General features: G+C 60.1%; 95 protein-coding genes, 1 tRNA gene and 4 pseudogenes. 49 read left to right on the top strand and 51 right to left on the bottom strand.

The features are described from left to right. The first annotated feature begins 69 nt into the window (after window positions 1-69). The 5 genes and pseudogenes from AC1DU9_RS03495 (at window position 70) to AC1DU9_RS03475 (ending at window position 4,645) form a co-directional block, all read left to right on the top strand. Window positions 70-534: a methylglyoxal synthase gene (locus AC1DU9_RS03495; RefSeq protein ID WP_477809736.1), complete on the top strand. Its 465-nt coding sequence runs from the start codon at window positions 70-72 to the stop codon at window positions 532-534. Between the two features lie 122 nt (window positions 535-656). Further along, window positions 657-780: pseudogene (locus AC1DU9_RS03490) on the top strand (DUF454 domain-containing protein); the annotation flags it as partial. Window positions 781-915: 135 nt separating this feature from the next. Further along, window positions 916-2,262, top strand: a pseudogene (locus AC1DU9_RS03485) (methyl-accepting chemotaxis protein); the annotation flags it as partial. Window positions 2,263-2,364: 102 nt separating this feature from the next. Then, on the top strand, window positions 2,365-3,120 hold the full coding sequence (locus AC1DU9_RS03480; protein ID WP_457266094.1) for a methyl-accepting chemotaxis protein: 756 nt from the start codon (window positions 2,365-2,367) through the stop codon (window positions 3,118-3,120). A 175-nt stretch (window positions 3,121-3,295) separates the two neighbouring features. Next, entirely contained in the window at window positions 3,296-4,645 is a 1,350-nt protein-coding gene (locus tag AC1DU9_RS03475) for a CoA transferase (protein WP_223459455.1), read from the top strand. 130 nt (window positions 4,646-4,775) lie between these two features. Here the strand turns inward: AC1DU9_RS03475 and AC1DU9_RS03470 are convergent, their stop codons facing one another. Beyond that, window positions 4,776-5,639 carry a DNA-3-methyladenine glycosylase family protein gene (locus tag AC1DU9_RS03470; RefSeq protein ID WP_223459457.1) on the bottom strand — a complete coding sequence of 288 codons (864 nt, stop codon included), beginning with the start codon at window positions 5,637-5,639 and terminating at the stop codon, window positions 4,776-4,778. A gap of 498 nt (window positions 5,640-6,137) precedes the next feature. Here AC1DU9_RS03470 and arcD point away from each other — a divergent pair, with 498 nt between their 5' ends. The 12 genes from arcD to AC1DU9_RS03410 all read left to right on the top strand — a co-directional run bounded on the left by arcD (window position 6,138) and on the right by AC1DU9_RS03410 (window position 20,735). After that, window positions 6,138-7,565 carry an arginine-ornithine antiporter gene (gene arcD, locus AC1DU9_RS03465; RefSeq protein WP_223459459.1) on the top strand — a complete coding sequence of 476 codons (1,428 nt, stop codon included), beginning with the start codon at window positions 6,138-6,140 and terminating at the stop codon, window positions 7,563-7,565. Window positions 7,566-7,611: 46 nt separating this feature from the next. Next, window positions 7,612-8,868 (top strand): arginine deiminase, encoded by a 1,257-nt coding sequence (arcA, locus tag AC1DU9_RS03460; protein ID WP_223459461.1) that lies wholly within the window; start codon window positions 7,612-7,614, stop codon window positions 8,866-8,868. A 24-nt stretch (window positions 8,869-8,892) separates the two neighbouring features. After that, window positions 8,893-9,903 carry an ornithine carbamoyltransferase gene (locus tag AC1DU9_RS03455; protein WP_223459463.1) on the top strand — a complete coding sequence of 337 codons (1,011 nt, stop codon included), beginning with the start codon at window positions 8,893-8,895 and terminating at the stop codon, window positions 9,901-9,903. A gap of 185 nt (window positions 9,904-10,088) precedes the next feature. Beyond that, entirely contained in the window at window positions 10,089-11,018 is a 930-nt protein-coding gene (arcC, locus tag AC1DU9_RS03450) for a carbamate kinase (protein ID WP_223459465.1), read from the top strand. A gap of 12 nt (window positions 11,019-11,030) precedes the next feature. Continuing rightward, a complete protein-coding gene (locus AC1DU9_RS03445; protein ID WP_108215109.1) occupies window positions 11,031-11,393 on the top strand; it encodes a DUF5064 family protein in 363 nt (120 codons plus the stop codon). A 199-nt stretch (window positions 11,394-11,592) separates the two neighbouring features. Then, window positions 11,593-13,101, top strand: coding sequence for a sigma-54-dependent transcriptional regulator (locus AC1DU9_RS03440; protein ID WP_477809733.1), 1,509 nt, complete (start codon window positions 11,593-11,595; stop codon window positions 13,099-13,101). A gap of 443 nt (window positions 13,102-13,544) precedes the next feature. After that, window positions 13,545-13,928, top strand: a complete 384-nt coding sequence (gene gcvH / locus AC1DU9_RS03435; protein ID WP_008047373.1) for a glycine cleavage system protein GcvH — start codon at window positions 13,545-13,547, stop codon at window positions 13,926-13,928. A gap of 11 nt (window positions 13,929-13,939) precedes the next feature. Further along, entirely contained in the window at window positions 13,940-16,792 is a 2,853-nt protein-coding gene (gene gcvP, locus AC1DU9_RS03430; protein WP_223459472.1) for an aminomethyl-transferring glycine dehydrogenase, read from the top strand. A gap of 205 nt (window positions 16,793-16,997) precedes the next feature. Continuing rightward, on the top strand, window positions 16,998-18,374 hold the full coding sequence (locus AC1DU9_RS03425) for an L-serine ammonia-lyase (protein ID WP_223459474.1): 1,377 nt from the start codon (window positions 16,998-17,000) through the stop codon (window positions 18,372-18,374). A 36-nt stretch (window positions 18,375-18,410) separates the two neighbouring features. Further along, the gene (gcvT, locus tag AC1DU9_RS03420; protein ID WP_223459476.1) at window positions 18,411-19,535 is read left to right on the top strand and encodes a glycine cleavage system aminomethyltransferase GcvT; all 1,125 of its coding nucleotides are present in this window, start codon (window positions 18,411-18,413) and stop codon (window positions 19,533-19,535) included. A gap of 404 nt (window positions 19,536-19,939) precedes the next feature. Next, entirely contained in the window at window positions 19,940-20,152 is a 213-nt protein-coding gene (locus AC1DU9_RS03415) for a cold-shock protein (RefSeq protein ID WP_007931076.1), read from the top strand. A gap of 94 nt (window positions 20,153-20,246) precedes the next feature. Further along, a complete protein-coding gene (locus AC1DU9_RS03410) occupies window positions 20,247-20,735 on the top strand; it encodes an RDD family protein (RefSeq protein WP_223459478.1) in 489 nt (162 codons plus the stop codon). Window positions 20,736-20,871: 136 nt separating this feature from the next. On the opposite strand, the gene nadA is transcribed toward AC1DU9_RS03410, so the two are convergent. The 18 genes from nadA to AC1DU9_RS03320 form a co-directional block, all read right to left on the bottom strand. Beyond that, window positions 20,872-21,930, bottom strand: coding sequence for a quinolinate synthase NadA (gene nadA, locus AC1DU9_RS03405; RefSeq protein ID WP_477809732.1), 1,059 nt, complete (start codon window positions 21,928-21,930; stop codon window positions 20,872-20,874). A gap of 270 nt (window positions 21,931-22,200) precedes the next feature. Beyond that, a tRNA-Lys gene (locus AC1DU9_RS03400) sits at window positions 22,201-22,276 on the bottom strand. Window positions 22,277-22,339: 63 nt separating this feature from the next. Then, window positions 22,340-23,032, bottom strand: coding sequence for a 7-cyano-7-deazaguanine synthase QueC (queC, locus tag AC1DU9_RS03395; protein ID WP_223459480.1), 693 nt, complete (start codon window positions 23,030-23,032; stop codon window positions 22,340-22,342). Window position 23,033: 1 nt separating this feature from the next. Next, window positions 23,034-23,681, bottom strand: a complete 648-nt coding sequence (gene queE / locus AC1DU9_RS03390; protein ID WP_008047363.1) for a 7-carboxy-7-deazaguanine synthase QueE — start codon at window positions 23,679-23,681, stop codon at window positions 23,034-23,036. Between the two features lie 166 nt (window positions 23,682-23,847). Continuing rightward, entirely contained in the window at window positions 23,848-24,675 is an 828-nt protein-coding gene (gene ybgF / locus AC1DU9_RS03385) for a tol-pal system protein YbgF (protein WP_477809731.1), read from the bottom strand. A gap of 6 nt (window positions 24,676-24,681) precedes the next feature. After that, window positions 24,682-25,179, bottom strand: coding sequence for a peptidoglycan-associated lipoprotein Pal (gene pal / locus AC1DU9_RS03380; RefSeq protein WP_003178634.1), 498 nt, complete (start codon window positions 25,177-25,179; stop codon window positions 24,682-24,684). 52 nt (window positions 25,180-25,231) lie between these two features. Then, a complete protein-coding gene (tolB, locus tag AC1DU9_RS03375) occupies window positions 25,232-26,512 on the bottom strand; it encodes a Tol-Pal system beta propeller repeat protein TolB (RefSeq protein WP_223459528.1) in 1,281 nt (426 codons plus the stop codon). A 17-nt stretch (window positions 26,513-26,529) separates the two neighbouring features. Next, window positions 26,530-27,609, bottom strand: a complete 1,080-nt coding sequence (gene tolA, locus AC1DU9_RS03370) for a cell envelope integrity protein TolA (RefSeq protein ID WP_223459484.1) — start codon at window positions 27,607-27,609, stop codon at window positions 26,530-26,532. Next, window positions 27,609-28,061, bottom strand: a complete 453-nt coding sequence (gene tolR, locus AC1DU9_RS03365; RefSeq protein WP_162135951.1) for a protein TolR — start codon at window positions 28,059-28,061, stop codon at window positions 27,609-27,611. The genes tolA and tolR overlap by 1 nt, the downstream gene beginning before the upstream one ends. 23 nt (window positions 28,062-28,084) lie before the next feature. Then, window positions 28,085-28,780: a protein TolQ gene (gene tolQ / locus AC1DU9_RS03360; protein WP_007897030.1), complete on the bottom strand. Its 696-nt coding sequence runs from the start codon at window positions 28,778-28,780 to the stop codon at window positions 28,085-28,087. Beyond that, a complete protein-coding gene (ybgC, locus tag AC1DU9_RS03355) occupies window positions 28,770-29,237 on the bottom strand; it encodes a tol-pal system-associated acyl-CoA thioesterase (protein WP_057713518.1) in 468 nt (155 codons plus the stop codon). Before ybgC ends, tolQ begins: the two co-directional genes overlap by 11 nt. Window positions 29,238-29,364: 127 nt before the next feature. Further along, window positions 29,365-30,426, bottom strand: a complete 1,062-nt coding sequence (ruvB, locus tag AC1DU9_RS03350; RefSeq protein WP_223459487.1) for a Holliday junction branch migration DNA helicase RuvB — start codon at window positions 30,424-30,426, stop codon at window positions 29,365-29,367. Then, window positions 30,427-31,035, bottom strand: coding sequence for a Holliday junction branch migration protein RuvA (ruvA, locus tag AC1DU9_RS03345; RefSeq protein WP_056852661.1), 609 nt, complete (start codon window positions 31,033-31,035; stop codon window positions 30,427-30,429). 114 nt (window positions 31,036-31,149) lie between these two features. Beyond that, a complete protein-coding gene (ruvC, locus tag AC1DU9_RS03340) occupies window positions 31,150-31,674 on the bottom strand; it encodes a crossover junction endodeoxyribonuclease RuvC (protein ID WP_008015799.1) in 525 nt (174 codons plus the stop codon). Between the two features lie 158 nt (window positions 31,675-31,832). Beyond that, window positions 31,833-32,579, bottom strand: coding sequence for a YebC/PmpR family DNA-binding transcriptional regulator (locus AC1DU9_RS03335; RefSeq protein ID WP_223459489.1), 747 nt, complete (start codon window positions 32,577-32,579; stop codon window positions 31,833-31,835). A gap of 128 nt (window positions 32,580-32,707) precedes the next feature. Next, window positions 32,708-34,483: an aspartate--tRNA ligase gene (gene aspS, locus AC1DU9_RS03330; protein WP_108215097.1), complete on the bottom strand. Its 1,776-nt coding sequence runs from the start codon at window positions 34,481-34,483 to the stop codon at window positions 32,708-32,710. Between the two features lie 119 nt (window positions 34,484-34,602). Then, window positions 34,603-34,824 (bottom strand): FmdB family zinc ribbon protein, encoded by a 222-nt coding sequence (locus tag AC1DU9_RS03325; RefSeq protein ID WP_032829812.1) that lies wholly within the window; start codon window positions 34,822-34,824, stop codon window positions 34,603-34,605. A gap of 137 nt (window positions 34,825-34,961) precedes the next feature. Next, a complete protein-coding gene (locus tag AC1DU9_RS03320) occupies window positions 34,962-35,297 on the bottom strand; it encodes a ribbon-helix-helix domain-containing protein (protein WP_477809730.1) in 336 nt (111 codons plus the stop codon). Between the two features lie 594 nt (window positions 35,298-35,891). Between AC1DU9_RS03320 and AC1DU9_RS03315 the strand changes: the two genes are divergently transcribed. Continuing rightward, on the top strand, window positions 35,892-36,494 hold the full coding sequence (locus AC1DU9_RS03315; protein WP_317851116.1) for a cold-shock protein: 603 nt from the start codon (window positions 35,892-35,894) through the stop codon (window positions 36,492-36,494). Window positions 36,495-36,558: 64 nt separating this feature from the next. Here AC1DU9_RS03315 and AC1DU9_RS03310 read toward each other — a convergent pair whose 3' ends face one another. From AC1DU9_RS03310 to AC1DU9_RS03300, 3 genes are all read right to left on the bottom strand, one after another. Next, the gene (locus AC1DU9_RS03310; RefSeq protein ID WP_008052459.1) at window positions 36,559-36,765 is read right to left on the bottom strand and encodes a SlyX family protein; all 207 of its coding nucleotides are present in this window, start codon (window positions 36,763-36,765) and stop codon (window positions 36,559-36,561) included. Window positions 36,766-36,768: 3 nt separating this feature from the next. Continuing rightward, window positions 36,769-37,194, bottom strand: a complete 426-nt coding sequence (locus AC1DU9_RS03305) for an HIT domain-containing protein (protein ID WP_223459530.1) — start codon at window positions 37,192-37,194, stop codon at window positions 36,769-36,771. A 492-nt stretch (window positions 37,195-37,686) separates the two neighbouring features. Continuing rightward, the gene (locus AC1DU9_RS03300; RefSeq protein ID WP_223459493.1) at window positions 37,687-38,028 is read right to left on the bottom strand and encodes a hypothetical protein; all 342 of its coding nucleotides are present in this window, start codon (window positions 38,026-38,028) and stop codon (window positions 37,687-37,689) included. Between the two features lie 75 nt (window positions 38,029-38,103). On the opposite strand from AC1DU9_RS03300, the gene AC1DU9_RS03295 reads away from it, so the two are divergent. Beyond that, window positions 38,104-39,432 carry an OprD family porin gene (locus AC1DU9_RS03295; RefSeq protein ID WP_223459495.1) on the top strand — a complete coding sequence of 443 codons (1,329 nt, stop codon included), beginning with the start codon at window positions 38,104-38,106 and terminating at the stop codon, window positions 39,430-39,432. Between the two features lie 140 nt (window positions 39,433-39,572). On the opposite strand, the gene AC1DU9_RS03290 is transcribed toward AC1DU9_RS03295, so the two are convergent. Further along, entirely contained in the window at window positions 39,573-40,415 is an 843-nt protein-coding gene (locus AC1DU9_RS03290; RefSeq protein WP_223459497.1) for a mechanosensitive ion channel family protein, read from the bottom strand. Window positions 40,416-40,551: 136 nt separating this feature from the next. Beyond that, window positions 40,552-41,037 (bottom strand): YajQ family cyclic di-GMP-binding protein, encoded by a 486-nt coding sequence (locus tag AC1DU9_RS03285; protein ID WP_007977344.1) that lies wholly within the window; start codon window positions 41,035-41,037, stop codon window positions 40,552-40,554. Window positions 41,038-41,172: 135 nt separating this feature from the next. Between AC1DU9_RS03285 and AC1DU9_RS03280 the strand changes: the two genes are divergently transcribed. Genes AC1DU9_RS03280 through AC1DU9_RS03270 form a run of 3 tightly spaced genes read left to right on the top strand, consistent with a single transcriptional unit; the run spans window position 41,173 to window position 44,756 of the window. After that, a complete protein-coding gene (locus tag AC1DU9_RS03280; protein ID WP_223459499.1) occupies window positions 41,173-42,090 on the top strand; it encodes a putative 2-dehydropantoate 2-reductase in 918 nt (305 codons plus the stop codon). A gap of 45 nt (window positions 42,091-42,135) precedes the next feature. Next, entirely contained in the window at window positions 42,136-44,172 is a 2,037-nt protein-coding gene (locus AC1DU9_RS03275) for an ATP-binding protein (RefSeq protein ID WP_223459501.1), read from the top strand. 2 nt (window positions 44,173-44,174) lie between these two features. Next, window positions 44,175-44,756, top strand: coding sequence for a cob(I)yrinic acid a,c-diamide adenosyltransferase (locus AC1DU9_RS03270; RefSeq protein ID WP_223459503.1), 582 nt, complete (start codon window positions 44,175-44,177; stop codon window positions 44,754-44,756). 117 nt (window positions 44,757-44,873) lie between these two features. Here the strand turns inward: AC1DU9_RS03270 and AC1DU9_RS03265 are convergent, their stop codons facing one another. From AC1DU9_RS03265 to secA, 4 genes are all read right to left on the bottom strand, one after another. Further along, entirely contained in the window at window positions 44,874-45,818 is a 945-nt protein-coding gene (locus AC1DU9_RS03265) for a Nudix family hydrolase (RefSeq protein WP_223459505.1), read from the bottom strand. Continuing rightward, on the bottom strand, window positions 45,815-46,447 hold the full coding sequence (locus AC1DU9_RS03260; RefSeq protein ID WP_477809729.1) for a glutathione S-transferase family protein: 633 nt from the start codon (window positions 46,445-46,447) through the stop codon (window positions 45,815-45,817). The genes AC1DU9_RS03265 and AC1DU9_RS03260 overlap by 4 nt, the downstream gene beginning before the upstream one ends. Before the next feature lie 173 nt (window positions 46,448-46,620). Further along, complete coding sequence (argJ, locus tag AC1DU9_RS03255) at window positions 46,621-47,838, bottom strand: bifunctional glutamate N-acetyltransferase/amino-acid acetyltransferase ArgJ (protein ID WP_223459509.1); 1,218 nt, start codon at window positions 47,836-47,838, stop codon at window positions 46,621-46,623. A 120-nt stretch (window positions 47,839-47,958) separates the two neighbouring features. Next, window positions 47,959-50,694, bottom strand: a complete 2,736-nt coding sequence (gene secA, locus AC1DU9_RS03250) for a preprotein translocase subunit SecA (RefSeq protein ID WP_223459511.1) — start codon at window positions 50,692-50,694, stop codon at window positions 47,959-47,961. A gap of 307 nt (window positions 50,695-51,001) precedes the next feature. Between secA and AC1DU9_RS03245 the strand changes: the two genes are divergently transcribed. Then, window positions 51,002-51,457: a DUF721 domain-containing protein gene (locus AC1DU9_RS03245; RefSeq protein ID WP_223459513.1), complete on the top strand. Its 456-nt coding sequence runs from the start codon at window positions 51,002-51,004 to the stop codon at window positions 51,455-51,457. Window positions 51,458-51,578: 121 nt separating this feature from the next. Here AC1DU9_RS03245 and AC1DU9_RS03240 read toward each other — a convergent pair whose 3' ends face one another. Next, complete coding sequence (locus AC1DU9_RS03240; protein ID WP_223459515.1) at window positions 51,579-53,066, bottom strand: helicase HerA-like domain-containing protein; 1,488 nt, start codon at window positions 53,064-53,066, stop codon at window positions 51,579-51,581. Between the two features lie 188 nt (window positions 53,067-53,254). Between AC1DU9_RS03240 and AC1DU9_RS03235 the strand changes: the two are divergent. The 4 genes and pseudogenes from AC1DU9_RS03235 to AC1DU9_RS03220 all read left to right on the top strand — a co-directional run. Beyond that, window positions 53,255-54,286 (top strand): annotated as a pseudogene (locus AC1DU9_RS03235) (HAMP domain-containing protein); the annotation flags it as partial. Window positions 54,287-54,379: 93 nt separating this feature from the next. Further along, window positions 54,380-55,144, top strand: a complete 765-nt coding sequence (locus AC1DU9_RS03230; RefSeq protein ID WP_477809735.1) for a methyl-accepting chemotaxis protein — start codon at window positions 54,380-54,382, stop codon at window positions 55,142-55,144. 224 nt (window positions 55,145-55,368) lie between these two features. Then, window positions 55,369-56,481 (top strand): glycosyltransferase family 4 protein, encoded by a 1,113-nt coding sequence (locus tag AC1DU9_RS03225; protein WP_411740724.1) that lies wholly within the window; start codon window positions 55,369-55,371, stop codon window positions 56,479-56,481. A 4-nt stretch (window positions 56,482-56,485) separates the two neighbouring features. Next, a pseudogene (locus tag AC1DU9_RS03220) lies at window positions 56,486-57,247 on the top strand (DUF2334 domain-containing protein); the annotation flags it as partial. 283 nt (window positions 57,248-57,530) lie between these two features. Here AC1DU9_RS03220 and purU read toward each other — a convergent pair. Next, the gene (gene purU / locus AC1DU9_RS03215; protein WP_223463876.1) at window positions 57,531-58,379 is read right to left on the bottom strand and encodes a formyltetrahydrofolate deformylase; all 849 of its coding nucleotides are present in this window, start codon (window positions 58,377-58,379) and stop codon (window positions 57,531-57,533) included. Window positions 58,380-58,715: 336 nt separating this feature from the next. Between purU and mvaT the strand changes: the two genes are divergently transcribed. Beyond that, window positions 58,716-59,093 carry a histone-like nucleoid-structuring protein MvaT gene (mvaT, locus tag AC1DU9_RS03210; protein ID WP_007933316.1) on the top strand — a complete coding sequence of 126 codons (378 nt, stop codon included), beginning with the start codon at window positions 58,716-58,718 and terminating at the stop codon, window positions 59,091-59,093. Window positions 59,094-59,192: 99 nt separating this feature from the next. Here mvaT and sbcB read toward each other — a convergent pair whose 3' ends face one another. Continuing rightward, complete coding sequence (gene sbcB, locus AC1DU9_RS03205; protein ID WP_223463877.1) at window positions 59,193-60,623, bottom strand: exodeoxyribonuclease I; 1,431 nt, start codon at window positions 60,621-60,623, stop codon at window positions 59,193-59,195. A 187-nt stretch (window positions 60,624-60,810) separates the two neighbouring features. Here sbcB and AC1DU9_RS03200 point away from each other — a divergent pair, with 187 nt between their 5' ends. From AC1DU9_RS03200 to AC1DU9_RS03175, 6 genes are read left to right on the top strand one after another with little or no spacing between them, the layout of a single operon-like run. After that, a complete protein-coding gene (locus tag AC1DU9_RS03200) occupies window positions 60,811-61,536 on the top strand; it encodes an RDD family protein (RefSeq protein ID WP_477809728.1) in 726 nt (241 codons plus the stop codon). Then, entirely contained in the window at window positions 61,533-62,510 is a 978-nt protein-coding gene (locus AC1DU9_RS03195; protein ID WP_477809727.1) for a stage II sporulation protein M, read from the top strand. The genes AC1DU9_RS03200 and AC1DU9_RS03195 overlap by 4 nt, the downstream gene beginning before the upstream one ends. Beyond that, a complete protein-coding gene (locus AC1DU9_RS03190) occupies window positions 62,497-64,041 on the top strand; it encodes a DUF4129 domain-containing protein (protein WP_477809726.1) in 1,545 nt (514 codons plus the stop codon). Before AC1DU9_RS03195 ends, AC1DU9_RS03190 begins: the two co-directional genes overlap by 14 nt. Next, window positions 64,038-65,201 (top strand): DUF4350 domain-containing protein, encoded by a 1,164-nt coding sequence (locus AC1DU9_RS03185; RefSeq protein ID WP_223463881.1) that lies wholly within the window; start codon window positions 64,038-64,040, stop codon window positions 65,199-65,201. The genes AC1DU9_RS03190 and AC1DU9_RS03185 overlap by 4 nt, the downstream gene beginning before the upstream one ends. Then, on the top strand, window positions 65,198-66,199 hold the full coding sequence (locus tag AC1DU9_RS03180) for an AAA family ATPase (RefSeq protein ID WP_477809725.1): 1,002 nt from the start codon (window positions 65,198-65,200) through the stop codon (window positions 66,197-66,199). The genes AC1DU9_RS03185 and AC1DU9_RS03180 overlap by 4 nt, the downstream gene beginning before the upstream one ends. Then, the gene (locus AC1DU9_RS03175; protein ID WP_223463883.1) at window positions 66,196-67,524 is read left to right on the top strand and encodes a DUF58 domain-containing protein; all 1,329 of its coding nucleotides are present in this window, start codon (window positions 66,196-66,198) and stop codon (window positions 67,522-67,524) included. Before AC1DU9_RS03180 ends, AC1DU9_RS03175 begins: the two co-directional genes overlap by 4 nt. Window positions 67,525-67,561: 37 nt before the next feature. Here AC1DU9_RS03175 and AC1DU9_RS03170 read toward each other — a convergent pair whose 3' ends face one another. Together AC1DU9_RS03170 and AC1DU9_RS03165 are read right to left on the bottom strand one after the other, a co-directional pair. Then, on the bottom strand, window positions 67,562-67,921 hold the full coding sequence (locus tag AC1DU9_RS03170) for a PilZ domain-containing protein (RefSeq protein WP_223463884.1): 360 nt from the start codon (window positions 67,919-67,921) through the stop codon (window positions 67,562-67,564). Window positions 67,922-68,157: 236 nt separating this feature from the next. Continuing rightward, a complete protein-coding gene (locus AC1DU9_RS03165; RefSeq protein WP_477809724.1) occupies window positions 68,158-68,532 on the bottom strand; it encodes a tetratricopeptide repeat protein in 375 nt (124 codons plus the stop codon). A gap of 171 nt (window positions 68,533-68,703) precedes the next feature. Between AC1DU9_RS03165 and pyk the strand changes: the two genes are divergently transcribed. Continuing rightward, window positions 68,704-70,155, top strand: a complete 1,452-nt coding sequence (pyk, locus tag AC1DU9_RS03160; RefSeq protein WP_223463886.1) for a pyruvate kinase — start codon at window positions 68,704-68,706, stop codon at window positions 70,153-70,155. 207 nt (window positions 70,156-70,362) lie between these two features. Here the strand turns inward: pyk and AC1DU9_RS03155 are convergent, their stop codons facing one another. Genes AC1DU9_RS03155 through AC1DU9_RS03145 form a run of 3 tightly spaced genes read right to left on the bottom strand, consistent with a single transcriptional unit; the run spans window position 70,363 to window position 73,176 of the window. Next, window positions 70,363-71,112 carry an enoyl-CoA hydratase-related protein gene (locus AC1DU9_RS03155; RefSeq protein WP_223460061.1) on the bottom strand — a complete coding sequence of 250 codons (750 nt, stop codon included), beginning with the start codon at window positions 71,110-71,112 and terminating at the stop codon, window positions 70,363-70,365. 29 nt (window positions 71,113-71,141) lie between these two features. Then, window positions 71,142-72,077: an iron-sulfur-binding ferredoxin reductase gene (locus tag AC1DU9_RS03150; RefSeq protein WP_477809723.1), complete on the bottom strand. Its 936-nt coding sequence runs from the start codon at window positions 72,075-72,077 to the stop codon at window positions 71,142-71,144. After that, window positions 72,070-73,176 (bottom strand): GGDEF domain-containing protein, encoded by a 1,107-nt coding sequence (locus AC1DU9_RS03145; RefSeq protein WP_223460056.1) that lies wholly within the window; start codon window positions 73,174-73,176, stop codon window positions 72,070-72,072. The genes AC1DU9_RS03150 and AC1DU9_RS03145 overlap by 8 nt, the downstream gene beginning before the upstream one ends. Window positions 73,177-73,466: 290 nt before the next feature. Here AC1DU9_RS03145 and AC1DU9_RS03140 point away from each other — a divergent pair, with 290 nt between their 5' ends. The 5 genes from AC1DU9_RS03140 to AC1DU9_RS03120 all read left to right on the top strand — a co-directional run bounded on the left by AC1DU9_RS03140 (window position 73,467) and on the right by AC1DU9_RS03120 (window position 80,765). Continuing rightward, a complete protein-coding gene (locus AC1DU9_RS03140; RefSeq protein ID WP_223460054.1) occupies window positions 73,467-74,990 on the top strand; it encodes a fumarate hydratase in 1,524 nt (507 codons plus the stop codon). 190 nt (window positions 74,991-75,180) lie between these two features. After that, window positions 75,181-76,947 (top strand): sensor histidine kinase, encoded by a 1,767-nt coding sequence (locus AC1DU9_RS03135; RefSeq protein ID WP_477809722.1) that lies wholly within the window; start codon window positions 75,181-75,183, stop codon window positions 76,945-76,947. Next, window positions 76,941-78,275 (top strand): sigma-54-dependent transcriptional regulator, encoded by a 1,335-nt coding sequence (locus AC1DU9_RS03130; protein WP_223460049.1) that lies wholly within the window; start codon window positions 76,941-76,943, stop codon window positions 78,273-78,275. Before AC1DU9_RS03135 ends, AC1DU9_RS03130 begins: the two co-directional genes overlap by 7 nt. A 314-nt stretch (window positions 78,276-78,589) precedes the next feature. Next, a complete protein-coding gene (locus AC1DU9_RS03125; RefSeq protein WP_223460047.1) occupies window positions 78,590-79,909 on the top strand; it encodes an MFS transporter in 1,320 nt (439 codons plus the stop codon). A gap of 232 nt (window positions 79,910-80,141) precedes the next feature. After that, window positions 80,142-80,765 (top strand): flavin reductase family protein, encoded by a 624-nt coding sequence (locus AC1DU9_RS03120; RefSeq protein WP_223460045.1) that lies wholly within the window; start codon window positions 80,142-80,144, stop codon window positions 80,763-80,765. 3 nt (window positions 80,766-80,768) lie between these two features. Here the strand turns inward: AC1DU9_RS03120 and AC1DU9_RS03115 are convergent, their stop codons facing one another. Further along, entirely contained in the window at window positions 80,769-80,999 is a 231-nt protein-coding gene (locus AC1DU9_RS03115) for a hypothetical protein (RefSeq protein WP_223460043.1), read from the bottom strand. A 41-nt stretch (window positions 81,000-81,040) separates the two neighbouring features. Continuing rightward, complete coding sequence (locus AC1DU9_RS03110; protein ID WP_223460041.1) at window positions 81,041-81,394, bottom strand: putative quinol monooxygenase; 354 nt, start codon at window positions 81,392-81,394, stop codon at window positions 81,041-81,043. A 339-nt stretch (window positions 81,395-81,733) separates the two neighbouring features. On the opposite strand from AC1DU9_RS03110, the gene AC1DU9_RS03105 reads away from it, so the two are divergent. Further along, entirely contained in the window at window positions 81,734-82,663 is a 930-nt protein-coding gene (locus AC1DU9_RS03105; RefSeq protein WP_223460039.1) for an AraC family transcriptional regulator, read from the top strand. 130 nt (window positions 82,664-82,793) lie between these two features. Here AC1DU9_RS03105 and AC1DU9_RS03100 read toward each other — a convergent pair whose 3' ends face one another. The 6 genes from AC1DU9_RS03100 to AC1DU9_RS03075 all read right to left on the bottom strand — a co-directional run bounded on the left by AC1DU9_RS03100 (window position 82,794) and on the right by AC1DU9_RS03075 (window position 90,297). After that, window positions 82,794-83,849, bottom strand: a complete 1,056-nt coding sequence (locus AC1DU9_RS03100; RefSeq protein WP_150757246.1) for an ABC transporter ATP-binding protein — start codon at window positions 83,847-83,849, stop codon at window positions 82,794-82,796. Between the two features lie 18 nt (window positions 83,850-83,867). Further along, window positions 83,868-84,716, bottom strand: coding sequence for an ABC transporter permease (locus tag AC1DU9_RS03095; RefSeq protein ID WP_223460037.1), 849 nt, complete (start codon window positions 84,714-84,716; stop codon window positions 83,868-83,870). Next, complete coding sequence (locus tag AC1DU9_RS03090; protein WP_223460035.1) at window positions 84,713-85,621, bottom strand: ABC transporter permease; 909 nt, start codon at window positions 85,619-85,621, stop codon at window positions 84,713-84,715. The genes AC1DU9_RS03095 and AC1DU9_RS03090 overlap by 4 nt, the downstream gene beginning before the upstream one ends. A gap of 193 nt (window positions 85,622-85,814) precedes the next feature. After that, complete coding sequence (locus tag AC1DU9_RS03085) at window positions 85,815-86,918, bottom strand: ABC transporter substrate-binding protein (protein WP_007986100.1); 1,104 nt, start codon at window positions 86,916-86,918, stop codon at window positions 85,815-85,817. 296 nt (window positions 86,919-87,214) lie between these two features. Next, complete coding sequence (locus AC1DU9_RS03080) at window positions 87,215-88,663, bottom strand: aldehyde dehydrogenase family protein (RefSeq protein WP_477809721.1); 1,449 nt, start codon at window positions 88,661-88,663, stop codon at window positions 87,215-87,217. Further along, entirely contained in the window at window positions 88,660-90,297 is a 1,638-nt protein-coding gene (locus tag AC1DU9_RS03075; RefSeq protein WP_223460031.1) for a 5-guanidino-2-oxopentanoate decarboxylase, read from the bottom strand. The genes AC1DU9_RS03080 and AC1DU9_RS03075 overlap by 4 nt, the downstream gene beginning before the upstream one ends. Before the next feature lie 161 nt (window positions 90,298-90,458). Here AC1DU9_RS03075 and AC1DU9_RS03070 point away from each other — a divergent pair, with 161 nt between their 5' ends. Continuing rightward, entirely contained in the window at window positions 90,459-91,340 is an 882-nt protein-coding gene (locus tag AC1DU9_RS03070) for a LysR substrate-binding domain-containing protein (protein WP_150728056.1), read from the top strand. 129 nt (window positions 91,341-91,469) lie between these two features. On the opposite strand, the gene AC1DU9_RS03065 is transcribed toward AC1DU9_RS03070, so the two are convergent. Both AC1DU9_RS03065 and AC1DU9_RS03060 read right to left on the bottom strand, forming a co-directional pair. Next, on the bottom strand, window positions 91,470-92,084 hold the full coding sequence (locus tag AC1DU9_RS03065) for an NAD(P)-dependent oxidoreductase (RefSeq protein ID WP_477809720.1): 615 nt from the start codon (window positions 92,082-92,084) through the stop codon (window positions 91,470-91,472). 56 nt (window positions 92,085-92,140) lie between these two features. Continuing rightward, window positions 92,141-93,025: an MBL fold metallo-hydrolase gene (locus AC1DU9_RS03060; protein WP_223460025.1), complete on the bottom strand. Its 885-nt coding sequence runs from the start codon at window positions 93,023-93,025 to the stop codon at window positions 92,141-92,143. Between the two features lie 230 nt (window positions 93,026-93,255). Between AC1DU9_RS03060 and AC1DU9_RS03055 the strand changes: the two genes are divergently transcribed. Both AC1DU9_RS03055 and AC1DU9_RS03050 read left to right on the top strand, forming a co-directional pair. Next, window positions 93,256-94,161 (top strand): LysR family transcriptional regulator, encoded by a 906-nt coding sequence (locus AC1DU9_RS03055; RefSeq protein WP_223460023.1) that lies wholly within the window; start codon window positions 93,256-93,258, stop codon window positions 94,159-94,161. A 231-nt stretch (window positions 94,162-94,392) separates the two neighbouring features. Then, a complete protein-coding gene (locus tag AC1DU9_RS03050) occupies window positions 94,393-94,569 on the top strand; it encodes a hypothetical protein (RefSeq protein ID WP_007986083.1) in 177 nt (58 codons plus the stop codon). Between the two features lie 9 nt (window positions 94,570-94,578). Here AC1DU9_RS03050 and AC1DU9_RS03045 read toward each other — a convergent pair whose 3' ends face one another. Continuing rightward, window positions 94,579-95,475 carry a helix-turn-helix domain-containing protein gene (locus AC1DU9_RS03045; protein ID WP_223460021.1) on the bottom strand — a complete coding sequence of 299 codons (897 nt, stop codon included), beginning with the start codon at window positions 95,473-95,475 and terminating at the stop codon, window positions 94,579-94,581. 181 nt (window positions 95,476-95,656) lie between these two features. On the opposite strand from AC1DU9_RS03045, the gene pobA reads away from it, so the two are divergent. Continuing rightward, window positions 95,657-96,850 (top strand): 4-hydroxybenzoate 3-monooxygenase, encoded by a 1,194-nt coding sequence (pobA, locus tag AC1DU9_RS03040; RefSeq protein WP_223460019.1) that lies wholly within the window; start codon window positions 95,657-95,659, stop codon window positions 96,848-96,850. Between the two features lie 78 nt (window positions 96,851-96,928). Then, on the top strand, window positions 96,929-98,446 hold the full coding sequence (locus tag AC1DU9_RS03035; RefSeq protein WP_223460017.1) for an MDR family MFS transporter: 1,518 nt from the start codon (window positions 96,929-96,931) through the stop codon (window positions 98,444-98,446). 99 nt (window positions 98,447-98,545) lie between these two features. Here the strand turns inward: AC1DU9_RS03035 and AC1DU9_RS03030 are convergent, their stop codons facing one another. From AC1DU9_RS03030 to AC1DU9_RS03020, 3 genes are all read right to left on the bottom strand, one after another. Next, complete coding sequence (locus AC1DU9_RS03030; RefSeq protein ID WP_477809719.1) at window positions 98,546-99,418, bottom strand: ATPase; 873 nt, start codon at window positions 99,416-99,418, stop codon at window positions 98,546-98,548. 117 nt (window positions 99,419-99,535) lie between these two features. Then, on the bottom strand, window positions 99,536-100,528 hold the full coding sequence (locus tag AC1DU9_RS03025; protein WP_223460012.1) for an NAD-dependent epimerase/dehydratase family protein: 993 nt from the start codon (window positions 100,526-100,528) through the stop codon (window positions 99,536-99,538). Between the two features lie 54 nt (window positions 100,529-100,582). Further along, on the bottom strand, window positions 100,583-101,476 hold the full coding sequence (locus AC1DU9_RS03020) for a LysR family transcriptional regulator ArgP (protein WP_223460009.1): 894 nt from the start codon (window positions 101,474-101,476) through the stop codon (window positions 100,583-100,585). Window positions 101,477-101,572: 96 nt separating this feature from the next. On the opposite strand from AC1DU9_RS03020, the gene AC1DU9_RS03015 reads away from it, so the two are divergent. The 3 genes from AC1DU9_RS03015 to AC1DU9_RS03005 all read left to right on the top strand — a co-directional run bounded on the left by AC1DU9_RS03015 (window position 101,573) and on the right by AC1DU9_RS03005 (window position 103,343). Further along, window positions 101,573-101,974 (top strand): ACT domain-containing protein, encoded by a 402-nt coding sequence (locus tag AC1DU9_RS03015; RefSeq protein ID WP_223460006.1) that lies wholly within the window; start codon window positions 101,573-101,575, stop codon window positions 101,972-101,974. A gap of 5 nt (window positions 101,975-101,979) precedes the next feature. Beyond that, the gene (locus AC1DU9_RS03010; RefSeq protein WP_223460004.1) at window positions 101,980-102,582 is read left to right on the top strand and encodes a LysE/ArgO family amino acid transporter; all 603 of its coding nucleotides are present in this window, start codon (window positions 101,980-101,982) and stop codon (window positions 102,580-102,582) included. 164 nt (window positions 102,583-102,746) lie between these two features. After that, window positions 102,747-103,343 carry a superoxide dismutase gene (locus tag AC1DU9_RS03005; protein WP_008022038.1) on the top strand — a complete coding sequence of 199 codons (597 nt, stop codon included), beginning with the start codon at window positions 102,747-102,749 and terminating at the stop codon, window positions 103,341-103,343. A 130-nt stretch (window positions 103,344-103,473) separates the two neighbouring features. Here AC1DU9_RS03005 and AC1DU9_RS03000 read toward each other — a convergent pair whose 3' ends face one another. Beyond that, window positions 103,474-103,740, bottom strand: coding sequence for a DUF6124 family protein (locus AC1DU9_RS03000; protein WP_477809718.1), 267 nt, complete (start codon window positions 103,738-103,740; stop codon window positions 103,474-103,476). Between the last annotated feature and the right edge of the window lie 92 nt (window positions 103,741-103,832).

The following is a 103,832-nucleotide window of genomic DNA, read 5'->3' as shown; positions in this document are numbered from 1 at the left end:
CCATCGCGAGCAATCGAGCGTCGACCGGCTGCTCCTACAGGGTGCGTGTCATTTCTGGAGCAACAACCCATGATCGGCATCAGCTTTACACAAAAGACCCTGGCGGCGCGCAAGCGTATCGCCCTGGTTGCCCATGACCACTGCAAGGTGTTCTTGCTGGACTGGGCCGAACGGCAAAAAGACAGACTGGCCCAACATGATCTGGTCGCCACTGGCACCACGGGTTTGTTGTTGCAACAACGCCTCGACCTGCCGGTGCAAAGCATGATCAGCGGGCCACTGGGTGGCGACCAGCAGCTCGGCGCGCAAATCGCTGAGCAGCGGGTCGATATGCTGGTATTTTTCTGGGACCCGTTCGAACCCCAGCCCCACGACCCGGATATCAAGGCATTGCTGCGCGTCGCAGCAGTGTGGAACATCCCGGTGGCGTGCAACGAATGCAGCGCCGACTACCTGATCAGCAGCCCGTTGATGGATCAGGCGCACCTCCATCGGATTCCCGATTACGCGACCTATTTGCAGGGTCGCGCGTAAAGCTTCACAAATCAGTACTTGAGCACCTTGCTTAATGATAAGCACTATCATCACCTTGGCCTGATTGAAACCGTCGGCAACCCGTAAGTCGCCTGACACAACACCGACCCTGTGTGCGAGCCTGTGCCGGTCTCATGTTTGGTGATGCTCGATCATGGCTGGCCGATCTACCTGGCGATTGCCAGCATGGGGCTGGGCAATCTGTGGATCTGGTCGCGACCGGAATCACTGCCGCAGCCCCCGTAAATTCCAACGCGATTTTCCCCGTTTTTAATCCCCTTTTCGGCACATTTTCCCGCGCAAACGTTCAACCTTGACCGTTCGTCGGCATGCCCCTCATGCAATCTCGCCCCCACGCCGATGTGGATTGAATGGCGCTAAATGGATTTGGCGAGTCGAGCCGCAATGGCTCACAGCCGACCATTCATTCCTTCGCGAGCTCGCCCTATGTTCGACTCACTGTCCATTCGCCTGAAAATCGTCCTGCTGTCCGGTCTGTGCCTGCTGGGCGTAGTCGCCTTGATAGTGGGCATGAACATTTACCAGACCAATCAGAACGATGACCTGGTCAACGACTCCAGCAGCAGAATGCTCACCGCCAGTGTGCAGGACCTGATCCAGGCCAAGGCCGCCGAGCAAGCGGTGCGGGTGCAGAAGACCTTCGGTGAAACCCTGACGGTGGTGACCGCCCTCGCGGACCAGATCAAGGACATGCGCTCCATGGCCGCCAAGCGTTCGCTTGAGCCCGGTGCCCTGCGTGAAGAGTTGAACCAGAGCCTGAAAACCGCGTTCGAGCGCAACGGCAAAGTGCTGGGCATCTGGCTGGCGTTCGAACCCAACGGCCTGGACGGCAAGGACAGCGAGTTCGCCAACGACGCCGCCCGCCAGTCTAACGAGATCGGCCGTTTCGCCACCTACTGGAGCCGTGCCGGTGGTCAGTCGCTGAACACGATCATGGTCGAAGAGGACATGACCAAAACCACCCTGAACCTCAGCGGCACGCCGTACAACGTCTGGTACACCTGCCCTCGGGACAGCAAGCGCATCTGCCTGCTCGACCCCTACGCCGATACTGTCGGCGGCAAGGAAGTGTTGATGACCACCATTTCCGTACCGCTGCTGGTGGATGGCAAGTCCATCGGTGTGGTCGGTATCGACATCGCCCTCGATGCCCTGCAAGCGGCGGCGGTCAACTCCCAGCGCGACCTGTTCAACAGCGCCGGACACATGCTGATCGTCTCCGGCACTGGTGTGCTGGCTGCCTACAGTGTCGATGCCGGTAAAGTCGGCAAGAACATCGGCGACACCCTGGGCGTCGATGGCAAGGACATCCTGCAATTGCTCGGTAGTGGTGCGCCGAAGATTCTCCAGCAAGGCGACCTGATCCGCGCGGTGTACCCGGTCAGTCCGATTGCCGATGCCAATGCCTGGGCCGTGGTCATCGACCTGCCCAAACAAGTGCTGCTGGCCGACTCGGTGAAGCTCCAAGCGGTGCTCGACGATGCCCAGCAAAGCGGTACGCTCAAGGCACTGTCTGTGGCGGTGATTGCCGGCCTGCTCGGGCTGTTGCTGATGTGGCTCACCGCGTCCGGCGTGACCCGCCCGATCAACAGCGTAGCCGACATGCTCAAGGCGATTGCCAGTGGCGACGGCGACCTGACCCAGCGCCTGCACTACAGCAAGCAGGACGAACTGGGCGAACTGGTGAGCTGGTTCAACCGCTTCCTCGACAAGCTGCAACCGACCATCGCGCAGATCAAGCAAAGCATCACCGATGCCCGCGGCACCGCCGACCAGTCTTCGGAAATCGCCCGCCAGACCAGCGAAGGCATGCAGTTGCAATTCCGCGAAATCGATCAGGTTGCCACGGCGTCCAACGAAATGAGCGCCACCGCCCACGATGTCGCCAACAGCGCTTCGAACGCGGCCAATGCGGCCAAGGGTGCCGACCAATCGGCCCGCGACGGCCTGTCGATCATCGAGCGCAGCACCCGCGATATCAATCAACTGGCCGAAGAGGTCAGCAAGGCCGTGACCGAAGTCGAAGCCCTCGCGGTCAACAGCGAGCAGATCGGTTCGGTGCTGGAGGTGATTCGCAGCATCGCCGAACAAACCAACCTGCTGGCGCTCAACGCGGCGATTGAAGCCGCCCGTGCCGGCGAGAGCGGTCGCGGCTTTGCGGTGGTGGCCGATGAAGTGCGCAACCTGGCCAAGCGTACCCAGGACTCGGTGGAAGAAATTCGCCTGGTGATCGAACGCATCCAGTCCGGCACCCGCGGCGTGGTCGCCACCATGCACTCAAGCCAGACCCAGGCCCACAGCAACGCCGAGCAGATCCAGCAGGCGGTCCAGGCCTTGGGCAAGATCAGTGACGCAGTCACCGTGATCAGCGATATGAACCTGCAAATCGCCAGCGCCGCCGAGCAGCAAAGCGCCGTCGCCGAAGAGGTCAACCGCAACGTCTCGGCGATCCGCACCGTCACCGAAACCCTGACCGGCCAGGCCACGGAGTCGGCGCAGATCAGCAGCCAGCTCAACGCCCTGACCACCCAGCAGATGAAGTTGATGGATCAGTTCCGCGTTTAAAAACCTACCGAAGATCCCCTGTGGGAGCGAGCTTGCTCGCGATAGCGGTCTTTCAATCAACATTGATGTTGAATGTAATTCCGTCATCGCGAGCAAGCTCGCTCCCACAGAGGGATTTCATCTGACCTGGAATTTTTTGAACTATGATCGGGCTCTCGCTCCGGAGGGCCCTTCGATGACTGATCTGCTCACGTCCATTCAAGCTGCACTCGGTTTGCCTCACACCCCGATTCCATTCACGTCCAGCGGCGCCCTGCCCTCGGCATTTGCCGTCACGGATCTGGCCTGCGCCAGCATGGCCGCCGCCGGCCAGGCCGCCAGCGAACTGCTGCACCAACAAACCGGACGCCTGCCCGACCTTGAAGTTGACCGACGCCTGGCGTCCTTCTGGTTCGCAACCTCGATTCGCCCGATCGGCTGGAGCGTTCCGCCGCTGTGGGATGCGGTGGCCGGTGACTACGCCACCCGCGATGGCTGGATTCGCCTGCACACCAACGCCCCCCATCACCGCGCCGCTGCCGAAAGYGTGCTCGGTGCCTGTACCGACCGTGCAGCGATGGCTTGCCAAGTGGCGCAATGGGCGAAAAGCGAGCTGGAGCAGGCGGTGGTCGATGCCGGTGGCTGTGCCGCCGAAATGCGCACCTGGGATCAATGGCAGACCCATCCTCAAGGCCAGGCGGTAAATGCCGAAACCTTGATTCATTTCACCAACCACCCTGGCCAGAGCGACAAACCGTGGGCGGGCTCAGTGTCCCGGCCACTGTCGGGCATCAAGGTGCTGGATTTAACCCGGGTGCTGGCAGGCCCCATCGCCAGCCGCTTTCTGGCAGGCCTGGGCGCCGATGTCTTGCGTATCGATCCGCCGACCTGGAACGAGCCGGGGGTGGTGCCGGAAGTCACGTTGGGAAAACGCTGCGCGCGTCTTGATCTGAACGACAGGTCCGACCGCGACGTATTCGAATGCCTGCTCAAGGACGCCGACATTCTGCTCCACGGCTATCGCGCCGATGCACTGGAGCGGCTTGGCCTGGGCATGAATGAGCGCCGGCAACTGAACCCGGGCCTGATCGATGTTTGCCTCAACGCCTATGGCTGGAGCGGCCCCTGGCAAAACCGCCGGGGCTTCGACAGCCTGGTGCAGATGAGCAGTGGCATTGCCGAAGCGGGCATGCGCTGGAAGCAGGCGGACAAGCCGACGCCGTTGCCGGTACAGGCCCTCGATCACGCCACCGGGTATTTGATGGCGGCCAGTGCGATCCGGTTGTTGGCGCAGCGGTTGAACGACAGTACGGGGGGCTCGGCCCGGTTGTCGTTGGCGTGTACCGCGAAGTTGTTGATCGGGCAAGGAGCCGGCCCGGATGAGCAGTTGCGCGCCGAAGATCAACACGATCAGGGGATACAGGTTGAGCAAACACCCTGGGGGCCGGCGCATCGGTTGCAGGCGCCCCTGAAGATCATCGGGACGCCGTTGCGGTGGGCATTGCCCGCTACTGAACTGGGTTCACATCCCGCGCAGTGGTGGTGACAGTCATATCGCCATCGCGGGCAAGCCCGCTCCCACAGGTGACCGAGAACTTCCGAGCGACCGCGATCAACTGTGGGAGCGGGCTTGCCCGCGATGGCGCCAGAAGCGGCAACAAAAAACCGGGATCAGCTCAGTCCGCCCGACTCAAAGAAGTCCACAGCACCTGCGCCGCATACCCTCGATAAGGCCGCCACCCCTCAGCCCGCAACAACAGCTGCCTGGCTGTCACCGGCCCACCCTCCAGCGCCGCCAACGCATTGATCAACCCCACGTCGCCATTGGGAAATCCATCCATCTCCCGCAACTGTCGCAACGCAATGTATTGCGCCGTCCAGTCACCAATCCCGTGCAAGGCCAATAACCGCGCTACGCCTCCCTCCCGACCGGGCTCGAACAACCGCGGATCATCGAGTAATGCCTGGGCCACCCCCGACAGCGTCCGGCCTCGGCTTTTCGGCATGCCCAACGCAGCCAGATCCGCGCCAGCCAAAACGCTGACCTCGGGAAACACATGGGTCAACCCCGGCAACCGTGAATGGAATGGCGTGCCGTACTGTGCTACCAGTTTGCCCGCCAGCTTGATCGCCGCCGCCACCGTAATCTGCTGCCCCAGCACCGCGCGGATCGCCAACTCCAGGCCATCCCACGCCCCCGGCACACGCAGCCCGGGGTGCTCGGCAATCAGCCGCGCCAACAGGGGATCAACTGCCAGGTGCCGGTGAATCGTGGACAGGTCGGCGTCCAGATCAAACATCCGCCGCACGCTTGCGACGATTGCAGGGACGGCACCCGAATCAGGAAAATCCAGGGTCAACTCAAGGGCATCCGAGGTGCCAGGCTGGATCGAGAACATACCGCAAGCACCGTTCAAACCGATGCTGCGCGAATACACACCGTCGACCACCGTTTCCAACCCGACAATCGCCCGCGCCGACAAAAACCCGAGCAACGCCGGCCAGTCATAGGGTGGCTGGTAGGCCAGCAACAGCTTCACAGACCCACCACCAACGCGATCAATGCGCTCAAGCGAAGCTTGTTCGGTGATTGCGACATCGTTGCAGCTCCATTTTTTGAGGCGGCAACTGCCGCGAGGTCGTCACATAGCGGACGTTAATAAAATTGATGAAGAGTAATAAGGTTTATTGAATATCGCCAACAACCGTCTTTTAACTTGCACAAAACGGCTATTGTGGCATCGATATAATCATTAGTTTTATACGTTTTTTTAATACATCAATTCAGTACAAAAAATGCATGAATAAAATTTGCAGATTTTGAAAAACCAACTAGCGTCATAATTCGAAACAAATGCTAAAAAGTTCTTGAATAATCTGCAAAAGCCTCTAGATCAGGCATTACAGGCAACAGCCCTGCGAATGATGGCACTCCGCCAACAACTTGGGAACGCTCTCATTTAGTGATCTAAGTCAGCTGATTGGATGGCCAACAGAATTAGTCTGTTGCCTCTCTTCTCCTGCATTGGAGTCATGCAATGTCTGAAGCTCCCGGAAAACTCAAACTCGGCGCGCTGGTTGCGTTAGTCGTGGGTTCGATGATTGGTGGCGGGATCTTTTCCTTGCCACAAAACATGGCCGCCAGTGCCGATGTCGGCGCCATTCTGATCGGTTGGGCGATCACCGCCGTCGGCATGCTCACCCTGGCGTTTGTGTTCCAGACCCTGGCCAACCGCAAACCCGACCTTGATGGCGGGGTTTACGCCTACGCCAAGGCCGGTTTCGGCGACTACATGGGCTTCTCGTCCGCCTGGGGGTACTGGATCAGTGCCTGGCTGGGCAACGTTGGCTACTTCGTCTTGCTGTTCAGCACGCTCGGCTACTTCTTTCCGCTATTTGGGGAGGGCAATACCCCTGCCGCCGTGATCGGCGCCTCGGTGCTGCTCTGGGCCGTACATTTCCTCGTACTGCGAGGAATAAAGGAAGCAGCGTTCATCAACCTGGTGACCACCGTCGCCAAGATCGTGCCGCTGCTGTTGTTCATGTTGATTGCATTATTCGCCTTCAAGCTGGACATCTTCACCGCCGACATCTGGGGCCTGAAGAACCCGGACCTGGGCAGCGTGATGGACCAGGTGCGCAAAATGATGCTGGTCACCGTGTGGGTGTTCATCGGCATCGAAGGCGCGAGCATCTTTTCGGCCCGGGCGGAAAAACGCAGCGATGTGGGTAAGGCCACCGTGATCGGCTTCGTCACCGTGCTGCTGTTTTTGGTCCTGGTGAATGTGCTGTCGCTAGGGATCATGACCCAGCCAGAGCTGGCCAAACTGCAGAACCCGTCGATGGCCGCCGTGCTGGAACACGTGGTCGGTCACTGGGGCGCGGTGCTGATCAGTGTCGGTTTGATCATCTCGTTGCTGGGGGCGTTGCTGTCGTGGGTGCTGCTGTGCGCGGAGATCATGTTCGCCGCCGCCAGGGACCACACCATGCCGGCGTTTTTGCGCCGCGAAAACGCCAACCATGTACCGGTCAACGCCCTGTGGCTGACCAACGCCATGGTCCAGGTTTTCCTGATCATCACGCTGTTCTCCGCCAGCACTTACCTGTCGCTGATCTACCTCGCCACCTCGATGATCCTGGTGCCGTACCTGTGGTCGGCGGCCTACGCGTTGCTGTTGGCGGTGCGTGGCGAAAGCTACGAAGGCGCGGCGGGCGAACGGCAGAAGGATCTCATCATCGGCGCGGTGGCCCTGGTCTACGCGATCTGGCTGCTGTACGCCGGCGGCATCAAGTACCTGCTGCTGTCCGCCCTGCTTTACGCCCCCGGTGTGATCCTGTTCGCCAAGGCCAAGCTGGAAATCAACAAACCGGTTTTCACCAACGTCGAGAAGCTGATTTTCGCTGCGGTGGTCGTGGGCGCCGCGGTGGCGGCCTACGGTCTCTATGACGGCTTCCTGACTCTTTAGCTTCTGTTTCTGGAAGCACTGTTTTGACATCTGGAGGATCACTGTAATGACCACGGAAAAAGTTAAGTACGGCGTCCATTCCGAAGCCGGCAAACTGCGCAAAGTCATGGTTTGCTCCCCAGGCCTGGCCCATCAGCGGCTGACCCCGAACAACTGTGATGAACTGCTGTTCGACGATGTGCTGTGGGTGGCCCAGGCCAAACGCGACCACTTCGACTTCGTCACCAAGATGCGCGAACGCAACATCGATGTGCTGGAAATGCACAACCTGCTGACGGACATCGTCGCCATCCCCGAAGCCCTGGACTGGATCCTGGAACGCAAGATCACCGCCAACTCGGTGGGCCTGGGCCTGATCAACGAAACCGCCTCGTGGCTGCGCAGCCTGCAGCCGCGCAAGATCGCCGAGTTCCTGATCGGCGGCGTATCGGGCGATGATCTGCCGACCAGTTTCGGTGGCAAGGCCATCGAGATGTTCCGCGACTTCCTCGGCAACTCCAGCTTCATCCTGCCGCCGCTGCCCAACACCCAGTTCACCCGCGATACCACCTGCTGGATCTACGGTGGCGTCACCCTCAACCCGATGTACTGGCCGGCGCGCCGTCAGGAAACCCTGCTGACCACCGCCATCTACAAGTTCCACCCCGCGTTCACCAGCGCCGACTTCCAGATCTGGTACGGCGACCCGGACAAGGACCATGGCAACTCCACCCTTGAGGGCGGTGATGTGATGCCGATCGGCAACGGCGTGGTGTTGATCGGCATGGGCGAACGCTCGTCGCGCCAGGCCATTGCGCAACTGGCGGTGAACCTGTTCAAAAACAAAGCCGTCGAGAAAGTCATCGTCGCCGGCCTGCCGAAATCCCGCGCGGCGATGCACCTGGACACCGTGTTCAGCTTCTGCGATCGCGACCTCGTCACGATCTTCCCGGAAGTGGTGAACCAGATTGTCGCCTTCACCCTGCGTCCCGATGAAAGCAAAGCGGGCGGCATCGACATCCGCCGCGAAGAAACCAACTTCCTCGACACCGTGGCCCAGGCCCTCAATCTCAAGGCCCTGCGCGTGGTGGAAACCGGCGGCAACAGCTTCGCCGCCGAACGCGAGCAATGGGACGACGGCAACAACGTGGTGGCCGTGGAGCCAGGCGTGGTCATCGGCTACGACCGCAATACCTACACCAATACCCTGCTGCGCAAGGCCGGCGTGGAAGTGATCACCATCAGCGCCGGCGAACTCGGCCGGGGACGGGGCGGCGGCCATTGCATGACCTGCCCGATCATCCGCGACCCGATTGACTACTAACCTGTTCACCTTAGGAGATCCAAAATGGCGTTCAATATCCATAACCGCAATCTGCTGAGCCTGGAACACCACACCCCTCGCGAATTGCGCTACCTGCTCGACCTGTCCCGCGACCTCAAGCGTGCCAAGTACACCGGCACCGAACAGCAGCATCTCAAGGGCAACAACATCGCGCTGATCTTCGAAAAGACCTCGACCCGCACTCGCTGTGCGTTTGAAGTCGCAGCCTATGACCAGGGCGCCAACGTCACCTACATCGACCCGAACTCTTCGCAGATCGGCCACAAGGAAAGCATGAAGGACACCGCCCGCGTGCTCGGGCGCATGTATGACGCCATCGAGTACCGTGGCTTCAAGCAGGAAATCGTCGAGGAACTGGCCAAGTTCGCCGGTGTGCCGGTGTTCAATGGCCTGACCGATGAATACCACCCAACGCAAATGATCGCTGACGTGCTGACCATGCGCGAACATGCCGACAAACCGATCCACGAAATCAGCTACACCTACCTCGGCGATGCGCGCAACAACATGGGTAACTCGCTGCTGCTGATCGGCGCCAAGCTCGGCATGGACGTGCGCATCTGCGCCCCGAAAGCCCTGTGGCCGGCGGACGACCTGGTGGCTCGTTGCAAGCAATACGCAGAAGAAAGCGGCGCGCGCATCACCCTCACCGAAGACCCGAAAGCGGCGGTCAAGGGCGTGGACTTCATCCACACCGACGTCTGGGTGTCGATGGGCGAACCGGTCGAAGCCTGGGCCGAGCGCATCCAGCAATTGCTGCCGTATCAGGTCAACGCCGAACTGATGAAAGCCACCGGCAACCCGCGCACCAAGTTCATGCACTGCCTGCCGGCGTTCCACAACAGTGATACCAAAATCGGCAAGCAGATTGCCGAGCAGTACCCGCACCTGAAGAACGGCATCGAAGTGACCGATGACGTGTTCGAGTCGCCGGCCTGCATCGCCTTCGAGCAAGCGGAAAACCGCATGCACACCATCAAGGCGATTCTGGTGTCGACGCTGGCGGATCTCTAAAGGCTGATTCGGCTCTTCCTGGCCCAACACGGTCAGTGTGGGAGCTGGCTTGCCTGCGATGGCAGCGCCGCGGTGCATCTGACAGACCGCGGCGCCCCCATCGCGAGCAAGCTCGCTCCCACAGGGTCCGGGTTCCACCAAGAGCCGAGTCTCTCGCTTACTTCTCAGTTTAGAAGGACTGCACCATGCGTATCGTCGTTGCTCTGGGCGGTAATGCCCTGCTCCGCCGGGGTGAACCCATGACCGCTGACAACCAGCGCGCCAACATCCGGATCGCCACCGAACAGATCGCCAAGATCCATTCCGGCAACCAACTGGTCATCGCCCACGGCAATGGCCCGCAAGTCGGCCTGCTGTCATTGCAAGCGGCGGCCTACACCTCTGTCACCCCTTACCCGCTGGATGTGCTCGGCGCCGAAACTGAAGGCATGATCGGCTACATCATCGAACAGGAACTGGGCAACCTGCTGGACTTCGAAGTGCCCTTCGCGACCTTGCTTACCCAGGTCGAAGTCGATGCCAATGACCCGGCCTTCAAGAACCCCACCAAGCCCATCGGCCCGGTCTACAGCAAGGCCGATGCGGAAAAACTCGCCGCCGAAAAAGGCTGGGCAATCGCCCCTGACGGCGACAAATACCGCCGCGTGGTTGCCAGCCCGAAACCCAAGCGCATCTTCGAAATCCGTCCGATCAAATGGCTGCTGGAAAAAAGCAGCATCGTGATCTGCGCCGGTGGCGGCGGCATTCCGACCATGTATACCTCGCCCGGCAAACTCGAGGGCGTCGAAGCGGTCATCGACAAAGACCTGTGCTCGGCGCTGCTGGCCGAACAGCTTGAAGCCGATCTGCTGGTGATCGCCACTGACGTCAACGCCGCTTTCATCGACTTCGGCAAGCCCACGCAGAAAGCCATCGCCCAGGCCCACCCCGACGAAATGGAAAAACTCGGCTTCGCCGCCGGCTCCATGGGACCGAAGGTGCAGGCAGCCTGCGAATTCGCGCGCCATACTGGAAAAGTCGCAGTGATCGGTTCGCTCGCGGACATCGAAGCAATTGTCCAGGGCACCGCCGGTACACGCATCAGTACGGCAACACCAGGCATTACCTACTTGTAAGGAGAGACGTCTATGGCACAGTTTGAGCCAGGTCACTTGCACATCGAACGACATGCGCTGACCCCGGATGATGTCAGCTACAACGTGCACCTCGACTATGAAGTCAGCAAGAATGCCAAAGGGGAAAAAGGCATCCAGTTCACTATGCATGGCAGCATTCAGGGCAAGGAGATGTCAGAGCCCTTCTTCCTGCCCAAGGAGGAGGCCTACAACTTCGCCAGCAACGTGACGAAAATCGCCGAGAAGTACGGGATTCCGAAGACGCACAGCCAGATCGGATCGGTCCACAAACATTACGATTTGATGTTTGAAGACATCCGGCAGCAGTTGAATATGAAATCAGGCGACCCGGTAAACCCCGAACACTTCGAATAACCTAGTCTCCCTGTAGGAGCGAGCCTGCTCGCGAAGGCGGAGTGTCAGCCAATATCTTTGTGACTGATACCTCGCTTTCGCGAGCAGGCTCACTCCTACAAAGATCAATGTCGCCCTGAATATCGGCGGCACATTTCACCATTCGCCCGCCCCAAGGCATACTTGCCACCCTCCGCACTGCAGAACCCAAGACCGCCCCATGCGTATCCACGTCAGCTTCATCGACCGCGTCGGTATCACCCAGGAAGTCCTGGCCCTTCTCGGTGGGCGCAATCTGAACCTGGATGCGGTGGAAATGGTCCCGCCCAATGTTTATATCGACGCCCCGACCCTGAGCCCGCAAGTGCTCGAGGAGCTGCGCGATGCCCTGTTCAGCGTGCGTGGCGTGCAAGCGGTGACGGTGGTCGACATCCTGCCCGGCCAGCGCCGGCACTTGCAGCTCGACGCCTTGCTGGCCGCCATGACCGACCCGGTACTGGCGCTGGACAGCAACGGCAAGGTGCTGCTGGCCAACCCGGCCTTGATCGCCCTGTACGGCCGCGAACCGAACGGTGAAAGCGTGGGCGAGCTGTTTTCCGACCCGGCCTTGCTCGACGCCCTGCTTGAACAGGGCTTTCGCCTGCCGCTGCGGGAAATCACCGTCAACGGCCAGACCCTGTTGCTCGACGCCACTCCGATTACCGATGCTGGCGCCCTGCTGACCCTGTATCAACCGAACCGCATCGGCGAACGCCTTTCCGCGCTGCACCATGACCACGCCGAAGGTTTCGACGCACTGCTCGGCGAGTCCCCGGTGATCCGCACCCTCAAGGCGCGCGCCCAGCGGGTGGCGGCCCTCGATGCACCGCTGTTGATCCAGGGCGAAACCGGCACCGGCAAAGAACTGGTGGCCCGGGCCTGCCACGCCATCAGCGCCCGGCACAGCTCACCGTTTCTGGCGTTGAATTGCGCGGCATTGCCGGAGAACCTCGCCGAAAGCGAACTGTTCGGCTACGCCCCCGGCGCTTTCACTGGCGCGCAGCGGGGCGGTAAGCCAGGACTGATGGAACTGGCCAACCAGGGCACGGTGTTTCTCGATGAAATCGGCGAAATGTCGCCGTACTTGCAGGCCAAATTGTTGCGTTTCCTCAACGACGGCAGTTTTCGCCGGGTCGGCGGAGACCGTGAGGTCAAGGTCAACGTACGGATCCTCAGCGCGACCCACCGCGACCTGGAAAAAATGGTCGGCGAAGGCCTGTTCCGCGAAGACCTGTTCTATCGCCTCAACGTCCTCAACGTCGAAGTGCCACCCCTGCGCGAACGCGGCCAGGACATCCTGCTACTGGCCCGTTACTTCATGCAGCAGGCCTGCGCGCAGATCCAGCGCCCGATCTGTCGCCTGGCGCCGGGCACTTACCCGGCGCTGCTGGGCAACCGCTGGCCGGGCAACGTGCGGCAATTGCAAAACGTGATCTTCCGTGCCGCGGCGATCTGCGAAAGCAGCCTGGTGGACATCGGCGACCTCGACATCGCTGGCACCTCGGTAGCGCGCCAGAGCGACCACGACGTCGACAGCCTGGAACAGGCCATGGACGAATTCGAAAAAACCCTGCTGGAAAAGCTTTACGCCAGCTATCCCTCGACCCGGCAACTGGCGACCCGCCTGCAAACCTCCCACACCGCAATAGCCCATCGGTTGCGCAAGTACGGGATTCCGGGCAAGGCCTGAGGCCTCAATGTCCAATCCACCACAGATCCCTGTGGGAGCGAGCTTGCTCGCGATAGCGGAGTGACATTCACAAAGTTGTCGACTGACACGCCCTCATCGCGAGCAAGCTCGCTCCCACAGGTTTCGTGCCTGGCTTGAAATAACTCACCCAAAAACGACCTCCACCTGTACTGAAAGCGCTACAGCGGAACGATATCGCTACACCCCTCTCCGATCGCGCCTGCGCAAGGCTTTGATCCACCTCGGCTTTTATCCACGACCCATGCCGTATCGATTTCGCTACAGTGAGCGCATTTCAGCGGTTATCGAAACCACCTAAATCATTGATCAATAACGATAAAACAACGTTGGCCGCGTTCTTGCTATGTAGACCTCCACAACCAGGGCATCGCCCAAGCATTCAATCGCGTCCACCAGACGAGTCTGGCCCCTTAGGAGTTTCCATGAGCGAGTTGCGTTTTACTGAAGATCACGAATGGCTGCGCACCGAAGCTGACGGCAGCGTCACGGTCGGCATCACCGCTTTCGCACAGAACGCCCTGGGCGACGTGGTTTTCGTTCAACTGCCTGAGCTGCAGTCCTACGACAAAGGCGCCGAAGCCGCCACCGTGGAATCGGTAAAGGCTGCCAGCGGCGTGTACATGCCGCTGGACGGCGAAGTGCTGGAAGTGAACCCGGCGCTGGACAGCAGCCCTGAGCTGGTCAACGAAGATCCGCTGGGCGAAGGCTGGTTCTTCCGCTTCCAGCCAAGCGACGCCTCGGCAGTCGCCCAACTGCTGGATCAAGACGCCTACGACCGCCTGATCAAAGCCCAAGCCGAAGCCTGAGGAGCGCTGACATGACTCAAATCAATTTGACCACCGCCAACGAATTCATCGCCCGTCATATCGGCCCGCGCGCCGGTGACGAGCAAGCCATGCTCAACAGCCTCGGCTTCGACTCCCTGGAAGCCCTGAGCGCCAGCGTGATTCCCGACAGCATCAAGGGCACCAGCGTCCTCGGCCTGGAAGACGGCCTGAGCGAAGCCGATGCCCTGGCCCTGATCAAGTCCATCGCGACTAAAAACCAGCTGTTCAAGACCTTCATCGGCCAGGGTTACTACGGCACCCACACGCCGTCGCCGATCCTGCGCAACCTGCTGGAAAACCCGGCCTGGTACACCGCCTACACCCCGTACCAGCCAGAAATTTCCCAGGGTCGTCTCGAAGCGCTGCTGAACTTCCAGACCCTGATCAGCGACCTTACCGGCCTGCCGATCGCCAACGCCTCCCTGCTGGACGAAGCCACCGCCGCTGCCGAAGCCATGACCTTCTGCAAACGCCTGAGCAAGAACAAGGGCAGCCACGCCTTCTTCGCTTCCGTGCATTGCCACCCGCAAACCCTCGACGTGCTGCGCACCCGTGCCGAGCCTTTGGGCATCGACGTGGTGGTTGGCGACGAGCGCGAGCTGACTGACGTGACGCCGTTCTTCGGCGCGCTGCTGCAATACCCGGCGAGCAACGGTGACGTGTTCGATTACCGCGAACTGACCGAACGCTTCCACGCCGCCAACGCCCTGGTAGCCGTGGCTGCCGACCTGTTGGCTCTGACCGTGCTGACCGCACCGGGCGAATTCGGTGCCGACGTGGCCATCGGCAGTGCACAACGCTTCGGCGTGCCGCTGGGCTTCGGTGGCCCGCACGCTGCGTACTTCTCCACCAAGGATGCGTTCAAGCGCGACATGCCGGGCCGTCTGGTCGGTGTCTCCGTAGACCGTTTCGGCAACCCGGCCCTGCGCCTGGCCATGCAGACCCGCGAACAACACATCCGTCGCGAGAAAGCCACCAGCAACATCTGCACCGCGCAAGTACTGCTGGCCAACATCGCCAGCATGTATGCCGTGTACCACGGTCCGAAAGGCCTGACGCAGATCGCCAATCGTGTGCATCACCTGACTGCAATCCTGGCCAAAGGCTTGAGCACATTGGGCCTGAACGTCGAGCAAGCGAGCTTCTTCGACACCCTGACCGTGAAGACCGGTGCTCAAACCGCCGCCCTGCACGACAAGGCGTACGCCCAGCGCATCAACCTGCGCGTGGTCGATGGCGAGCGCCTGGGCCTGTCCCTGGACGAAACCACCACTCAGGCCGACGTTGAAATCCTGTGGAGCCTGCTGTCCGACGGCAAGGCCCTGCCGGACTTCGCCGCTCTCGCCGCTTCGGTCACCAGCACCATCCCGGCCGCGCTGGTACGTCAGTCGCCGATCCTCAGCCACCCGGTATTCAACCGCTATCACTCGGAAACCGAGCTGATGCGTTACCTGCGCAAACTGGCGGACAAGGACCTGGCGCTGGACCGCACCATGATCCCGCTGGGTTCGTGCACCATGAAACTCAACGCCGCCAGCGAAATGATCCCGGTGACCTGGGCCGAGTTCGGCGCCCTGCACCCGTTCGCCCCGGCCGAGCAAAGCGCCGGTTATCAGCAATTGACCGACGAGCTGGAAGCCATGCTTTGCGCTGCGACTGGCTACGACTCGGTTTCGCTGCAACCGAACGCCGGCTCCCAGGGTGAATACGCAGGTCTGCTGGCGATCCGTGCCTACCACCAGAGCCGTGGCGAAGACCGTCGCGACATCTGCCTGATCCCGTCGTCGGCCCACGGCACMAATCCCGCCACCGCACAGATGGCCGGCATGCGTGTCGTCGTCACCGCCTGCGATGCCCGCGGCAACGTCGACATCGAAGACCTGCGCGCCAAGGCCATCGAGCACCGCGAACACCTCGCCGCGCTTATGATCACCTACCCGTCGACCCACGGCGTGTTCGAAGAAGGCATCCGCGAAATCTGTGGCATCGTTCATGACAACGGCGGCCAGGTGTACATCGACGGCGCCAACATGAACGCCATGGTCGGCCTCTGCGCCCCGGGCAAGTTCGGCGGCGACGTTTCGCACCTGAACCTGCACAAGACCTTCTGCATCCCCCACGGCGGTGGCGGCCCGGGCGTCGGCCCGATCGGTGTGAAATCGCACCTGGCGCCATTCCTGCCGGGCCACGCACAGATGGAGCGCAAGGAAGGCGCCGTTTGCGCGGCACCGTTCGGCAGCGCGAGCATTCTGCCGATCACCTGGATGTACATTCGCATGATGGGTGGCGCGGGTCTCAAGCGTGCATCGCAGCTGGCGATCCTCAACGCCAACTACATTTCCCGTCGCCTCGAAGAGCACTATCCAGTGTTGTACACCGGCAGCAATGGCCTGGTGGCGCACGAGTGCATCCTCGACCTGCGTCCGCTGAAAGACAGCAGCGGCATCAGTGTCGACGACGTGGCCAAGCGCCTGATCGACTTCGGTTTCCACGCGCCGACCATGTCGTTCCCGGTAGCCGGCACGTTGATGATCGAGCCGACCGAAAGCGAATCCAAGGAAGAGCTGGACCGCTTCTGCGACGCCATGATCCGCATCCGCGAAGAAATCCGCGCAGTGGAAAACGGCACCCTGGACAAGGACGACAACCCGCTGAAAAACGCGCCGCACACCGCCAAGGAACTGGTGGGCGAGTGGGCTCACCCGTACAGCCGCGAGCAAGCGGTTTACCCGGTTGCGTCGCTGATCGAAGGCAAGTACTGGCCACCGGTCGGTCGCGTCGACAACGTGTTTGGCGACCGCAACCTGGTCTGCGCCTGCCCGTCGATCGAAAGCTACGCTTAAACCAATGAGGGGGCGGTTGATCCCGCCCCCTTTTTGCAAAAACACCACAGTCCTCTGTGGGAGCGAGCTTGCTCGCGATAGCGGTCTTTCAGTCGACATCTATGGTGAATGTCAGACCATCATCGCGAGCAAGCTCGCTCCCACAGTGAATTGCGCCAACCTCCCGATTCCGTGAATTCCCATAACAAGAAACCGGAGAACCACCATGTCGTTAAGCGTGTTCGACCTGTTCAAGATTGGCATCGGCCCCTCCAGCTCTCACACCGTCGGCCCGATGCGCGCCGCTGCGCGTTTCGTCGAAGGCCTGCGCCGTGAAGGGCTGCTGCCGGCCACCACCTGCGTCAAAGTCGAGCTGTACGGCTCGCTCGGCGCCACCGGCAAAGGCCACGGCAGTGACAAGGCCGTGCTGCTGGGCCTGGAAGGCGAGCACCCGGACACCGTGGATACGGAAACCGTCGCCGCGCGCCTGCAAGAAATCCGCGGCAACGGACGCTTGAACCTGCTCGGTGAACACAGCATTGCGTTCAACGAGAAAGAACACCTGGCGATGATTCGCAAACCGTTGGCGTATCACCCCAACGGCATGATTTTTCGCGCCTTCGACACGGCGGGCCTGCAGATCCGCAGTCGCGAATACTACTCGGTCGGCGGCGGTTTTGTGGTCGATGAGGACGCCGCCGGCGCCGACCGCATCGTCGAAGACGCCACACCCCTGACCTTCCCGTTCAAAAGCGCCAAGGATCTTCTCGGTCATTGCGTCAAATATGGGCTGTCGATCAGCCAGGTGATGCTGACCAACGAAAGCGCCTGGCGTCCGGAAGCGGAAACCCGCGCCGGCCTGTTGAAAATCTGGCAAGTGATGCAGGACTGCGTCGCCGCCGGATGCCGCAATGAAGGCATCCTGCCTGGCGGGCTGAAGGTCAAACGCCGGGCCGCCGCGCTGCATCGGCAATTGTGCAAGAACCCGGAATCGTCTTTGCGCGACCCGTTGTCGGTGCTCGACTGGGTCAATCTCTACGCGCTGGCGGTCAACGAGGAGAACGCCAACGGCGGGCGCGTCGTAACCGCGCCCACCAACGGTGCAGCGGGGATCATTCCAGCGGTGTTGCACTACTACATGCGCTTTATCCAAGGCTCCAATGACGACGGCGTGGTGCGTTTTCTGCTCACTGCCGCAGCCATCGGCATTCTGTACAAGGAAAACGCCTCGATCTCCGGCGCCGAAGTCGGCTGCCAGGGCGAAGTCGGCGTCGCCTGCTCGATGGCCGCCGGTGCCTTGTGCGAAGTGCTTGGCGGCACCGTGCAACAAGTGGAGAACGCCGCGGAAATCGGCATGGAACACAACCTCGGGCTGACCTGCGACCCGATTGGCGGGCTGGTGCAAGTGCCTTGCATCGAGCGCAACGCCATGGGCTCGGTCAAGGCCATCAATGCCGTGCGCATGGCCATGCGCGGCGACGGGCAACACTTCGTCTCCCTCGACAAGGTCATCCGTACCATGCGCCAGACCGGCGCCGACATGAAAAGCAAATACAAGGAAACCGCCCGTGGCGGTTTGGCGGTCAACATTATCGAGTGCTGAAGCGCGCTCATCTGCACCCTTCTTCAGGAGCTGAATATGTCCACCGAACAACTGTTGAAAACCCCGCTGCACGCACTGCACATCGAACTCGGCGCGCGCATGGTGCCGTTCGCCGGCTACGACATGCCCGTGCAATACCCGCTGGGCGTGATGAAAGAACACCAGCACACCCGCGACCAGGCCGGGCTGTTCGATGTCTCGCACATGGGCCAGATCCGCCTGACCGGCGCCAATGCCGCCAAGGCCCTGGAAACCCTGGTGCCGGTGGACATCATCGACCTGCCGGTGGGTATGCAGCGCTACGCCATGTTCACCAATGCGACCGGCGGCATCCTTGACGACCTGATGGTCGCCAACCTGGGTAACGAAGAACTGTTCCTGGTGGTCAACGCCGCGTGCAAGGATCAGGACCTGGCCCACCTGCGCCAGCACATTGGCGACCAGTGCACGATCGAGCCGCTGTTCGAAGAGCGCGCCCTGCTCGCCCTGCAAGGCCCGGCGGCAGTTACTGTACTGGCACGTCTGGCCCCTTCGGTTGCGAAGATGACCTTCATGCAGTTCGCCCGCGTGAAACTGCTGGGCGTGGACTGCTTTGTCAGCCGCTCGGGTTACACCGGTGAAGACGGTTTCGAAATTTCCGTGCCGGCCGTCAACGCCGAAGCCCTGGCCCGTGCGCTGCTGGCTGAAGCGGAAGTGGCTGCCATCGGCCTTGGCGCTCGCGACTCCCTGCGCCTGGAAGCGGGTTTGTGCCTGTACGGCCACGACATGAACACCGACACCACCCCAATCGAAGCGAGCCTGCTGTGGGCGATCTCCAAGCCACGTCGTGCCGATGGTGCGCGGGCTGGTGGCTTCCCGGGCGCCGAAACCGTATTCACTCAGCAACAGGCCGGTGTGAACCGCAAACGCGTCGGCCTGTTACCGCAGGAACGCACGCCAGTGCGCGAAGGCGCCGAGATCGTCAACGAAGCCGGCGACATCATCGGTAGTGTCTGCAGCGGTGGTTTCGGACCGACCCTGGGCGCGCCGCTGGCCATGGGTTATGTCGACAGCGCTTATATCGCACTGGACACACCCGTTTGGGCGATCGTTCGTGGGAAAAAGGTGCCTTTGCTTGTAAGCAAAATGCCATTTGTTCCACAACGCTACTATCGCGGCTGATTGAATGTTCCTATAAGTAACGCGGTTGCGTTAACGGTGCACTAATGTGTAACGCAACCGCCATAAAATAGTGCATTGTTTGGCTCTAAGCTTCGATTATGAACTTTGCTTATAACGATCGAAAGCAATTGAACAACGCTAGCGTATAAGGCCCCACTAGTGGACTGACTAAATGCCATCAACCTGAGGAAATACGGGGCCTTCACGGGGCTTGTTTTTTCTCCCGTAGTTGGCGTAGAGTTTGTTCACTGTGTTTGCATGGGTCGCTTGGAATCGTGACCTGGGCAGTAGCCTACAAGTTAGCTACATCCCGTTCGACGTCTTCTTACTCTCCTGCAACCAGCCCCAGTACTCTTTCATGAGAAAGAGACTGTCATTAATTTTTGCGTCAAAGGAAATAAGAAATGTCCCAACGTCAGAGCGGTACCGTCAAGTGGTTTAACGACGAGAAAGGTTTTGGTTTTATCACTCCTGAAAGCGGTCCGGATCTGTTCGTGCATTTCCGCGCCATCCAGGGCAACGGCTTCAAGAGCCTGAAAGAAGGCCAGAAAGTGACTTTCATCGCTGTGCAGGGCCAGAAAGGCATGCAGGCTGACGAAGTACAAGCGGAAGGTTAATCTTCTGTAACGAAAAAGCCCCTGATGCTGACATCAGGGGCTTTTTTGTGCGCGCAAATCCGTAAAATGGCTTCTTTTTCGCCGAGAGCCTGTCATGTCGAAACACCTGCTTACCCCCCAGGGCGATTTTCCTGCCGCTGGTCTGGGTCGCCGTCTGGCAGCCATGTTCTATGATTTCCTGCTGTGTACCGCCCTGCTGATCGTCACAAGCGGCATCTACAAGATGATCCAGATGGCGATCATCGGCGAAGAAAGGATGCGCACCCTGACCGAAGCGGGTGCGCTGGACGGTGATCCTCTGCTCTCCACAGTGCTGCTGTTCGTATTGTTCGGCTTCTTCGCCAAATTCTGGACCTGGTCTGGTCAGACCCTCGGCATGCAAGTCTGGTGCATCCGCGTGCAGAACGCCGATGGCTCATCCATCAGCCTGTGGCAAGCGCTACTGCGCTTTGTGGTGTCGCTTGCTTCGTTGCTGTGTGTTGGTCTGGGATTCTTCTGGTCGTTGTTCGACAAACAGAAACGCAGCTGGCATGACATGTATTCCAATACCGAACTGGTGCGGGTTCCGAAGAAGACCAAATAATTTCCTGACGCAGAAACCACTGTAGGAGCGAGCCTGCTCGCGATGGCGTAGTGTCAGTCAACTTCAATGGTGACTGATACACCGCTATCGCGAGCAAGCTCGCTCCCACAGTTATTTTGGGCCTGATTGAAAGATCTCAGGCGTTACCGGCCAGCTTCATCCGCGCCGCCTGGGTGAAATCAAGCATGCGCTTGAGCGGCCGGATCGCCTGAGGGATCAGCGCCGGGTCGACAAAGATCTCGTTCGACCCTTCCTTCAACGCCTTGAGCGTGCGTTCAAGGGTGTTCATGGCCATCCACGGGCAATGCGCACAACTGCGGCACGCCGCGCCGTTACCTGCCGTCGGGGCTTCGATAAAGACCTTGTCCGGGCACAGCTGCTGCATCTTGTAGAAGATGCCGCGGTCGGTCGCCACGATCAGCGTCTTGTTCGGCAGGCTCTGTGCCGCCGCGATCAACTGACTGGTGGAACCCACGGCATCGGCCAGTTCAATCACCGATGTCGGCGACTCCGGGTGCACCAGAATCGCTGCATCCGGGTACAGCGCCTTCATGTCTTCAAGCTGCTTGGACTTGAACTCTTCGTGAACGATGCAGGCACCGTCCCATAGCAACATGTCGGCACCGGTCTGGCGCTGGATGTAGGTACCCAGGTGCTTGTCCGGGCCCCAGATGATGGTCTCGCCGTTGTCTATCAGGCTCTCGACGATTTCCAGCGCACAGCTTGAAGTCACGACCCAATCCGCTCGAGCCTTTACCGCAGCGGAGGTGTTGGCGTACACCACCACCGTACGCTCCGGGTGTTGATCGCAGAACGCGGAAAACTCGTCCACCGGGCAACCCAGGTCGAGCGAACAGGTCGCTTCGAGTGTCGGCATCAGCACGCGCTTTTCCGGGTTGAGGATCTTGGCGGTCTCGCCCATGAACTTCACGCCGGCGACGACCACGGTCTTGGCTGGATGGGCATTGCCGAAGCGGGCCATCTCCAGCGAATYGGAGACACAACCGCCCGTTTCTTCGGCCAGCGCCTGAATGACAGGGTCACAATAGAAGTGGGCCACCAGCACCGCGTCCTGAGCCTTGAGCTCGGCAGCGATGGCAGCACGGTAATAAGCCTCTTCATCGGCGGTCAGCGGTTTGGGCTGTTTGGCGTCGAGGTGGGCTTGAACCAGAAGGCGTTCGGAAATCTGCGTCATGTTCGCAAGACCTGCAGGCGCATTCGCGCGAAAGTCGAGTATACACCCGGCTCCGGACCCATCGGGGTACCGCCGGGAAAGTGGGTATTCATCAGGCACGGACAGCGTTGAAGCTGGGCAAGGCTACAGAATAACCGGCGGATGCAAAAGATGATTCTGACTTGTGTCACAGGACGTAGCCCGCAGCGAGGCAAGACTGAATCGCAGGCAAAAAAAAACCCGGAAATCCTCACTTGCGTGGGCCTTCCGGATTTTCTAAACCGCCAAAAATGGTGGGTCGTGTGGGATTCGAACCTACGACCAATTGGTTAAAAGCCAACTGCTCTACCAACTGAGCTAACGACCCGCTGTGTGGTGGCGCGTATAATACTGATTTTTAAGGACTATTCAACACCTATTTTGAAATAAATCAAAAATAAGGGGTTGGATCGCTGATTCCGGCTGCCGCAAAGCCCTCTGCACGCAGTCGGCAGCTGTCGCACTTGCCGCACGCACGGCCTTCATCGTCGGCCTGATAGCAGGAAACGGTCAGCCCGTAGTTCACGCCAAGCTTCACGCCGGCCTGAACGATCTGCGCCTTGCTGAGGTTTTGCAGGGGTGCCTGAATGCGGAAGCCATTGCCTTCCACGCCAGCTTTGGTTGCCAGGTTGGCCATGCGTTCGAACGACTCAATGAACTCGGGACGGCAGTCCGGGTAACCGGAGTAGTCCACCGCATTGACGCCGATGAAGATGTCGCGTGCACCGAGCACTTCAGCCCAGCCCAGGGCCAGGGACAGGAACACCGTGTTACGCGCAGGCACGTAAGTCACCGGAATGCCCTCACCCGCCTCTTCCGGAATGTCGATGCTGCTGTCGGTCAGCGCCGAGCCGCCCATGCCGTTCAGGTTCAGACCGATCACCTTGTGCTCGACCACACCCTGGTCCTGCGCCACACGCTCGGCGGCGTACAGTTCAGCGTGAGACCGCTGACCGTAGTCGAAGCTCATGGTGTAGCAGCTGTAGCCTTCGGCACGCGCCATGGCCACGACGGTCGCCGAGTCCAGGCCACCGGACAGCAGGATGACCGCACGTTTTTCAGCAGTATTGAGTTGTTCAGTCATTTCAGCGCCCCGGCTCGTCATTCCATAGATATTTATGCAGCTGCAATTGCAAACGCACTGGCAGATTGTCCGCCACCACCCAGTCCGCCAGGTCCCGGGCATTGAGATCATGGTGACTTGGCGAGAACAGGACTTCGCCGGCACGCAGGTCAAGACCGTACTGGATCAGCTTGGAAACGGACCAGTCATAGTCCTCCCGCGAGCAGATGACAAACTTCACCTGATCGTTGGGCGTGAGCAGCTCGATGTTTTCGTAGCGGTTACGGTGCGCTTCCTTCGAACCCGGGGTTTTCAGGTCGACAACACGACTGACCCGGGAATCTACTGCCGAGATATCAATAGAACCACTGGTTTCCAGTGACACTTCGTAACCGGCGTCACACAGACGCTTGAGCAAGGGAATGGCGTTGGGTTGCGCCAGGGGCTCGCCGCCCGTGACACAGACGTATCGCGGACGAAAACCGGCGACCTGCTCGAGGATATCGTCGAGGGTGCGGATGGTCCCGCCGGTGAACGCGTAGGCGCTGTCGCAGTATTGGCAACGCAACGGACAACCGGTCAGGCGCACAAAAACAGTGGGCAGCCCGGCAGTCCGAGTTTCACCCTGCAACGAGTAGAAAACTTCGGTGATTCTCAATGTGTCTTGCATAGTCGCCACGGGCGTAACAGCTAAACAGGCTGTCCGCCTCCGTCAGGCACTTCAAGGAACCCCGGCAATGCGCAGATCCCAAAAAGCGTGTTTCAGAAAAAGGGTGTGAATTCTAACGAAAAAACCCGCGACAAGCGCGGGTTTCTTCAAAACGGGTCAAGCAGGCTTACATTTTCTGCAGATCGCGTTGGGCCAGTTGAGCGGCGGAAGTGCCCGGATATTGCGACACAACCTGCTGCAGAATACCTTTGACCCGGTCGGTATGACCCAGGCGGCGTTCCACATCAGCGAGCTTGTACAGCGAATCAGGCACTTTGGCGTGCTTCGGATACAGCTGCGAAACCTTGGCAAATGCCTGACCTGCACCTTGCAGATCGCCTTTGGCCAGGTTTACTTCGCCCAACCAGTACTGGGCATTGCCCGCGTATTGGCTATTCGGGTATTTGCGCAGGAATGCGGCGAAAGCCTGGCTGGCCTTGTCGAAATCCTTGGCCTTGATCAGGTCGAAAGCAGCATCGTAATAGAGCTTTTCCTTCGCCGGATCTGCCGGTTCGCTACTTGCGGCGGGTGCTTGAGCAGCGGCTGCGCCAGCTGCCGCACCTGCGGCGTTCAATTCGCCACCGGTGGAAGAATTTTGAGGACTCGCGGCTGGTGCAACGCCGGTTCCTATGCGCCGATCAAGATCCTGGTATCGCTCCAGGTTTTCCTGCTTCATGCGCGCTACATCATTTTGCAGTTCTTCGATCACACCCTGTTGGCGCGAGATCTGTTCCTGCATTTGTTGCAGTTGGTTGAACAGCTGGCCCTGTGCCGAGACAGGAGTCGAAACCCCTCCCCCGGCATAGGCGCCGTTCGTACCGTAACCCGCAGGCGGATAACTGCTCCCGCTATTGTTATAGCCGGAGTTGTCCTCGACCACAGGAACCGCAGCCCACACCGCAAGCGGTGCGAGGCTGAGAGCCAAAACAGTTACAGCACGACGGCACGTTCGCATGACGAATTACTTACGCAGTTCGACGCGACGGTTTTGAGCCCAGGACTGCTCGTCGTTGCCGGTAGCAACTGGACGCTCTTCGCCGTAGGAAACCAGTTCCAGCTGAGCTGGGGAAACGCCTTGCAGTACCAGGTAGCGCTGAACGGCTTTCGCACGACGCTCGCCCAGTGCCATGTTGTACTCACGAGTACCACGTTCGTCGGTGTTGCCTTCCAGAACAACGCGAGCGCCGTTTGCTTTCAGGTCTTTGGCGTGAACGTCCAGAGCGCGCATGGCTTCTGGCTTCAGGTCCGAACTGTCGTATTCGAAGTAGAAAGTGGTGATAGCGCGCAGTGCAGCTTCTTCGCTCAGGGAGCCGTCAACTGCACCAGTGTTTGCGCCGTAACCAGCGTTTGGATCTACCGCGCCTTCACCGGCATTGTCGCCGCCTTTGGACGAGCAACCTACAGCTACAGCCATGGCCAGTGCCAGCGCAGCAAATTTACCAAACTTCAGCATTTCCATCGTGAAACTCCTAATGAACCCCAGTGTGTTAAGTACAACGTATAGCGCCGCGTCAGTTCAGGAAAGGGGACCAGGAAGGTTCTCTGACTTCGCCTTGTGCGGTAGGAAGCGGGAGCCTTACGCGTCCATTGATGGACACGAGCATCAAGACTCCCCGGCCCTGCTGGCGGGTGGCGTAGATTACCATGGTGCCGTTGGGCGCGACAGTGGGCGACTCGTCCAGAGTGCTATCAGTGAGGATCTTTACACTACCGCGCTGCAAATCCTGGGCCGCCACCTTGAAATTGGTGAAGCCATCCTGACGGTGAATCATGACAAGCGTCTTTTCATCAGCCGACAGTTTAGGGTTGGCGTTGTAATTACCGACGAACGTCACACGCTCTGCACCGCCACCACCCGCGCTGGTCTTGTAGATCTGCGGCTTGCCGCCACGGTCGGAAGTGAAGTAGATGGTCGAGCCATCCTTGCCCCAGAACGGTTCGGTGTTGATACCTTGACCGTTGGTGACGCGACTGATCTGACGCGAACCCAGGTTCATCACATAGATGTCCGGGTTGCCGTCTTTCGACAGTACGAACGCCAGGCGCTGACCATCCGGCGACCAGGCCGGTGCACCGTTCAGGCCTTCGAAGTTGGTGATCTGCTCACGGCGACCGGTGTCGATGTTCTGCATGAAGATGCGTGGACGCTTCTGCTCGAAGGAGACATAAGCGATGCGCTTGCCATCCGGTGCGAAACGCGGCGACAGGATCGGCTCACGCGACTGCAGCAGGGTCACGGCGCGGGCACCGTCGTAGTCCGAACGTTGCAAGGTGTAGCGAGTGTTGTTCTCGGAGAAACGCTCGGCCGTTACATACAGCAGGCGAGTCGAGAAGGCACCCTTGATACCCGTGAGTTTCTCGAACGACTGGTCAGAGATGTAGTGCGCCATATCGCGCAACTGATCGACGCCGCCCGACACGCTGCCGGTCAGCACTTGCTGCTCGGTGGCCACGTTGAACAGTGCGTATTGCACCTGCAGGCGACCGCCCGCCGGCACAATGCTGCCGACCATGACGTACTGGGCACCCAGCGCCTTGAAGTCACGGAAGATGATTTCGCTGGCCTGGCTCGGCTGGCTGATCATGTTCTGTTTTGGAAGCGGCGAGTAGTAACCCGAGTTACGCAGGTCGTTACCGATGATTTCCGCCATGTCGTCCGGCAGCACGCTACCACCCTGGAAACCGAACGGCACAACGGCGATCGGGGTCGCCCGATCGCTGCCGCTGGTAACCAGAATGTTTTTCTCATCTGCCATCGCCATCCCTGCCATGCAGCAGATAACGACCAGCATTCCTCGTAGAAGGTTTCTCACAAGGCTAGATCCTCAGGTGTGAATGTCATCTTGAATGAACGATACGGAGCGAAATCACTCGGCTTCATTCCCTGCATTTCTGTCAAACGTCCAATATTCTTCACCGCTGCAACAGCCGAGGCGTCAAACGGACCGTCGCCACTGGACCTGGACACGCTGACCGAAGTCACCGTACCGTCCGGCAACATGCCGATTTGCAATACGACCGTCATGCCTTTGCGTGCCGAAGGTGGACGAGCCCAGCCTTCCGCTGCACGCGCACGAATCAGGTCATCGAAGCTGCCGGCGACTTCGTCGCCCTGCTCATCGGCCAAGGCCTGCTGACGCTGCGGCGTGTCGGAAAGCAAATCTGCCAAGGCCTGGGCCTTTTTGTCTTCGGCGGATTTACGCGCCGCGTCCTGCGATTTCTTCTTCGCAGCATCGGCAGCAGCTTTCTTCTTCGCTTCCTCGGCGACTTTCTTCTTCGCCTCTTCAGCTTCAGCTTTCTTCTTGGCGTCTTCCGCGGCTTTCTTCTTCGCGTCTTCGACAATCTTTTTCTTGGCTTCTTCAGCGGCCGCTTTCTTGGCCTCTTCTTCAGCAGCCTTCTTGGCTTCTTCTTCGGCTTTCTTCTTGGCTATATCAGCCAATTGTTTCTCTTCTGCCTTCTTGGCTTCCGCGGTTTTCTTCGCATCGTCGGCTTTCTTGGCTTCATCAGCCTTTTTCGCCTCGTCTGCTTTCTTCGCCTCGTCGGCCTTCTTGGCTTCTTCGGCCTTTTGAGCCGCCTCTTCTTTCTTTTGTTCCGCAGCCTTCACCGCTTCCTGCTCGACCTTTTTCTGCTCCATCTGCTCGACTTCGGTCTGACGCGCAGCAGATTTCTGCGCCTCACCGGCAATCTTCTGATTGGTCTGGGTGGTCGCCCGACTTTTCGATTTCAGCTGGTACAAGGTCGCCTGGACAATCGGCTTGGCCGGCGGCAGTTCCGGGGTAAAGGCAAAGCTGACGAACAGCATGCCGAACACCAGCACATGCAAGCCAATCGCCCAGACACTAGGCCAGAAGTAGCTTTCCGAGGCGGACGGCTCTCGCTGTTGCTGCATCAGGGCGCCTCGGTAATCAAGCCAACATTACCGACCCCGGCTTTCTGCAACCCGCCCATGGCGCCCATGACGGAGCCGTAATCGACACTCTTGTCGCCGCGAATGAAGACCTGGGTACGCTTGCCGCCTTCGTTGCCGACGCGAATGATCTTGGTCACCGCGTCAGTCATCTGCGGCAGGGTCATGGCCCGATCCTGCTGCTTTTCGGTGTCGACTTCGCTGCCAAGGTTCCAGTAGTAGGTCTTGTCGGATTTGATGGAAATGGTCAGGACCTGGGTGTTGTTGTCCTGCGGCAAGGCTTCGCTGGAAACCTTGGGCAGATCAACTTTCACGCCCTGATTGAGCATCGGCGCGGTCACCATGAAGATGACCAGCAGCACCAACATCACGTCGATGTAAGGCACCACGTTCATCTCGGCGACCGGCTTGCGCTTTTTGCGAGCTCGAGCGATTAAAGCCATTGGAAATTACCTGCTTATTCTTCGCTGGTGTGCACTTTGCGGTGCAGGATCGCCTGGAACTCGTCGGCGAAGGTGTAGTAGCGGCCCAGCAAGGTTTCGCTGCGAGCAGCAAAACGGTTGTAAGCGATAACGGCTGGAATGGCAGCGAACAGACCGATCGCCGTGGCGATCAGTGCTTCGGCGATACCCGGGGCCACAGTGGCCAGGGTCGCTTGCTGGGCAGTCGCCAGACCACGGAAGGAGTTCATGATCCCCCAGACGGTACCGAACAGACCGATGTACGGGCTGACGGAACCGACAGTGGCCAGGAAGGGCAGGCTCTGCTCGAGCTTTTCTTCTTCGCGGGAAATGGCGACGCGCATGGCACGGGCCACACCTTCCATGACTGCTTCCGGATCAACGCCCGACTGCTGGCGCAGACGGGAGAATTCCTTGAAACCGGCACGGAAGATTTGCTCGACGCCCGAGTCAGGGTCCGGGTTGCTGCCAGCCTGACGGTACAGCTTGGACAGGTCGATACCCGACCAGAAGCGCTCTTCAAAGCTCTCCAGGGCACGTCGACCGGCGCGCAGCAGGTTGCTGCGCTGAAAGATCATGATCCACGAGGTCACCGATGCGGCTACCAGGATCAGCATTACCAGTTGCACCACGATACTGGCATTGCTGACCAGGCTCCACATGGAGGAATGGTCGACGACGTTAGCTTCCACGCTTTATCTCCTGCTTTGAGTGTGTACCCGCGCCGCTCACGTCGGCAAAGGCCGCTCGTAGAGCTTCGGGAATGGCCCGGGGTTTCAAACTTTCAGTGCGCACACAGGCCACCAGAAACTGCCCTTCGCAGAGCAGTGCATTATCCGTTGCCCGCCTGACCTGCTGCTTGAAGCGCAGGCTGGCACGGTTCAATTCGATTACTTCAGCGCTTACCAGCAGTTCGTCATCCAGTCGCGCCGGCGCGTGGTAGCGCGCTTCGCTGGAATGCACGACGAACAACAGGTCCTCCCCTGCCAGCTGCGATTGGGCAAAGCCCAGATCTCGTAGCCGCTCGGTTCGAGCCCGTTCCATAAACTTGAGGTAATTAACGTAATACACGATGCCCCCTGCATCGGTGTCCTCGTAATAAACGCGACAGCGATGTGCGAAAGGCTCAAGCCCGTTTTGCGCGCGCATACTCTAGTGCTTACTCCTCAGGTTGCCAATCCGGCATGGCAACTGTTTTTCATTGTTCTGTGGCTTTCACGTGAAAGTACGGTCCTGGGACCCTACATTGCCCGAAAAAATCAGCACGCAATGTTAATTAATCGTCAGCAGCGTCGAGAAACTCGTCTGCCACGGGCATTTCGCCCAATCGTGACGGAATGTTTAAACCGAAATGCAGGTAGGCATGCCGCGTCACCACCCGCCCCCGAGGCGTGCGCATGATGTAACCCTGCTGGATCAGGTAAGGCTCCAGCACGTCTTCAATGGTGTGACGCTCTTCGCTGATGGCGGCGGCCAGGCTGTCGACCCCGACTGGCCCACCGTCGAACTTCTCGATCATGGTCAACAACAGACGCCGGTCCTGGTGATCGAAACCACGTTCGTCGACGTCCAGCAGATTCAGCGCCAGGTCGGCAATCGGCTTGGTGATATGCCCCTTGGCGCGAACTTCGGCGAAATCGCGCACCCGGCGCAGCAGCCTGTTGGCGATCCGCGGGGTGCCACGGGCACGGCGGGCGATTTCGAAGGCGCCTTCCGGGTCCAGCGGCAAACCGAGGATGCTCGCCGAACGACTGACAATCGTCGACAGGTCGGCGGTATTGTAGAACTCAAGACGCTGGACGATACCGAAACGGTCACGCAACGGATTGGTGAGCATCCCCGCCCGCGTTGTTGCGCCCACCAGGGTGAACGGCGGCAGATCCAGCTTGATCGAACGCGCGGCCGGGCCCTCACCAATCATGATGTCGAGCTGGAAATCCTCCATGGCCGGGTACAGCACTTCTTCAACGATGGGCGACAGGCGATGGATTTCGTCGATAAACAGCACATCGTGAGGCTCAAGGTTGGTCAACAGCGCCGCCAGGTCACCGGGGCGCTCCAGCACCGGCCCCGAGGTGCTCTTGATCGATACGCCCATTTCCTGGGCGATGATGTTGGCAAGGGTGGTCTTGCCCAAGCCCGGCGGCCCGAAGATCAGCGTGTGATCCAGGGATTCGTTACGACCGCGAGCGGCTTGAATGAACAACTCCATCTGCTCGCGAACGGTCGGCTGGCCAATGTATTCGGCCAGGCTGACTGGGCGAATCGCCCGGTCCTGGACTTCTTCGCGCTCACGCGGACTGTGCGCGGCAGCGATCAGACGATCAGCTTCAATCACTTAGATCATTCCCTTCAAGGCGCGGCGGATCATGTCTTCGCTGCTCAAACCTTTCTCTTTGATTGCAGAAATCGCCTTGCTGGCTTCCTGCGGCTTGTAGCCCAGGGAAATCAGCGCGCTGACCGCGTCGTTTTCAGCAGTGTTCACCGGGGCCGGCCCATCCGGCTGGTTCGGCACCAGGGCGAACATGGCCGGTACGGTTTCCCAGGCCTTGAAGCGATCCTTGAGCTCCACCAGCAAGCGTTCGGCGGTTTTCTTGCCGACACCCGGGACCTTGGTCAGCGCCGACGTGTCCTGGGACTGTACGCAACGAACCAGTTCGTCGACTTCCAGGCTCGACATCAAGGCCAGCGCCAGTTTCGGCCCGACACCATTGAGGCGGATCAACTCGCGAAAAAAGTCGCGCTCACGCTTGCCGACAAAACCATAGAGCAACTGTGCGTCTTCGCGCACGACCAAATGGGTGTGCAAGGTCAGCGGCTCACCGACCGACGGTAAGCGGTAAAGGGTCGTCATGGGCACTTCGAGTTCATAGCCCAGGCCATTTACATCCAGAATCAGATGCGGAGGCTGCTTCTCAGCCAGGGTGCCGCGCAAACGTCCAATCACGTTACAAATCCTTGAGCGTTGGCCAGCTCTGGGCCAGCGACTGATAGAGCGAGGGAATGCCGCCGACAACCCAGGCGAAACGCCCCCACTCCATAAAAATGATTGCTGATGCTATCAGAGACGCAGGCGCCCGCCACGACTGCGTGCAGCTCCCAGGCCATGGGGCAGCAGGCTGGAACGGGTATGAGCATGGCAGATGGCAATGGCCAGGGCGTCCGAGGCATCGATCTGCGGCTTGCTGGTGAGCTTGAGCATGTGCATGACCATCATTTGCACCTGCTCCTTGTTGGCCGCACCGGTGCCCACGACCGCCTGCTTGACCTGGGTTGCGGTGTATTCGGCAATTTCCAGGCTTTCCTCGGCACCTGCCACGATCGCGGCGCCACGGGCCTGCCCCAGTTTCAGGGCGGAATCGGCGTTACGGGCCATGAACACCTTTTCGATCCCCATGGTCACCGGATGGTAAGTCTGAATGATCTCCCGCACCCCGCGATAGACAATCTGCAGTCGCTCATGCAGCTCGCCGGCGCCGGTGCGGATACAACCGGAGGCGACGTACTCACAGCCACGGCCGGTATCACGAACCACACCGTAACCGGTGATGCGCGAACCGGGGTCGATACCAAGAATTAAAGTCATAACGCCTGCGGAGTCAGTAAAGGCACGAATTTCAATACAGCAAATAACCACTGTGGGAGCTGGCTTGCCAGCGATGACGGAGTGTCAGGCACCATCATTGTTCAATGTGCCGACGCCATCGCTGGCAAGCCAGCTCCCACAGTGGATCTTAGTTGCCCTTAACCGAGCTGTGCGGCCACCGACTCCGGAATCTCCGCGTTGGAATAGACGTTTTGCACGTCGTCCAGATCTTCGAGCATATCGATCAGCTTGAGGACTTTCTCGGCGCCTTCCAGATCGAGTTCGGCGCTGGTGGTCGGCAACATGACGATTTCCGCGTCATCACCTTTGAAACCCGCCGCTTCCAGTGCGTTACGCACGGAATAGAACCCGGCAAACGAGGTGAAAACGTCGATAGAACCGTCTTCGTTGGTCACCACGTCATCAGCGTCGGCTTCCATGGCCGCTTCCATCAGTGCATCTTCGTCAACGCCGGCCGTGAAGGAGATCTGCCCCTTGCGTTCGAACAGATAGGCTACCGAACCATCAGTCCCGAGGTTGCCACCGCACTTGCTGAACGCGTGACGAACGGCGGCTGCGGTGCGATTACGGTTGTCGGTCATGCATTCGACCATCACCGCCACGCCGCCCGGACCGTAACCTTCGTAGGTCAACTCGACCACGTCGTCCGTGTCGGCAGCGCCGGTACCGCGGGCGACAGCACGATCGATGATGTCGCGACTCATGTTGGCACCCAGGGCCTTGTCCAGAGCCAGGCGCAGACGCGGGTTGGAGCCAGGATCACCACCACCCTGACGGGCAGCGACGGTCAGCTCACGAATCCACTTGGTGAAGATCTTGCCCCTCTTGGCATCCTGACGTTCTTTGCGGTGCTTGATATTCGCCCACTTGGAATGACCTGCCATAACTTGCTCCGAATTCTCTTTGAAACATTGCCCGCTGCGCTGCATCGCGCCGGCCGACAAACAATAGTCTTGAACAGCTCTAACTATAAAGAAAGGGCGCATCCGCAGATGCGCCCTTCAGGTCAACCTTACTCGGCCTTAGGCGTTTCACGCAGACGAATGTGCAGCTCGCGCAATGCCTTGGCATCCACCTGGCCCGGCGCCTGGGTCATGACATCCGCCGCGCTCTGGGTTTTCGGGAAGGCGATCACTTCACGGATCGACTGGGCGCCGGTCATCAGCATCACCAGACGGTCCAGACCGAAGGCCAGGCCACCGTGCGGCGGCGCGCCGTATTTCAGGGCGTCGAGCAGGAAGCCGAATTTCTCTTCCTGTTCCGCTTCGTTGATGCCCAGCAGACGGAACACCGACTGTTGCATTTCTTTACGGTGGATACGGATCGAACCGCCACCCAGTTCGGTACCGTTCAACACCATGTCGTAGGCACGGGACAGAGCGCCAGCCGGGTTGGCTTCCAGCTCTTGCGGGGTGCACTTCGGTGCGGTGAACGGGTGGTGCAAGGCGGTGAAGCTGCCGTCATCGTTTTCTTCGAACATCGGGAAGTCGACGACCCACATTGGCGCCCACTTGCAGGTCAGCAGGTCCAGGTCGTGGCCGAGCTTGATTCGCAGCGCACCCAGGGCTTCGCTGACGATCTTCGCCTTGTCGGCGCCGAAGAACACGATATCGCCGTCGACCGCACCGACGCGATCGAGGATCACGTTGAGGTTGGCCTCAGGGATGTTTTTCACGATCGGCGATTGCAGGCCTTCAACACCGGCAGCGCGCTCGTTGACCTTGATGTACGCCAGGCCCTTGGCACCGTAGATGCCGACGAATTTGGTGTAATCGTCGATCTGCTTACGCGGCATGCTCGCCCCGCCAGGTACGCGCAAGGCGGCGATGCGGCATTTCGGGTCGTTGGCCGGGCCGCTGAACACCTTGAAGTCGACTTCCTTGAGCTGATCGGCCACGTCCACCAGTTCCAGAGGGTTACGCAGGTCTGGCTTGTCGGAACCGTAGCGGCGCATGGCTTCTTCGAAGGTCATGTGCGGGAAATCGCCGAATTCCAGATCCAGCACTTCCTTGAACAGGTTGCGGATCATTTGCTCGGTCAGACCCATGATCTCTTTTTCATCGAGGAAGCTGGTCTCGATGTCGATCTGGGTGAATTCCGGCTGACGGTCGGCCCGCAGGTCTTCGTCACGGAAGCACTTGGCGATCTGGTAGTAGCGGTCGAAGCCGGCCACCATCAGCAGTTGCTTGAACAGCTGCGGCGATTGCGGCAGGGCGAAGAACGAACCGGCATGAGTACGGCTCGGCACTAGGTAGTCGCGCGCGCCTTCCGGGGTGGCACGGGTCAGGATCGGCGTCTCGACGTCGAGGAAGCCGTTCTCGTCCAGGAAGCGGCGGATGCTGGTGGTCATGCGCGAACGCAGACGCAGCTTCTCGGCCATTTCCGGGCGACGCAGGTCGAGGAAGCGATAGCGCAGGCGGGTTTCTTCGCCGACGTCGGAGAACTCGTTCAACGGGAACGGCGGGGTTTCCGATTCGTTCAGCACTTCCAGCTCGTAACCCAAGACTTCGATCATGCCCGACGCCATGTTGGCGTTGGTCGCACCGGCCGGACGCAGGCGAACCTTGCCGGTGATCTTGACGACGTACTCGCTGCGCACGCGATCGGCTGCGGCGAAGGTTTCAGCGCGGTCCGGATCGAACACGACCTGGGCCAGACCATCACGATCACGGATATCGAGGAAAATCACCCCACCGTGGTCACGGCGACGATGGACCCATCCGCAAAGGGTAATTTCCTGGCCGTCCAGGCTTTCGTTCAGTTGGCCGCAATAATGGCTGCGCATCATGGTCGTGGTTTCACTTCTCGTAATTCGAAATTCGGTGGAGATCCTACAGCAGCCCCGCCTTTAAAAAAGTCGCCGGGTGATGCAAGAGCACGCGTGTCGTTCAACTCAGGTTCCAGACCTTAGTCAGCTTTGTCGCCGCCGGCCAGGTTCTTCTTGGAACCGGTCTTGAAATCGGTTTCGTACCAACCCGTGCCGCTGAGGCGGAAGCCAGGCATGGACAGTAACTTTTTAAGCTCCGGCGCCTGACAGGCAGGGCAGTCGACCAGCGGTGCATCGCTGATCTTTTGAATGGCTTCCAACTGATGACCACAGGAAGCACATTGATAATCGTACATCGGCATGGAGGTTGTCTCGGCGATCAGATTGCTACCGCATACGCAGGGTTTTGCGGCAAAGAGCGGGATTATATCCATTAAATGCGGCCTGTGCAGCCGTAAGACTGCACAGACCGACACTCTGCTGCTTTCGCCGCCCTGGGCTAGGCCGTGACGGTGAAACCCCCTTCCTTGAGACTGTGCACAACACAGACAACCCGCACCAATCCACTGAAGTTCTTTACCCCACCGTGACGCAAGTGAACTTCGCGATCCACGTGAGATAACAGACTACTGACCGTGCAACCATTGGCCCGGGCCATCTCTCCCAAAATATCCCAATAAACCTGTTCAAGCCGCAAACAGGTGGCGAAGCCATTCAATCGCACCGAGCGGGACAAGGGCTGGGCCAGCCCCATATCGAACTCACGAACAAACGGATCGACCCTTACATCCCTGTGCGAACCGTATCGCCCCTCTTCTTGCCGTTCATAAACCATAACGCTGACACTCCTTTGCCATCCTGGTTTCGTTAAAAGCAACTGTCTGTCGACATATAAAAACGCAGGCGCAGAGGCATAGCCAGACGAATTCCTGACCTTCGACGTAGGACAAGCCAACAACTCTTGGCAGATACTGGAGAACGTCCTACTCCGGACAATTTCCCACGCAGCGAAGTGACGCCCCCTTCAGAAGCACAGGATTGAATGGCGTAGGAAAGAAGAGCGCGAACACTAAGAAACACCCACTGAAAGATTTAGCCAATCGGTCGATGCGGCCGATTGAATCCCCCCCCAAAGGTGATGAGCTTCATCCAGCAGGCGCCCAACCGCTCTAGCAAGCCTGCCGCCGTATCGCAGCCTCTAACTTCGACCAATCTGCGGCAAATCGCCTCAAACGAGCCGCCGGACGCCCTGATTTGAGTAGCCTGCGGCTTTGCTGTTAAATAGACGGCGTGTCGCCAGTGTCTATTTTTTCCGGGCACGGCGCATAGGCTGATACCGGGTACGTGTCCAACGCCTCTTTATTATCTTGAAGCGAACCGTGCGCCATCAGCTCTTCCTTGTGAACTGTCTTAACGTGAGTTAATCAAAATGTTGAAAATCGTCCATCTGTTGATAGGCGCAGCGGCCTTGCTGCTGTCCTTCATCCCTAGCCTGCAATCCGAAGCCTTACCTTACCTGCAACAATCCGACGCACTGTACCTGGCCTTTTTCGGCCTGCTCAACCTTACACTTGCGCCTGTCATCCCTTACTGGAACAAAGGCCCGCGCCACCAACTGCAAAACCTGGTCAGCGCCTTGCTGGTTCTGAGCGTGGTCCTGCAAACCCTGACGCTGATCGCACCGATGCCCGTTATCGCCGGTCAACCCGCCGTACTGTTCAGCCTGGTCGCAGCCCTGATCGCTGTTGCCCTGCACTTGGGCATCTGCTTCTACAAATCGTCACCGGCCGCCGCCTCGCCAAGCTACGACATGAGCAACCGCGATACCGGCACCGTCAAGTGGTTCAACACATCCAAAGGCTTCGGCTTCATCTCCCGCGACTCCGGTGACGATATCTTCGTCCACTTCCGGGCCATTCGCGGTGAAGGCCACCGTGTCCTGGTCGAAGGCCAGCGCGTGGAGTTCTCCGTCATGAATCGTGACAAGGGCCTGCAAGCCGAAGATGTGATCGCCGCACTGCCGCGCCGCTGACTCAAGGCTAAAAAAAACCGCGCACAGCCGAGCTGTCCGCGGTTTTTTTATGCCTGCGCGTTGATTAATAGTGCGGCGGCGGCGCTTCCTCTTCGAACGACTCGAACTGGCCGACCATTTCCTCCTGCCGCTTGAGCAGCGCAGCCATTTGCAGCTGTAGACGCTCGACCACCCGCTGCTGCGCCACCAGCACATCATTCAATGCCTGGATGGTGTCATCCTGAAAGGCCAGGCGGCTTTCAAGCTCGGTAACGCGTTCTTCCAGGCTCATGGTTCAGCCCTCCAGAAACGTAAAATCATCGGTCAAAATCAGGCGCAAACGTTCGCGAATAGCGGCGATCTGCTCCGGGTTGTAGGGTTTTGCCGGATGCTTACCCCAAACCGGCGCTGGCCAGGCGGCATCTTCGCGCTTGCGCACAATCACATGCATATGCAACTGACTTACAACGTTGCCCAGCGCCGCAACATTCAATTTGTCCGCGTCGAACGAGTCCTTGAGCACTTGCGAAAGCACAGTTGTTTCCTGCCAAAGCTGTTGCTGATCTGCGACATCCAACTGAAATATCTCGCTGATAGCCTCGCGACGAGGTACCAGGATGAACCAGGGATAGTTCGAATCGTTGGACAGCAGCAACCGGCAGAGCGGAAAGTCCCCGATCGGTAACGTATCTTGTTGAAGTCGTGGATCTAAAGCGAACACTGTGCGCACTCCCGCCGGATCATCATTTTTCAGCTTAGCGCTCATCCTGACGGGACGGCGCGCCAAACGACCGGACGGCAGCATACCTGCGAACGGCGCATGCTTCACGACGAACCTTGCACAGAGGTCACGAGCGCCTGCGAAAAGCTGACACCCGCCCCCGAATGAGACATTTTTCGCCGCCGCGCACCACTACAGAACCGATCAGCCGGCAAAAAACGCCGAAATGACTGATTCGCAACGAAGAGTTCACGCCAGACAAGCGGTCAACAGGAATGAATTCAGCACAAGGCTAAAAATTTTTTGCACCAAAACCGCACAGTAGGTCTACGCTGAGTGCTTCGACATCCGCCATTTACTCACTGGTGGGGTGAACCGGTAACATTTTTGTTTGTAAGGCAGTCGACCAGAAGGGTGCAACATGATGCCAGGCAAGGCGTCAAGCCCAAACCAAACGCGCTTGCCCCCCGGTTTTATGAGGTTTTTACAGCGTCAGACAGTCAAATTTAAAAAAACTGCAAAAAAATCAATTTTGTGCACGCTTGTTGCATTCATACCCAACATCACCTGATGTGACACCCGCTGGAAGTGGGGGTTTTCAGGCAAAAAATACAGTGGCAAGGTAGCCCGATGGAGATTCAAACGTTTCACCAGGACTCTTTTTACCGGCGCCAAGGCTCGGAAAACAGCATTAAAGTTGTCAGCCCGGTTGCGCTGGAGCTGGAAATTTGCGACATCTAGCACGCTATTTGCGACAGGGTCGTAAAGAAGGCGAAAGGTTAGATACGCAAGTATCGCCAACATTGTCGGCGTGATATAAGTTTGCGCCGACACAAAAAGAAAGAGCCGCCCAGATAATAAATCAGGTGGGACGGCAGTACTCTTCTAAAACCAAAGGAGCAAATCACGATGCGCGTGATGAAGTGGAGCATGATCGCACTGGCAGTTGCAGCAGCAGCCAGTACTCAGTTGGCAGTAGCCGCACCTTTCGTAAGCGACCAGGCCGAAGCCAAAGGTTTCGTTGAAGACAGCAAACTCGACTTGCTGGTTCGCAACTACTACTACAACCGTAACAAGAAAAACGGCCAAGTCGATGACAAAGACTGGACCCAGGGCATCCAGGGCATGTACAGCTCGGGCTACACCCAAGGTCTGATCGGTGTTGGCGTTGAAGCCTGGGGCCAACTGGCCATTAAGCTGGACGGTTCCGACAAATATGCAGGTTCCGGCAACATGTCCGTGGACTCTGACGGCGAAGTCAACAACAGCCAGGGCAAAGCCGGCGCTGCCGCCAAGTTCCGCATCTCCAAGACCGAGCTGAAAATCGGCGACATGCAGCCAAGCACTTCTCCGGTGTTCGCTGTAGGCGGTTCCCGTATCCTTCACCAAACTGCCAGCGGTATCCAACTGCAGAGCAGCGAAGTTACTGACCTCGACCTCGAAGCCGGTCACTTCTACTCGGCAACCAGCCAGGACCGCAACGCTCGTGACGGCGAACTGTTCGCTACTTACGCTGGCGTGACAGCCAACTCCATCGACTACTTCGGTGGCAAGTACGGCATTACCCCGGACCTGAGCGTATCGCTTTACGGTGCCAAGCTCGAAGACGTCTGGAACCAGTACTACGCCAACGCGAACTACACCCTCGCACTGGGCGGCGACAACTCGATCAACTTCGACGGTAACATCTACAACACCAAGGATACCGGTAACGCTAAAGCAGGCGACATCAGCAACACCGCCTACTCCCTGGCTGCTGCTTACTCGTTCCTGAAAGCGCACACACTGACCCTGGCCTTCCAGAAGGTCAACGGCGACACCCCGTTCGACTACATCGGTGTGGGTGACAACAACCGTGGTGGCGACTCGATTTTCCTCGCCAACTCCATTCAGTACTCTGACTTCAACGCCCCTGGCGAGAAGTCGGTACAAGCCCGTTACGACCTGAAAATGGCCGAGTACGGCGTACCTGGCCTGAGCTTCATGGTCCGTTACGTGAATGGTTGGAACATCGACGGTACCAACACTCCATCGAACAGCACCTACACCGGTCTGTACGGTGCAGACGGCAAACACCACGAAACCAACGTGGAAGCCAAGTACGTCATTCAATCCGGCCCAGCCAAGGATCTGTCGTTCCGCATCCGTCAAGCATGGCACACCGCCAATGCTGACGAAGGCGAAGGCGATATCTCTGAGTTCCGCCTGATCACCGACTACCCACTCAACATTCTGTAATCGCAGAAAGTTAGTTTGCGGTAATCAAAAAAAGGCCCATCTTCGGATGGGCCTTTTTCGTTGTCTGCTGTACAACATTTAACCAAACAGACTCTGCAGTACATGCCTGACCAAGAAGTCAGGCACTAACCGCACACCCCTTACTGCGCAGCAGATTCCTGAACCACGCGAATAACCCGCTGCGGAAATGGAATATCGATGCCGGCCTCTCTCAGACGATCACGGGACAGTTCGTTGAACATGAACATCACATCCCAATAATCCGCCGTCTTCACCCAGACACGCAGGGAAACAGTGATAGAACTGTCACCCAATGTCGATATGACTGCCTGAGGTGCCGGGTCAATCAATACACGCGGATCCTTGGCCAGTTCCAGCAACACTTCTCGGGCTTTCTGCAAGTCCGCTTCGTAATCAACGCCTACATCAAACACGACCTTACGGGTCGGCTGACGATTGGTGTTGGTGATAATGCCGTTCGACAGATTGCCGTTAGGCACGATGATGGTTTTGTTGTCGCCAGTACGCAGCACAGTGTGGAAAATCTGAATGCTGTCGACGGTACCAGCAACACCCTGTGCTTCAATCCAGTCACCGATGCGAAATGGACGGAACAACAGAATCAGCACGCCACCTGCGAAGTTCGCCAGGCTGCCCTGCAACGCCAGACCAATGGCCAGACCCGCCGCACCAATTGCCGCAACGAACGACGTGGTTTCCACCCCGATCATCGAGGCCACGCTGACGATCAGCAAGATCTTGAGGATGATGTTCGCCAGGCTGCTGATAAAGCCTTGCAGCGCCAGGTCGGCATTACGCAATGCAATCAGGCCGCCGAGCTTTTTCGTGACCTTGTTGATCAGCCACCAGCCAATGGCCAGGGTAATGACCGCCAGCAGTACACGGCTGCCGTATTCCATGATCATCGGGATCCAGGTTTGGGATACCTTGACCAGATTGTCTACCTCGGCATTTAAGTCCATCTACTCTCTCCTGTTTTCCGGCTACCCGGCATGCGTAAAAAAGCGGCAGAAAGATCGAACCGCGACGGGCTCAACCGTTTCTGCCGTTGCTTGGGCCTCCGACGTTGCAAACGCCAGGAGGTTCCCGCGTTCAAGATCAGTCGCGGAAGTTGTTGAACTGCAGCGGCATACCGAATTCCTTGGCCCGCAGCACTGCAATGGCTTCCTGCAGGTCATCACGCTTTTTGCCGGTAATACGAACCTGCTCGCCCTGAATGGCCGCCTGGACCTTGAGCTTGGCGTCTTTGACATGGGCGACGATTTTCTTCGCCAGTTCCTTGTCGATACCTTCCTTGAGGACGGCTTCCTGCTTCATCAGCTTGCCCGACGCGAACGCGTCCTTGACTTCAAGGCACTGCACGTCGATTTTGCGCTTGACCAGCGCCAGCTTGAGGATCTCAATCATCGCTTCGAGCTGAAAATCCGCTTCCGCGGTCAGGTTGACGGTCAGGTCTTTTTCCTTGAACTCGAAGCTGCCTTTGCCTTTCAGGTCATAACGACGATCGAGTTCCTTGACGGCGTTCTCGACCGCGTTGGTGACTTCGTGTTTGTCCAGTTCGGATACCACGTCGAACGACGGCATGTAATCTCTCCAAATTTAAAGGCGCACTGATGGAGCACGCCTGGCTTGCGGTTAAAATCCGCGCTGATTATAACGGGTCTTTCCCATCATTCACTGTGAGCTGCCGATGCACGCCTTAAACAGAGCAAAAAGCTGATGTCTACCACCTGGCATGTTCTGGGCGCCGGCAGCCTCGGCACTTTATGGGCGACACGTCTGGCGCGGGCTGGAGTGCCGGTCAGGCTGGTCCTGCGGGACGCCGCGAGGCTGCAGGCCTATGAGGCGGCCGGTGGATTGACACTGGTGGAACACGGCGAGGCGCGACACTATGCCGTGCCCGCCGAGACAGCCGGCAGCACCCAACCGATCAACCGCCTGCTGGTGGCGTGCAAGGCCTACGATACCGAAAGCGCGGTGGCCCGACTGGCGCCACGCCTGGCCCCGGGTGCCGAACTGATCCTGCTGCAAAATGGCCTGGGCAGTCAGGATGCAGTGGCGGCACAGGTACCTCAGGCACGCTGCATCTATGCGTCGAGCACCGAAGGCGCCTTCCGCGATGGCGATTGGCGCGTGGTGTTTGCCGGGCATGGTTTCACCTGGCTGGGGGATGCAAGCCATCCGGTTGCGCCGATCTGGCTCGATGACCTGAGCACTGCCGGCATCCCCCACGAGTGGAGCACCGAAATCCTGACCAGGTTGTGGCGCAAACTCGCCCTTAACTGTGCGATCAATCCGCTGACGGTGCTGCACGATTGCCGCAACGGCGGTTTGCAGCAACATCACTGCGAAGTCGCTACTCTGTGCGGCGAACTGGTGGAGTTGCTAGAGCGTTGTGGTCAGCCGGCAGCGGCCGAAAACCTGCAGCAGGAAGTCGAACGGGTGATTCACGCCACCGCAGCCAACTACTCCTCGATGCATCAGGACGTCACAAGCCAGCGCCGCACAGAAATCAGCTACCTGCTGGGCTACGCCTGCAAAGTGGCCGGGCGTCATCAATTGAACCTGCCTCATCTCAATCAGCTTGAGTCAAGGTTGATCGCTCGCCTGCAAAGCCTTGGATTGCCCAGCGACTGAGCAGCGGCTACGCTGGCCACTTGTTCCTTTTCAGCGATGAACCCGATGCCATTGCGCCAGCGTCTTGAAAACCTGCCTGTCGGCCAGAAACTGCTGGCCGCCCTGCTAGTCCTGTTGACCACCGTCCTGCTGGTCGCCAACCTGACCTTTATCAGCGCCGCGTACTACATTTCCCAGGAAAGCATGGCGCCTCAGGCCCTGCAGACCATCGGCCGGCTGGTATCCAACCCGAGCCTGACCTCCGAAGCCCTCGATTCGCCGCAAAGCGCTGAGCGCCTGCTAAACGAACTCAATAGCTATTCGCCGTTGCGCGCGGCAGTCCTGTATGACGGAAAAGGCGAGCAATTGGCGCAATTGCAGCATGGCGACAAACTGGAGTTGCCGAAACGGTTCCGGCATATCGAAGACTGGCAGGTTACCGAGTTCCGTAGCAACCAGGTCATTACCCTGCCCCGCCCCGGAGCTGCACCGGGGCATTTGCTGTTGGTCGCCAGCAGTGAACTGCCAGTGGCGTTCTATACCGGGACCCTGACGGCCAGTCTGGGGATTCTGATTTTCAGTGTGCTGCTCTGGCTGGTCATCGCCCGTCAAATCAAGCGCCTGATTACCCGGCCGATCCACCAACTCGAAGAGCTGTCCCGGCAGGTAACCCGTGAAGAAAACTACTCACTGCGTGCTTCACGAGGAAACCACGATGAAATCGGCAGCCTCGCCGAGGCGTTCAACACCATGCTTTCGCGAATCGAGGCCCGGGAGCAGCAACTCAAGCGGGCCCGGGACGACTCCCAGGCAGCCTACGACCAGGCCCAGGGGCTGGCGGAAGAAACCCGGCACACCAACCGCAAACTGGAGCTTGAAGTCCAGGTGCGCAGCAAGATCGAGAAAAAGCTTACCGGCTTCCAGAACTACCTCAACAGCATCATCGACTCCATGCCGTCGGCGCTGATCGCCCTCGACGAACAGCTCTACGTGACGCAGTGGAACCAGGAAGCCAGCGCACTTTCCGGCACGCGCCTCGACGAAGCCCTGAACCAGCCCATCTTCCTCGCCTTCGAACCGCTCAAGCCGTTCTTGCCACAACTCAAGCAAACGGTCGAGCAGCATACGGTGGCCAAAATCGAACGTGTCACCTGGCTCAAGGATGACGAGCCCCGCCACTATGCCCTGACCTTTTATCCATTGATGGGCGGCGCCGGGCGTGGCGTGGTGATCCGGATCGACGACATCACTCAGCGCCTGTCCCTGGAAGAGATGATGGTGCAGTCGGAGAAAATGCTTTCTGTGGGTGGTCTTGCCGCCGGCATGGCCCACGAAATCAACAACCCGCTGGGTGCGATCCTGCACAACGTGCAAAACATTCGCCGACGCCTGTCCCCCGATCTGCCGAAGAACCTTGAAGTGGCCGAACAGGCCGGCATCGAACTGACGGCGGTCAATCAGTATCTGCAACTTCGCGATGTGCCGAAGTTGCTCGACGGCATCCAGCAGGCCGGTGCCCGGGCCGCCAAAATCGTCACCCACATGCTCAGCTTCAGCCGTCGCAGCACCCGCCAGATGGCTCCGTGCGATTTGCCCGCCCTGATCGACCAGGCGGTGGAGATCGCCAGTAACGACTTCGATCTGGCGATCGGCTTCGATTTCAAGGGCCAGGCCATCATTCGCCAGTTCGATCCGGCGCTGGGCCCGGTCCCCGGCACCGCCAACGAACTGGAGCAGGTACTGCTCAACCTGTTGAAAAACGCCGCGCAAGCCATTCACCAGCGTGAAGACGGCAGCGAGCCGGGACGGATCATTTTGCGCACCAGGCTGAATCCGCCGTGGGCGGAAATTCAGGTCGAAGACAATGGCATCGGCATGAGCGAGAGCGTACGCAAACGGACCTTCGAACCGTTCTTCACCACCAAGGAGATCGGCCAGGGCACCGGACTTGGGCTGTCGGTGTCGTACTTCATCATCACCAACAACCACAAGGGGCAGATGGAAGTGCAATCGACCCCGGGCCAAGGCACGTGCTTCACCTTGCGCCTGCCCCTGGCGAGCACGCCACCTGTCTCGCAACAACTCAATCTGCTATCGAGGTAACCATGGGCTTTCGTTTGTCGAAGATTTACACCCGCACTGGCGACAAAGGCGAGACCGGGCTGGGCGATGGCCGTCGCGTACCCAAGGATCACCCGCGGATCGAGGCCATTGGCGAAGTCGATACGCTGAACAGTCAGGTGGGCGTGTTGCTGGCCGGATTGGCGGCGCAAACGCACGCCATTGCAGGCTTTCAGGAAGTGATCGATGTTTTGGCGCCTTGCCAGCACCGCTTGTTCGACCTCGGTGGCGAACTGGCGATGCCGGTGTATCAGGCGTTGAATGCAGCGGAAATCGAACGCCTGGAAGCCGCGATCGATGTGTGGAATGAAGAGTTGGGACCACTGGAAAACTTCATTTTGCCCGGCGGTTCGGCGCTGATTGCCCAGGCCCATGTCTGCCGCAGCCTGGCGCGCAGCGCAGAGCGGCGGTGTCAGCAACTCAATGCGATTGAGCCGTTGGCCGGGGTTGGCCTGGCGTATATCAATCGGTTGTCGGATCTGTTGTTTGTTGCGGCGCGGCTGATTGCCAAGCGTCAGGGAATTGCCGAGATTCTTTGGCAGCCTGCGGCGAAACCTGAGGTTTAGCCGGTGCCTGTCAGGCCCTCATCGCGAGCAAGCTCGCTCCCACAAGTTTTGTGAGCGCCACAAATCCACTGTGGGAGCGAGCTTGCTCGCGATGAGGCCAGTAGGCTCGCTAAAGAATTAACTCTCAGGCCAAAACGCCCGAATCCCCGCGACACCTTGCGCACCAGCTTCCCAGGCTTGCTGAAGCTGCGCCGGGCCAACACCTCCGAGCAGGAACACCGGCTTGCTGAAGCCATCGATCAAGCTCGACGCCTGCTCCCAACCCAACGGCCCGGCGCCTGGGTGAGTCAGGGTAGGTTGAACCGGCGACAGGGTCACAAAGTCCACCCCCATCTGTTCGGCCAGCGCCAGCTCTTCAGCGTTATGGCACGAGGCCGCCAGCCAGCGCGACGCTGGGAGCGGTCGGCCAGCCGCTGCGTATTTGCGCAGCTGCGCCGAGGTAATGTGCCAACCCGCGGACGGGAAGTCGCCCAGCCATTCGAACGGCCCTTTGATCATCAACTGCGCCTTGCCGGCACACAGGCCCACCGCATCGACAGCCAGGTCGCGATATTTCGGATCGTAACCGTTCGGTGCACGCAACTGGATCAGCTTGATGCCGCCGGCAATGGCCTTCTGAATACCACGCAGCAACGCGGGGGTTTCCAGGTCTTGCGGCGTGATCAGGTACTGAGCGGGTAATTTCGCGGCCGCGACGATCGGCTGATTGGCCTCCGGGAACTCGTAATTCGACAAATCACGAGGTGTAACCCAGGCCAGCGGTTGTCCCTCGGCACCGTGGGGCTCGCCGGTAAACGCCGAAACCTCCCAGACATCCAGCAACACCTGTTTGTCCGGGTAATCGTGCCGAATCTTGATCAGCGGGCGCGCCGCGCCGACCACGATGCCCAGCTCTTCATGGAGTTCGCGGGCCAGTGCGGTTTCGACCGACTCGCCGGCCTCGACCTTGCCCCCGGGAAACTCCCACAGGCCGCCCTGGTGCTGTGCGTCGGCACGACGGGCGATGAGGATTTGGCCACTGCCATCGCGGATGACGGCGGCGGCGACATGGACTCGTTTCACTTTAGCAACTCCTCCAGTCCGGCCTTCTGCCAGGCCTTGAACGCCGGCCATTGGTAGAGGGTTTCGACGTAGGCCTCGTCTATGGCAGACAGTTTCACCTGATAGGTGCGCAGGCGCACGGCAATCGGTGCAAAGAACACGTCAGCCAGACTGATATGACCAAACAGGTACGGCCCGGTTTCTGTCGCGGCGGCACGGCACTCGGCCCACAGCGCCGACATGCGTTCGATGTCGACCTGAACCTCAGCCGGAACCGGCGACAAAGGGGCGTCATGGCTCAGGTCAAATGGCATATTGCCGCGCATGGCGAAGAACCCGCTGTGCATCTGCGCACACGCCGAACGCGCCTGAGCGCGGGCGGCGATGTCTTTCGGCCAGAGGCTTGCGGACGGGAACTGTTCTGCCAGGTATTCGGCAATCGCCAGGGAATCGGCGATGGTACCGTGTTCGGTTTTCAGCAGCGGGACCTTGCCAGTCGGCGAGTGCTTGAGCAGACGCTCGCGGGTGTCCGGCTGGTTCAGCTTGATCAGTTCTTCGGTGTAGGCCGCGCCGGTCAGGTCGAGAGCCAGGGCGCCGCGCAGGGACCAGGAAGAAAGCAGTTTGTCGCCGATGATCAGGTGCAGGCTCATGTTCGGGACCTTTTGATGGGGGGACAGGCCAGTCTAGCTAGCGACTGACAGACCGCCATCGCGAGCAAGCTCGCTCCCACAGTGGTGAAGGTGAAACACAAAGAGTGTGAGCACCAAAAATCCCTGTGGGAGCGAGCTTGCTCGCGATAGCAGCGACTCGATCTAACGAGAGATCAAGTACGGTACTCGGCGTTGATCTTCACATATTCGTGGGACAGGTCGGTGGTCCAGATGGTTTCGCTGCAATCACCACGACCCAACTCGATGCGGATGGTGATTTCTTCCTGCTGCATCACCGCCGCGCCCTGGGCTTCGGTGTAGGTCGCCGCGCGCGCGCCGCGGCTGGCAATGCACACTTCGCCAAGGAATACGTCGATCTTGCTCACATCCAGGTTCGGAACGCCGGCACGGCCGACAGCGGCCAGGATACGTCCCCAGTTCGGGTCGGACGCAAACAATGCAGTCTTGATCAGCGGCGAGTGAGCCACGGTGTAACCGACGTCCAGGCACTCCTGGTGATTGCCGCCGCCATTGACTTCAACAGTCACGAACTTGGTCGCGCCTTCGCCGTCACGCACGATGGCCTGGGCCACGTCCATGCACACTTCGAACACCGCCTGCTTCAACTTGGCGAACAACTCGCCTTCGGCGCGGGTGATTTCCGGCAACGCCGCCTGACCCGTGGCGATCAGCATGCAGCAGTCATTGGTCGACGTATCACCATCGATGGTGATGCGGTTGAACGATTTGTTGGCGCCATCCAGCATCAGGTTTTGCAACACGTCGCGGGAAACCTTGGCGTCAGTGGCGATGTAGCCGAGCATGGTCGCCATGTTCGGGCGAATCATGCCGGCGCCTTTGCTGATACCGGTAACGGTGACGGTCACACCGTCGTGCTGGAACTGACGGCTGGCACCTTTTGGCAGGGTGTCAGTCGTCATGATGCCGGTGGCGGCAGCTTCCCAGTTGTGGATCGACAGATCATCGAGGGCAGCTTGCAGCGCACCTTCGATTTTCTCCACTGGCAACGGCTCGCCGATCACACCGGTGGAGTACGGCAGCACCTGGCTGGCATCGACGCCGGTCAATTCGGCCAGTTTCGCGCAAGTGCGCTCGGCCGCGGCCAGGCCTGGTTCGCCGGTGCCGGCGTTGGCATTGCCTGTGTTGGTCAGCAGGTAGCGCACAGGACCTTGTACGCGTTGCTTGGCCAGGATCACCGGCGCGGCGCAAAAGGCGTTCAAGGTGAACACGCCGGCAACCGTGGAGCCTTCAACACAGCGCATGACCACAACATCCTTGCGCCCCGGGCGCTTGATGCCGGCCGAGGCGATACCGAGTTCAAAACCGGCAACCGGGTGCAACGTTGGCAAAGGACCAAGACCAACAGCCATGAATGCGCTCCTTTATAAATGATGTCAGCACCGTTTCAGCAGAACGGTGGTTCGAATGGTAAAACGCCGCGACGGCAGAAGCCGGTCGCGGCGCGGGTATTTCAGCGTTTGAAACGGGTTTTACTGAATCTGCCCGTGACAATGCTTGAACTTCTTGCCCGAACCGCAATAGCACAGCTCGTTACGACCCAGCTTCTGCTCGTTGCGAACCGGTGCAGCAGCGAGAGCAACATCGATCTCTTCGCCCAACACTTCCGGCTGCTCAAGGCCTGGAGCTTCTTCATGCAGGAACTGCATGCGAGCGGCCAATGCCTCGGCTTCCTGACGCAGGCGCTGCTCTTCTTCGATCGGGTCTTCGCGGCGAACCTGAACATGGGACAGCACACGGATCGAGTCGCGCTTGATCGAATCCAGCAATTCGGAGAACAGGGTGAACGACTCGCGCTTGTATTCCTGCTTCGGATTCTTCTGGGCATAACCACGCAAGTGGATACCGTGACGCAGGTGGTCCATGGTCGACAGGTGGTCTTTCCACAGGTCGTCCAGTACGCGCAGAACGATTTGTTTCTCGAAGGAGCGCAGCGCTTCGGCGCCCGCCTGGTCTTCTTTCTCGTTGTACGCCGCGACGAGCTCGTTCATGAGCTTCTCGCGCAGGGTTTCTTCGTACAGGTGATCGTCTTCGTCGAGCCATTGCTGGATCGGCAGCGTCACACCGAAATCGCTCTGCAACGCAGCTTCCAGACCGGCCACGTCCCACTGTTCAGGCAGCGATTGCGGAGGAATGTGTGCGCTGACGGTGGCGTTGAGCACGTCCTGACGGAAGTCAGCGATGGTCTCACCGATGTTGTCGGCGGCCAGCAACGTGTTACGCATGTGATAGATCACTTTACGCTGTTCGTTGTTGACGTCGTCGAACTCGAGCAGTTGTTTACGAATGTCGAAGTTACGACCTTCGACCTTGCGCTGGGCCTTTTCGATGGCGTTGGTCACCATACGGTGTTCGATCGCTTCGCCAGGCTGCATGCCCAGGGCCTTCATGAAGTTCTTCACCCGGTCAGAGGCGAAGATGCGCATCAGGCTGTCTTCCAGCGACAGGTAGAAACGGCTGGAACCGGCGTCGCCCTGACGACCGGCACGACCACGTAGCTGGTTGTCGATACGGCGCGATTCGTGACGCTCGGACGCAATCACCTGCAAACCGCCCGATTCGAGCACTTGCTGGTGACGCTTCTGCCAGTCGGCCTTGATCTGGGCAATCTGCTCAGGGGTCGGGTTTTCCAGGGAAGCCACTTCCACTTCCCAGTTACCGCCCAAGAGGATGTCGGTACCACGACCGGCCATGTTGGTGGCGATGGTCAGTGCGCCCGGGCGACCGGCCTGGGCAATGATCTCGGCTTCCTTTTCGTGGAACTTGGCGTTCAGAACCTTGTGTTCGATGCCTTCCTTCACGAGCAGGCTGGACATGTGCTCGGAGGTTTCGATGGTGGCAGTACCCACCAGCACCGGACGACCAGCGGCCATGCTTTCCTTGATATCGGCCACGATTGCCGCGTATTTCTCGTCGGCGGTCAGGAACACCAGGTCGTTGTAGTCTTTACGGGCCAGCGGCTTGTTCGGTGGAATCACCATGACCTGCAGGCCATAGATCTGGTGGAACTCGAACGCTTCGGTGTCGGCCGTACCGGTCATGCCGGACAGCTTGTTGTACAGACGGAAGTAGTTCTGGAAGGTGGTCGACGCCAATGTCTGGCTTTCGGCCTGGATGTTCAGGTTTTCCTTGGCTTCGATGGCCTGGTGCAGGCCTTCGGACAAGCGGCGACCCGGCATGGTGCGGCCGGTGTGCTCGTCGACCAGTACGACCTGACCGTCCTGCACGATGTATTCGACGTTGCGATGGAACAGCTTGTGCGCGCGCAGGCCGGCGTAAACGTGAGTCAGCAGGCTCAGGTTATGCGCCGAGTACAGGCTCTCGCCTTCAGCCAGCAGGCCGATGCGGGTCAGCGTTTCTTCGACGAACTGGTGACCGGCTTCGTTGAGTTCGACCTGGCGGGTCTTCTCGTCAACGGTGTAGTGGCCGGCCTTGGTGACTTCGCCTTCGACTTCTTCGATGTGCAACTCAAGCGTCGGGATCAGTTTGTTGACCTCGATGTATAGCTTGGAGCTGTCCTCGGCCTGACCGGAGATGATCAGCGGCGTACGGGCTTCGTCGATGAGGATGGAGTCGACTTCGTCGATCACGGCAAAATTGAGTTCGCGCTGGAATTTTTCTTCCATGCTGAACGCCATGTTGTCGCGCAGGTAATCGAAACCGAATTCGTTGTTGGTGCCGTAGGTGATGTCGGCGGCGTAGGCAGCGCGCTTCTCTTCCGGCGGCTGGAACGGCGTGACCACGCCGACTGTCATGCCGAGGAATTCATACAGCGGGCGCATCCAGTTGGCGTCACGGCGGGCCAGGTAGTCGTTCACCGTCACAACGTGCACGCCGTTGCCGGACAGCGCGTTGAGGTAAACGCCCAGTGTTGCCACCAGGGTCTTGCCTTCACCGGTACGCATTTCCGCGATCATGCCTTCATGCAAGGTCATGCCGCCGATCAGCTGGACATCGAAGTGGCGCATGCCCATGACACGCTTGCCGGCTTCGCGGGCGACCGCAAAGGCTTCTGGCAGCAGTTTGTCGAGGGACTCCCCTTTGGCGATACGGGCCTTGAACTCGCTGGTCTTGGCACGCAATTGATCGTCCGAAAGGGCCACCATTTGCTCTTCGAAGGCATTGACGAGTTGCACCGTCTTGAGCATGCGTTTGACTTCACGCTCGTTCTTGCTTCCAAAAAGTTTCTTTAACAAAGGCGCAAACATATCGGCAGGATCTTCCACACTAAAGGGATGGAGGGCGGCCCCGTGAGTCGCCCGTGCAGCCCTCATGGCCGCATGCGAACGAGCATTCTACCCGGAAACGATGGAGAGGAAAGTGGCGATATTCCACGATGCTGGCACAGCGCTTTGACGGGGCTCACTTAAAATAAGGGCATTTTGCTCAACTTCAAGCCGTTCAAGGCAGAAGTTAGTTGTTGATTTAATGGGCAAAGCACCCACAAAAGCAATGGGCGGGTGCATCCGGTGCTTTCTGCTACCATGGAGCCTCTGTTACTTCAGGTGTCTGATCATGGCATTTCGCCCACTTACGGCCAAAGTACCTGCCGTTCTACTACGCGAAGCCAAGCCGCTGAAAGCCATTCTCGGCCACGCTCAACGCCTGGGTCATCTGCAGCGTTTACTCGAAAGCCAATTGCAACCCGCCGCTCGCGAGCATTGCCACGTGGCCTCCTGGCGCGAAGGCAGTTTGTTGCTGATTGTCACCGACGGTCATTGGGCAACCCGCCTGCGCTACCAGCAGAAGCGCCTGCAACGGCAACTGCAACTGTTCGACGAGTTTGCCAATCTGACCCGGATCCTGTTCAAAGTTCAACCGCCGACCGTTCAGCAAGGTGCGGCCGGGCATACCATGGATTTGTCCAACGACGCGGCAGCGACCATCCAGGCCACGGCCGATGGCATCAGCGACCCGAATTTGCGGGCCGCGCTGGAGCGACTGGCGGCGCACGCCAAATCCAAATCCTGACTTGAGACCCGTGTGGGAGCGAGCCTGCTCGCGATGGCGGTGTAACAGTCGGCATATACGTTGAATGTCACAGCGCTTTCGCGAGCAGGCTCGCTCCTACATTTAACTGTGTTCGCTCAATCTAGCGGCGTTTGCTGCCGCCTAGCAACGAGCCCATCAACCCGCGCACCAACTGTCGCCCAAGCTGATTGGCCGCCTGGCGCATCGCCGACTTCAAGGCCTGGCCGGCGGCCGTACCGAGGAACTCCCCGGCCTGCTCGGTGAAACTTGGCTCCTCAGGTGCCGGCTTATCCGGAGCTGCTTCGTCTTGCGGCGCCAGGCCTTTGCGTCCCATCAGCACCTCATAGGCCGATTCACGGTCAATCGGCTTGTCATAACGCCCCTGCAATGGCGAACCGGCTATCAGCGCCGTGCGTTCGGCATCGGTCAACGGCCCGATCCGCGATTGCGGCGGCGCTACCAGCACCCGCTGGACCATTTCCGGCGTGCCTTTTTCCTGCAAGGTGCCGACCAGCGCCTCGCCGATCCCGAGCTCGGTCAACACCGACAACGTATCGAACGCCGGATTCGGCCGGAAACCTTCGGCCACCGCGCGCAGGGACTTCTGCTCCTTGGCGGTGAACGCACGCAGACCGTGCTGGATGCGCAAGCCCAACTGCGCCAGCACATCATCCGGCAGGTCACCCGGCGATTGGGTGACGAAATACACGCCCACGCCTTTCGAACGAATCAGCCTCACGACTTGCTCCAGACGATCACGCAACGCCTGGGGCGTACCATTGAACAACAAGTGGGCCTCGTCGAAGAACAGCGCCAGCAACGGTTTGTCGGCATCGCCACGCTCCGGCAGTTGCTCGAACAGCTCGGCCAGCAGCCACAGCAGGAACGTCGCATAGACCTTCGGCGCTTCATGCACCAGACGGCTGGCATCCAGCAAATGAATGCGCCCACGCCCGTCCGCAGTGGGCTGGAGGATGTCTTCGAGTTGCAGCGCCGGCTCACCAAACAAAGCTTCGGCGCCCTGTTGCTCCAGGGTCGCCAGACGCCGCAGCAATGCCTGACTGGAGCCGGTGGTCATCAATGCCGCATCGTCGCCCAGCAACTGAGGGTTGTCGCGCAGGTGATTGAGTAACGCCTTCAGGTCCTTGAGGTCGAGCAACAACAGCCCCTCGCGGTCCGCTACCTTGAACGCGGCGTACAGCGCCGACTGCTGACTGTCGGTCAGTTCCAGCAGGCTGCCCAGCAACAACGGCCCCATTTCACTCAAGGTTGTGCGCAAAGGATGACCGGACTGACCGTGTACGTCCCACAACGTCACCGGATAAGCCTGAGGCTTATGGTTGAGCCAGGGCATCCCGGCAATTCGCTCGGCGATCTTGCCCTGGGGGTTGCCGGCGGCACCGAGGCCACACAGGTCACCCTTGATGTCAGCGGCGAACACCGCCACGCCAGCATCGCTGAAGGCTTCGGCCAATCGTTGCAAAGTGACGGTCTTGCCGGTGCCGGTCGCGCCTGCGATCAAACCGTGGCGGTTCGCCAGACGCATGGCCTGGGCAATCGGCTGCCCGTTGAGATCGGCGCCGATAACGAGTTGCAATGAGTCAGGCATTTGGTCACCCATGATTAATCTTTGGTCCTACACGGCCGATAGAGATAACGACAAAGCAGTCAGACACGATCTGGTCGGAAATTTCCCTAAGGAGAGTCGGAAAATTCACTTGCTTTCAACCTTGCCCGTCGTGCGTCCCTTTATAAAAGCACGCACTGGACATTAAGACCTTAGCGGAACCCCAAGCCATGAACAAAAATCTGCGTTTCAGCCATAAAATCCTGCTTGCCGCCGCCCTCATTGTTATTGCCGCCTTCGCCTCATTCACGCTGTACAACGACTATCTGCAGCGCAACGCCATCCGCGAAAACCTCAATAACTATCTGCAGGAAATGGGCGCAGTGACCGCCAACAATATCCAGACCTGGTTGAACGGGCGCAGCCTACTGATTGAAAACCTGTCACAAACTGTCGCGCTCAACCCCGATGCCGACAACGTTTCCAGGCTGCTTGTACAAAAAGCCGTGACCTCGACCTTCATGGGCGCCTACCTCGGCAGCAAGGATGGCTCTTTCATCATTCGCCCGGACAGCAAGATGCCCGATGGCTATGACCCGCGAGCACGCCCTTGGTACAAGAGCGCGCAAGGCAGCAGCGGTTCGGCATTAACCGAGCCTTATATGGATCTGGCCTCCGGCCAACTGGTGATTTCGATTGTCGACAGCGTTATCAAGGACGGCCAGAACATCGGCGTGGTCGGTGGCGACCTGAGTTTGCAGGTGATCGCCGACAGCCTTGGCACGCTGGATTTCAATGGCATCGGTTATGCCTTCCTGGTCAGCTCCGACGGCAAAATCCTGGTACATCCCGACAAAGCGCTGGCGATGAAGATGCTCAAGGATGTCTACCCGCAAGACACACCGGCCATCAGCAGCACAATGAGCGAAATCCAGGTCGACGGCAAAACCCGCATCGTGACCTTCACCCCGATCAAAGGCTTGTCATCGGTCAACTGGTACATCGGCGTTTCGGTCGACAAGGAAAAAGCCTACTCGATGCTCAGCGAATTCCGCACCTCGGCTGTCGTTGCGACCATCATTGCCGTGGCCATCATCATCGCCCTGCTGGGCATGCTGATTCGCATCCTGATCCAGCCGTTGCACGTCATGACCCGTGCCATGGCCGACATCGCCGACGGTGAAGGCGACCTGACCAAACGCCTGACCATCCAGAACAACGACGAATTCGGCACCCTCGGCACCGCGTTCAACCGTTTCGTCGAGCGCATTCACGGCTCGATCCGCGAAGTGTCCTCAGCCACCGGGCAAGTCAATGAAGTGGCGTTGCGCGTGGTTGCGGCTTCCAACTCGTCGATGTTCAACTCCGACCAGCAAGCCTCGCGCACCAGCAGCGTCGCAGCCGCCATCAACCAGCTCGGCGCCGCCGCCCAGGAAATTGCCCGCAATGCGGCGCAGGCTTCGAGCCAGGCCAGCGATGCCCGCAGCCTGGCCGAAGATGGTCAACAAGTGGTGGACCGCAGTATCGTGGCGATGAATCAACTGTCGAGCATGCTCAGCGCATCGAGCTCCAACATCGAATCGCTGAACAGCAAAACGGTGAACATCGGGCAGATTCTCGAAGTGATCACCAGCATTTCCCAGCAAACCAACTTGCTGGCGCTCAACGCCGCGATTGAAGCCGCCCGTGCCGGTGAAGCCGGTCGTGGTTTTGCTGTGGTGGCGGACGAAGTGCGCAACCTGGCACATCGCACCCAGGAATCGGCACAACAGGTGCAAACCATGATCGAGGAGCTGCAGGTCGGCGCCCGGGAATCGGTCAGCACCATGAGCGACAGTCAACGCCACAGCCAGGACAGCGTGGAAATCGCCAACCTCGCGGGCGAACGCCTGAACAGCGTGACGCTGCGTATTGGTGAAATCGACGGCATGAACCAGTCGGTGGCTACCGCGACCGAGGAACAGACCGCCGTGGTGGAGTCGATCAACGTCGACATCATCGAGATCAACACGCTGAATCAGGAAGGCGTGGAAAACCTGCAATCGACATTGCGCGCGTGCTCGGACCTTGAGAAGCAGGCGGCTCGGTTGAAGCAGCTGGTAGGCAGTTTCCGCATCTAGCGTCGGAATTGGCCCCATCGCGAGCAAGCTCGCTCCCACAGGGATCTTTGTCGCACTGGAGATTTACTGTGGGAGCAAGCCTGCTCCGGGCGGCGTTCCGACGATAGCGGCCTGCCAAACACTACAAAACCCCGCCGCCCCCCCCACCCGCACAAACCCCAACCGAACATCTATCCTTCATATAGGTCAACCAAGGGAGTACCGGGACTGGAGGATTGTTCATCGTGCATATCGCTGACATCACCATGTTCTACGCCCCTGCCAGCGGTGGCGTACGCACTTATCTGGATGCGAAGCACCGTCGTTTGGGCATCAAACCGGGCATTCGCCACAGTCTGTTGATTCCCGGATCTTCTTTTAGCGAACAGGATGGTATTTACACCGTTCCGGCCCCTGCCCTGCCCTTCGGCAAGGGCTATCGTTTCCCTCTGCGCCTCGCGCCCTGGCGCAATGTCTTGCAGGATTTGCAGCCCGACCTGATTGAAGTCGGCGATCCTTATCTCACGGCCTGGGCGGCGCTGGATGCGCGGCGCCAACTCGATGTGCCGGTCATCGGCTTTTATCACTCGGACCTGCCCCTGCTGGTCAGCAACCGCATGGGCCATTGGGTGACCAACAACGTCGAAGCCTATGTCAGCAAGCTCTACGGCAACTTTGACCGCGTACTGGCGCCCAGCCGGGTCATGGCCGACAAGCTCACCGGGCTTGGAGTCAAGAATGTGTTTGTGCAACCGCTCGGCGTCGACCTGCAAACCTTCAATCCCGATGCCAGAGACCCCGGGCTGCGAGCCGAGCTGGGCCTGGACGAAAACACCCGTCTGCTGATCTTCGCCGGGCGTGGTTCCAAGGAAAAAAACCTGCCGGTGCTGCTCGACTGCATGAAACGCCTGGGCCGACGCTATCACCTGCTGCTGGTTGGCTCGTCGATGCCCACGGCCGTGCCGTCCAACGTGACGGTGATCGACGAGTTCTGCCCGGCGCCGCAGGTGGCCCGCCTGATGGCCAGCGCCGATGCACTGTTACACGCAGGCGATCAGGAAACCTTCGGTCTGGTGTTACTCGAAGCCATGGCCAGCGGTATTCCGGTGGTGGCCGTGGCGGCCGGGGCTTTCGAGGAAATCGTCACCGAGGACTGCGGCCGGCTCTGCGCGCCGAACAATCCCGCCGCGATGGCCACCGCCGTTCGAGAATTGTTCGGGTCGGGCAACACAACGCTGGGCAAACAGGCGCGGTTGCATGTCGAACGGCATTACGCCTGGGACACCGTGGTCAACAGCTTGTTGCGCCACTACCACGCAGTGCTCGGCAGCCAATGGCCGCTGACAGCCAACGGTTGAGTCCATGAACAGTCCCGCTTTACTGCTGGTACTGCACGACGTGGCACCGCCAACCTGGGCCGATTACCAGCCGTTCGTCAAAGCCGTCGACACTTTGGATGGCGTGCCGATCACCTGGCTGGTGGTGCCGGACTTCCACAAACACAACAACCTGGACGCCCATCCGCAATTTTGCCGCCAGCTCAGTACCAGGCTCGCCCGGGGCGACGAACTGGCGCTGCATGGCTACTTCCACTGCGACGACGGGCCGATGGCCAGCAATCCCCGAGACTGGTTCATGCGTCGGGTCTACACCCACGAAGGCGAGTTTTACCGTTTGTCGCAGGACGCCGCCCTCGCCCGCCTGCGTTCGGGCATCGAAATGTTCCACCGCCATGACTGGCCGCTGGAGGGGTTCGTCGCCCCTGCCTGGTTGATGAGCCAAGGCACTCGCCAGGCATTGCGCCAATTGCCGTTGAGTTACACCAGCGACTCGCAGCACTTGTACCGGCTGCCGGATTTCACCGCGTTCGAGGCGCCGGGGCTGGTCTGGAGTGCGCGCGGTGCCTGGCGCCGGATCGTATCGAAGCTCGTCAGCGACCGCCGTGAACAACGCTGGCAGCAGGCCCCGGTGATTCGCCTGGGCCTGCACCCGGTGGACATGCGTCATGAGTTTTCGCGCCGATACTGGCTACAAACCCTCGAGCGCCTGCTCGACAACGGACGTGTTCCGATGACCAAGGCCCAGTGGCTGGCGCTGCAAACCGACCGTGTGGGTCGTGTCGCTGCCGATGAAGTTGATGAAACTCAGGCAGGCTTGGGTTTGTCCTCGGGCTCTTGTTGCAACTGCTCCCACAACTGCGCGGCATCAGGAAACTCCGTACCCGTTTCAGGCCCCATGTCATCCGGGTAGTAGCGGCTCAGGYAACCCTCGCCCAACGTGGCGGGAGCCTTGGATGTGGCTTTGTCCAGTGGATCGGCCATGGTCATGTCCTCGGTACAGAAACGGCGAAGGGCCTGAAGCGATTGAACGCCCAGACCCTTCGAATTTCAACTGTACCGCAGGTCTATCAGAAGACGACGGTTTTGTTGCCGTGCACCAGCACCCGGTCTTCCAGGTGATAACGCAGGCCACGGGCCAGCACCATCTTCTCGACATCGCGGCCGAAACGCACCATGTCTTCGATGCTGTCGCTGTGGCTGACGCGCACCACGTCCTGCTCGATGATCGGGCCGGCATCCAGCTCTTCGGTCACATAGTGGCAGGTCGCGCCGATCAGCTTCACGCCACGCAGGGAAGCCTGGTGATAGGGTTTGGCACCGACGAACGACGGCAGGAAGCTGTGGTGAATGTTGATGACCTTGTGCGCGTATTCGCTGCACAACTGCGGCGGCAGGATTTGCATGTAACGGGCAAGCACCACCACTTCGGCGTCGTGCTGTTTGACCAGGCGCGAAACCTCGGCGAAGGCCGGCTGCTTGTCCTGCGGATTGACCGGGACGTGGTAGTACGGAATGCCGTGCCACTCCACCATGCTGCGCAAGTCATCATGGTTGGAAATCACACAGGAAATTTCGCAGTCCAGTTCATCGCTGTGCCAGCGGTGCAGCAAGTCGGCCAGGCAGTGCGACTCGCGGCTGGCCATCAGGACCACGCGTTTCTTTTGTTCGGTATCGGTGATGCGCCAGTCCATCGAGAACTCTTCGGCGATCGGGGCAAAGGCTTCGCGAAACGCTTCGATACCAAATGGCAGGGAGTCGGCACGGATCTCGTGACGCATGAAGAACCAGCCACTGAGATTGTCCGAGTGATGGCTCGCTTCAGTGATCCAGCCGTTGTGTGATGCCAGAAAGTTACTGACTTTGGCAACGATGCCAACACGGTCCGGGCAAGAAATCACCAGACGAAAAGTGCGCATGAGGGGGGAACTCCAGAACTTCGCAAAGGCCGCCATTCTAGCGATTGCGCAGCAAAACTGCAGTATTGTTGACGTTTCGCCCTGCCGGAAGGTCGGTGCGGCAGGACGGACAGCGCCAGTGCCGGTTCGCCCGGATGCTCTAGTGGTGCCGGCCAAATGTTAATTTATGTATATCCGGCAGACCTGGACCACACTAATAAATGCATTACCGACGCGCGCCAAAACCACAGCAAGTAAATTAAATAAAGTTGGCTTAAATGTTTACTTGATGAAACACCGTGACTATTATTGCCGCACTGTCACCTGCCATCCAGCGCACAACATAAGGTAGTCCACATGTCCTTGATCAACGAATATCGCGCCACCGAAGAAGCTATCAAAGAGCTGCAAGCCCGTTTGAAGAACCTGTCCCAAGACGACAAACTGCAAACCGAGCTGGAATTCGAAGGCAAACTGCGCACCCTGATGGGCGAGTACTCCAAGTCCCTGCGTGACATCATCGCGCTGTTGGATCCAGAATCCAAAACCAAGGCACCACGCGGCGGCGCAGTGAAAACTACCGGCACCAAGCGTGCTCGCAAAGTTAAACAATACAAAAACCCGCACAACGGTGAAGTCATCGAAACCAAAGGTGGCAACCACAAGACTCTGAAAGAGTGGAAAGCCAAGTGGGGCGGTGACGTGGTGGAAGGCTGGGCTACCCTGCTGGGCTAAGCTTCAGAGCTTGTCGCAGACGGATCCGTGACAAAAAATAACGCCAGCAAATGCTGGCGTTTTTTATGCCCGGTGTTTTAAGCCCTGGCATGTTCGATTTCAAAGATGCAAACGCTGACGCAATCCCTGGACATAATCCTGCCACTCACTGAGCACCCCCTGCTGAAACGCAGTAGCACTAACGCTCAATTGGGCCGCGGCTTCTACAAAACTTTCAAGGGTATTTGGCGCCCCCCACTCGGGTTCTGACAAACGTTTCTGACAGAATATTCGCCAGCGTTCTTGCTCCTCGGAATTCAACGTGTCGGAAAAGTTACGAGCGCGATATCGAAACAGCAATTCAGGCAAACGTTCGTCATCGAAAGGCCACTGCTCTTGTGCCAATTGCACCGGGTCAACGGTTCTGACTTGCTCACACAATCGCCGATCCCGATCACCGATAAATCCATCATATAACTGTTGCTCCGGATCCTGGCTCTGGGAAAAATCTTCGCGAGCATAGATCGCCAGGATTTTATCCAGCCAAACTTTCCGGGCGTCATTGAGCTGCAACACCCGCTGCTGATACAGCGCCATATCCAGCCCCAAACGCTGCTGATCTTCCTGGCGAAGTACCGACAACGGCGCCACCACCGGGCACTTGTTGATATGAATCAGCTTCAACGGCACCGGCAACTCGCCTTCGGCCAGTTCGTCGCGACGGGTATACAAGCGCTGGCGCAAGCTTTCGGCATCCAGGTCGAGCAGGCCCTGGGGATCGAGGTGCAGGTCACAGACAATCAGGGCGTTCTTGTTGCGCGGGTGCCAGGCCAGCGGCAACACCACCCCCACATAGCTGCGCGCGGCCGAAAATCGCCCGGAAACATGCACCAGCGGTTGCAACAGGCGTATCTGGTCCATGACTTTCTGCTTGCTGCGCAGTTGAAACAGCCAGTCGTACAGCTTTGGCTGTTTTTCCCGTATCAGGCGCGCCAGGGCGATCGTCGCACGAACGTCCGACAGCGCTTCGTGGGCATTGCCATGATCGATGCCATTAGCGGCGGTCAGGCGTTCAAGTTTGAGCGTGACCCGCCCCTCGTCATCGGTCGGCCAGACCATGCCATCGGGGCGCAAGGCATAAGCGGCGCGCACCACATCGATCAGGTCCCAGCGGCTGTTGCCGCCCTGCCACTCCCGCGCATAAGGGTCGAAAAAGTTTCGGTACAGGCTGTAGCGGGTCATCTCGTCGTCGAAACGCAAGGTGTTATACCCCGCGCCACAGGTACCGGGAGCGGCCAGTTGCGCATGCACCCGGGTCATGAAATCGGCTTCGCTCAAGCCTTGCGCCCGCAGTTGCCCGGGGGTGATTCCGGTGATCGCGCAGGCGGCCGGATGCGGCAGGATGTCGTCACTGGGCTGGCAGTAAAGATTGACCGGCGCGTCGATTTCATTGAGATCGAAGTCGGTGCGCAGGCCGGCCATTTGCAACGGACGGTCGCAACGGGGATTGATGCCAGTGGTTTCGTAGTCGTACCAGAAGATGGAGGTCACGGGCGATTCCTGAACTGAAGATCGGCAAAGTCTAGGCGTTCTCCTCACGCCCCGGCCAGTAGTCTTGTCATTCAAGCACCTTGCCCGGCTCACCATGCAATACATAGTTATGTCGTTTCCCCCCGTATAGGCTGCTAGCATCGGATGGACAAAGAATCCCGATCCAGGCCACATCATCAGGTTGCCCATGCTCGAGACCACAGCACTGCCAGGGAATGCGCCGCTGTCACCGCCACTGGATACGCGGTATCACGTCGAAACGCCGGAGGGCGTCGATCTGCCGCTGCGCCCGGCCGGTTTGATGGTCCGTGTGCTGGCATTTTCCATCGATCTTGGTTTGCGCGGCCTGGTCCTGGGCGTGCTGTTCATTGCACTGGCGATGCTCGGCAAACTGGGTGCCGGACTCGGCTCGATCCTGCTATTCGTAGTGAGTTGGTGGTACATGGTGCTGTTCGAGGTGCTTAACCACGGCCGCTCGCCAGGCAAGCAATGGATGGGACTGCGGGTGGTGCACGACGATGGCACCCCGGTCGGCTGGTCCGCTTCGCTGCTGCGCAACCTGCTGCGCGTTGTTGACCTGTTGCCCTTCGGTTACTTCCTCGGGGCCGTCAGTTGCCTGCAACATCCCCACTTCAAGCGCCTCGGCGATATCGCCGCCGGGACCCTGGTGATCTACCGCGAACAATTGCACACCCGCCCCGAACTCCCCGAAGCCCAACCCCGCCGCCCAGCCTTTGCCCTGACACTCACCGAGCAACAGGCGATTCTCGGGTTTGCCGAGCGCCAGGGCGAACTCTCCCAGGCGCGGGTCAATGAACTGGCCGCGATCCTTGCCCAACCATTGCAAGTCCAGCCTGCACAGGCGATGACCGAGCTCAATGGTATCGCCCGCGGCTTGCTGGGGCCGACATGAAGCAAAGCCTGTTTGAAAGCCGGCACAAGGCCGAATGGGACCGTTTCTCCCACCTGCTCGAGCAGTTGGAACGCGACGGCAAAGTCACCGACGCCGGCAGTTTCCCAAAGGATTACCGACGCCTCTGCCAACACTTGGCACTCGCACGAGAGCGCGGCTACAGCAGTTTTCTGATCGATGCCTTGCAGCAACAAGTGCTGCGCGGGCATCAACAGCTTTACCGACACCGCAGCCGTCTGGGGGCCAACATGCTGGCATTCATCCTGGCCGATTTCCCGCGGCTGGTGCGTGAACAGTGGCGCTTCGTCCTCGCCGCCAGCCTGCTGTTTTTTGGCAGCCTGGCCGGTTTTGCGCTGCTGGTGTACCTGTACCCGGACCTGGTCTACAACCTGATCCCCGCCGAGCAGGTCAGTGAAATGCAAAGCATGTACGACCCCGTTGCCGGTCACCTCGGGCGCACGGCGGAACGGGCCGCCAGTGAGGACTGGGCGATGTTCGGCTACTACATCATGCACAACATCGGCATCGCCTTTCAGACCTTCGCCAGTGGTTTGCTGTTCGGCCTGGGCAGCGTGTTTTTCCTGATGTTCAACGGTCTGATGATTGGTGCGGTGGCCGGGCACCTGACGTACGTCGGCTACGGGCAAACCTTTTGGTCATTCGTGATCGGCCATGGCGCTTTCGAACTCAGCGCCATCGCCCTGGCCGGTGCCGCTGGTCTGAAGCTGGGCTGGGCGTTGGTCGCCCCGGGGCGCTTGCTACGGACTGAGGCCTTGCGATTGGCAGCGCGCAAGAGTGTGCTGCTGGTCTGTGGGGGCATGCTGTTTCTGTTGATCGCAGCGTTTATCGAAGCCTATTGGTCGTCAATGACCGCCCCTTCACACCAGACCAAGTACCTGGTTGGCGCGGCGCTCTGGTTGCTGGTGGTGATTTATCTCGTGTTCGCCGGACGTCGCCGCCATGCGCCTGAGTGACGCCACGGTGGTGATTCGCCCGCGCTCGACCTGGGAAGCCATGGACCTCGGCGTGCTCCTGAGCCAGCGCCACCGACGCCTGTTGATGACCAGTTGGGCCATGGTCACCTTGCCCATTTTCGCGCTGCTCAGTTGGGGATTCCGGGATTCGCCCTCGCTCGCCGTGTTCATTTTCTGGTGGCTGAAGCCGGCGTTCGAACGCCTGCCCTTGTACATCCTGTCCCAGGCCATGTTCGGTGAAACGCCCACGCTCAAGCAGGCCTTGCACCAATGGCCGCGCCTGCTCAAGCCACAATTACTGGCCAGCCTGACCTGGCGACGCCTGAGTTTGTCCCGCAGTTTCGTAATGCCGGTGGTGCAACTCGAAGGCCTCGACGGACAACAACGCCAGCAGCGTCTACAGGTGCTGTTGCAGAGAGACGCCGGCGCGGCACGATGGCTGACGATCATCGGCGCGCACCTGGAAGGCGCGTTGTGGATCGGCTTGATGGTGCTGTTCTATCTACTCCTGCCACAGCAGGTCGCGCTCGACTGGAGCTGGCAGTCGCTGATCTCGGCGGCCACCCAGGACTGGCGTTGGCTGGAACACCTGACCAACGCCTTTTATGCACTGGTGCTGGTGGTCTGGGAGCCGATCTATGTCGCCTGCGGCTTCAGCCTTTACCTGAACCGGCGCATCGTACTGGAGGCCTGGGATATCGAACTGGTGTTCCGCCGAATGCGCCAGCGCCTCACCAGTGCAGGCGCTGTCCTGTTGATCGCCGTGACTCTGCTGATGCCGACCACACACAGCGCGTGGGCCGCCGAACCGGGCATTTCACCCGACAGCCCGCGCCTGCTGGACCAGCCCCTGACCAGCCAGGCCTCCAGGGACAGCATCAAGTCGATCCTCGAGCAGCCGCCCTTCAAGAACCGGGAAACGGTGACGCGCTACCGCTTTGGCGAAGAGCAACCGAATGCTGAAGCCGCGGACGATGGCAAGACACCGCAATGGTTGAAGGCCCTGCTGAAACTGTTCGAGGGGCAACGTTTCGGGGCATTGGCGACCCTGATTGAAATCGTGCTGTGGGGCATCGTCATGGGTGCCGTCGGCCTGTTGATCTGGCGCTATCGCGACTGGTTGCAGGCGTTCGTCAGTCTCCGACCGATCCCCGTCAACAAAGCCACGGGACCTTTACCGCAGCAGGCGTTCGGCCTGGACCTCAAGCCCGAATCCCTGCCCGCCGACATCGCCGCCCACGCCGAAAGTCTTTGGCAGACTCATCCACGCGAAGCACTTGGTTTGCTTTATCGCGCCCTGCTCAGCCGTCTGTTGCACGACTTCAACATCGCGCTCAAGTCCGCCGACACTGAAGGCCAAGTGCTTCAGCGTATCGAGCAATTACAGCAACCGGCCTTGCTGGCCTACAGCAAAAGCCTGACCGGGCACTGGCAAAACATGGCCTACGGTCATCGCCTGCCGCCCGCTCAGGTGCAGCAGGAACTGTGTGACGGCTGGCGCGTTCTGTTCGGCTCGCAGGTTGTCCGTTGAATCGGCGCTGGGGGTCGATAGCCGGGGTGTTGATCGCCGTGTTGCTGGCAGCGCTGAGTGTTTATCTGTACCTCAAGGCAACCCCCTACCAGACCGACATCGACCACGGCCCCTCCCCCGAAGCCAGGGCCAACCCATATCTGGCGGCTGAGCTGTTCCTGCGCAAGCAAGGCCTGAACGTCGGCCACGCCAACGGCCTCGACATCCTGCCCGGCCTCGACCCGCATCAACACAGCCTGCTGTTGCTCGCAGAGCGCTACAACATGACCCCACGACAGATCGACCAGGTGCTGAACTGGACCCGGGCCGGCGGGCGGCTTCTGTTCGTCGCCGAGTCGCTGTGGGATGAAAAACTCGGCCATAGCAATGACCTGCTGCTCGATCGGGTGCAACTGCGCCAGTCCCTGAGCAAAGACCTCAAGGACCCGCCGCCGGGTGTCGGTGACGATCCGTACCCGCAACTGACCAGGCTCTATCTGGAAAACGAAGACGCCCCGGCCTATGCCGGTTTCGATACCGCGTTCCATCTCGAAGACCCGAAAAACCTCGCCCAGGCCTGGGCCAACAGCGCCAGGGCCACACACATGATGCAGCTCGGTTACGGTCTCGGTTCGATCATCGTGGTCACCGATGCCGACTTGTGGAAAACCCCGGCCATCGACCGGTACGACAATGCCTGGCTGCTCTGGTACCTGACCGCCGACACCCGCGTGACACTGATCTTCAATACCGGTCACGACAGCCTGCCGACCTTGCTGCTGCGTTATTTTCCCCAGGCGCTGGTCGCGTTGTTCGCTTTGATCGGTCTGGGTTTCTGGCACTTCGGTGTGCGTCAGGGGCCATTGCTGGAACCGGCGCCGAAAGCACGCCGACAACTGCAGGAGCACCTGCGCGCCAGTGCCGACTTCCTGTTGCGCCGCAACGGTCAGGCCGGCCTGCTGCAAGCCTTGCAGCAAGACATTCTGCGGCGCGTGCGGCGTCGCCATCCCGGCTTTGAACAACTCGCCGTTACCGAACAATGGCTGGTGCTTGCGCGCCTGACCGGCCAACCCACACGCACTATCAGCCAGGCCATGAGCCCGCGACCGAAGCAACGACTTACCAGCGTTGAATTCAGCCGTCAGGTCGCCCACCTGCAATCCTTGAGGAACTCACTATGAGTCAACCGATCGAGCCCGACGTACCGGACCATGCCGCTCAACAACGTCAGCGTGCCAGCCACCTGGCCCAGGCCGTACGTAATGAATTGCAAAAAGCCCTGATCGGCCAGGACCGCGTGATCGACGACGTCCTGACGGCGCTGATCGCCGGCGGCCATGTGCTGCTCGAAGGCGTACCGGGCTTGGGCAAGACCCTGTTGGTGCGCGCCCTCGCCCGCTGCTTCGGCGGTGAGTTCGCGCGCATCCAGTTCACCCCGGACCTGATGCCCAGCGACGTCACCGGGCATGCCGTGTATGACTTGCAGACCGAGCAATTCAAACTGCGCAAGGGCCCGTTGTTCACCAACCTGCTACTGGCCGACGAGATCAACCGCGCCCCGGCGAAAACCCAGGCGGCGCTGCTCGRAGCCATGCAGGAGCGGCAAGTCACCCTCGAAGGCCGTGCTCTGCCCATCGCACAGCCGTTCATGGTGCTCGCCACGCAAAACCCCATCGAACAGGAAGGTACATATCCGCTACCGGAAGCCGAACTGGATCGCTTCATGCTCAAGGTACGCATGGATTACCCCGACGCCGACCAGGAGTTGAACATGGTCCGTCAGGTCAGCCGCTCGACCCGGGCCGACATGCTCGATGTCCAACCGATGCGCACGTTGTTGCAGGCCAGGGATGTACTGGCCCTGCAACGCATCGCCAGCGACCTGTCGCTGGACGATCAGGTGCTCGATTACGCCGTGCGCCTGGCCCGCTCCACCCGCAACTGGCCCGGCCTGATCCTCGGCGCCGGGCCTCGGGCGTCCATTGCGCTGGTGCGATGTGCCCGGGCCCGCGCGCTGCTGCGCGGTGGTGAGTTCGTGATTCCGGATGACATCAAGGGCTGCGCCCTGGCCGTGCTGCGCCATCGCGTACGCATCGCGCCGGAGCTGGACATCGAGGGCCTGGATGTCGATCAGGTGCTCCGACAGATGCTCGACCAAGTGCCGGCGCCGCGCCTGTGAAACCCTCGCGCCTGATGCTCGCCTGGCTGTTGATCCTGCTGGCCTGCACCATTGTGTCGGGCACTTTGCGGGCATTGGAGTTCGCAGTTGCGGCGAATCTCATGGCGATCAATTGGGGATTGCTCCTGGCGCTGCTGGCCCTGGCCCTGCTGGATGCGGTGCGCGTGAAGCGCCTGCCTTCGCCGCGGCTGAAACGCCAGATGCCCGGCAGCCTGGCGCTGGGTCGATGGAGCGAAGTGCAGCTGACTGTCGAACACGACTTTTCGCAACCGCTGAACATACAAGTCTTCGACCACGTGCCGCCGGGCCTGAGCTTCGAACACCTGCCCCTGACGGTCGAACTGCGACCTGGTCGGCACAGCCTGGCCGGTTATCGCCTGCGCCCGCTCAAGCGCGGTCACTTCACCTTCGAACGCTGCGAAATCAACCTGCCGAGCCCATTGGGGCTCTGGTCGGACGGGCGTTTGCTCGACCTGCCCGATGCCACCCGCGTCTACCCCGACTTCGCCCGCCTCTATGAAGGGCAACTACTGGCGGTGGACAACTGGCTCAGCCAGCTTGGCGTACGTCAGAAACAACGACGGGGCCTGGGTCTGGAATTCCATCAATTGCGCGAATTTCGCGAGGGCGACAGCCTGCGCCAGATCGACTGGAAAGCCACTGCCCGCCAGCGTATGCCGATTGCCCGGGAGTATCAGGACGAACGTGATCAACAGATCATGTTCATGCTCGACTGCGGCCGACACATGCGCAGCCAGGATGATGAGCTGTCGCACTTCGATCACGCCCTCAACGCCTGTCTGTTGCTCAGCTACGTCGCGCTGCGTCAGGGCGACGCGGTGGGCCTGAGTACCTTTGCCAGCGAACCGCCGCGCTACCTTGCACCGGTAAAAGGCACCAGCCATCTCAACACCCTGCTCAACAGCGTTTATGACTTGAACAGCAGCCAACGCAGCGCCGACTATCAAGCCGCGGCAACGCAACTGCTGGCACGGCAAAAACGCCGGGCACTGGTGGTGCTGGTAACCAGCCTGCGCGAAGAGGACGACGATGAGTTGCTCTCGGCGGTCAACCGCCTGAGCCAGCAACATCAGGTGCTGGTCGCGAGCCTGCGCGAAGACGTACTCGACACCCTGCGTCAGTCACCGGTGCAGACCTTGCCCGAGGCGCTGGCCTATTGCGGGACCGTGGACTACCTCAATACACGCGCCGAACTCCATGAGCGCTTGAACGCTCATGGAGTACTGGTGATGGATGCGCGACCCGGCGAGTTAGGGGCTGCGTTGGTGACGCGTTACCTGGGCTGGAAAAGAGCCGGAGTTTGAGCCTGAGCAATCACTCACAGCCGGTTTCCCGGTGATCTCAAGCCGAAGCCGGCAACGGCAGAAAACTGAAATACTGCTTCAACGCCTCGACCAAATGCCCATACTCCGGCGGCGCCCGTTGCAGGCTGAACCCGGTGTCGTAATGTTGGGGGGTTGCGTCTTCGTGGCACCACAGACAACAGGCTTGCAGATCGATGATCTGCTGGCCACCTTCGATACCGGGAATTTTCAGACGCAGGTTGAAGTCGGCGCCGATCATCATCGGCAACTGGCTGATCAGCATCAGCCCGTCTTCGCAGACATTGCCCAGATTGCCGATGGGTTTGCCGGTGATGCCGTTGAACACTTTCAGGAAGTACGGCAATTGATGCCGCTCGATTCGGCGGTCGGTGAACATGTGCAATTTCGCTATGCAAGGCTCTTAAGCAGAGCCGCACTACTGCTTCGGAACGGGTACGCATTAAATCTTTGCCCGCTCTCCCTGCTTCCGGTGCGCCATTCCTTGTAGCGCAGAGTCTTGCTTGTGCCGGTCACAGGTGTTGCCCCGGCTCATCAGAGGCAACGCTCTAAAACCGGTTCATTGGACTATAGCTCAGCACCGCCGGGGAGCCAGCGATCAGAGGGTTATCGACATCAGAACTGCGTCGGTTTAACGGCCGCCGCACTGCGCGTCGGATAGTGGCCCAGGCTCTGCAGGGTTTCAATGCGGGCATGGGCACGGTAGGCGTACTCGCTCTGTGGATAGGACGCCATGATGAACTGATAGGTCTTGGCCGCGTCGATAAACATCTTCTGTCGCTCCAGGCACAGGCCGCGCATCATCGACACTTCCGGCCACACGTAAGGCCGCGCGCGGCTGTCGCGTTCGACCTTGGACAGTTCGAGCATCACCTGCTCGCAATTGCCCCGGTCATAGGCGCTGTAGGCATTGTTCAAATGATGGTTCATCGACCAACGGGTGCAGCCCGTGGCGCTGAGGGCAAGGGCGGCAATGAGCACGAATCGCATGGGGGATCTCCTGTCTTGTGCCCTGTATCGGCCCATGGTCGGAAATCTTCAGGCTGCCGGACGTAAAGTTGCAGGGTTCAATAAAGAAAGAAATAAGTAGTGCAAACGAACAATGACTACAACATCGGAGCATAGTAGCCTCACTCAGCGCTTGAACTCAGGAGTCTTTGCATGTCCGTCCGTCGTACCAAAATCGTCGCTACCCTTGGCCCGGCCAGTAACTCGCCGGAAGTTCTCGAACAGCTGATTCTGGCTGGCCTGGACGTCGCCCGCCTGAACTTCTCCCACGGCACCCCCGACGAGCACAAGGCTCGCGCGAAGCTGGTGCGTGACCTCGCCGCCAAGCACGGCCGCTTCGTCGCCCTGCTGGGTGATCTGCAAGGCCCGAAAATCCGTATCGCCAAATTCGCCAACAAGAAGATCGAGCTGAAGATCGGTGATCAATTCACCTTCTCCACCAGCCATCCTCTGACCGAAGGCAACCAGCAAGTGGTCGGCATCGACTACCCGGACCTGGTCAAGGACTGCGGCGTGGGCGACGAGCTGCTGCTCGACGACGGCCGCGTGGTGATGCGCGTCGATACCGCCACCGCCACCGAACTGCACTGCACCGTGACCATCGGCGGTCCGCTGTCCGACCACAAAGGCATCAACCGTCGCGGTGGCGGCCTGACCGCTCCGGCCCTGACTGAAAAAGACAAGGCTGACATCAAGCTCGCTGCGGAAATGGAAGTCGACTACCTCGCGGTATCCTTCCCGCGTGACGCCGCCGACATGGAATACGCCCGTCAACTGCGCGACGAAGCCGGTGGCACTGCCTGGCTGGTGGCGAAGATCGAACGCGCCGAAGCCGTGGCCGACGACGAAACCCTCGACGGCCTGATCAAGGCGTCCGACGCGGTGATGGTTGCCCGTGGCGACCTGGGTGTGGAAATCGGCGACGCCGAGCTGGTGGGCATCCAGAAAAAGATCATTCTGCACGCACGCCGCCACAACAAGGCGGTGATCGTCGCGACCCAGATGATGGAGTCGATGATCCAGAACCCGATGCCGACCCGCGCTGAAGTGTCCGACGTAGCCAACGCCGTGCTCGACTACACCGATGCCGTGATGCTCTCGGCGGAAAGCGCCGCTGGCCTGTACCCGCTGGAAGCCGTTCAGGCCATGGCGCGCATCTGCATCGGTGCCGAAAAGCATCCGACCAGCAAGACCTCCAGCCACCGCATCGGCAAAGAGTTCGAGCGCTGCGACGAAAGCATCGCACTGGCGACCATGTACACCGCCAACCACTTCCCGGGCGTGAAGGCGATCATCGCCCTGACCGAAAGTGGCTACACCCCGCTGATCATGTCGCGCATCCGCTCCTCGGTGCCGATCTACGCGTTCACCCCACACCGCGAAGCCCAGGCTCGCGCGGCGATGTTCCGTGGCGTGTACACCATCCCGTTCGATCCGGCTTCGCTGGCGCCGAACGAAGTCAGCCAAAAGGCGATCGACGAGCTGGTCAAGCGCGGCGTAGTGGAAAAAGGCGACTGGGTCATCCTGACCAAGGGCGACAGCTACCACACCACCGGCGGCACCAACGGCATGAAGATCCTGCACGTTGGCGATCCGATGGTCTGAGTGACCGGTTGCTGAAAAACAAAAGCCCCGCCATGTGAATGGCGGGGCTTTTTGTTTTCTGATCCGAAAGTTGTGTTGTTCAGGCTGGCCTCATCGCGAGCAAGCTCGCTCCCACATTGTCCGCAGATGCTCACAGATCATGTGTCCACCACGAATCCCTGTGGGAGCGAGCTTGCTCGCGATGGGGCCGGCCCTGACACCGAAAACTCAATGCCGCTTGATAAACCCGGTCAACGCCGCCAACGCTTCCGGCGACCGCAGCCGCTGAGTAAACAAAGCACCCTCTTCTTCTATCACCTTGCGCACCAACTCCCGATCCGGCGCCTTCATCAATTGCTTGCTGATCCGCACCGCTTCCGACGGCAGCGACTCAAAGCGCAACGCCATCTCCCGCGCCTTGGCCAAGGCCTCCTCGCCACTGCCCAGCGCCTCGGACGCAATGCCCCACGCGGCCGCCTGTTCACCATTGAAACCATCACCGAGCAGCAACAACTCCGCTGCCTTGGCCTGCCCGAGCAAACGCGGCAGGATCAGGCTGGAGCCAAACTCCGGGCACAGGCCAAGGTTGACGAACGGCATACGCAAGCGTGCATCGCGGCTGACGTAGACCAGATCGCAATGCAGTAGCATCGTCGTGCCAATGCCCACCGCCGCGCCAGCCACGGCGGCGATCACCGGTTTGCGGCATTCGAGCAGATTGAGCATGAAGTGAAACACCGGGCTGTCGAGGCCGTTCGGTGGTTGCTGGATGAAGTCGGCGATGTCGTTGCCGGCGGTGAAGCATTCGGCAGAGCCGGTGATCAGCACGGCGTTGATCCCGGGGTCGCTGTCGGCCTGTTTCAACGCCTCGGCCAAGTGGCTGTACATGGCACGGGTCAGGGCGTTTTTCTTGTCCGGGCGATTCAGGCGCAGGGTCAACAGGCCGCGTTCGCGTTCAACTTCGATGGCATCGGTCATGGCAGGTCTCGCGTCTGAAAAGTCAGCGCTCAACCACGGGGCAGGAATACATCGGCCAGCAGTTGATTGCGCGGCAACCCCGCCAGGTACAGGCGCCGGGCAAAGGCATCGACACTGTCGGGGGCTCCGCAGAGTAAGGCCAGGGTTTGCCGCGAAACAAGCCGCAGTTGCGCCAAAGCCGCCGGCAACTCGGCCGGGGTCCACAGTTCGACACTCAGGTTCGGACGACTGGCTGCCATGGCTTGCAGGGGTTTGGCCAGGTAGTGCTCATCGGCATCATGGGCCAGGTGAATGACGCGGATGGCGCCTTGGTGATCCTGCCGCAGCGCTTCGCGCAAGACGCCAAACAATGGCCCCAACCCGGTGCCGGCCGCCATCAACCACAACGGCCGGGCGTGCCAGTCCGGATCGTAATGCAAGGCGCCGCCGCGCAGCTCACCGAGGCGGATCGGATCGCCGATGCGCAATTGCCTGGCGGCATCGCTGAATTCCCCGGGCTTGCGGCAATCGAGATGAAACTCCAGAAAGCGGTCTTCTTGCGGCAGGCTGGCGAGGGAATACGGCCGCGCCACGCTGCCCGTCCACAACACCAGGTGCTGGCCGGCGCTGTAGCGCAATGGCCGCTGCGGGATGATCCGCAAACGCAGCACCGTAGTGCTCAGCCAATCGACCGCCGCGACCTCAGCCGGATGGCCATCGAGCTGCGGGTCGAAGGCGTGCACCTGCAAGTCCTCGATCACCTGGCACTGGCACGCCAGGCGCCAGCCCTGTTCACGCTGCTGTGCACTCAAGGCATCCGGGCGGCTGTCGCTCGGCAGGCCCTGCACACACTGCACCAGGCACGCATGACAACTGCCGGCGCGGCAACTGTAGGGCACCGGCACGCCGTTCTGATTCAGTGCGTCGAGCAGATTGCTGCCCGCCGCCACCGACCAGCGAAGTTCACCGACCCGCAGCTCAGGCATCGACGTTCTCCCACGCCGCCGCGCATCGATTACGGCCGTCACGCTTGGCGCGATAGAGCGCCTGATCGGCCTGTTGCAAGGCGTCATCGAGATCGTCGCCCAGCTCCAGCAGGGTCATGCCGGCGGACAGGCTGAGGTTGCGCACATCCAGGCCGATCAACTCGACATCGGTGAACGCGATGCGCAGCCGTTCGCAGCACGAAGTCAGACTGTCGGCATCGCAATCGGGCAGCAGCACCACGAACTCTTCACCGCCGTAACGGGCCAGAACGTCACCGTCGCGCAGGCACGCGGTGGCAACGCCGGCGAAGGCTTGCAGCACCTGATCGCCAGCGGCGTGACCGTGCAGGTCGTTGATGCGTTTGAAATGGTCGAGGTCGATCAGCGCCAGGCCGTGCACCACATCGGCGTCCATGGCGTTCAACTCGCGGGAAGCCAGGCGCAGGAAATGCCGGCGATTGAACAGGCCAGTGAGCTCGTCGGTGGCCACCAGGTCTTCGAGCTGGCGCATCATCCCGCGCAAGGTGTCCTGGTGCGCCTGCAAGGCAAAACGTCGCTGGCGCATGCGTTGTCGCGAAGTCTGTACATGGCGGGCATACAGCACCAGCCACACCAGTACGATGAGCAGTACACAGACTTGGAGCACCGCCATGGCCGGGTCAGGCAGCTGGAAGTGGTAGCCCTCCCACAGCGTGATCGCGCTGAAACTGAAGAACACCAGCAGCGCGCACCGTACAAAGGACCTGCGTGACAGATGGAACAGGCCGAATAGCAGGATCAGCACGTAAAACACCAGAAACGCACCCCTGGCTTCGTCCAGATGGGCGATCAGCCAGGTTTGCCAGCCCAGCCCCAGCAACACTTGCGCCTCGGTCAGGCTGGGGTCGGCGAAACGCAGGTTGTAGCCGCTGTAAAACACCGCGAACAGGGAGGCCTGGCTAATCACCACCAGCGTGCTGCCGATGATGACACTGGAAAGCGGCGCGTCGTAGTGACCGGTAAAAAACGCCAGCCAAAGCAACAGCAATGCCAGGGCATAGGTGCCGGCCGCGAGGGCGAAACGTTTGAGCAACAGGCGCTGGATGGCGTTATGGGTCAATCGTTGATTCACCGAATGAAAGGAGACTGACAGAGCGTCCTACTCTACAGACCGAATGTCACTTTAGTGGTGTGGCCGATAAATGACCATTCAATTTTCGGGATGGCCTTATGCGACCAACGATTGACTGCCGGCGCGTGTGCCTGTCCGCGAGGCGCGGTATACTGCCGCGCCTTTTTAGCGTCGCGCCAGCTTGCCCGGCGTGCCTTGAAAGGTGCTTGCAACCGACCGATGCACCCAAGCTGCAAGCACCTTATTGAATGTTCCCGTCTTTTAGAGGAGCGCGACTCATGACCGTGATCAAGCAAGACGACCTGATTCAGAGCGTTGCCGACGCCCTGCAATTCATTTCCTACTACCACCCCGTGGATTTCATCCAGGCGATGCACGAGGCCTACCTGCGCGAAGAATCGCCAGCGGCCCGCGACTCGATGGCACAGATCCTGATCAACTCGCGCATGTGCGCCACCGGCCACCGCCCGATCTGCCAGGACACCGGCATCGTCACAGTGTTTGTCCGTGTCGGTATGGACGTGCGCTGGGACGGCGCCACCATGGGCCTGGACGACATGATCAACGAAGGCGTACGTCGCGCCTACAACCTGCCGGAAAACGTCCTGCGTGCTTCGATCCTCGCCGACCCGGCGGGCGCTCGCAAGAACACCAAGGACAACACCCCGGCCGTGATCCACTACTCCATCGTTCCGGGTAACACCGTGGAAGTGGACGTGGCGGCCAAGGGCGGCGGTTCCGAGAACAAGTCGAAAATGGCCATGCTCAACCCGTCCGACTCGATCGTCGACTGGGTGCTGAAAACCGTCCCGACCATGGGCGCCGGCTGGTGCCCACCGGGCATGCTCGGCATCGGCATCGGCGGCACCGCCGAGAAAGCCGCGGTCATGGCCAAGGAAGTGTTGATGGAATCCATCGACATTCACGAGCTCAAAGCGCGTGGCCCACAGAACCGCATCGAAGAAATGCGTCTGGAGCTGTTCGAGAAGGTCAACCAGTTGGGCATCGGTGCCCAGGGCCTCGGTGGCCTGACCACCGTGCTCGATGTGAAGATCATGGACTACCCGACCCATGCAGCCTCGCTGCCGGTGTGCATGATCCCTAACTGCGCCGCCACCCGTCACGCGCACTTCGTGCTCGACGGTACAGGTCCAGCCTCGCTGGAAGCGCCACCGCTGGATGCCTACCCGGAAATCGTCTGGGAAGCCGGCCCGTCGGCCCGTCGCGTCAACCTCGACACCCTGACGCCTGAAGAAGTGCAGAGCTGGAAACCGGGCGAAACCGTCCTGCTCAACGGCAAAATGCTAACCGGTCGCGACGCTGCGCACAAACGCATGGTCGAGATGCTGAACAAGGGTGAAACCCTGCCGGTAGACCTCAAAGGTCGCTTCATCTACTACGTCGGCCCGGTCGATCCGGTCGGTGACGAAGTGGTTGGCCCGGCCGGCCCTACCACCGCCACGCGGATGGACAAGTTCACCCGTCAGATTCTCGAGCAGACCGGTTTGCTGGGCATGATCGGCAAATCCGAGCGCGGCCCGACCGCGATCGAAGCGATCAAGGACCACAAGGCCGTTTATCTGATGGCAGTGGGCGGCGCGGCTTACCTGGTGGCGCAAGCGATCAAGAAGTCCCGCGTTGTCGCTTTCGCCGAACTGGGCATGGAAGCGATCTACGAGTTCGACGTCAAGGACATGCCTGTGACCGTTGCGGTCGACAGCAAGGGCGAGTCGGTGCACATCACAGGTCCCGCCATCTGGCAGCAAAAGATCAGTGAAAGCCTGGCGGTGGAAGTGCAATAAACAGCACTCCCCCCCTGAAAAAAACCGGCCGGTCGGCAACGACAGGCCGGTTTTTTTTGGGGCTGGCAAAAATCTGATTCCACAAACGACCAACGCATTGAAACCACCGTCAGCGCATGGCTTCCAGCGAGTGATGAACACTGTCCGCATGGTATGGTGCTCCCCCTTATTTTCGTCTGTTGTTCTGAGCATGCTGCTGACTTCCCGATCGCTGCGCCTGGCGCTGTACACCCTATTGATCATCGCCGGTGCCGCCATCGTCGCCACGCTGGCCATGCGCCACGCCGTACGCCAGTCAATGGTCGAAGACGCGGCCCGCGCCAATCAGCAACTGGCGCTGTATGCCACGTCCCTGCATACCCTGATCGAACGTTACCGCGCCCTGCCCGCGGTGCTGGCGCTGGACCCGGAACTGCGCTCGGCGCTCAAGGGGGCAGTGAGCCCCGGGCAACAGGATGCGCTGAACCGCAAACTGGAAAAGATCAATGGTGCCGCCGAATCCTCGACCCTGGAATTGCTCGACCGCAGCGGCCTCGCCGTGGCGGCGAGCAACTGGCGTTTGCCCAGCAGCTATGTCGGTCACAACTACGGTTTCCGCCCTTACTTCAACCAGACCCGCACCCAGGGCACCGGGCGCTTTTATGCCGTGGGCGTGACCAGCGGGATTCCCGGCTACTTCCTCTCCAGCGCGGTCAGCGATGACGATGGCCAGTTCCTCGGCGCCATGGTGGTAAAACTGGAGTTTCCCGAACTGGAGCGGGAGTGGCGTCAGGGCAGCGACACGCTGCTGGTCAGCGACGCACGCGGGATCATCTTCATCGCCAACCAGCCGGGCTGGCGCTATCGCCTGCTCAAGCCGCTGAGCGACAGCGATCATGCCGAACTCAAGACCACCCGCCAATACGACAAGCAGCCGCTGACGCCACTCGATTTTCAATCGTTGCGGCGCTTCGACGACAACAGTGACCTGGCTCGGGTTGACGGCCCGGACGGCAAGGCGGATTACCTGTGGGAATCCCTGCCGCTGAGCACCGAGGGCTGGACCCTGCACCTGCTGCGTCGCCCGCAGGTCGCCTTCGAAGACAGCCGCAACGCCGCGCTTGCCGCGGCCGGGTTGTGGCTGACCCTGGTGTTCCTGTTGCTGTTTCTCAACCAGCGCTGGCGCCTGGCGAAAATGCGCCAGCGCAGTCGCGAAGAACTCGAACGACTGGTAGAAGAACGCACCCGCGACCTGCGCACCGCCCAGGAAGGCCTGGTGCAATCGGCCAAACTCGCGGCGCTGGGGCAGATGTCCGCCGCCCTGGCCCACGAAATCAACCAGCCGCTCACCGCCCAGCGCATGCAGCTGGCAACCTTGCGCCTGCTGCTCGACCACGGCCGGGTCGACGATGCCTACAAGGCGCTCAAACCGGTGGATGAAATGCTCACGCGCATGGCCGCCCTCACCGGCCATCTGAAAACCTTCGCCCGCAAAAGCCCCAGCGGTTTGCGCGAACGCCTGGACCTGGCGGCGGTGGTGGATCAGTCGCTGCAACTGCTCGACACCCGGCTGCGCGACGAACAGGTCAGCACGGTGCTGCACCTGACCCGCCCGGCCTGGGTGCGTGGCGATGCGATTCGCCTGGAGCAGGTGCTGATCAACCTGCTGCGCAACGCCCTCGATGCGATGCAGGACAAACCCTGCAAACGCCTGGAAATCCGCCTCGAAGCCGACGAGCAATTGTGGCGCCTGAGCGTGATCGACAATGGTGGCGGTATCGCCGAAGAGAACCTGTCCAAGGTCTTCGATCCGTTCTTCACCACCAAACCGGTAGGCGATGGCCTGGGGATCGGTTTGGCCGTATCGTTCGCCATCGTTCACGAATCCGGCGGACGCCTGAGTGCCGGCAATCATGACAAAGGCGCTGTGTTTACCGTGACTTTGCCCATCGACCTGGAGGTGCATGAAGCATGCTGAACTCAGTGATCGTGGTCGACGACGAAAGCAGCATCCGCAGTGCTGTCGAGCAATGGTTGAGCCTGTCGGGTTTCGAGGTGCAGCTGTTCAGCCGCGCCGACGAATGCCTGGCGCAATTGCCCAGGCATTTTGCCGGGGTGATTCTCAGCGATGTGCGCATGCCCGGCATGACCGGCCTGGAACTGCTGGCCGAGGTGCAACGCCGGGATGCCGATTTGCCGGTGATCCTGCTGACCGGCCACGGCGATGTGCCGATGGCCGTCGAAGCCATGCGCGACGGCGCCTACGATTTCCTGGAGAAACCCTTCAGCCCGGAAACCCTGCTCGGCAGCCTGCGCCGCGCCCTCGACAAGCGTCGGCTGGTGCTGGAAAACCGCGCGCTGCACGAACAGGCGGACAACCGTGCCAAGCTGGATGCCACGTTGCTCGGCGTGTCCCGGGGCCTGCAAAACCTGCGTCGGCAGGTTCTCGATCTGGCGGCGCTGCCGGTCAACGTTTTGATCCGCGGTGAAACCGGCAGCGGCAAGGAACTGGTCGCCCGCTGCCTGCACGACTTCGGGCCGCGGGCCGACAAGCCCTTTGTGGCGCTCAACTGCGCGGCTATCCCCGAGCAATTGTTCGAGGCCGAGCTGTTCGGTCACGAGAGCGGCGCGTTCACCGGGGCGTCTGGCAAGCGTATCGGCAAGCTCGAATACGCCGACGGCGGCACGTTGTTTCTCGATGAAATCGAAAGCATGCCCCTGGCCCAGCAGGTGAAACTGCTGCGGGTGTTGCAGGAGCAAAAGCTTGAACGACTGGGCTCGAACCAGAGTATCCGCGTGGATTTGCGCATCATCGCCGCGACCAAACCGGACCTGCTCGACGAGGCTCGGGCCGGGCGTTTTCGCGAAGACCTGGCCTATCGTTTGAACGTCGCAGAACTACGCCTGCCGCCCTTGCGCGAACGCCGTGAAGACATTCCGCTGCTGTTCGAATCCTTTGCCCAAAACGCCGCCGAACGGCTGGGACGTAAATTTCCACCGTTGAGCGGCGCACAGTTGAGTCACCTGCTGAGCCACGATTGGCCAGGCAATGTGCGCGAACTGGCGAACGTCGCCGAGCGTCAGGTATTGGGGTTGGGTGAGCCGGAGCCCTTGGGCATCGAGCCCGGCCAGTCACTGGCAGCGCAGCAGGAAGCGTTCGAAGCGCAATGCCTGCGTGCCGCGTTGACCCGACACAAGGGCGATGTGAAAGCGGTACTCGAAGAACTGCAACTGCCGCGCCGGACCTTCAATGAAAAGATGCAGCGGCATGGGTTGAGCCGGGAGATGTTTTTGCAGGACAGCTGAGTTTTTGCAGTGCCTGCCCTGCCCCCATCGCGAGCAAGCTCGCTCCCACAATGTTCGGCGTACACAGATCCACTGTGGGAGCGAGCTTGCTCCGGGCGGCGTTCCGACGATGAGGCCGGCAAAGGCAAAACAAATACACAAGCCGACAAGCAATTTTCCGCTCATCACCAAACTTTTATAAGCGGATTTCCGCTCACCAAAACACCACCACCCTTCTAAACCGGCCCTCTCCCCCTTGGCACAGCTCCTGCTATAGCCCCTGCAGGCTGCGTTTATTCGCGCTCCACAAAAACAATTAAATGAAGGATCCTTCAATGGATAACTCCAACTCCCTGCCGCTTGGGTCGGCTGCCGCACCGACCAAGGAAAGAACCACCGCCAGTCGCATCAAATCGATCTTCAGCGGTTCAGTCGGCAACATGGTCGAGTGGTACGACTGGTACGTCTACGCCGCATTCTCCCTGTACTTCGCCAAGACCTTCTTCCCCAAAGGCGACACCACCGCCCAACTGCTCAACACCGCCGCGATCTTCGCCGTGGGCTTCCTGATGCGTCCGATCGGAGGCTGGCTGATGGGTCTGTATGCCGACAAGGTCGGGCGCAAAAAGGCCCTGATGGCCTCGGTGTACCTGATGTGCTTCGGCTCGCTGCTGATCGCCCTGAGCCCGAGCTATGAAGTCATCGGCATCGGCGCGCCGATCCTGCTGGTGTTCGCGCGTTTGCTGCAAGGCCTGTCGGTGGGTGGCGAATACGGTACCTCCGCCACCTACCTCAGCGAGATGGCGACCAAGGAACGTCGTGGCTTCTACTCCAGCTTCCAGTACGTGACCCTGATTTCCGGCCAGCTCATCGCCCTGGCGGTGTTGATCGTGCTGCAACAACTGCTGACCACCGAAGAGCTCTACGCCTGGGGCTGGCGCATCCCGTTCGCCATCGGCGCGCTGTGTGCCGTGGTTGCGCTCTATCTGCGTCGTGGCATGGAAGAAACCGAGTCCTTCACCAAGAAAGAAAAAGCCAAGGAAAGCGCGATGCGCACCTTGATGCGTCACCCCAAGGAACTGATGACCGTGGTCGGCCTGACCATGGGCGGCACCCTGGCGTTCTACACCTACACCACGTACATGCAGAAATACCTGGTGAACACCGTCGGCATGAGCATTTCCGACTCCACCACCATTTCCGCCGCCACGCTGTTCCTGTTCATGTGCCTGCAACCGATCATCGGCGGGCTGTCGGATAAAATCGGTCGCCGGCCAATCCTGATTGCCTTCGGCATCCTGGGAACCCTGTTCACCGTGCCGATCCTCACCACCCTGCACACCATCCAGACCTGGTGGGGCGCGTTCTTCCTGATCATGGCGGCGCTGATCATCGTCAGCGGCTACACCTCGATCAACGCCGTGGTGAAAGCCGAACTGTTCCCGACCGAAATCCGCGCGCTGGGCGTGGGCCTGCCGTACGCACTGACCGTTTCGATCTTCGGCGGCACCGCTGAATACATCGCGCTGTGGTTCAAGAGCATCGGCATGGAGACGGGTTACTACTGGTACGTGACCGCGTGCATTGCCGTGTCGTTGCTGGTGTACGTCACCATGAAAGACACCCGCAAGCATTCGCGGATTGTCACGGACTAAATCAAGCCTCAAGGAAAAGGGGCAGATCTCACCGGGGTCTGCCCCTTTTTTATTGAATCAACATAACCCCTTGTGGGAGCGAGCCTGCTCGCGATGGAGTGTCAGTCGACACCAACTTATCTGATACACCATCGCGAGCAAGCTCGCTCCTACAGAGGGTAGAGTCGACTGGAATTCAGCGGTTCATCCTTGCACTATGAACGCCACCCGAACTACGCCCTGGAATTACTCCATGCCCGACGACATCCACTTCTACGAACCCGCCAACGGCCACGGCTTGCCCCACGATCCGTTCAACGCCATCGTCGGCCCGCGCCCCATCGGCTGGATCTCTTCACAGAATGCCGAGGGCCACCTGAACCTGGCGCCCTACAGCTTTTTCAACGCTTTCAACTACATTCCGCCGATCATCGGGTTTTCCAGCGTCGGGCGCAAAGACAGCCTGAACAACATCGAACAAACCGGCGAATTCGCCTGGAACCTGGCCACGCGGCCGTTGGCCGAGCAGATGAACCAGAGCTGTGCGATGGTCGGGCCTGATGTTAATGAATTCGAACTGGCCGGGCTGACGACCGTTGCCTCGAAGGTCATCCAGGTGCCACGGGTGGCCGAGAGCCCGGTGTCCTTCGAGTGCAAGGTCACGCAGATCATTCAGTTGCAACGGGCGGACGGCAATGTAGTGCCCAGCTGGCTGATCCTCGGCGAAGTGGTCGCCGTGCATATCGCCAAATGGCTGTTGAAGGATGGGATATACGACACCGCCGCGGCAGAACCGATTCTGCGCGGCGGCGGGCCAGCGGATTATTTCCAGCTGGGGCCCGAGGCGTTATTCAAGATGTACCGCCCGGGGCGGTGAGAATCACCAGAGCAGGTCGGTGTTTTCCTTGACGTCCTTGAGGTGAGTCAGTTCCTTGGCGGCCGCATCATCGGCCTCGTGAGCGGTCTTGAAGACCTGGCCTTCCAGCACTTTGTGAAAACGCGGGGCGCCGGCACCACCCAGCGCTTTGACGGCGATAGCGGCGTGATAACCACCCTCGCCCGGTACTACAGCGGAAACAGCTTCGAAGTGATCAAAGGCTTTACGTGCCATGTCGCGAATCCTGGCTGGTTGAGAATGCCATCATTAAACCCTCAACCGGCCAGTTTGTGTACCGCCGCTTCGGACTGGCGCAAGGCCTGCGCCGCCGTGACATCCTTGAAGGTGTGGAAATCCAGGCTGTTGACCACCAGCTCCTGTACCAGCTCGGCAAAAATCTCCATTGCCGGCGTGCTGAAGTACGCAGTCATGGCCTGCTGATTGCTCCAGAAACCGGAGACCAGCCACAGCTGCGGATCGCACTGCGAATGCTGCAAGGCAAAGCTAAGGCAGCCAGGCGCTGCGCGGGACGGTTCGATCAGGGCACTGAGACGCACACCGAGTTCCGCCGAGCGCCCGGTGCGCGCTCGAACGAAGGCCATATGACTGACGGGGATCTGCTTGGACATGTTCAACCCTCCCGGGGAGTCGCGTGGCAGCCGGGGGACGGGCTGCGACAGGATCAAAGGTTAAGGGCGGCGACGCCTGTCTCGTTAGTCGATTCCTGCCGGCGCGTTGCACAATCCTGCGAAACTGCATGGACCACCTGTAACAAACGGTAAAACCCTGTCACGGTTCTGCCATACGAGTTTCAAGCAAGTTCTTCAGGCACATGGCTCTAGTAGCTACACCGCCGGTGGACCCCGGGCAGAATCAGGCAAGCATCCGGCAGGATGTGTCTACCGCTACCGCTTGCACAAACTTATGCTCTGCCCCATTCCCTCCATGCCTTGCCGAGGATGCCGCGCATGTCGTCACTCGATCACTTTCAAGCCCCGCTGGACACCGACATGGAAAAGCAGCGCGCGGAACTGGCGGCCATCATCCGCCGCAACACCGCCGAAGATGGCAGTTATGCCACGGCCATCGGCTCGCTGTTCATGTCCCGCCACAGCCAGTCCCACGAGTTCGCTCCGGTACTCGCGCAACCGGCGCTGTGCATCATGGCCCAGGGGCGCAAGGAAGTTCAGCTGGCCAACGAATACTTCAACTACGACCCACTGAATTACCTGGTGGTCTCGGTCTCGATGCCGCTGAGTGGACGAGTGGTGGATGTCTCGGCCGAGGAACCGATCCTGGCCTTGCGCCTGGACATCGACCCGACGGAAATCACCGCACTGATCGCCGACGCTGGCCCCCTCGGCGTGCCTACCCGGCCGACCGGACGCGGGCTGTATGTCGAAAAAATCGACACCGCGATGCTCGACGCGGTGCTGCGCCTGGCGCGGTTGCTGGACACGCCGAAAGACATCGCCATGCTGGCGCCGCTGATTCGTCGGGAAATACTCTACCGATTGTTGCGCAGCAAGCAGGGGCATCGACTGTATGAAATCGCCATCGCCAACAGTCAGAGCCATCGCATCAGCCAGGCGATCAAATGGCTCAACGGCAACTTTGAACAGCCGTTGCGCATTGATGATCTGGCCAAGGAAGTGAACCTGAGCGTGTCGACGCTGCATCACCGCTTCAAGGCGATGACGGCGATGAGTCCGTTGCAGTATCAGAAGCAGTTGCGCCTTCAGGAAGCCCGGCGATTGATGCTGGCCGAAGGGCTGGAAGCTTCGGCGGCGGGGTATCGGGTCGGGTATGAAAGCCCTTCACAGTTCAGCCGGGAGTACAGCCGGTTGTTCGGGGCGCCGCCGTTAAGGGATCTGGCGCGGTTGCGGTTATCGGTCTGATCCAGAGTTTTTGTTGGTTGTGCCGGCCCCATCGCGAGCAAGCTCGCTCCCACATTGGACGGTGTACGCCGATACCTGTGGGAGCGAGCTTGCTCGCGATGGGGCCGGTCAGGCCAACATCAAACCCGGATCAGGCGCCAAGTACCCGGCAAGCCTCCACCGGCAAGGTCACCGACACCGGATGCCCAACGCTCAGGCCAAAGCCCTGGCACGGCGTGCTCAGTGCGGTAAACGACACCCCGGAACACTCCACCGTGGTCTCGATGGTCGCACCGATATCGCGCACGAAGGTCACCTTGCCCAGCAAGCGGTTGCCTGCGGTCGCCTGCGGAGCCGACAGTTGCAGGTCTTCCGGGCGAATCAGCATCTTCACCTTCTCACCGGCCACAATGCTGCTGCAGATCGGCACTTGCAGCGCATCGCCGCCCGGCAAGCTGACCTTGCCGTTACCCAGCACCGTGGCCGGGAAGATGTTGCCCGAGCCGATGAAGTCCGCGACGAACTCGTTGGCCGGGTGGCGGTAGATCTCGATCGGCGTGCCCACCTGCTGCACCTTGTGCTCACCCAATACGACCACGATATCGGCCATGGTCATGGCCTCGCGCTGGTCATGGGTCACCATAATGGTGGTGATGTTCAGGCGTTGTTGCAGTTGACGGATTTCCACCTGCATCGACTCGCGTAGCTTGGCGTCCAGCGCTGACAACGGTTCGTCGAGCAGGAGGATTTTCGGGTGCGAGGCAATCGCCCGGGCAATCGCCACGCGCTGGCGTTGGCCGCCGGACAGCTTGGCCACCGGACGATTGATCATCGCTTGCAGCTGGATCAGTTCCAGCAACTCCACCACCCGCGCCTGCTGGTCAGCCTTGCTGACCCCGCGCAGTTTCAGCGGATAGGCGATGTTCTCGCCCACGGTCATGTGCGGGAACAACGCCAGGGACTGGAACACCATGCCGAAATTGCGCAGGTGCGCCGGGGTGTTGCCGATGTCTTCGCCATCCAGGCGGATCTCGCCGCCGGTCAGGGTTTCAAGGCCGGCAATCATGCGCAGCAAGGTGGTTTTGCCGCAGCCCGAAGGGCCGAGGAAACACACCAGTTTGCCCTCGGGCAAATGCAGGTTCACATCGGTTACCGCGCAGGCCGAGCCGTAATGTTTCTCGACGTTTTCCAGAATCAGACCAGACATGTGAATCACCTCAAGAAATCAGAACGAAACGCCACCTTCACCAACCAGTTTTTCGAGCGCCCAGATCAGGACGAAGTCGATCAACACGATCAGCACGGCAAACGAAAATACGGTCGGGTCGAGCGAAGACACGGTGCGGCTGTACATCCAGATCGGCACGGTCATCACATCGATGGTGTAGAGGAAGTAGGTCACGGTGAATTCGTTGAACGAGACGATGAACGCCAGCAGCATGCCCGCCAGGATCCCCGACTTCATCAACGGCACCACCACATCGACAATTGCCCGCAGCGGCGACGCGCCGAGCATTTGCGCGGCCTCTTCGACTTCGCTGCCGATGGAGAGCATGGCCGCCGTGCAGTTTTTCACCACGAACGGCAATGCGAGGATCACGTGGGCAATCACCAGGCGCGAGGTGGTCATCTGGAACGGCAGGCTGTCAAACACCAGCAGCAACGCCAGACCCAACACCACCATCGGGAACACCAGTGGCAACGACATCAATTGCAGCGCCACGGCCTTGCCACGGAACTCGCAACGGGTCAGCGCGTAGGCCGCTGGCACCGCGATGATGGTCGCGAAGACCATGGTCAGGCAGGACACCATCAGGCTGGTGGTCATGGCTTTGCCCAGGCTCAACACATCGCTGGCGTCCGGCGACACAAAGGTGTGCCAGGCGGCCTTGTACCATTGCAGGCTGTAGCTGCTCGGCGGGAAGTCGAGGTTCGACGCGCCGCTGAACGACATCACGATCATGGTCAGGATCGGCAACACCGCCAACAGCAGGATGAAGCCCGAGAGGATGCCGGCAAACTTGCCGGTATCACCCGGCAACAGCGACTGGCGCTTCTTGGTCAGGGTACTCATTGCGAAGCCTCCAGCATGCGGCGACGGCGGCCAGTGATGTATTCGGACAGGGTCATGATCGCGAGGGTGGTGACGATCAGCACCACACCGGCGGCGGACGCGGCGGGCCAGTTCATCAGCGGGGCGATCTGGTCATGCACCATCACCGCCAGCATCGGCACGCGCCGGCCACCGAGCAGCAACGGCACCACGAAACTGCTGGCGTTGTAGGCAAACACCAGGGTCGCACCGGTAATGATCCCCGGCAGACTCATCGGCAATACCACCTGGCGGAACACCTGGAAGCGGCTGGCGCCGAGGGTCGCGGCGGCTTCTTCGTAGCTGCGGGCAACGCCGCGCATGGCGCTGGCAATCGGCAACACGGCCAGCGGGAAGGCAGTTTGCACCAGGCCCATCAACACGCCGTTCTGGTTGTACAGCAGCATGATCGGGCGCTTGATCAGGCCCAGGCCCATCAGGGTCTGGTTGAGCATGCCACCGGGACCGAGGATCACCAGCCAGCCGTAGCTTTGCAGCAGCAAGTTGACCAGCAAGGGCAGCAACACCGCCGCCAGGAAGATGCGGCGCACGAACGGCGAGGTCAGGCGCGACATGGTGTAGGCCACCGGTATCGCCAGGATCACTGCGATCACCGCGCTGATCAGCGCCAGGCGCAGGGTCAGCATCAGCGATTTGAGGTAATAGGGTTCCAGCAACTGGGCGTAACTGGCCAGGCTGAACCCGGACCATTCCGCGCCTTTGGTGCCCACGCTCATGCGCAGTACCAGCAGGCTCGCGGCAATCAGTACGCCAAGAAACAGCATCGACGGCGAGAGGAAAAACCAGGCCCGCGTCGTTGGCGAAACACCCCGAGCGGCGCGCACGGGGGCGGCACTCACCGGATGAGTCAGAGGTTGGTGTTCCATAGCAAAGGTCTCGTCAATGGAAAGCAGCTGACAAACACAAGACTCAAGCTCACTTTGCCCCCTGTGGGAGCGAGCTTGCTCGCGATGACTGCCTATCAGTCGCCAATGATGTCGACTGACACTCCGCTATCGCGAGCAAGCTCGCTCCCACAGGGGATCTTCAGTGTTTGAAGATCCTGTGTACGTCACTCGATCAGGAAGAAAAGATTTCCGTGTAACGACGAATCCATTGGTCATGCACAGTCGCCAGGAAGGCGTTGTCGTGCATGATCGCCTTCTCGGCAATCTGCTCCGGCGTGAGGATGTACGGGCTCTTGCGCGCTTCGGCGGAGATGATCGCCTTGGCGTTGACCGGGCCGTTATAGATGTCTTCAGCCATCTTGCCCTGCACCAGCGGGTCCAGAGAGTGGTTGATGAAGGCGTAGGCCATGTCGGTATCGCCCGGACGATTCTTCGGCATCACCGACAGCATCAGGTCGGTGTAGAAACCTTCCTTCATGCCGAACGTGGCGCCCAGGCCGTAGTTCGGATCGCGGATCTGTTTCGGGAAGAACGCTGGTGCGTACAGGCCGCCCATGTCCAGGGAACCGGTGCGGAACAGTTCGGCGATCTGGTTCGGGTTTTCGCCCAGGGTCACCACACGATCCTTCAGCTCGGCGAGCTTCTTGAAGCCCGGTTCGATGTTGTGTTCGTCACCACCGGCCAGTTTGGCGGCGATGATGATCAGGTCCATGGCCTCGGTCCAGTTCGGCGGCGGCAGGAAGATGTTCGGGGCCAATTCTGGATCCCACAGGGCCGCGTAGCTGTCCGGTGCTTGTTTCTGGGTGCGGGTGCTGTAGACCAGGCTGTTGCACCACAGCAGGTAACCGATACCGTGGCCATTGGCGCCGGTGCGGTATTTCTCCGGTACATCGACGAGGTTGGGAATGCGGTTGAGGTCAGGTTTTTCCAGCAGGTTGGCGGCGGCCAGACCTTCGGCGCCGACGCCTGCCAGGGTGATGATGTCGTACTGCGGACGATCACCGCCGGCCTTGAGTTTGGCGACCATTTCCGAGGTACTGCCGGTGCGGTCAGCGATGACCTTGCAGCCGTACTTGTCTTCGAAGGTCGCGGCGATGTTGCGCAGTGCAGCCAGGCCGGTGTCATCGGACCAGGTCAGCAAACGCAGGGTCTTGCCGGCAAAACGTGTGTCGCTGGCATTGGCCTTGATGAACGGCATGCTCATTGCCGCTGCTGCAACCGAGGCTACGCCCACGGTCTTGATGAATTGACGTCTGTTCAGATCATGCTCGCCCATTACGGACTCCCTTTGTTTTTGTAGGTATAAGGCAGGTCGAAACTGTTGCATCCGCGCGACTGGACCAGCGTTATCCCTCGTATTTTCGGGGGTTTGGCTGAGCCAGCAAGTTCATCCTGAGGTCGTGTAAAACACCTGACTATCGATAAAAACTCATTGAAGCCATGACGCCAGCGCATGCCTCCTGTAGGAGCGAGCCTGCTCGCGAAAGGTGCAGAGGCACCGCGCTCGTTCAGGCTAACCGCGTCATCGTTGACGTCCTTCGCGAGCAGGGCTCGCTCCTACAGGGATTGGCGTCAGACGGCCCGGATCACGTGTTTTATTTCCTGGAAAGCCTGCAAGCCCCACGGCCCCAATTCACGGCCGATGCTGCTCTGCTTGTAGCCGCCCCAGGCGGTCTGCGGAAAGATCACCTGCGGCGCGTTGATCCACACAAGCCCCGCCTGCAATGCGTTGGCGACGCGATCGGCGGTCTGTGCATCGCGTGTCACCACGCTGGCCACCAGGCCAAACTGGCTGTCGTTGGCCAGGGCAATCGCTTCAGCCTCAGAGGAGAAACTGCGCACGCAGATCACCGGGCCGAAAATCTCTTCACACCACAGCGCACTGTCGAGGGGCACTTCGGTGAACACCGTCGGCTGCAAAAAATATCCGCGCGGCAGGTCGGCCGGGCGATTGCCACCGCAAACCAGCTTGGCGCCGGCACTCAGACCGCGGTCGATGTGACCGAGCACGCGCTGGTATTGCGCCTGATTGACCAGCGCGCCCATTTCCACGTTCGGCTCGAACGGGTCGGCCACGCGAATCGCTTCGGCACGCGCCTTCACGCGGGTCAGGAATTCATCGGCCAGCTCATCGGCGACCAGCACGCGGCTGGTGGCTGAGCACATCTGCCCGGCGTTGAAGAAACCACCGCCGCAGGCCACTTCCACCGCCAGGTCGAGATCGGCATCGGCCAGCACCAGCAGCGAAGATTTGCCGCCCAGCTCCAGGCTCACGCCCTTGACGGTTTCCGCCGCCCGTTGCATGACCTGCACGCCGACCGCATTGCTGCCGGTGAAGGAAATTTTCGCGATGCGCGAGTCAGCCGACAGGGGCGCGCCAACCGCGAGGCCAGTGCCGCACACCAGGTTGAACACGCCCGCAGGCAGCCCGGCCTCAGCGATGATCGCCGCCAGTTCCAGCTCCGGCAGCGGCGTCACTTCCGAAGGCTTGAGCACCACGCAGCAACCGGCGGCCAGGGCCGGGGCGAGCTTCCACGCAGTGGTGACCATCGGGAAGTTCCACGGCACGATCAAGCCGACCACACCGCACGGCTCACGGCGCAGGCGAGCGCTGAAGTCGTCGGTCGGCAGCTCTATCGCGCTGTCTTGTTTGGCGTCCAGGCCTTCGGCCAGGCCGGCGTAATACTCGAACGTGGCGATCACGTCATCAACGTCGATAGCCGCTTCGAACTGTGGCTTGCCGTTGTTGCTCGACTGCAAGTGCATCAGTTTTTCACGATTGGCCTGCACGCCCGCGGCGATTTTGCGCAGGATCGCGCCGCGTGCGGCACCCGTGGTTTTCGACCAGTCTGCGAACGCCTGGGTCGCCGCGCTTACCGCTTGATCAACAGCGTGCTCATCGCCGCCATTCACCGTGGTCAACAGGGCTTCGGTCGCAGGGTTGATCACCCGCAGGTGTTCGTTGCCGGCCGACCACTGGCCGTTGATGTACAGGCCATCCAGCGTTGTAGGGAACGTCATTTCGACACCGCCTGCATCCACTCGGCCTGGTCGATTTCAATCAGGGTCGGGCCTTGGCGATCAGTGGCCATACGCAATGCGCCTCGCAATTGCTCGACACTGCTGACCGCTTCGGCCGCACAACCCAGTGCCTTGGCCACACCGATGAAGTCCGGAGTGTAGATGTCCACGCCGACCGGCTCGATGTCGCGGTTGACCATGTATTTCTTGATCTCTTCGTAGCCCTGGTTATTCCACAGCAGCACGATCACCGGGGTGCGCGCCTCAACGGCGCTGGCCAGTTCCGGCAGAGTGAATTGCAGGCCACCGTCGCCGATCAGGCACACCACCGGAGGACGCGCGCCACCTTCGACGCTGCCACCGAGCCAGGCGCCAATCGCCGCCGGCAAGGCGTAGCCGAGGGTGCCGTAACCGGTGGACGAGTTGAACCAGCGACGCGGACGCTCCGGGTTGAACGTCAGGTTGCCGGTGTACACCGGTTGCGTCGAGTCGCCGACGAATACCGCGTTCGGCAATTCATGCAGCACGGTTTCGAGGAATCGCGTCTGAGCCAGGGTCGGTGCGTCCCAGGTCGCGGCCAGCTCTTCACGCAGACAAGCGGCGCGCACCTGGCCCCAATCGTTGCGGCGCTCGGCCAGGGACTTGTGCGACAAGGCGCTGAGCAAGGCCTGGGCGGCGTTGCGCGAGTCGGCCACCAATGCCACGTGCGGCGGGTAGTTGCGCACGGTCTGGTCCGGGTCGATGTCGACGCGCAGCAGTTGGCCTGGAATCTCGAAGCCACCGGCGAAGGTCACGTCGTAGTCGGTCTCGGCCAGCTCGGTGCCAATGGCCAGGACCACATCGGCCTCGGCGACCAGCGCACGGGTAGCGACCAGGCTCTGGGTCGAGCCGATCAGCAACGGGTGGCCGGAGGCGAGCATGCCCTTGGCATTGATGGTCAGCGCTACCGGTGCGTCCAGCAGCTCGGCCAGTTCAGTCAGCTCGGCCGCCGCGTCGATGGCACCGCCACCGGCGAGAATCAGCGGACGCTTGGCGTCGGCCAGCAATTCGGTCATGCGTGACACGGCGCTTGGCGAAGCACCGGCGCGGTCGATATTGACCGGCAGGCTGGCGAGCAAGTCGTCGGCTTCTTCGACCAATACGTCCAATGGAATTTCGATGTGCACCGGACGTGGACGGCCAGCCTGGAACAGTGCAAAGGCGCGAGCCAACACACCCGGCAACTCCGACGCCGACATCAGGGTGTGGGAGAACGCCGCGACACCGGCACACAGTGCGCCCTGGTTCGGCAGCTCATGCAGCTTGCCGCGACCGCCGCCCAACTGGCTGCGCGATTGCACGCTGGAGATCACCAGCATCGGGATCGAATCGGCGTAGGCCTGGCCCATGGCGGTGGTGATGTTGGTCATGCCAGGGCCGGTGATGATGAAGCACACACCGGGTTTGCCGCTGGTGCGGGCGTAGCCGTCGGCCATGAAGCCGGCGCCCTGTTCATGGCGCGGCGTGACGTGGTTGATGCTCGAACGGGCCAGCCCGCGATACAGCTCAACGGTATGCACCCCCGGAATGCCGAACACCTGCTCGACCCCGTAGTTTTCGAGTAACTTGACCAATACTTCGCCGCACGTCGCCATGTGAATTGCCCTTCTTGTTCGATTTGAGACGCCGGGCATGCGCTGTGTTTATGATGGATTCGCAGGCCCGGGAATGGCCTCATTGGAACGGGCGACAGGTAGCCGCAACAATGGATAAAAAGTCATACTAGCCATGTCCTCACGTCATACCTTGGATCCCAATGAAACGACTGCCTCCCCTGCCGGCGCTGCACACTTTTCTGATTACCGCGCAGTGCTGCAATTTCACCCGGGCCGCCGAACAGCTGCACATCACCCAGGGCGCGGTGAGTCGACAGATCGCCGGGCTGGAAGATCATCTGGGTTATGAGCTGTTCATCCGCCTGGCCCGAGGCCTGGACCTGACGGCCGAAGGGCGGGAATGGCTGCCACGGGTGCAGCAGATTTTCGGTCTGATCGACGAGGCGGTCGAGCAGATCGGCGAGAAGCGCGAAACCCTGCAACTCAAGGCCCCGACCTGCGTCATGCGCTGGTTGCTGCCGCGTCTGTTGCAATGGCAAAGGGAGCGCCCGGACGTGCCGGTGGAACTGACCACCACGGTCAAGCACGGCGTGGATTTTCATCGCGAGCAGTTCGATGCGGCGGTGATGTACGGCGCACCGCCGGACGATTCATTGATGTCGCAAAAACTCTTCGACGAACAACTCACGCCGGTGTGTTCCAGACCGATGCTCGAAGGCCCCATGCCCCTGCAGACCCCGGCCGATTTGCAACAGCACCTGTTGCTGCACCCGACCCGCGACGAGCGTGACTGGAAGGCCTGGTTGAAAGCCGCGGATGTGCATTTGACCAATGTCGGCAAGGGCCAGCATTTCGAAACACTGGACCTGGCGATGTCGATGGCGTCCCAGGGAACGGGGGTGGCGATTGGCGACTGGTCGCTGATCGGCGATGACCTGAACGCCGGGCGGCTGGTCATGCCATTCGAATTGAAGGTGACAACGGGGCTGGCGTACTACCTTGTTTTCCCCGAAAAACCCGGACCTTCGCCGAAGTTGCGTGAATTGATGGGGTGGTTGGTGGAGCAGGCGCAGAGCCGCTGAACTCTGAAAGGTCTGGTATGTACCCTGTGGGAGCGAGCTTGCTCGCGATGGCGTCGGGTCAGTCGACATCAATGCCGAATGATCAACCGCTATCGCGAGCAAGCTCGCTCCCACAGGTGATCGGTGTGCTCAATAACCGACTGTAAACCGCTGCCGCGAATGCTTCGGCGTTTCCACTTCGTCGAGCATCGCAATCGCGTAGTCGGCAAAGGTAATCCAGCTGCGCCCTTCGCTGCTCACCAGTAAATCATCCTGACCGAGGCGGAATTTCCCCGTGCGCTCGCCCTCGACAAATTCAGCCGACGGCGACAGGAAGGTCCAGTCCAGTTGCTGTTCCTGACGCAGGTTCCCCAGGAATTCGGCACCGGCACTGGCTTCGGCCTTATACGCGTCCGGAAAACCTTTGCTGTCGATCACCCGCGTGCCATCCGGCAACAGGAGCGAACCGGCCCCGCCCACGACCAGCAGGCGTTTGACTCCGGCCTGTTTCACCGGCCCGATGACAGCGCTGGCAGGCAGGGTCGCGAAATGCGCGGCGCTGATGACTACGTCATGGCCCTCGATGGTTGCTTGCAAAGCATTGGCATCCAATGCGTCGATGTCGCGCGTGATCACACCGGCACGCTGGCCGATTTTCGCCGTGTTGCGGGCAATGGCGGTAACGCTGTGACCACGACGCAGGGCTTCTTCCAGCAGTTGGCTACCAGCACGACCGGTGGCACCGATGATTGCGATTTTGCTCATGACACTCTCCAGTTGGCTTGAAAGTTTTGATATCAAAGACCTGCTGCCTCTTAAACTCATTCACCCCACTTCATCTCGCCCTTGGCGACCTTGGCGCTCAGCTCCAGGGAGCTTTCATCACCCAGGGTCGGGAAGCGTTTTTTCATCGCCGCGATCAGCGCGGCAGAATCCTTGGCCTTTGCGGTTTCCTCGTCGAAAGCCTTGATGTAAGCGGCGGAGAACTGCACGGCTCCCAGGGAGCGATCGCTCTCGCCGAGGTAATGACCCGGCACCACGGTCTGCGGTTTCAGGGCTTCAATGGAATGCAGCGTAGCCAACCAATCGGCATGGGACTGTGGTGTTTGCGTGTCAGCCATCCACACGTGGATGTTCTGCGCCACCACGACGCCACCGACGACCGCCTTGATCGACGGAATCCACACAAAGCTGCGATCCGGCTGCGGACCCTCAAGACCAACCACCTGCAACTTCTGCCCTTCGAGGTTCAGGCTGTCGCCCTTGAGCACACCTGGCACGATGGTTTTGGCCGGCACGTCGGTGCCCATTTTCGGGCCCCAGAACGCCAGTTTGCCGTCGACGGTTCGCTTGATGTGGTCAACGGTCGGCTGCGAGGCGAGGACCTTGGCCTTGGGGAACGCAGCCGTCAGGGTATCGAGGCCGAAGTAGTAATCCGGATCGCCATGGCTGATGTAGATGGTGGTCAGCTGCTTGCCGCTGGCGCGGATTTTTTCCACCAACTGCTCGGCCTGGGACTTGCCGAATTGTGCATCCACCAGGATCGCTTCTTTCTCGCCGCTGACCAGTACCGAGGTCACCGGAAAGATGGCTTTTTCACCGGGGTTGTAGACATCCAGCGTCAGGGTCGAGGCGGCTGCATGGGCGGCAAAACCGAAGGCCGCGCTTGCCAGCAAAATGCGCTTTAAAGTGGTGAAACCGATCATCTGTTGCTCCGTATTCCGAATGGCTGTCGTGGTCCCTTGTAGGAGCGAGCTTGCTCGCGATGGTCGTAAACGATGACGCGTACTTGCCGGTTAAACGCGGCGCCTGGGGGTCCATCGTCGGAACGCCGCCCGGAGCAAGCTCGCTCCTACAGGGAACAGAGCTTAGTTGCCTGAGTCAGTACAAAAAATGCGATGCTTGAACATAGTTTGTTTCTGAAAGCGGGCAAATCATGGATCGTCTTCAAGCAATGCGCGTGTTCGTCACGGTGGTCGACCTCGGCAGCCAGTCGGCCGCCGCCGATCATCTGGAGCTGTCACGGCCAGTGGTGTCGCGGTATCTGGCGGAACTGGAAGACTGGGTTGGCGCGCGCCTGATGCATCGCACCACGCGCAAATTGAGCCTGACCGCCGCCGGCAATGAGATCCTGCCGCGCTGTCGGCAGATGCTCGATTTATCCACCGACATGCAAGCCGCCGTCAGCGAGCCGGATGACGCACCGCGCGGCCTGCTGCGGATCAGCGTCAGCACCTCCTTCGGCCAGGCGCAACTGGCCGATGCCATGGCCGTGTATGTCCGACGCTACCCAGGCGTCAGTATCGACATGCAGATGCTCGACCGCACTGTGAACCTGGTGGATGAGCGCATCGACCTGGCGATCCGCACCAGCAACGACCTGGACCCGAACCTGATCGCCCGCCGCCTGACGGTTTGCCGCTCGGTGATCTGCGCGTCCCCCGCTTACTTGCGCGAACATCCCGCGCCGCAACGGGTCGAGGACCTGAGCCGGCACAATTGCCTGACCCATTCCTACTTCGGCAAAAGCCTGTGGCATTTCGAACAGGACGGCGAGCAGGTTTCTGTACCGGTGCAGGGCAACATCAGCGCCAACGAGGCCAGCACGCTGTTGCGCGCAACGATCGCCGGTGCCGGGGTGGCGATGCTACCCACGTATCAGGCCGGCGTGCACATTCACAGCGGCGAATTGATTCGCCTGCTGCCGACGGCCGAACCCCGGCAAATGAACGTGTATGCGGTGTACGCCTCACGCAAGCACATGCCGGCGGCATTGCGCAGCTTGCTGGATTTTCTGGTGGTGAGGTTTCCGGAGGAACCGGAGTGGGATATCGGGTTGTGAATGGAAACCCTGTGGGAGCGAGCTTGCTCCGGGCGGCGTTCCGACGATGGTGTCAGGTCAGTCGACAACAATGCCGGATGATCCACCGCTATCGCGAGCAAGCTCGCTCCCACAGGAGACATCAGCGTTCTGAATGTCGCGGTACATCCATGACGCGGCTTGCTGGTAACTCACCGGCGCTGACCTATGCTCAAAGTAATACCGAAAGGTATTCGTTCAGAGGTCAACGCCATGAACATCAGAACAAGAAGATACCTCGCGATCTTCATCACCTGCGCGGTCACGCTCGGGCTGTATGGCGCTGCCGCCTGGCGCGTAGAGCAACTGCGCAACCTGCCCCGCGAATATGCGAGCTGCAACTTCGAGCGCTGCATTCCCCACAACGCCACCCTCAACGCCCTCCGGTAACGAAGGGGGTCAGGCTTCGTTGTCCTGATCGGCCTTCAAGCGGTCGCGAAAGGCCTTGGGCGAAATCCCCACACGACGCCGGAACAGGCGCGTGAAGTTGGTCGGATCGGAAAACCCCAACACGTCGGACATTTCATAAATGGTCATGCCGGTGTAGGTCAGCAAACGCTTGGCCTCCAGCAATTGCCGTTCGTGCATGATCTGCAATGCCGGTTGCCCCGCCAGCTCACGACAGGTGCCATTGAGGTGCGACACGGAAATCCCCAGCCGGTGCGCCAGGTCCTCGACCTTGACGTGCTGGCGATAGGTCTCTTCCACCAGTTGAATAAAGCCGTTGAGGTATTCCCGGGCCCGCTGCGGTCGCGCCATGGCGGTGCGACGCTGAATCACCTGGCGGCTGACCCACACCATGATCACACTGACCAGCGAATGCATGAGCATTTCCCGCGCCGGTTGATGGCTGGTGTATTCGTTCTGCAGGGCACTGAACAGGCTGTTGAGGTACTCGGCGTCCTTGCCTGCCGGGTAACTTTCGGCCTGGGCCAGGGCATTGACCGAGTGTCCCAACTGCATTTGAAGGTGCGCGATCAGCGGCGCGGCCAGGGTCACGACAAAGCCTTCCACGTCTTCGGAAAAACGAAAGCCGTGCACCGACAGCGGTGGCAGGATCTGGATCGCCGGTTCCACCAGTTGCGTACGTTGGCCTTCGATTTCAAGCTCTGCCTGACCTTTGAACACGAAGAGCAACTGGCACAAATCAGCGTGGCGGTGGGGTTTGATTTCCCAATGATGTTCGCGACTGCGTTTGGAAATGGTTTCACAGTGCAGCAAGTCCGGGGTCGGCCAATCCAGGCTTTCACCGTAGAGCTTGAACACCGGAATCGAAGGCAGGTCAGGCTTGTTCATCACTTCAATCCAGGTCTCGGAGTAGATGACGGGCGATAATCGCACCGATTGGCAGAATGTACAGGTATCGGCTCAGTTTTCACCTTCAATTGACAGACTCGCAAGGGAAAAATGCAAGCACTCGATCCATAAAAATCATTCACCGGCCCTGGTCGCGTGGAGCTTGCGAGTCATAAAAACAATGAAAACGCTGAAAACCCAAGTCGCCATCATTGGCGCCGGCCCTGCAGGCCTGTTGCTCGGCCAATTGCTGCACAACGCCGGTATCGACACCGTCATTCTAGAACGCCAGGCCCCGGACTATGTGCTCGGCCGAATCCGCGCCGGCGTACTTGAACAAGGCATGGTAGAGCTATTGCGCCAGGCCGGCGTGAGTCAGCGCATGGACGCCGAGGGACTGGTGCATGGCGGCTTCGAACTGGCCCTCGACGGGCGCCAGGTCCACATCGATCTGCACGCCCTGACAGGTGGCAAAACCGTGATGATCTACGGCCAGACCGAAGTCACCCGCGACCTGATGGCCGCTCGTCGGGAGGCCGGCGCGCAGACGATTTATCAAGCCACCAACGTCGTTCCCCATGGCATGAAAACCGATGAAGCGTTTGTCACTTTTGAGAAGGACGGTGAGACCTGGCGACTCGATTGCGACTACATCGCCGGTTGCGACGGCTTCCATGGGGTGGCGCGGCAATCGATTCCCGCCGACAGCCTGAAAGTCTTCGAACGGATCTATCCGTTCGGCTGGCTCGGGATCCTGGCCGATACCCCGCCGGTCCACGAAGAACTGGTCTACGCCCGCCATGAGCGCGGTTTTGCCCTGTGCAGCATGCGCTCGCCGACACGCACCCGTTACTACCTGCAAGTGCCCACCAGCGATCATGTCGATAACTGGTCGGATCAACGCTTCTGGGACGAACTCAAATCGCGACTGCCACAACAGTTGGCGGACAAACTGGTAACGGGGCCGTCCATCGAAAAAAGCATCGCGCCACTGCGCAGCTTCGTGGTCGAACCCATGCAGTACGGGCGCATGTTCCTGGTCGGAGATGCCGCGCACATCGTCCCGCCCACCGGCGCCAAGGGCCTGAACCTGGCGGCCAGTGATGTAAGTACGCTGTTCAACATCCTGCTCAAGGTTTACCGCGAAGATCGCCTTGATCTGCCGGAGAAATACTCGGAAATCTGCCTGCGCCGGGTGTGGAAGGCCGAGCGGTTTTCCTGGTGGATGACCTCGATGCTGCACCGATTCGACGACCACGATGCCTTTAGCCAGCGCATTGCCGAGTCGGAACTGGACTATTTCATCGACTCCGAGGCGGGTCGAAAAACCATTGCGGAAAACTACGTCGGGCTTCCGTACGAGACTATCGAATAGCTTGCTATCGACTTACACTGGCGAGTATTCCCGCTCGCCTTGCCTCGTGCGGGTCAATCACTGCCCGCAGGTTTTCCCGTGACCAATCTCCACCAGCCTGAAACGCTCAAACCCGCCATCCGCAGCGTGCTGATCGCCCTGATGCTGGCGATCTTTCTCGGGGCGCTGGACCAGACCATCGTCGCCGTTTCGATGCCGGCCATTTCCGCGCAATTCAAGGACGTCAGCCTGCTGGCCTGGGTGATTTCCGGCTACATGGTGGCCATGACCGTGGCGGTGCCGATCTACGGCAAACTGGGCGACCTGTACGGGCGGCGCAAGCTGATGCTGTTCGGCATGGGCCTGTTCACCCTGGCATCGGTGTTCTGCGGCATGGCCCAGAGCATGGAGCAACTGGTACTGGCGCGGATCTTCCAGGGCATCGGCGCCGGCGGGATGATTTCGGTGAGCCAGGCGATCATCGGTGACATCGTGCCGCCACGGGAGCGCGGTCGTTATCAGGGCTATTTCAGCAGCATGTACGCGGTGGCCAGCGTGGCCGGCCCGGTGCTTGGCGGCTACATGACCGAATACCTGTCCTGGCGCTGGGTGTTTTTGATCAACCTGCCGCTGGGCCTGGGTGCCTGGCTGGTGGCTTACCGTACGCTGGTGGGCCTGCCGATTCCGCAACGCAAACCGATCATCGATTACCTGGGCACCGTGCTGATGATCATCGGGCTGACGGCGTTGTTACTGGGCATCACGCAGGTCGGTCAGGGCCATTCCTGGCGCAGTGCCGAAGTGCTGGCGCTGCTGGCCAGTGCGGTGCTGGTGCTGGGGCTGTTCGTCGTTCACGAGCGGCGGGCACGGGAGCCGTTGCTGCCCATGCATCTGTTCGCCAACCGCAACGCGATCCTGTGCTGGTGCACGATTTTCTTTACCAGTTTCCAGGCCATCTCGCTGATTGTGCTGATGCCATTGCGCTTCCAGAGCGTAACCGGTGCCGGTGCCGACAGCGCCGCCCTGCATTTGCTGCCACTGGCCATGGGTTTGCCGATTGGCGCGTATTTCGCCGGCCGCCGTACTTCCGTGACCGGGCGCTACAAACCGATGATCCTTACCGGTGCTGCGCTGATGCCCATCTCGATTCTTGGCATGGCGTTCAGCCCGCCGCAGGCATTCGTCGTGAGCAGCCTGTTCATGTTGCTCTGCGGGATTTCTTCCGGCATGCAGTTCCCGACGTCATTGGTCGGCACGCAGAACTCGGTGGACCAGCGCGACATCGGTGTCGCCACCAGCACCACCAATCTGTTCCGTTCGCTGGGTGGTGCCGTGGGTGTGGCATTGATGTCGGCGCTGCTGCTGGCGCTGTTGCAGGATTCAAGTTTTGCGCACCTGACCGGTTCGTCGCTGATTGCCGAAGGCAGTTCGGGGAATGTGTTGCTCGACGGGTTGAACGCCGCACCGGGTGAGGCACAGAACGCCTTGCGCGCTGAGCTGTTGCTGACGTTCCGGCACTTGCTGACGGTCAGTGCAGTGGTGTCGCTGCTGGGGTTGGCGGCGGCGATTGCCATGCCGAACATGTTGTTGCGCGGGCGCGAGGACAAAGTTCGATAGGCAGGCCGTACTGCGGCCTTCGCTGGCCGATGCGCAGGTAGTAGACATGCTTGTGGCGAGGGAGCTTGCCCTCGCCACTAAATGCTCATTAACAGTCGACTACTGCCGGGCGCGCAGTTGCTGCTGCAAGTTCTGGACCTGCGCCTGAAGGGTGTTGATGTTGCGGGTGACCTGGCTGCGGAACGCATCGAACTCGGCAGTGTTGGTCGAGCCCTGTGCGGCAGCCGGACGGTTGTCCTGCTGGCTCTTGAGCACGATCATGTCCTGCTCGAGACGCTCGATAGCAGCGCTCGGGTTACCTTGTTTCTTCAGCGCGGTGATATCGGCGCCCAGGCTTTTCAGCTGTGCATCGAGTTTTTCCGAATCGGACGGGGCACTTTTCAAGGCGGCCAATTCAGCGCTCAAGGCTTTGACCTGGGCCTGCAACTGCGTATTGGCCGTCTGATGTTCGGTATCCTGGGCAGTCAACTGCGCCAGGCGTTTGTCCAGTTCGGTGGTTTGCGCGGTCATTTGTGCCAGTCGCTTGTCCAGGTCCGAGGCCTGACCGGCAACACCTTGCTGCTGGGCGCCCTGATCCTTGAGTTTGCTTTCCAGCTGGCGGATTTGCAGCTTCAAGGCCTCGCTGTCGGTGGTGACACTGGTCTGGCTGGCAACAACCTTTCCGGAAATGTCCTGCAGTCGCCCTGCCGCTTCCTCACTGATTCGCGCGAAACTTTCCTGGGTCGCCACCAGTTGCTGTTCCATCAGGGAAATCTGCTGAAAGCTCCACCAGGCCAGGCCCGCGAACGCAAAGAACAGCGCCCCGACCAACGCCCACAGGGGGCCGGTGCTCGGCGCCTTGACCTTTACCACCGGCGCCGTGCGCGAATGCACGACCGTGCGGGCAGTGGGCGGAAAATCGTCATCGAGAACGTCTGCACGCAAGCTCGGTACATCGTCAAAGTCGTCGTTGGCATCGTTACGCATGGACATTGAATAAACCTTAGTGAAACACATGATGGCTTTATGCCGCGCAGTATAAACCCCACAGCCGTAACCATTGACCCTGAAGCCCCGTATCCGGTTCAGTAAGGGGTCGTTGTTCTAACGTCAGCGAATAGCCTGAGCCTTCCACCAGCCACAGAATTCATCGAGGGCCGCCCAGAGGCTGACCTTGGGATCGTAATCCAGATAATGCCGGGCGCGGCTGATGTCCAGGGTGAAATTTTTGTTCATGACCTGCATGCCCAGACGCGACAGCGTCGGTTCGGGACGCCCCGGCCACAACTTGCACACACCCTCGTTGAGCGCCGCCACGCTGTAGGCCAGGCCGTAGGAACGGTGGCGGGTTACCTGTGGGACTTCCATGTTGCGCATGACGTAATTGACCACGTCCCACAGCGGAATCGGCGTGCCGTTGCTGATATTGTAAGCCTTGCCCAACGCAGAACCGCTGGCCAGCAAACTGCTGAGCAATGCCTCGTTGAGGTTTTGCACACTGGTGAAGTCAACTTTGTTCAGACCGTTGCCGATGATTGCCAGGCGCCCCTTGCGCTGCATGTTCAACAGGCGCGGGAAGATGCTCATGTCGCCAGCCCCGGTGACGAAACGCGGGCGCAGGGCCAGGGTTTCGAGGCCGAACTCCTGGGCGCCGAAGACTTTTTGCTCGGCCAGGTATTTAGTGGCAGCGTAAGGGTGTTTGAAGCGCTTGGGTACCTGTTCTTCGGTCAGGCCCAGGTGATCGCGACCATCGAAGTAGATCGACGGCGACGACAAATGCACCAGCCGCCGAACCCGTTGCTTCAGGCAGGCTTCGACCACATTCTCGGTGACCTGGACGTTGCCCTGATGGAAATCCTGATAACGCCCCCACAAACCGACGGCACCGGCGCAATGCACCACGGCCTCGACGTCCGAACACAGTTCGCGCGCCAGTTCCGGGTCGCTCAAGTCACCCGGGATGAACTCGGCTCCGCGGCGTACCAGATGCTCCACACTCTCGGCCCGGCGACCGTTGACCCGCACGTCCAGGCCCTGCTCCAGGGCAAAACGCGCAAAGCGCCCGCCGATGAAGCCGCTTGCGCCGGTAACCAGAATCTTCATGAATTGCTCCGAATTTTTCGTTTTGCGTATTACGTGAGGTCTTGACGCTGCGCGTCAGTCCAAGGGCACCAGCCACTGCTTCGATGCGCTGACCAATTGATCGGTGAGCAGCCCCAGCAGCTGGCCGCCATTACGCCAATGATGCCAGTACAACGGCACATCGATCGGCTTATCTGGCAGCAGCTCCTGCAATACACCCCTTTCCAGTTGCTCGCGCACCTGCAGTTCCGGAACCAGCCCCCAACCCAGCCCGGCTTCCGTCAGACGAATGAAACCTTCGGAGGACGGGCATAAATGGTGTTCGAAACCGCCCTCGACGCCGAGGGACGCAAGGTAGCGATGCTGCAGGAAATCGTCCGGGCCAAACACCAGCGCCGGGGTGCGGGCCAACTGATCGGCGCGTACGCCCTGCGGAAAGTGCCGGGCAATAAACGCGGGGCTGGCCAGTGCCCGGTAACGCATGGCCCCCAGCAACACGCTGCGCGCACCCGCCACCGGACGCTCGCTGGCGCAGACGCAGGCCGCCACTTCACCGGCGCGCATGCGCTTGAGGCCGACGGTCTGGTCTTCGACCACCAGATCCATCAACAGATGCTGTTCCGCGCAAAACGCCCCCACGGCCTGCGCCCACCAAGTGGCCAGGCTGTCGGCATTCAGGGCGATCCGCAGGCGTTCCGGCAGGCCCTCTTCATCCAGCGCCGGCACCAGGCTTTGCAAATCCCGTTCAAGCAAGCGCACCTGCTGCACGTGGTTGAGCAGCCGCCGACCGATTTCCGTCGGCGTCGGCGGCGTGGCCCGCACCAGCACCGGCTGGCCAACCCGCGCTTCCAGCAGCTTGATGCGCTGGGAAATCGCCGATTGCGACAAACCCAGCACCTGGGCCGCCCGTTCAAAACCGGCCTGTTCGACCACGGCGGCCAGGGCAGAAAGCAATTTATAGTCGAACATCAGTTTTCCTAATGAGCGATCAGCAAGATTGGTTTTTCTTATACAACATTCACAAGGACAATGACCAGCACGAACTCTTGAACAAGGATCACCCACATGGCTGGCGAAACTTCATTGGCAACGCTGCTGCGCAGCATGAGCCCGCAACTCAACGCCGGCGAATACGTGTTCTGCACCCTGCGCGACGGCAAGTTGCCCAAGGATCTGGAGATTGTCGGCAGCTTTCGCGAGCAGGAAGGCCTGACCGTGATTCTCGAACGTTCCCTCGCCGAAAAAGCCGGATTCAGCTTCGACTACATCGCCGCCTGGATCACCCTGAACGTGCATTCGGCCCTCGAAGCGGTCGGCCTGACCGCCGCGTTCGCCACCGCATTGGGCAAGGCCGGAATCAGCTGCAACGTGATTGCCGGCTACTACCACGACCATTTGTTTGTCGGTCAGGCCGACGCCGACCGTGCCCTGCAAGTACTGCGGGATCTGGCAGCCAACGCGGAGTAAAAATCATGTGGCAAAGTTATGTGAACGGGCTGCTCGTGGCCTTCGGCCTGATCATGGCGATCGGCACCCAGAATGCGTTTGTGCTGGCGCAAAGCCTGCGGCGTGAACATCACCTGCCGGTGGCGGCGCTGTGCGTGGCCTGCGACGCCCTGTTGGTGGCCGCCGGGGTATTCGGCCTGGCGACGGTGCTGGCGCAGAACCCGACGCTGTTGGCCATCGCCCGTTGGGGTGGCGCAGCGTTTCTGTTGTGGTATGGCAGCCAGGCACTGCGCCGGGCCTTTTCGAAACAGAGCCTTGAGCAGGGCGAGAGCCAGACCGTACGCTCGCTGCGGGCGGTCATGCTCAGYGCGCTGGCGGTGACCTTGCTCAACCCGCACGTTTATCTGGACACCGTTTTGCTGATCGGCTCCCTGGGCGCACAACAAACCGAGCCCGGCGCTTATGTAGTAGGCGCGGCCAGTGCCTCGCTGCTGTGGTTTTTCACCCTGGCGCTCGGTGCGGCATGGCTGGCACCGTGGCTCGCCCGCCCCAGCACCTGGCGAATTCTCGATCTGTTGGTGGCTTTGATGATGTTTGCCGTAGCGCTGCAGCTGATCGCGGCCATCTGATTGGCGCAACCTCTATTCCACACAGTTGTTGCGTGGTTATGCCGCCCCCCCGGTGCTATGATCCGACTCCCTGCGCCGCAAAGAGTACAAACTCCCCGGCGCTTGTCTGGCCGCCCGTGATCGGCCTTGCGCTCACCGCAACTGACCTGATTAGGAGAATCATTATGGCTTTCGAATTGCCGCCGCTGCCGTACGCACACGATGCCCTGCAGCCGCACATTTCCAAGGAAACCCTGGAATTCCACCACGACAAGCACCACAACACCTACGTCGTGAACCTGAACAACCTGGTGCCAGGCACCGAGTTCGAAGGCAAGACCCTGGAAGAAATCGTCAAGACTTCCTCGGGCGGTATCTTCAACAACGCCGCTCAGGTCTGGAACCACACTTTCTACTGGAACTGCCTGGCGCCAAACGCTGGCGGTCAACCAACCGGCGCACTGGCTGAAGCCATCAACGCGGCCTTCGGTTCGTTCGACAAGTTCAAGGAAGAGTTCAGCAAGACGTCCATCGGCACCTTCGGTTCCGGTTGGGGCTGGCTGGTGAAGAAAGCTGACGGTTCCCTGGCCCTGGCCAGCACCATCGGCGCCGGCAACCCGCTGACCAACGGCGACACCCCGCTGCTGACCTGCGACGTCTGGGAACATGCTTACTACATCGACTACCGCAACCTGCGTCCAAAGTACGTCGAAGCGTTCTGGAACCTGGTCAACTGGAAGTTCGTGGCTGAGCAGTTCGAAGGCAAAACCTTCACCGCTTAATCTCGACGCCAGTCAAAAGAACCCGGCTTTTTAGCCGGGTTTTTTATTGCCCGGGATTTTCAGCGTTCGGCAGAGCCCCTTCGCGAGCAGGCTCGCGATGAACGACGAAGCGGTCAACCTGACTGAATACCTATCCCTGCGGATCGACGTTATCCAACGCACGATTCACCGCCAGTTCCGCCAGCATGATGATCTGCGCAATGGCCAACGCCGTATTGCGCTGAGGGCCGGTCAGGAAGGTGGCGAAATCACTCGTCATGACATTGGCCGAAGCCAATGACTCACAAGCGTGGGCCAGCAGGGATTCGGTGTCCATGTCCGGGACGATCATGAACATGGTGTTCGGGGTATAGGGTTTGGCTGTATTTAAGGGCGGATCGGGGATTAACTTATCCACTGAAATATTCCTATGCGGTGGGTGCCACCCATTGCCGTTCTCACACGGCAAAGAGGTGGCAGCTATGTGCGAGGTGAGAAAACCGGTCATAG

The sequence above is a fragment of the Pseudomonas sp. P4_C1 genome (assembly GCF_056402155.1).
Note: the sequence above shows the minus strand (reverse complement) of the source record. Positions and strands in the feature narration are given on the sequence as shown.

Bases quoted from the DNA above. Each gene is read 5' to 3' on its own strand.
- AC1DU9_RS03085 (WP_007986100.1), bottom strand. From the start codon at position 86,918: ATGGGCGAGCATGATCTGAACAGACGTCAATTCATCAAGACCGTGGGC.
- AC1DU9_RS03440 (WP_477809733.1), top strand. From the start codon at position 11,593: ATGCGTATCCACGTCAGCTTCATCGACCGCGTCGGTATCACCCAGGAA.
- secA (WP_223459511.1), bottom strand. From the start codon at position 50,694: ATGTTTGCGCCTTTGTTAAAGAAACTTTTTGGAAGCAAGAACGAGCGT.
- queE (WP_008047363.1), bottom strand. From the start codon at position 23,681: ATGCAAGACACATTGAGAATCACCGAAGTTTTCTACTCGTTGCAGGGT.
- AC1DU9_RS03095 (WP_223460037.1), bottom strand. From the start codon at position 84,716: ATGAGTACCCTGACCAAGAAGCGCCAGTCGCTGTTGCCGGGTGATACC.
- AC1DU9_RS03315 (WP_317851116.1), top strand. From the start codon at position 35,892: ATGTTGAAAATCGTCCATCTGTTGATAGGCGCAGCGGCCTTGCTGCTG.
- AC1DU9_RS03140 (WP_223460054.1), top strand. From the start codon at position 73,467: ATGACCGTGATCAAGCAAGACGACCTGATTCAGAGCGTTGCCGACGCC.
- arcC (WP_223459465.1), top strand. From the start codon at position 10,089: ATGCGTATCGTCGTTGCTCTGGGCGGTAATGCCCTGCTCCGCCGGGGT.
- AC1DU9_RS03110 (WP_223460041.1), bottom strand. From the start codon at position 81,394: ATGTCCAAGCAGATCCCCGTCAGTCATATGGCCTTCGTTCGAGCGCGC.
- AC1DU9_RS03245 (WP_223459513.1), top strand. From the start codon at position 51,002: ATGGCATTTCGCCCACTTACGGCCAAAGTACCTGCCGTTCTACTACGC.
- AC1DU9_RS03425 (WP_223459474.1), top strand. From the start codon at position 16,998: ATGTCGTTAAGCGTGTTCGACCTGTTCAAGATTGGCATCGGCCCCTCC.
- mvaT (WP_007933316.1), top strand. From the start codon at position 58,716: ATGTCCTTGATCAACGAATATCGCGCCACCGAAGAAGCTATCAAAGAG.
- pobA (WP_223460019.1), top strand. From the start codon at position 95,657: ATGAAAACGCTGAAAACCCAAGTCGCCATCATTGGCGCCGGCCCTGCA.
- AC1DU9_RS03115 (WP_223460043.1), bottom strand. From the start codon at position 80,999: ATGGCACGTAAAGCCTTTGATCACTTCGAAGCTGTTTCCGCTGTAGTA.
- AC1DU9_RS03270 (WP_223459503.1), top strand. From the start codon at position 44,175: ATGGGCTTTCGTTTGTCGAAGATTTACACCCGCACTGGCGACAAAGGC.
- AC1DU9_RS03075 (WP_223460031.1), bottom strand. From the start codon at position 90,297: ATGGCGACGTGCGGCGAAGTATTGGTCAAGTTACTCGAAAACTACGGG.
- AC1DU9_RS03055 (WP_223460023.1), top strand. From the start codon at position 93,256: ATGGATCGTCTTCAAGCAATGCGCGTGTTCGTCACGGTGGTCGACCTC.
- AC1DU9_RS03150 (WP_477809723.1), bottom strand. From the start codon at position 72,077: ATGCCTGAGCTGCGGGTCGGTGAACTTCGCTGGTCGGTGGCGGCGGGC.
- ybgC (WP_057713518.1), bottom strand. From the start codon at position 29,237: ATGCGCGCGCAAAACGGGCTTGAGCCTTTCGCACATCGCTGTCGCGTT.
- AC1DU9_RS03090 (WP_223460035.1), bottom strand. From the start codon at position 85,621: ATGGAACACCAACCTCTGACTCATCCGGTGAGTGCCGCCCCCGTGCGC.
- AC1DU9_RS03200 (WP_477809728.1), top strand. From the start codon at position 60,811: ATGCTCGAGACCACAGCACTGCCAGGGAATGCGCCGCTGTCACCGCCA.
- AC1DU9_RS03165 (WP_477809724.1), bottom strand. From the start codon at position 68,532: ATGCGATTCGTGCTCATTGCCGCCCTTGCCCTCAGCGCCACGGGCTGC.
- AC1DU9_RS03275 (WP_223459501.1), top strand. From the start codon at position 42,136: ATGCCATTGCGCCAGCGTCTTGAAAACCTGCCTGTCGGCCAGAAACTG.
- ybgF (WP_477809731.1), bottom strand. From the start codon at position 24,675: ATGCGAACGTGCCGTCGTGCTGTAACTGTTTTGGCTCTCAGCCTCGCA.
- AC1DU9_RS03290 (WP_223459497.1), bottom strand. From the start codon at position 40,415: ATGGACTTAAATGCCGAGGTAGACAATCTGGTCAAGGTATCCCAAACC.
- pyk (WP_223463886.1), top strand. From the start codon at position 68,704: ATGTCCGTCCGTCGTACCAAAATCGTCGCTACCCTTGGCCCGGCCAGT.
- AC1DU9_RS03495 (WP_477809736.1), top strand. From the start codon at position 70: ATGATCGGCATCAGCTTTACACAAAAGACCCTGGCGGCGCGCAAGCGT.
- tolA (WP_223459484.1), bottom strand. From the start codon at position 27,609: ATGCAGCAACAGCGAGAGCCGTCCGCCTCGGAAAGCTACTTCTGGCCT.
- AC1DU9_RS03045 (WP_223460021.1), bottom strand. From the start codon at position 95,475: ATGAACAAGCCTGACCTGCCTTCGATTCCGGTGTTCAAGCTCTACGGT.
- AC1DU9_RS03105 (WP_223460039.1), top strand. From the start codon at position 81,734: ATGTCGTCACTCGATCACTTTCAAGCCCCGCTGGACACCGACATGGAA.
- purU (WP_223463876.1), bottom strand. From the start codon at position 58,379: ATGCGCACTTTTCGTCTGGTGATTTCTTGCCCGGACCGTGTTGGCATC.
- AC1DU9_RS03240 (WP_223459515.1), bottom strand. From the start codon at position 53,066: ATGCCTGACTCATTGCAACTCGTTATCGGCGCCGATCTCAACGGGCAG.
- AC1DU9_RS03335 (WP_223459489.1), bottom strand. From the start codon at position 32,579: ATGGCAGGTCATTCCAAGTGGGCGAATATCAAGCACCGCAAAGAACGT.
- AC1DU9_RS03050 (WP_007986083.1), top strand. From the start codon at position 94,393: ATGAACATCAGAACAAGAAGATACCTCGCGATCTTCATCACCTGCGCG.
- queC (WP_223459480.1), bottom strand. From the start codon at position 23,032: ATGACTGAACAACTCAATACTGCTGAAAAACGTGCGGTCATCCTGCTG.
- AC1DU9_RS03260 (WP_477809729.1), bottom strand. From the start codon at position 46,447: ATGAGCCTGCACCTGATCATCGGCGACAAACTGCTTTCTTCCTGGTCC.
- AC1DU9_RS03020 (WP_223460009.1), bottom strand. From the start codon at position 101,476: ATGTTCGACTATAAATTGCTTTCTGCCCTGGCCGCCGTGGTCGAACAG.
- AC1DU9_RS03170 (WP_223463884.1), bottom strand. From the start codon at position 67,921: ATGTTCACCGACCGCCGAATCGAGCGGCATCAATTGCCGTACTTCCTG.
- AC1DU9_RS03310 (WP_008052459.1), bottom strand. From the start codon at position 36,765: ATGAGCCTGGAAGAACGCGTTACCGAGCTTGAAAGCCGCCTGGCCTTT.
- AC1DU9_RS03060 (WP_223460025.1), bottom strand. From the start codon at position 93,025: ATGATCGGTTTCACCACTTTAAAGCGCATTTTGCTGGCAAGCGCGGCC.
- AC1DU9_RS03125 (WP_223460047.1), top strand. From the start codon at position 78,590: ATGGATAACTCCAACTCCCTGCCGCTTGGGTCGGCTGCCGCACCGACC.
- AC1DU9_RS03480 (WP_457266094.1), top strand. From the start codon at position 2,365: ATGCAGTTGCAATTCCGCGAAATCGATCAGGTTGCCACGGCGTCCAAC.
- AC1DU9_RS03120 (WP_223460045.1), top strand. From the start codon at position 80,142: ATGCCCGACGACATCCACTTCTACGAACCCGCCAACGGCCACGGCTTG.
- AC1DU9_RS03195 (WP_477809727.1), top strand. From the start codon at position 61,533: ATGAAGCAAAGCCTGTTTGAAAGCCGGCACAAGGCCGAATGGGACCGT.
- arcD (WP_223459459.1), top strand. From the start codon at position 6,138: ATGTCTGAAGCTCCCGGAAAACTCAAACTCGGCGCGCTGGTTGCGTTA.
- AC1DU9_RS03190 (WP_477809726.1), top strand. From the start codon at position 62,497: ATGCGCCTGAGTGACGCCACGGTGGTGATTCGCCCGCGCTCGACCTGG.
- AC1DU9_RS03070 (WP_150728056.1), top strand. From the start codon at position 90,459: ATGAAACGACTGCCTCCCCTGCCGGCGCTGCACACTTTTCTGATTACC.
- AC1DU9_RS03065 (WP_477809720.1), bottom strand. From the start codon at position 92,084: ATGAGCAAAATCGCAATCATCGGTGCCACCGGTCGTGCTGGTAGCCAA.
- pal (WP_003178634.1), bottom strand. From the start codon at position 25,179: ATGGAAATGCTGAAGTTTGGTAAATTTGCTGCGCTGGCACTGGCCATG.
- AC1DU9_RS03280 (WP_223459499.1), top strand. From the start codon at position 41,173: ATGTCTACCACCTGGCATGTTCTGGGCGCCGGCAGCCTCGGCACTTTA.
- argJ (WP_223459509.1), bottom strand. From the start codon at position 47,838: ATGGCTGTTGGTCTTGGTCCTTTGCCAACGTTGCACCCGGTTGCCGGT.
- AC1DU9_RS03230 (WP_477809735.1), top strand. From the start codon at position 54,380: ATGTTCAACTCCGACCAGCAAGCCTCGCGCACCAGCAGCGTCGCAGCC.
- AC1DU9_RS03080 (WP_477809721.1), bottom strand. From the start codon at position 88,663: ATGACGTTCCCTACAACGCTGGATGGCCTGTACATCAACGGCCAGTGG.
- AC1DU9_RS03415 (WP_007931076.1), top strand. From the start codon at position 19,940: ATGTCCCAACGTCAGAGCGGTACCGTCAAGTGGTTTAACGACGAGAAA.
- AC1DU9_RS03015 (WP_223460006.1), top strand. From the start codon at position 101,573: ATGGCTGGCGAAACTTCATTGGCAACGCTGCTGCGCAGCATGAGCCCG.
- AC1DU9_RS03030 (WP_477809719.1), bottom strand. From the start codon at position 99,418: ATGTCCATGCGTAACGATGCCAACGACGACTTTGACGATGTACCGAGC.
- AC1DU9_RS03285 (WP_007977344.1), bottom strand. From the start codon at position 41,037: ATGCCGTCGTTCGACGTGGTATCCGAACTGGACAAACACGAAGTCACC.
- AC1DU9_RS03325 (WP_032829812.1), bottom strand. From the start codon at position 34,824: ATGCCGATGTACGATTATCAATGTGCTTCCTGTGGTCATCAGTTGGAA.
- AC1DU9_RS03130 (WP_223460049.1), top strand. From the start codon at position 76,941: ATGCTGAACTCAGTGATCGTGGTCGACGACGAAAGCAGCATCCGCAGT.
- AC1DU9_RS03100 (WP_150757246.1), bottom strand. From the start codon at position 83,849: ATGTCTGGTCTGATTCTGGAAAACGTCGAGAAACATTACGGCTCGGCC.
- AC1DU9_RS03135 (WP_477809722.1), top strand. From the start codon at position 75,181: ATGCTGCTGACTTCCCGATCGCTGCGCCTGGCGCTGTACACCCTATTG.
- tolB (WP_223459528.1), bottom strand. From the start codon at position 26,512: ATGCTGGTCGTTATCTGCTGCATGGCAGGGATGGCGATGGCAGATGAG.
- arcA (WP_223459461.1), top strand. From the start codon at position 7,612: ATGACCACGGAAAAAGTTAAGTACGGCGTCCATTCCGAAGCCGGCAAA.
- AC1DU9_RS03295 (WP_223459495.1), top strand. From the start codon at position 38,104: ATGCGCGTGATGAAGTGGAGCATGATCGCACTGGCAGTTGCAGCAGCA.
- gcvH (WP_008047373.1), top strand. From the start codon at position 13,545: ATGAGCGAGTTGCGTTTTACTGAAGATCACGAATGGCTGCGCACCGAA.
- AC1DU9_RS03455 (WP_223459463.1), top strand. From the start codon at position 8,893: ATGGCGTTCAATATCCATAACCGCAATCTGCTGAGCCTGGAACACCAC.
- ruvC (WP_008015799.1), bottom strand. From the start codon at position 31,674: ATGACTTTAATTCTTGGTATCGACCCCGGTTCGCGCATCACCGGTTAC.
- AC1DU9_RS03155 (WP_223460061.1), bottom strand. From the start codon at position 71,112: ATGACCGATGCCATCGAAGTTGAACGCGAACGCGGCCTGTTGACCCTG.
- AC1DU9_RS03445 (WP_108215109.1), top strand. From the start codon at position 11,031: ATGGCACAGTTTGAGCCAGGTCACTTGCACATCGAACGACATGCGCTG.
- aspS (WP_108215097.1), bottom strand. From the start codon at position 34,483: ATGATGCGCAGCCATTATTGCGGCCAACTGAACGAAAGCCTGGACGGC.
- AC1DU9_RS03025 (WP_223460012.1), bottom strand. From the start codon at position 100,528: ATGAAGATTCTGGTTACCGGCGCAAGCGGCTTCATCGGCGGGCGCTTT.
- gcvT (WP_223459476.1), top strand. From the start codon at position 18,411: ATGTCCACCGAACAACTGTTGAAAACCCCGCTGCACGCACTGCACATC.
- AC1DU9_RS03320 (WP_477809730.1), bottom strand. From the start codon at position 35,297: ATGGTTTATGAACGGCAAGAAGAGGGGCGATACGGTTCGCACAGGGAT.
- AC1DU9_RS03410 (WP_223459478.1), top strand. From the start codon at position 20,247: ATGTCGAAACACCTGCTTACCCCCCAGGGCGATTTTCCTGCCGCTGGT.
- AC1DU9_RS03005 (WP_008022038.1), top strand. From the start codon at position 102,747: ATGGCTTTCGAATTGCCGCCGCTGCCGTACGCACACGATGCCCTGCAG.